General features: G+C 41.4%; 120 protein-coding genes, 1 tRNA gene, 2 riboswitches and 1 other annotated feature (2 of these 124 cut by a window edge). Of the genes, 42 read left to right on the top strand and 79 right to left on the bottom strand.

What is annotated here, in order from left to right:
* From sigI to ACIGG7_RS11975, 6 genes are all read right to left on the bottom strand, one after another.
* Nucleotides 1–401: the 5' portion of an RNA polymerase sigma factor SigI gene (gene sigI, locus ACIGG7_RS11950; protein WP_397549876.1), read on the bottom strand. The gene continues 355 nt to the left of window position 1, outside the view; the window shows 401 of its 756 coding nt (coding positions 1–401); its start codon is at nucleotides 399–401; its stop codon lies off the left edge, out of view.
* Between the two features lie 141 nt (nucleotides 402–542).
* Nucleotides 543–1754 (bottom strand): DUF5667 domain-containing protein, encoded by a 1212-nt coding sequence (locus tag ACIGG7_RS11955; RefSeq protein ID WP_397549877.1) that lies wholly within the window; start codon nucleotides 1752–1754, stop codon nucleotides 543–545.
* A 228-nt stretch (nucleotides 1755–1982) separates the two neighbouring features.
* Nucleotides 1983–2762, bottom strand: a complete 780-nt coding sequence (locus ACIGG7_RS11960) for a TerC family protein (protein WP_224941472.1) — start codon at nucleotides 2760–2762, stop codon at nucleotides 1983–1985.
* A gap of 99 nt (nucleotides 2763–2861) precedes the next feature.
* A riboswitch (yybP-ykoY riboswitch) is annotated at nucleotides 2862–2957 on the bottom strand.
* A gap of 62 nt (nucleotides 2958–3019) precedes the next feature.
* Nucleotides 3020–3487: a hypothetical protein gene (locus ACIGG7_RS11965; RefSeq protein ID WP_397550048.1), complete on the bottom strand. Its 468-nt coding sequence runs from the start codon at nucleotides 3485–3487 to the stop codon at nucleotides 3020–3022.
* A 200-nt stretch (nucleotides 3488–3687) separates the two neighbouring features.
* Nucleotides 3688–4776, bottom strand: coding sequence for an SDR family oxidoreductase (locus tag ACIGG7_RS11970; protein WP_397549878.1), 1089 nt, complete (start codon nucleotides 4774–4776; stop codon nucleotides 3688–3690).
* Nucleotides 4777–4888: 112 nt separating this feature from the next.
* Nucleotides 4889–7978 carry an efflux RND transporter permease subunit gene (locus tag ACIGG7_RS11975; RefSeq protein ID WP_397549879.1) on the bottom strand — a complete coding sequence of 1030 codons (3090 nt, stop codon included), beginning with the start codon at nucleotides 7976–7978 and terminating at the stop codon, nucleotides 4889–4891.
* 196 nt (nucleotides 7979–8174) lie between these two features.
* Here ACIGG7_RS11975 and ACIGG7_RS11980 point away from each other — a divergent pair, with 196 nt between their 5' ends.
* On the top strand, nucleotides 8175–9047 hold the full coding sequence (locus ACIGG7_RS11980; RefSeq protein ID WP_397549880.1) for a hypothetical protein: 873 nt from the start codon (nucleotides 8175–8177) through the stop codon (nucleotides 9045–9047).
* A gap of 64 nt (nucleotides 9048–9111) precedes the next feature.
* Here ACIGG7_RS11980 and nhaC read toward each other — a convergent pair whose 3' ends face one another.
* From nhaC to ACIGG7_RS12000, 4 genes are all read right to left on the bottom strand, one after another.
* On the bottom strand, nucleotides 9112–10518 hold the full coding sequence (gene nhaC / locus ACIGG7_RS11985) for a Na+/H+ antiporter NhaC (RefSeq protein ID WP_397549881.1): 1407 nt from the start codon (nucleotides 10516–10518) through the stop codon (nucleotides 9112–9114).
* A 717-nt stretch (nucleotides 10519–11235) separates the two neighbouring features.
* Complete coding sequence (locus tag ACIGG7_RS11990; RefSeq protein WP_397549882.1) at nucleotides 11236–12138, bottom strand: EAL domain-containing protein; 903 nt, start codon at nucleotides 12136–12138, stop codon at nucleotides 11236–11238.
* A 329-nt stretch (nucleotides 12139–12467) separates the two neighbouring features.
* The gene (locus ACIGG7_RS11995; protein ID WP_224941479.1) at nucleotides 12468–14036 is read right to left on the bottom strand and encodes a peptide chain release factor 3; all 1569 of its coding nucleotides are present in this window, start codon (nucleotides 14034–14036) and stop codon (nucleotides 12468–12470) included.
* Nucleotides 14037–14196: 160 nt separating this feature from the next.
* Nucleotides 14197–14430 (bottom strand): YueH family protein, encoded by a 234-nt coding sequence (locus ACIGG7_RS12000; protein ID WP_397549883.1) that lies wholly within the window; start codon nucleotides 14428–14430, stop codon nucleotides 14197–14199.
* Nucleotides 14431–14601: 171 nt separating this feature from the next.
* Between ACIGG7_RS12000 and ACIGG7_RS12005 the strand changes: the two genes are divergently transcribed.
* Nucleotides 14602–15819, top strand: coding sequence for a NupC/NupG family nucleoside CNT transporter (locus ACIGG7_RS12005; protein ID WP_397549884.1), 1218 nt, complete (start codon nucleotides 14602–14604; stop codon nucleotides 15817–15819).
* Between the two features lie 29 nt (nucleotides 15820–15848).
* Here ACIGG7_RS12005 and ACIGG7_RS12010 read toward each other — a convergent pair whose 3' ends face one another.
* From ACIGG7_RS12010 to ACIGG7_RS12020, 3 genes are all read right to left on the bottom strand, one after another.
* Nucleotides 15849–16931 (bottom strand): GGDEF domain-containing protein, encoded by a 1083-nt coding sequence (locus ACIGG7_RS12010; RefSeq protein WP_397549885.1) that lies wholly within the window; start codon nucleotides 16929–16931, stop codon nucleotides 15849–15851.
* A 122-nt stretch (nucleotides 16932–17053) separates the two neighbouring features.
* Nucleotides 17054–18529 carry a UDP-N-acetylmuramoyl-L-alanyl-D-glutamate--2,6-diaminopimelate ligase gene (locus ACIGG7_RS12015; protein WP_397549886.1) on the bottom strand — a complete coding sequence of 492 codons (1476 nt, stop codon included), beginning with the start codon at nucleotides 18527–18529 and terminating at the stop codon, nucleotides 17054–17056.
* A gap of 185 nt (nucleotides 18530–18714) precedes the next feature.
* Nucleotides 18715–19770 (bottom strand): M42 family metallopeptidase, encoded by a 1056-nt coding sequence (locus ACIGG7_RS12020; protein ID WP_224941484.1) that lies wholly within the window; start codon nucleotides 19768–19770, stop codon nucleotides 18715–18717.
* Nucleotides 19771–20191: 421 nt separating this feature from the next.
* On the opposite strand from ACIGG7_RS12020, the gene ACIGG7_RS12025 reads away from it, so the two are divergent.
* Nucleotides 20192–21586 carry a peptide MFS transporter gene (locus tag ACIGG7_RS12025; protein ID WP_224941693.1) on the top strand — a complete coding sequence of 465 codons (1395 nt, stop codon included), beginning with the start codon at nucleotides 20192–20194 and terminating at the stop codon, nucleotides 21584–21586.
* A gap of 33 nt (nucleotides 21587–21619) precedes the next feature.
* Here the strand turns inward: ACIGG7_RS12025 and ACIGG7_RS12030 are convergent, their stop codons facing one another.
* From ACIGG7_RS12030 to ACIGG7_RS12040, 3 genes are all read right to left on the bottom strand, one after another.
* On the bottom strand, nucleotides 21620–22435 hold the full coding sequence (locus tag ACIGG7_RS12030; protein ID WP_397549887.1) for a YihY/virulence factor BrkB family protein: 816 nt from the start codon (nucleotides 22433–22435) through the stop codon (nucleotides 21620–21622).
* A 93-nt stretch (nucleotides 22436–22528) separates the two neighbouring features.
* The gene (locus tag ACIGG7_RS12035) at nucleotides 22529–23338 is read right to left on the bottom strand and encodes a class I SAM-dependent methyltransferase (protein WP_397549888.1); all 810 of its coding nucleotides are present in this window, start codon (nucleotides 23336–23338) and stop codon (nucleotides 22529–22531) included.
* Complete coding sequence (locus ACIGG7_RS12040) at nucleotides 23313–23888, bottom strand: GNAT family N-acetyltransferase (RefSeq protein ID WP_397549889.1); 576 nt, start codon at nucleotides 23886–23888, stop codon at nucleotides 23313–23315. The genes ACIGG7_RS12035 and ACIGG7_RS12040 overlap by 26 nt, the downstream gene beginning before the upstream one ends.
* 222 nt (nucleotides 23889–24110) lie before the next feature.
* Here ACIGG7_RS12040 and kynA point away from each other — a divergent pair, with 222 nt between their 5' ends.
* The 3 genes from kynA to ACIGG7_RS12055 all read left to right on the top strand — a co-directional run bounded on the left by kynA (nucleotide 24111) and on the right by ACIGG7_RS12055 (nucleotide 25924).
* A complete protein-coding gene (gene kynA / locus ACIGG7_RS12045) occupies nucleotides 24111–24929 on the top strand; it encodes a tryptophan 2,3-dioxygenase (RefSeq protein ID WP_397550049.1) in 819 nt (272 codons plus the stop codon).
* 245 nt (nucleotides 24930–25174) lie between these two features.
* Nucleotides 25175–25375 (top strand): cold-shock protein, encoded by a 201-nt coding sequence (locus tag ACIGG7_RS12050; RefSeq protein WP_034763568.1) that lies wholly within the window; start codon nucleotides 25175–25177, stop codon nucleotides 25373–25375.
* Nucleotides 25376–25480: 105 nt separating this feature from the next.
* Nucleotides 25481–25924, top strand: coding sequence for an SACOL1771 family peroxiredoxin (locus ACIGG7_RS12055; RefSeq protein WP_397549890.1), 444 nt, complete (start codon nucleotides 25481–25483; stop codon nucleotides 25922–25924).
* A 38-nt stretch (nucleotides 25925–25962) separates the two neighbouring features.
* Here ACIGG7_RS12055 and ACIGG7_RS12060 read toward each other — a convergent pair whose 3' ends face one another.
* Complete coding sequence (locus tag ACIGG7_RS12060) at nucleotides 25963–26292, bottom strand: DUF3243 domain-containing protein (RefSeq protein ID WP_397549891.1); 330 nt, start codon at nucleotides 26290–26292, stop codon at nucleotides 25963–25965.
* A gap of 168 nt (nucleotides 26293–26460) precedes the next feature.
* Here ACIGG7_RS12060 and ACIGG7_RS12065 point away from each other — a divergent pair, with 168 nt between their 5' ends.
* A complete protein-coding gene (locus ACIGG7_RS12065; RefSeq protein ID WP_397549892.1) occupies nucleotides 26461–27204 on the top strand; it encodes an SDR family oxidoreductase in 744 nt (247 codons plus the stop codon).
* A gap of 21 nt (nucleotides 27205–27225) precedes the next feature.
* Nucleotides 27226–28692 carry an aldehyde dehydrogenase family protein gene (locus ACIGG7_RS12070; RefSeq protein WP_397549893.1) on the top strand — a complete coding sequence of 489 codons (1467 nt, stop codon included), beginning with the start codon at nucleotides 27226–27228 and terminating at the stop codon, nucleotides 28690–28692.
* Between the two features lie 106 nt (nucleotides 28693–28798).
* On the opposite strand, the gene ACIGG7_RS12075 is transcribed toward ACIGG7_RS12070, so the two are convergent.
* From ACIGG7_RS12075 to ACIGG7_RS12085, 3 genes are all read right to left on the bottom strand, one after another.
* Nucleotides 28799–29836, bottom strand: a complete 1038-nt coding sequence (locus ACIGG7_RS12075; RefSeq protein ID WP_397550050.1) for a ribonucleotide-diphosphate reductase subunit beta — start codon at nucleotides 29834–29836, stop codon at nucleotides 28799–28801.
* A 16-nt stretch (nucleotides 29837–29852) separates the two neighbouring features.
* Nucleotides 29853–32084 carry a ribonucleoside-diphosphate reductase subunit alpha gene (locus ACIGG7_RS12080; RefSeq protein WP_397549894.1) on the bottom strand — a complete coding sequence of 744 codons (2232 nt, stop codon included), beginning with the start codon at nucleotides 32082–32084 and terminating at the stop codon, nucleotides 29853–29855.
* Nucleotides 32085–32225: 141 nt separating this feature from the next.
* Nucleotides 32226–32406: riboswitch (cobalamin riboswitch) on the bottom strand.
* 153 nt (nucleotides 32407–32559) lie between these two features.
* Nucleotides 32560–32970 carry a VOC family protein gene (locus ACIGG7_RS12085; protein WP_397549895.1) on the bottom strand — a complete coding sequence of 137 codons (411 nt, stop codon included), beginning with the start codon at nucleotides 32968–32970 and terminating at the stop codon, nucleotides 32560–32562.
* Between the two features lie 528 nt (nucleotides 32971–33498).
* Between ACIGG7_RS12085 and ACIGG7_RS12090 the strand changes: the two genes are divergently transcribed.
* The gene (locus ACIGG7_RS12090) at nucleotides 33499–34269 is read left to right on the top strand and encodes a SurA N-terminal domain-containing protein (RefSeq protein ID WP_397549896.1); all 771 of its coding nucleotides are present in this window, start codon (nucleotides 33499–33501) and stop codon (nucleotides 34267–34269) included.
* Between the two features lie 118 nt (nucleotides 34270–34387).
* Entirely contained in the window at nucleotides 34388–34546 is a 159-nt protein-coding gene (locus ACIGG7_RS12095; RefSeq protein WP_224941496.1) for a hypothetical protein, read from the top strand.
* 38 nt (nucleotides 34547–34584) lie between these two features.
* On the opposite strand, the gene gndA is transcribed toward ACIGG7_RS12095, so the two are convergent.
* Complete coding sequence (gene gndA / locus ACIGG7_RS12100) at nucleotides 34585–35997, bottom strand: NADP-dependent phosphogluconate dehydrogenase (protein ID WP_224941497.1); 1413 nt, start codon at nucleotides 35995–35997, stop codon at nucleotides 34585–34587.
* A gap of 161 nt (nucleotides 35998–36158) precedes the next feature.
* Here gndA and ACIGG7_RS12105 point away from each other — a divergent pair, with 161 nt between their 5' ends.
* Nucleotides 36159–37013 (top strand): MurR/RpiR family transcriptional regulator, encoded by an 855-nt coding sequence (locus ACIGG7_RS12105; protein WP_224941498.1) that lies wholly within the window; start codon nucleotides 36159–36161, stop codon nucleotides 37011–37013.
* 101 nt (nucleotides 37014–37114) lie between these two features.
* Here ACIGG7_RS12105 and cspD read toward each other — a convergent pair whose 3' ends face one another.
* Nucleotides 37115–37315, bottom strand: coding sequence for a cold-shock protein CspD (gene cspD / locus ACIGG7_RS12110; protein WP_173105318.1), 201 nt, complete (start codon nucleotides 37313–37315; stop codon nucleotides 37115–37117).
* A gap of 778 nt (nucleotides 37316–38093) precedes the next feature.
* On the opposite strand from cspD, the gene ACIGG7_RS12115 reads away from it, so the two are divergent.
* A complete protein-coding gene (locus ACIGG7_RS12115; protein WP_167562135.1) occupies nucleotides 38094–38267 on the top strand; it encodes a hypothetical protein in 174 nt (57 codons plus the stop codon).
* Nucleotides 38268–38403: 136 nt separating this feature from the next.
* Here ACIGG7_RS12115 and ACIGG7_RS12120 read toward each other — a convergent pair.
* Nucleotides 38404–38475: transfer RNA gene (locus tag ACIGG7_RS12120), tRNA-Val, on the bottom strand.
* 152 nt (nucleotides 38476–38627) lie between these two features.
* Between ACIGG7_RS12120 and ACIGG7_RS12125 the strand changes: the two genes are divergently transcribed.
* Nucleotides 38628–38852, top strand: coding sequence for a hypothetical protein (locus ACIGG7_RS12125; protein WP_397549897.1), 225 nt, complete (start codon nucleotides 38628–38630; stop codon nucleotides 38850–38852).
* A gap of 57 nt (nucleotides 38853–38909) precedes the next feature.
* Here the strand turns inward: ACIGG7_RS12125 and ACIGG7_RS12130 are convergent, their stop codons facing one another.
* The 4 genes from ACIGG7_RS12130 to ACIGG7_RS12145 form a co-directional block, all read right to left on the bottom strand.
* Nucleotides 38910–40895 carry a TRAP transporter permease gene (locus tag ACIGG7_RS12130; protein ID WP_224941500.1) on the bottom strand — a complete coding sequence of 662 codons (1986 nt, stop codon included), beginning with the start codon at nucleotides 40893–40895 and terminating at the stop codon, nucleotides 38910–38912.
* Entirely contained in the window at nucleotides 40882–41403 is a 522-nt protein-coding gene (locus ACIGG7_RS12135) for a DUF1850 domain-containing protein (protein WP_224941501.1), read from the bottom strand. Before ACIGG7_RS12135 ends, ACIGG7_RS12130 begins: the two co-directional genes overlap by 14 nt.
* 110 nt (nucleotides 41404–41513) lie before the next feature.
* Nucleotides 41514–42509, bottom strand: a complete 996-nt coding sequence (locus ACIGG7_RS12140; RefSeq protein ID WP_397549898.1) for a TAXI family TRAP transporter solute-binding subunit — start codon at nucleotides 42507–42509, stop codon at nucleotides 41514–41516.
* Between the two features lie 297 nt (nucleotides 42510–42806).
* Nucleotides 42807–43361, bottom strand: a complete 555-nt coding sequence (locus ACIGG7_RS12145) for a phosphatidylglycerophosphatase A family protein (RefSeq protein ID WP_224941503.1) — start codon at nucleotides 43359–43361, stop codon at nucleotides 42807–42809.
* Nucleotides 43362–43510: 149 nt separating this feature from the next.
* Here ACIGG7_RS12145 and ACIGG7_RS12150 point away from each other — a divergent pair, with 149 nt between their 5' ends.
* From ACIGG7_RS12150 to ACIGG7_RS12165, 4 genes are all read left to right on the top strand, one after another.
* The gene (locus ACIGG7_RS12150; protein ID WP_224941504.1) at nucleotides 43511–44236 is read left to right on the top strand and encodes an alpha/beta hydrolase; all 726 of its coding nucleotides are present in this window, start codon (nucleotides 43511–43513) and stop codon (nucleotides 44234–44236) included.
* Nucleotides 44237–44403: 167 nt separating this feature from the next.
* Complete coding sequence (locus tag ACIGG7_RS12155) at nucleotides 44404–44922, top strand: YjcG family protein (protein WP_224941505.1); 519 nt, start codon at nucleotides 44404–44406, stop codon at nucleotides 44920–44922.
* 2 nt (nucleotides 44923–44924) lie between these two features.
* Nucleotides 44925–45347, top strand: a complete 423-nt coding sequence (locus ACIGG7_RS12160) for a GNAT family N-acetyltransferase (RefSeq protein WP_397549899.1) — start codon at nucleotides 44925–44927, stop codon at nucleotides 45345–45347.
* A gap of 117 nt (nucleotides 45348–45464) precedes the next feature.
* The gene (locus tag ACIGG7_RS12165; RefSeq protein WP_397549900.1) at nucleotides 45465–46151 is read left to right on the top strand and encodes a DUF421 domain-containing protein; all 687 of its coding nucleotides are present in this window, start codon (nucleotides 45465–45467) and stop codon (nucleotides 46149–46151) included.
* On the opposite strand, the gene ACIGG7_RS12170 is transcribed toward ACIGG7_RS12165, so the two are convergent.
* From ACIGG7_RS12170 to ACIGG7_RS12215, 10 genes are all read right to left on the bottom strand, one after another.
* Nucleotides 46123–47031, bottom strand: coding sequence for an MBL fold metallo-hydrolase (locus tag ACIGG7_RS12170; protein WP_397549901.1), 909 nt, complete (start codon nucleotides 47029–47031; stop codon nucleotides 46123–46125). The genes ACIGG7_RS12165 and ACIGG7_RS12170 overlap by 29 nt on opposite strands.
* 26 nt (nucleotides 47032–47057) lie before the next feature.
* A complete protein-coding gene (locus ACIGG7_RS12175; RefSeq protein ID WP_224941509.1) occupies nucleotides 47058–47336 on the bottom strand; it encodes a hypothetical protein in 279 nt (92 codons plus the stop codon).
* 330 nt (nucleotides 47337–47666) lie between these two features.
* Nucleotides 47667–47927: a sporulation-specific transcription regulator SpoVIF gene (spoVIF, locus tag ACIGG7_RS12180; RefSeq protein WP_219169420.1), complete on the bottom strand. Its 261-nt coding sequence runs from the start codon at nucleotides 47925–47927 to the stop codon at nucleotides 47667–47669.
* A 139-nt stretch (nucleotides 47928–48066) separates the two neighbouring features.
* Nucleotides 48067–48186: a YjcZ family sporulation protein gene (locus tag ACIGG7_RS12185; RefSeq protein WP_224941510.1), complete on the bottom strand. Its 120-nt coding sequence runs from the start codon at nucleotides 48184–48186 to the stop codon at nucleotides 48067–48069.
* 79 nt (nucleotides 48187–48265) lie between these two features.
* Nucleotides 48266–48958 (bottom strand): DUF421 domain-containing protein, encoded by a 693-nt coding sequence (locus tag ACIGG7_RS12190; RefSeq protein WP_397549902.1) that lies wholly within the window; start codon nucleotides 48956–48958, stop codon nucleotides 48266–48268.
* Between the two features lie 15 nt (nucleotides 48959–48973).
* Nucleotides 48974–49330 (bottom strand): stage V sporulation protein AE, encoded by a 357-nt coding sequence (gene spoVAE, locus ACIGG7_RS12195; protein WP_224941512.1) that lies wholly within the window; start codon nucleotides 49328–49330, stop codon nucleotides 48974–48976.
* A 21-nt stretch (nucleotides 49331–49351) separates the two neighbouring features.
* Nucleotides 49352–50368 (bottom strand): stage V sporulation protein AD, encoded by a 1017-nt coding sequence (gene spoVAD / locus ACIGG7_RS12200; protein ID WP_397549903.1) that lies wholly within the window; start codon nucleotides 50366–50368, stop codon nucleotides 49352–49354.
* Nucleotides 50368–50838, bottom strand: coding sequence for a stage V sporulation protein AC (spoVAC, locus tag ACIGG7_RS12205; protein ID WP_224941514.1), 471 nt, complete (start codon nucleotides 50836–50838; stop codon nucleotides 50368–50370). Before spoVAC ends, spoVAD begins: the two co-directional genes overlap by 1 nt.
* A 12-nt stretch (nucleotides 50839–50850) precedes the next feature.
* Nucleotides 50851–51318, bottom strand: a complete 468-nt coding sequence (locus tag ACIGG7_RS12210) for a sporulation protein (RefSeq protein ID WP_397549904.1) — start codon at nucleotides 51316–51318, stop codon at nucleotides 50851–50853.
* Between the two features lie 263 nt (nucleotides 51319–51581).
* Nucleotides 51582–51938 (bottom strand): DUF1360 domain-containing protein, encoded by a 357-nt coding sequence (locus ACIGG7_RS12215; RefSeq protein ID WP_224941516.1) that lies wholly within the window; start codon nucleotides 51936–51938, stop codon nucleotides 51582–51584.
* A 134-nt stretch (nucleotides 51939–52072) separates the two neighbouring features.
* Between ACIGG7_RS12215 and ACIGG7_RS12220 the strand changes: the two genes are divergently transcribed.
* Complete coding sequence (locus ACIGG7_RS12220; protein ID WP_224941517.1) at nucleotides 52073–52558, top strand: CotY/CotZ family spore coat protein; 486 nt, start codon at nucleotides 52073–52075, stop codon at nucleotides 52556–52558.
* Between the two features lie 54 nt (nucleotides 52559–52612).
* On the opposite strand, the gene ACIGG7_RS12225 is transcribed toward ACIGG7_RS12220, so the two are convergent.
* The 5 genes from ACIGG7_RS12225 to mgtE form a co-directional block, all read right to left on the bottom strand.
* On the bottom strand, nucleotides 52613–53161 hold the full coding sequence (locus ACIGG7_RS12225) for a CotO family spore coat protein (RefSeq protein WP_397549905.1): 549 nt from the start codon (nucleotides 53159–53161) through the stop codon (nucleotides 52613–52615).
* Nucleotides 53162–53306: 145 nt separating this feature from the next.
* Nucleotides 53307–54083: an enoyl-ACP reductase FabI gene (gene fabI / locus ACIGG7_RS12230; RefSeq protein ID WP_224941519.1), complete on the bottom strand. Its 777-nt coding sequence runs from the start codon at nucleotides 54081–54083 to the stop codon at nucleotides 53307–53309.
* A gap of 80 nt (nucleotides 54084–54163) precedes the next feature.
* The gene (locus tag ACIGG7_RS12235) at nucleotides 54164–54649 is read right to left on the bottom strand and encodes a DinB family protein (RefSeq protein ID WP_397549906.1); all 486 of its coding nucleotides are present in this window, start codon (nucleotides 54647–54649) and stop codon (nucleotides 54164–54166) included.
* 114 nt (nucleotides 54650–54763) lie between these two features.
* Nucleotides 54764–56626 (bottom strand): monovalent cation:proton antiporter family protein, encoded by a 1863-nt coding sequence (locus ACIGG7_RS12240; RefSeq protein ID WP_224941521.1) that lies wholly within the window; start codon nucleotides 56624–56626, stop codon nucleotides 54764–54766.
* Between the two features lie 21 nt (nucleotides 56627–56647).
* A complete protein-coding gene (mgtE, locus tag ACIGG7_RS12245) occupies nucleotides 56648–57991 on the bottom strand; it encodes a magnesium transporter (protein WP_224941695.1) in 1344 nt (447 codons plus the stop codon).
* Nucleotides 57992–58276: 285 nt separating this feature from the next.
* Here mgtE and prpE point away from each other — a divergent pair, with 285 nt between their 5' ends.
* Entirely contained in the window at nucleotides 58277–59014 is a 738-nt protein-coding gene (gene prpE / locus ACIGG7_RS12250) for a bis(5'-nucleosyl)-tetraphosphatase PrpE (RefSeq protein ID WP_397549907.1), read from the top strand.
* Between the two features lie 34 nt (nucleotides 59015–59048).
* Here prpE and ACIGG7_RS12255 read toward each other — a convergent pair whose 3' ends face one another.
* Genes ACIGG7_RS12255 through ACIGG7_RS12270 form a run of 4 tightly spaced genes read right to left on the bottom strand, consistent with a single transcriptional unit; the run spans nucleotide 59049 to nucleotide 61844 of the window.
* Nucleotides 59049–59966, bottom strand: coding sequence for an RluA family pseudouridine synthase (locus ACIGG7_RS12255; protein ID WP_224941523.1), 918 nt, complete (start codon nucleotides 59964–59966; stop codon nucleotides 59049–59051).
* Nucleotides 59967–59980: 14 nt separating this feature from the next.
* Nucleotides 59981–60778 (bottom strand): NAD kinase, encoded by a 798-nt coding sequence (locus tag ACIGG7_RS12260; RefSeq protein ID WP_060670229.1) that lies wholly within the window; start codon nucleotides 60776–60778, stop codon nucleotides 59981–59983.
* A gap of 18 nt (nucleotides 60779–60796) precedes the next feature.
* On the bottom strand, nucleotides 60797–61453 hold the full coding sequence (gene yjbM / locus ACIGG7_RS12265) for a GTP diphosphokinase (protein WP_224941524.1): 657 nt from the start codon (nucleotides 61451–61453) through the stop codon (nucleotides 60797–60799).
* Between the two features lie 16 nt (nucleotides 61454–61469).
* Complete coding sequence (locus ACIGG7_RS12270) at nucleotides 61470–61844, bottom strand: UPF0738 family protein (protein WP_224941525.1); 375 nt, start codon at nucleotides 61842–61844, stop codon at nucleotides 61470–61472.
* 129 nt (nucleotides 61845–61973) lie between these two features.
* Here ACIGG7_RS12270 and ACIGG7_RS12275 point away from each other — a divergent pair, with 129 nt between their 5' ends.
* From ACIGG7_RS12275 to ACIGG7_RS12295, 5 genes are all read left to right on the top strand, one after another.
* The gene (locus ACIGG7_RS12275; RefSeq protein ID WP_224941526.1) at nucleotides 61974–62561 is read left to right on the top strand and encodes a CYTH domain-containing protein; all 588 of its coding nucleotides are present in this window, start codon (nucleotides 61974–61976) and stop codon (nucleotides 62559–62561) included.
* A 48-nt stretch (nucleotides 62562–62609) separates the two neighbouring features.
* A complete protein-coding gene (locus tag ACIGG7_RS12280; protein WP_224941527.1) occupies nucleotides 62610–63251 on the top strand; it encodes a lytic transglycosylase domain-containing protein in 642 nt (213 codons plus the stop codon).
* Between the two features lie 254 nt (nucleotides 63252–63505).
* Nucleotides 63506–63907, top strand: coding sequence for a globin domain-containing protein (locus tag ACIGG7_RS12285; RefSeq protein ID WP_224941528.1), 402 nt, complete (start codon nucleotides 63506–63508; stop codon nucleotides 63905–63907).
* Nucleotides 63900–64766, top strand: a complete 867-nt coding sequence (locus ACIGG7_RS12290; protein ID WP_224941529.1) for a ClpXP adapter SpxH family protein — start codon at nucleotides 63900–63902, stop codon at nucleotides 64764–64766. The genes ACIGG7_RS12285 and ACIGG7_RS12290 overlap by 8 nt, the downstream gene beginning before the upstream one ends.
* Nucleotides 64767–65045: 279 nt before the next feature.
* Entirely contained in the window at nucleotides 65046–65234 is a 189-nt protein-coding gene (locus tag ACIGG7_RS12295) for a hypothetical protein (RefSeq protein WP_224941530.1), read from the top strand.
* A gap of 77 nt (nucleotides 65235–65311) precedes the next feature.
* Here the strand turns inward: ACIGG7_RS12295 and pepF are convergent, their stop codons facing one another.
* From pepF to ACIGG7_RS12355, 12 genes are all read right to left on the bottom strand, one after another.
* Entirely contained in the window at nucleotides 65312–67135 is a 1824-nt protein-coding gene (gene pepF, locus ACIGG7_RS12300) for an oligoendopeptidase F (RefSeq protein WP_397549908.1), read from the bottom strand.
* Between the two features lie 87 nt (nucleotides 67136–67222).
* A complete protein-coding gene (locus tag ACIGG7_RS12305) occupies nucleotides 67223–68410 on the bottom strand; it encodes a competence protein CoiA (protein WP_224941532.1) in 1188 nt (395 codons plus the stop codon).
* A gap of 88 nt (nucleotides 68411–68498) precedes the next feature.
* On the bottom strand, nucleotides 68499–70004 hold the full coding sequence (cls, locus tag ACIGG7_RS12310; protein ID WP_224941533.1) for a cardiolipin synthase: 1506 nt from the start codon (nucleotides 70002–70004) through the stop codon (nucleotides 68499–68501).
* Between the two features lie 151 nt (nucleotides 70005–70155).
* Nucleotides 70156–70827 carry an adaptor protein MecA gene (mecA, locus tag ACIGG7_RS12315; protein WP_224941534.1) on the bottom strand — a complete coding sequence of 224 codons (672 nt, stop codon included), beginning with the start codon at nucleotides 70825–70827 and terminating at the stop codon, nucleotides 70156–70158.
* A 332-nt stretch (nucleotides 70828–71159) separates the two neighbouring features.
* A complete protein-coding gene (spxA, locus tag ACIGG7_RS12320; RefSeq protein WP_032089161.1) occupies nucleotides 71160–71555 on the bottom strand; it encodes a transcriptional regulator SpxA in 396 nt (131 codons plus the stop codon).
* Between the two features lie 299 nt (nucleotides 71556–71854).
* On the bottom strand, nucleotides 71855–72427 hold the full coding sequence (locus ACIGG7_RS12325) for a GNAT family N-acetyltransferase (RefSeq protein WP_224941535.1): 573 nt from the start codon (nucleotides 72425–72427) through the stop codon (nucleotides 71855–71857).
* A gap of 292 nt (nucleotides 72428–72719) precedes the next feature.
* The gene (locus ACIGG7_RS12330) at nucleotides 72720–73919 is read right to left on the bottom strand and encodes a putative glycoside hydrolase (protein ID WP_224941536.1); all 1200 of its coding nucleotides are present in this window, start codon (nucleotides 73917–73919) and stop codon (nucleotides 72720–72722) included.
* A 215-nt stretch (nucleotides 73920–74134) separates the two neighbouring features.
* The gene (locus tag ACIGG7_RS12335) at nucleotides 74135–75070 is read right to left on the bottom strand and encodes an ABC transporter ATP-binding protein (RefSeq protein WP_224941537.1); all 936 of its coding nucleotides are present in this window, start codon (nucleotides 75068–75070) and stop codon (nucleotides 74135–74137) included.
* Nucleotides 75070–76140, bottom strand: a complete 1071-nt coding sequence (locus tag ACIGG7_RS12340) for an ABC transporter ATP-binding protein (RefSeq protein ID WP_224941538.1) — start codon at nucleotides 76138–76140, stop codon at nucleotides 75070–75072. Before ACIGG7_RS12340 ends, ACIGG7_RS12335 begins: the two co-directional genes overlap by 1 nt.
* A gap of 18 nt (nucleotides 76141–76158) precedes the next feature.
* Nucleotides 76159–77184 carry an oligopeptide ABC transporter permease gene (gene opp3C / locus ACIGG7_RS12345; protein ID WP_224941539.1) on the bottom strand — a complete coding sequence of 342 codons (1026 nt, stop codon included), beginning with the start codon at nucleotides 77182–77184 and terminating at the stop codon, nucleotides 76159–76161.
* Nucleotides 77184–78113: an oligopeptide ABC transporter permease gene (gene opp3b, locus ACIGG7_RS12350; RefSeq protein ID WP_224941540.1), complete on the bottom strand. Its 930-nt coding sequence runs from the start codon at nucleotides 78111–78113 to the stop codon at nucleotides 77184–77186. Before opp3b ends, opp3C begins: the two co-directional genes overlap by 1 nt.
* 172 nt (nucleotides 78114–78285) lie before the next feature.
* Nucleotides 78286–79938, bottom strand: coding sequence for a peptide ABC transporter substrate-binding protein (locus ACIGG7_RS12355; protein ID WP_224941541.1), 1653 nt, complete (start codon nucleotides 79936–79938; stop codon nucleotides 78286–78288).
* Nucleotides 79939–80446: 508 nt separating this feature from the next.
* Between ACIGG7_RS12355 and ACIGG7_RS12360 the strand changes: the two genes are divergently transcribed.
* Both ACIGG7_RS12360 and trpS read left to right on the top strand, forming a co-directional pair.
* Nucleotides 80447–80830: a DUF3899 domain-containing protein gene (locus tag ACIGG7_RS12360; RefSeq protein ID WP_224941542.1), complete on the top strand. Its 384-nt coding sequence runs from the start codon at nucleotides 80447–80449 to the stop codon at nucleotides 80828–80830.
* 43 nt (nucleotides 80831–80873) lie between these two features.
* Nucleotides 80874–81106: a binding site (T-box leader), on the top strand.
* Between the two features lie 52 nt (nucleotides 81107–81158).
* Nucleotides 81159–82157 (top strand): tryptophan--tRNA ligase, encoded by a 999-nt coding sequence (trpS, locus tag ACIGG7_RS12365; RefSeq protein ID WP_224941543.1) that lies wholly within the window; start codon nucleotides 81159–81161, stop codon nucleotides 82155–82157.
* Between the two features lie 103 nt (nucleotides 82158–82260).
* Here the strand turns inward: trpS and ACIGG7_RS12370 are convergent, their stop codons facing one another.
* The 5 genes from ACIGG7_RS12370 to ACIGG7_RS12385 form a co-directional block, all read right to left on the bottom strand.
* Complete coding sequence (locus tag ACIGG7_RS12370) at nucleotides 82261–83010, bottom strand: YjbA family protein (RefSeq protein ID WP_224941544.1); 750 nt, start codon at nucleotides 83008–83010, stop codon at nucleotides 82261–82263.
* Nucleotides 83011–83093: 83 nt separating this feature from the next.
* Nucleotides 83094–83315: a YuzI family membrane protein gene (locus ACIGG7_RS23730; protein WP_224941545.1), complete on the bottom strand. Its 222-nt coding sequence runs from the start codon at nucleotides 83313–83315 to the stop codon at nucleotides 83094–83096.
* Between the two features lie 123 nt (nucleotides 83316–83438).
* On the bottom strand, nucleotides 83439–84200 hold the full coding sequence (locus ACIGG7_RS12375) for a DUF2268 domain-containing putative Zn-dependent protease (RefSeq protein WP_397549909.1): 762 nt from the start codon (nucleotides 84198–84200) through the stop codon (nucleotides 83439–83441).
* A 151-nt stretch (nucleotides 84201–84351) separates the two neighbouring features.
* Nucleotides 84352–85596 carry a beta-ketoacyl-ACP synthase II gene (fabF, locus tag ACIGG7_RS12380; RefSeq protein ID WP_397549910.1) on the bottom strand — a complete coding sequence of 415 codons (1245 nt, stop codon included), beginning with the start codon at nucleotides 85594–85596 and terminating at the stop codon, nucleotides 84352–84354.
* 51 nt (nucleotides 85597–85647) lie between these two features.
* Nucleotides 85648–86580 (bottom strand): beta-ketoacyl-ACP synthase III, encoded by a 933-nt coding sequence (locus ACIGG7_RS12385; RefSeq protein ID WP_224941548.1) that lies wholly within the window; start codon nucleotides 86578–86580, stop codon nucleotides 85648–85650.
* A gap of 200 nt (nucleotides 86581–86780) precedes the next feature.
* Between ACIGG7_RS12385 and ACIGG7_RS12390 the strand changes: the two genes are divergently transcribed.
* Nucleotides 86781–86987: a hypothetical protein gene (locus ACIGG7_RS12390; protein ID WP_224941549.1), complete on the top strand. Its 207-nt coding sequence runs from the start codon at nucleotides 86781–86783 to the stop codon at nucleotides 86985–86987.
* A 61-nt stretch (nucleotides 86988–87048) separates the two neighbouring features.
* Here the strand turns inward: ACIGG7_RS12390 and ACIGG7_RS12395 are convergent, their stop codons facing one another.
* From ACIGG7_RS12395 to ACIGG7_RS12410, 4 genes are all read right to left on the bottom strand, one after another.
* The gene (locus ACIGG7_RS12395; protein WP_224941550.1) at nucleotides 87049–87237 is read right to left on the bottom strand and encodes a ComZ family protein; all 189 of its coding nucleotides are present in this window, start codon (nucleotides 87235–87237) and stop codon (nucleotides 87049–87051) included.
* Nucleotides 87234–88202 (bottom strand): BMP family ABC transporter substrate-binding protein, encoded by a 969-nt coding sequence (locus ACIGG7_RS12400; RefSeq protein WP_397549911.1) that lies wholly within the window; start codon nucleotides 88200–88202, stop codon nucleotides 87234–87236. Before ACIGG7_RS12400 ends, ACIGG7_RS12395 begins: the two co-directional genes overlap by 4 nt.
* Before the next feature lie 112 nt (nucleotides 88203–88314).
* Entirely contained in the window at nucleotides 88315–89031 is a 717-nt protein-coding gene (locus ACIGG7_RS12405) for a hypothetical protein (protein ID WP_397549912.1), read from the bottom strand.
* 22 nt (nucleotides 89032–89053) lie between these two features.
* Nucleotides 89054–89797, bottom strand: a complete 744-nt coding sequence (locus ACIGG7_RS12410) for a hydrolase (RefSeq protein WP_224941553.1) — start codon at nucleotides 89795–89797, stop codon at nucleotides 89054–89056.
* A 236-nt stretch (nucleotides 89798–90033) separates the two neighbouring features.
* Here ACIGG7_RS12410 and ACIGG7_RS12415 point away from each other — a divergent pair, with 236 nt between their 5' ends.
* A complete protein-coding gene (locus ACIGG7_RS12415; protein WP_219166952.1) occupies nucleotides 90034–90216 on the top strand; it encodes a DUF2929 family protein in 183 nt (60 codons plus the stop codon).
* Nucleotides 90217–90244: 28 nt separating this feature from the next.
* Here the strand turns inward: ACIGG7_RS12415 and clpB are convergent, their stop codons facing one another.
* Both clpB and ACIGG7_RS12425 read right to left on the bottom strand, forming a co-directional pair.
* Entirely contained in the window at nucleotides 90245–92836 is a 2592-nt protein-coding gene (gene clpB / locus ACIGG7_RS12420; RefSeq protein WP_224941554.1) for an ATP-dependent chaperone ClpB, read from the bottom strand.
* A 121-nt stretch (nucleotides 92837–92957) separates the two neighbouring features.
* Nucleotides 92958–93137, bottom strand: coding sequence for a YjzC family protein (locus ACIGG7_RS12425; protein ID WP_224941555.1), 180 nt, complete (start codon nucleotides 93135–93137; stop codon nucleotides 92958–92960).
* A 194-nt stretch (nucleotides 93138–93331) separates the two neighbouring features.
* On the opposite strand from ACIGG7_RS12425, the gene ACIGG7_RS12430 reads away from it, so the two are divergent.
* Complete coding sequence (locus tag ACIGG7_RS12430; protein WP_224941556.1) at nucleotides 93332–94141, top strand: undecaprenyl-diphosphate phosphatase; 810 nt, start codon at nucleotides 93332–93334, stop codon at nucleotides 94139–94141.
* Between the two features lie 70 nt (nucleotides 94142–94211).
* On the top strand, nucleotides 94212–94904 hold the full coding sequence (locus ACIGG7_RS12435) for a Crp/Fnr family transcriptional regulator (protein ID WP_224941557.1): 693 nt from the start codon (nucleotides 94212–94214) through the stop codon (nucleotides 94902–94904).
* 65 nt (nucleotides 94905–94969) lie between these two features.
* Here ACIGG7_RS12435 and ACIGG7_RS12440 read toward each other — a convergent pair whose 3' ends face one another.
* Nucleotides 94970–95278, bottom strand: coding sequence for a metal-sulfur cluster assembly factor (locus ACIGG7_RS12440; RefSeq protein WP_224941558.1), 309 nt, complete (start codon nucleotides 95276–95278; stop codon nucleotides 94970–94972).
* 84 nt (nucleotides 95279–95362) lie between these two features.
* Entirely contained in the window at nucleotides 95363–96136 is a 774-nt protein-coding gene (locus ACIGG7_RS12445; RefSeq protein ID WP_397549913.1) for a prolyl oligopeptidase family serine peptidase, read from the bottom strand.
* A gap of 190 nt (nucleotides 96137–96326) precedes the next feature.
* On the opposite strand from ACIGG7_RS12445, the gene ACIGG7_RS12450 reads away from it, so the two are divergent.
* The 3 genes from ACIGG7_RS12450 (at nucleotide 96327) to ACIGG7_RS12460 (ending at nucleotide 97586) form a co-directional block, all read left to right on the top strand.
* Nucleotides 96327–97142, top strand: a complete 816-nt coding sequence (locus ACIGG7_RS12450; RefSeq protein WP_397549914.1) for a Cof-type HAD-IIB family hydrolase — start codon at nucleotides 96327–96329, stop codon at nucleotides 97140–97142.
* Nucleotides 97143–97248: 106 nt separating this feature from the next.
* The gene (locus ACIGG7_RS12455; RefSeq protein ID WP_224941561.1) at nucleotides 97249–97395 is read left to right on the top strand and encodes a hypothetical protein; all 147 of its coding nucleotides are present in this window, start codon (nucleotides 97249–97251) and stop codon (nucleotides 97393–97395) included.
* Nucleotides 97395–97586, top strand: a complete 192-nt coding sequence (locus tag ACIGG7_RS12460) for a DUF3813 domain-containing protein (protein WP_224941562.1) — start codon at nucleotides 97395–97397, stop codon at nucleotides 97584–97586. The genes ACIGG7_RS12455 and ACIGG7_RS12460 overlap by 1 nt, the downstream gene beginning before the upstream one ends.
* Before the next feature lie 45 nt (nucleotides 97587–97631).
* Here the strand turns inward: ACIGG7_RS12460 and ACIGG7_RS12465 are convergent, their stop codons facing one another.
* Nucleotides 97632–98288, bottom strand: coding sequence for a BsuPI-related putative proteinase inhibitor (locus ACIGG7_RS12465; protein WP_224941563.1), 657 nt, complete (start codon nucleotides 98286–98288; stop codon nucleotides 97632–97634).
* A gap of 135 nt (nucleotides 98289–98423) precedes the next feature.
* A complete protein-coding gene (locus tag ACIGG7_RS12470; protein WP_224941564.1) occupies nucleotides 98424–99278 on the bottom strand; it encodes a YitT family protein in 855 nt (284 codons plus the stop codon).
* Between the two features lie 167 nt (nucleotides 99279–99445).
* Here ACIGG7_RS12470 and ACIGG7_RS12475 point away from each other — a divergent pair, with 167 nt between their 5' ends.
* The 4 genes from ACIGG7_RS12475 (at nucleotide 99446) to ACIGG7_RS12490 (ending at nucleotide 102572) form a co-directional block, all read left to right on the top strand.
* Nucleotides 99446–100303 carry a DegV family protein gene (locus ACIGG7_RS12475; protein WP_397549915.1) on the top strand — a complete coding sequence of 286 codons (858 nt, stop codon included), beginning with the start codon at nucleotides 99446–99448 and terminating at the stop codon, nucleotides 100301–100303.
* A 57-nt stretch (nucleotides 100304–100360) separates the two neighbouring features.
* Nucleotides 100361–100492 carry a DUF3941 domain-containing protein gene (locus ACIGG7_RS12480; protein WP_098353057.1) on the top strand — a complete coding sequence of 44 codons (132 nt, stop codon included), beginning with the start codon at nucleotides 100361–100363 and terminating at the stop codon, nucleotides 100490–100492.
* Between the two features lie 166 nt (nucleotides 100493–100658).
* Entirely contained in the window at nucleotides 100659–101150 is a 492-nt protein-coding gene (locus ACIGG7_RS12485; RefSeq protein WP_034763412.1) for a YajQ family cyclic di-GMP-binding protein, read from the top strand.
* 69 nt (nucleotides 101151–101219) lie between these two features.
* Entirely contained in the window at nucleotides 101220–102572 is a 1353-nt protein-coding gene (locus ACIGG7_RS12490) for a CoA-disulfide reductase (RefSeq protein ID WP_397549916.1), read from the top strand.
* Nucleotides 102573–102675: 103 nt separating this feature from the next.
* Here ACIGG7_RS12490 and ACIGG7_RS12495 read toward each other — a convergent pair whose 3' ends face one another.
* Nucleotides 102676–102801 carry a hypothetical protein gene (locus tag ACIGG7_RS12495; RefSeq protein ID WP_397549917.1) on the bottom strand — a complete coding sequence of 42 codons (126 nt, stop codon included), beginning with the start codon at nucleotides 102799–102801 and terminating at the stop codon, nucleotides 102676–102678.
* Between the two features lie 126 nt (nucleotides 102802–102927).
* On the opposite strand from ACIGG7_RS12495, the gene ACIGG7_RS12500 reads away from it, so the two are divergent.
* A complete protein-coding gene (locus ACIGG7_RS12500) occupies nucleotides 102928–103794 on the top strand; it encodes an SDR family oxidoreductase (protein ID WP_224941567.1) in 867 nt (288 codons plus the stop codon).
* 65 nt (nucleotides 103795–103859) lie between these two features.
* Here ACIGG7_RS12500 and ACIGG7_RS12505 read toward each other — a convergent pair whose 3' ends face one another.
* The 5 genes from ACIGG7_RS12505 to ACIGG7_RS12525 all read right to left on the bottom strand — a co-directional run bounded on the left by ACIGG7_RS12505 (nucleotide 103860) and on the right by ACIGG7_RS12525 (nucleotide 110154).
* Nucleotides 103860–104891 (bottom strand): LacI family DNA-binding transcriptional regulator, encoded by a 1032-nt coding sequence (locus tag ACIGG7_RS12505; protein ID WP_224941568.1) that lies wholly within the window; start codon nucleotides 104889–104891, stop codon nucleotides 103860–103862.
* Nucleotides 104892–105020: 129 nt separating this feature from the next.
* Nucleotides 105021–106559 (bottom strand): alpha-amylase family glycosyl hydrolase, encoded by a 1539-nt coding sequence (locus ACIGG7_RS12510; protein ID WP_397549918.1) that lies wholly within the window; start codon nucleotides 106557–106559, stop codon nucleotides 105021–105023.
* A 38-nt stretch (nucleotides 106560–106597) separates the two neighbouring features.
* On the bottom strand, nucleotides 106598–107440 hold the full coding sequence (locus ACIGG7_RS12515) for a sugar ABC transporter permease (RefSeq protein WP_224941570.1): 843 nt from the start codon (nucleotides 107438–107440) through the stop codon (nucleotides 106598–106600).
* Between the two features lies 1 nt (nucleotide 107441).
* The gene (locus ACIGG7_RS12520; RefSeq protein WP_224941571.1) at nucleotides 107442–108728 is read right to left on the bottom strand and encodes a carbohydrate ABC transporter permease; all 1287 of its coding nucleotides are present in this window, start codon (nucleotides 108726–108728) and stop codon (nucleotides 107442–107444) included.
* 151 nt (nucleotides 108729–108879) lie between these two features.
* On the bottom strand, nucleotides 108880–110154 hold the full coding sequence (locus ACIGG7_RS12525) for an extracellular solute-binding protein (protein ID WP_397549919.1): 1275 nt from the start codon (nucleotides 110152–110154) through the stop codon (nucleotides 108880–108882).
* Between the two features lie 283 nt (nucleotides 110155–110437).
* Here ACIGG7_RS12525 and ACIGG7_RS12530 point away from each other — a divergent pair, with 283 nt between their 5' ends.
* From ACIGG7_RS12530 to ACIGG7_RS12545, 4 genes are all read left to right on the top strand, one after another.
* The gene (locus tag ACIGG7_RS12530) at nucleotides 110438–112198 is read left to right on the top strand and encodes an alpha-glycosidase (protein WP_397549920.1); all 1761 of its coding nucleotides are present in this window, start codon (nucleotides 110438–110440) and stop codon (nucleotides 112196–112198) included.
* A gap of 93 nt (nucleotides 112199–112291) precedes the next feature.
* Nucleotides 112292–113647 carry an MATE family efflux transporter gene (locus ACIGG7_RS12535; protein WP_397549921.1) on the top strand — a complete coding sequence of 452 codons (1356 nt, stop codon included), beginning with the start codon at nucleotides 112292–112294 and terminating at the stop codon, nucleotides 113645–113647.
* Between the two features lie 284 nt (nucleotides 113648–113931).
* Nucleotides 113932–114273, top strand: coding sequence for a P-II family nitrogen regulator (locus tag ACIGG7_RS12540; protein ID WP_224941575.1), 342 nt, complete (start codon nucleotides 113932–113934; stop codon nucleotides 114271–114273).
* A gap of 52 nt (nucleotides 114274–114325) precedes the next feature.
* Nucleotides 114326–115343, top strand: partial view of an ammonium transporter gene (locus ACIGG7_RS12545; RefSeq protein WP_397549922.1) — the 5' portion only. 371 nt of this gene lie beyond the right edge of the window; 1018 of the gene's 1389 nt are visible here — the first part of the coding sequence; the start codon lies at nucleotides 114326–114328; its stop codon lies beyond the right edge, outside the window.

The raw sequence follows: 115343 nt of genomic DNA on the forward strand, positions 1-115343 counted from the left end.
ACAGATACAATTTGATCAATCGTCAAATTGGAAGATTCTTCACCCTCATCACCCAAACTTATATCAATGCTAACATCCTGATACCTTCCATTTTTCCTGATATAATCGATCACTTTCCGTTTAATGATCACTTCGGAAAAACTAATGATAGAGGCGCCACGTTGTTGGTTATACTTTAAGATAGCATCATGAAAGGCAATCAGACCAATGCTGAATTCATCGTCACTTTCATAAATAAACCTTTTACAAACGGAAGATACCGTTTTCTTAATAAATGGTTTATAGTCTTCAAGTACTTCGTTCAATAATTGTTGATCCCCATTTTGTATATGAATCGCTATCTCTTCCAACGTTTGCTTTTTCTTTTGTTTTGCGAGTAGAAATAGTACTACATTTAGCATCAGCCTCACCCCATCCTGCACACTATTATACTCATAAGATATTGAATGTAAAAGGATATTAGGGAGAAAAGGGCTGAATGACAACCCTCTTCTGACTGATATGACAATAACGTTCAGCCTCTACCATGAGATCATGGATGATTATTCTTTATGGTGACCCTTACCGTGTTCTTGCCCTTTTTCACCGTGCTGATGTTTTTCAGCTGATTCTTGATGATGTTTCTTTTCTTCTTTTTGCTCATGACGGTATTCTTTTGCTTCTGTTTTCTCTTCTTTTCGTTCTTTTCTTGCTTCTTGTTTTGCTTCTTTATGTTGAGTTTTCCATTCGTTTTTCGCTTCTTTTTTCTCTACACGTGGAGTGACTTTTACTGTTTCTTCTTGTTTTTCCGTTTCATCAATTGTCGTTTCAGTACTTTGTTCTACTGTTTCTTCTGTTTCTACTTCTGCTGGTTCAGAGTTTTCCACTGTTGTTTCTTCAGCTTCTGTCTTTTCTTCAGATTCAGCCTCTTCTTTAGCTTCAGCCTTTTTCGCTGCTTTTTCTTCTATCTTTGCTAGTTTTTCAGCTAATTTCTTATAGCTCTTTTCGATATTCTTCTGTAGAGCCGCTTTAGCTTTAGGGTTTTGTACTTTTTCTAAATTCGCTTTAAGAGATAGGATGTTTTGAGCCATCATTTCTTCCATGTCACTCATATCATCTGATTTCTCTTCTGTTTGCTCTTTTGTCTCACTATCGTCTGATTTTTCCTCTGTTTGCTCTTTTGTCTCACTATCATCTGATTTTTCTTCTTTTACAGAATCTTCATCAGTTGCATTTTCTGAACCATCTTCCACGTCGGATTTATAAGAATCAGTTTCTCCGTTTCCTTCCTCCGTTGAATCTTTTTCACCTTCATCGTCAGACCACTGATCTTCAGATTGTTGAATTAACTCAATTGCGTTATTCAAGGCTTCGATGGCATCTTCTTGTTTACCATCTTTAAATAGGGCTTCTACTTCTGCCAATCTTTCTGCAGCGTAACCAGCTAATAATTTTGCTTCTTTCGCATCATCCATTGTAAAGGCGAGCTGAATCTTTTCAATAGCCAACTTCGCAAAATAGAAAAAGTCACCAGGTAGTAAGGAAGGCGTCTCAGTAGATTCTTCCAGTTTTTCGATTTCATTCTTTGCTGAATTCAACATAGCATCGTCGTTCACAGCAACGTTTGTATTAGATGTTGAGTTCTCTTGTTCCATTTTGATTGTATCGAAGTTTTCGTCGTTCGAGTTTGCAAACGCGAATGTACTTGGAAAGGTAATGGAACTTGCTACAATAACAGCTAATGATGATTTCATGATTTTAGATTGTTTATTCATATGTACACCTCTTGAGTTATTAGTATTTGGCCGATCGATCGCCTTATTAAAGGAGTTACGTATTGAAGATTTTTTTTGAGGGGGTTTCTCACAATAAAAATTGAAAATGATTTTTAAAGAAGTGCGAGTAAGTAGAGAAATTCACTACGGAATCCTTTGTTTAAAGGCTTTTAACTTCTCAAAAAAAAAAAGCTAACGTGAATGTGACACGTTAGCTTTTGATAAAGTTTATTCTGCTTTGGCTTCTACTTCTTCTTCTGTCTGTTTTGCTTTTTTTCTGGATAATAAATATCCTCCTACAGAAAGCAGGATCAGGACACTCCAGAATACAAGCTTCCATGCTTTAGATTCTGGGAAATGATGATCCAGTATGGCTACATCAGGATGGGCAAGGGTAAATACCGCAAGCTTCACTCCAACCCAGCCAACAATTAAGAAGGCTGCTGATTCTAAAGTAGGGTATTTCTCCAGCAATTTAACAAACCATGTCGCTGCAAATCGCATAATCACTAAACCAATGATGCCGCCGAGGAACATGACAATAAACTGTCCTCCATCTATTCCCCCTACATCAAACCAGCCTGTCGGTTTAAGAGTGACGGCTAAGGCAACTGCCGCCAGCATCGAGTCAACCGCAAATGCGATATCAGCAAGCTCTACCTTAAGTACCGTAGTCCAAAATCCCGATCCCTTTGATGGTTCTGCCTCTACAGCCCCAGTATCTTTTCTCTTTTTAACGAAATGGTGAATGGCCACGTAGAATAAGTAGATGGCCCCGATTGCCTGTACCTGCCACACATTGACTAAGAAAGAAATGAGGAATAGTGCCGCGAACCTGAATACAAATGCCCCTAAAAGACCATAAAAAAGTGCTTTTTTTCTTTGTTCCACAGGAAGATGTTTGACCATGACAGCCATAACAACCGCATTATCCGCAGCTAAAATCCCTTCAAGACCTACCAATATCAGCAGGACCCATCCATATTCCAATAACATTGAAGCATCCATACCTTTAGTCCCTCCCTATTCACATAGTTAGTTTTCCAATAGGCAAGGAATTTTATAAAATAAAAAGACCCTTGCCTAAATAAGGCAAAGGTCTTGCTTAGCATACGGATATGCCAACAAAGCCGATGGAATACTCCATGAATTGACGACTTTGTTTAGGTATAAAACCTATAGCTACTCCCCTTTGACAGGTAGAAAACGTTAATTTGTATACATGTATTCTACCTCATAAAGAAGACTTCGTAAAGATATAAGATTTATTTAAAGCGGATCAGGATGGAACGAAACATAAACCCCAGGATGACTCCGGGAATCACGAATAGTATGGGTAAAAAAATCGGACCGATAAATTTTCCGAATAGATAAACCTTTGGTGAATACATAAGGCCCACTGTCACCATATAGGCAGACATAACAAAAGGCAAAAAGCTGTACCTTGCCTCTTCTCCATCAGCAAGCTTATAAGCATCCCACATAGCAAACATATATAAACAAGGATAAAACATCAACCATTGATAATCAATGACACTGGCTGCTTTATGTGTATCCCCCAAAAAGCTATACATGATTCCCAGATTGAAATGACTTTGAACATTGATGATGATCTCAAGTATGACGAACAGCGCTCCCTTAAACCACAAACCGACAAGCAATTGAGGAAAACCCGGCAGGGCGATACTCCAAAGGATTCCTTCTAATTTGGTTATGGATGCTTTCATGTGCATCCCTTGGAACTGAATAATTGGTGACATAGGTCCCCAGCATAGCGCTTTGAGTTATGGATGTGTATGTATCTGTCTGGATGTTGATTCAGGGAAAGTGACATCTTGAGATTCCTCCTAATGATGCTTCTCCTCTTATTTTTACCATATCTCTCCCAATTATTACGGCTCCCTGATTGAATGTATCCATCCAACATTTAATATTAATTAATTTTCACATGTAAATGCTCATTGGAAGAATGCTGAAGGTAGAAGGCCACCATATTTTCGATTTGACTGTCAAAGGTTGGACATTGAATCGATGAGCCTTCTAAATCCTGTTGGGCCGTTTGACAATCGAATCTCCCTTGAAGTGTGAAATAATCCAATGCTTCCCTTTCAACCCCTAAGAACCGACGTATGGAACGAATGCGAAGTGCCCAATTAGTAAGGGACAGCGGAATATTTCCTCTCGGCTTCTTTTTCAGCATTTGCCATAAGATCTTCTCATACACTTCCTTTACCATGAGAGGTTCCGGATCTGTAAGGTGATATGTCTTTCCCTTGCCTATTTCTTCATGACCAAGGTAGATAGATGCCCTTACAACGTATTCGACAGGGACAATATTTATATGGGATCTGCCTTCACCCAGATAGGGTATCCATGGGAGAAAGGATAATCGTTTAAACATATTCATGATGAAGTATGGTCCATCAAATTTAATGGTCTCTCCTGTCTTCGAATTTCCTTTCACAATTCCCGGACGAATGATGCTGACCGGCAGCTTGTCCTTTACATTCTCCACAAGAACCTCTGCCTCATATTTCGTCTGTTCATAGTAGTTATGAAATCGTACTGGATAGATCAATTCATTTTCCATTATTTCACCTTCACGAGATCCAGCGACAAATGCGGTGGAAAAGTACACATATCTCTTTAAAAGGTAAAGGGTTTGACAGAAATCGTTCACTTGGCGAGTTCCTTCTACATTGACTTTTAGGGCGAGCTTTTTAGGAACGGCAAGATCATACAGGGCTGCTAAATGCCAGACATATTCGACTTCATTGCGCACCCTTGAGAGATTTTCTGCAGACATACCGAGATCCCGTTTTGTAATGTCACCTTCCACAAGGATCAGTTCACCTTGGGATAATGACCTTAGTTTCTGTATACCTTCTTCTGCTTGCTTGGTCATTGAGTTCAGATGGAGTAAGTACACTTTTAAAACCTTCTCCTGTCTAAGCAGTTCCTCTACAATATTTAAACTTAGAAACCCTGGAAATCCCGTGATAAAATATACCCCTTTGTTCATTTGGCTGACCTCTCCCTCAGGTTATTTTTCTAAAAAAAGAGTTAACCCTACTAAGTCGCCTCATTTTCTTTGAAGCGTTGCTTAGCATTCGGGTTAACTCTGGTTGTGTGTTTTATTCTTTATATTGATATGTTCCTCTATGCTTCTTCATTCTTCTCGTCTCTTTGTCAAAGAAGCTATATACAATCGGGATGACGTATATCGTTAATAATGTAGAACTGATGAGTCCACCAATGACGGCAATCCCCATCGGTTGATTGATTTCTGTACCTTCTCCTATACCAAGAGCGAGAGGTAATAAACCTAGAATAGTCGTTAAGGCCGTCATGAAGATCGGTCTTGCGCGGTCCTGGACAGCTTCCACGATACTGTCAAAGCTATTGGTCCCGGATTCTTTACGCTGATTGATATAATCGACGATGACGATCGCATTATTGACAACAATTCCCGCGAGAACAATCACTCCAATGATGGCTGAAATACTGATAGGTGTCTGCGTAATGCTAAGAGCGATAGCTACTCCTATGACCATGAGCGGTACGGTGAACATGATGACAAACGGATACTTAAATGATTCAAATTGTGCAGCCATCACCATGTATACTAGAACGATGGCCAGTCCAAGTGCAAGTGCCATGTCGTCAATGGAGTCCTCTAGTAGCTCCCGATCTCCACTGAAAGAAACAAGGGTTTCATTCGGTAGATCCAAAGATTCGATCTTTTCATCAACTGCCTTGGAAATCGCACCAAGATTGGTTTCAGATGTATACTTCAGTGTAAATTGTACGGCATGCTGCTGATCGATCCTCTGAATGCTGACAGGTCCATCTTCAATCGAAAAGTCTACGACGGAATTCAACTGAATGTACTTTCCCTGACCATTTGGAATGAGGAGCTTTTTTAATGAATCAAGATTCTCCGTGATATTCCGGTCATATTGTACAAGTACATTGATGACATCGGAATCTTCCGTGACCATCTGAGTTGTCAGCACCCCCCGTGTGACATCCTGAACGAGGGTCCCGATCTGAGCTGGGGCCAATCCCTGTCGAAGAGCTTCCTCTCGATTCACCTTCATTTGAACCTCTTTTACCGTTTCCATCTGATCTGTCGAAACTTCGGAAACATCCTTCATCTCTTTCAATGAGGAGAATAATTTATTCACTGCTTTATCCAAACGATTCTGATCCGTATCCCTTAAATTAAACGTTAAGGTTTGAGGACTTGAACCTGAAGTGGATTGTAGATTAAATGAAACGTCAGCTGATTTATTAACTTTTTGTGCTGCCTTTTCCACTTTAGGCTTCACTTCATCCGCAAAATTAAAAATCGACCTATTCCTCTCCTCCAAAGGCTTCATTTTCACATAAACCTCTGCAATATTCCCTTTCGTACTTCCCCTGAAAGATTCCTCCTGGGTCGTCCCGACAAGACTGACAAATACATCAACATCTTTTTCCTTCTTTAATTCTTTTTCAATTGCTTTTACCACTTTGTTGGTCTCGTCAACGGATGCACCATTTCCCAGTTCGACCCTCATGTTGAAAAATCCTTCATCAGTAGGCGGCAAAAACTGAGTTCCTACTGTCGTAAGCCCCAGACCACCTGCCACTAGAGTAATGAGTGTGATAAACAACACGATGAACCTGTGACGTAGCGCCCACTTTACAGAGCGAGCGAAATTTTTTCTACTTTTAGACCGTCTTCGTTTTGCTTCCAGGTTTCCTTTTGGTTTTTTCAATAATCTGCTAGCCAGCATCGGAATAACCGTTAAGGCTACAACGAGTGAAGCCAGCAAGCTAAATGAGATGGTCAAGGCGAATTCGGTGAATAGTTCACCGAGTAATCCAGAGATGAAAACAACCGGCAGAAATACAGCAACCGTCGTAAGAGTTGAGGCCGTAATGGCTCCCCCTACTTCTTTTGCCCCAATACTAGCCGCTTCTCTTGCGCTTTTACCAAGGGACAGGTGGCGGTAGATATTCTCAATGACGACAATCGCATTATCCACGAGCATCCCTATCCCAAGAGCAAGTGCTCCGAGTGTCATGATATTTAATGCGAAATCGGCAAAGAACATAAGAACGAATGTAACGATGACAGAGTAAGGAATCGCTACCCCGATAATGAGAGGACTTCTTACATTCTTTAAAAACAGAAAGAGTACAAGCATCGCAAAAGCTCCGCCTATCAAGAGGGAATTAGCTATATTTCCGATAGCTTGGGTGATATAATCACCCTGATCGAATAAGACATCCGCTTTAATCGATTGATATTGATCTTGCTTGAGGAGGCGATTGAGCTCTTTTTGAAATGCTTTAGATACAGAAGCCGTGTTTGCGTCGGATTGTTGCAATACACTGAACAATATGGCCGGCTCTTGATTAGCCCGCGTGATCGTATCCATATCTTGTTGTCTTTTTTCAACGGTTGCAACATCTGAAAGCGTGATTTTCTTACCTGTTTGAGGATTCACTTGGAGAACCAATTCCTTTAATTCATCCACAGACTGCAATTTGCTTAATACCCTTGTCGTCAAGGTTTGGCCATTTGTATCAATCGTATCACCGGGAGCAGTCACATTGTTTGCACGAATGGTATTAACGACCATCTCCTGACTCAAACGATGATCCTTGAGAGATTGCTGATTCAATTCAATAACCACTTCATCTTTTAACGACCCTGAGACATTAACGTTAGCTACACCCTCGACTCTCGTAAGTTCCAATTTCAATTTCTCTGATAATGTCTTTAAATTACTCTCGTTCCCCTCTTCCCTCAAGGAGAATTGGATGATCGGAAACTGGGCAGGGTCAAATTTTAGAAATCTTGGATTTTCTGCTCCATCCGGGAGAGGAGTCTGATCCAATCTTTGAAGGACATCGTTTTCTATATCATCGATGGAAGTTGACCACGTAAATTCCAGGAGGATGAAGTTGGAACCTTCCCTCGAAGTCGACTGAATGTTTTTCATCCCGGGAAGGGTTGATAAGCTTTCTTCCAGGGGTTTCGTTACCTTTTCCATCACTTCCTGAGGACCCGCTCCAGGATAATTGGTGACTACGACCCCTACTGGAGGATTGAGGTCCGGAATGAGTTTTAGGGGTATCTTCAGAAGGGACACCCCTCCCAGGATAAGGATAAGCAGCATGGTAACAATGGTGAATACAGGACGGCGTATGGAAAAATCACTAATCTTCAATGGAGTGCTCCCCTTTCTTTATCTATTCCAATTTATTATGTTATGGAAGCAGTTACTGTTAACTATAGTCTCTTCAGGAAGATCCTTCAATATTTAAGCGTCTAAGGAAAAAAATAACTTTTTATTTTCTTTGCCATAAATAATTCCACCCCATCTGTGTACACTATTTTTATACTGTTATGTAAGGAGTATGATAATGGCGAACTGGGTTCCCTTTGTTTTCCTTAGTCTTTTCAGCATTTTCGTTTTAACTTTTATGGTGGTTAAGAACCGTCATTTGTCAGCTCAAATCATCTTATTTTGGCTATTTATTTCCGGGTTGGCATACGTATTCGAATACATCATTTTTGTCCTATTCAACAGCTATACGTATCATCCCCATATATTATCGAATAATTACAATGATAGTGTTTTAGGGTCCATTAGCTCTCAAGCATTTTCTGTTCCAGTTGCCATCACATATATTGTTTTGTACAGGCTGACTATAAGCCGTATTCTTATCATCATCAGCGTATTTTTCCTAATTGAAACCTGGTTCATCCACACAGACCTATACGAACATCATTGGTGGGAATCCTATTACACATCCTTTTTCCTCATCATTTCTGTCCTACTGGCCAAGTCGTGGTGGAGGTTTCTAGGGGATCGTTCAAATCATTATATCCAATTTATCACCTTATTCTTTGCACTCTCCACCATCACTCTATCTTTCGCCTGGGTTCTTTCTTCCCTTTTGAACCTGTATATCATTCCATTGAACCATTTTTCTAACCCTGTCAGGGATTTAATCGCTGGCAATGCCATTTATATCTGGTTCACCACTTACTTTTACAGCCTCCTGATTTACTTTAGAAATGGTGATTGGAAATTTGCTTTATGGAGCGTCCTTTTTCTTTTTACCGTTGAATTTTTCATGGTACAGGATGGTGTGCTGATAATGGAAAGCCCCTTGCTGCTATTTACTCTCCCACTTTTCCATTTTTCCATGATTTTTGCGGGTAGTTATTGTTACAGCCAGTATTTTAATACGAATGTTGAATTCCATAAAAAAGGACTGTCCTATAAGTGAATCAACTTCCTGTAAGAGGTGAGATTGATTCAAACGGACAGTCCTTTTCTATTCAAGACCTATATCAATTCGTAATGGCGGGATTGTTTCCAGTTCCTTCTCTTTCAATCGTCCAGCCTGTGAACCCGTATAGAATGGTAATGACTGGTGAGATAAGGCAGAATACCGCAAACGGTAAATATTCCATGGTTGAAACGCCCAATACATCTGTCAGGAAAATACCGCAAACGCTCCATGGGACAAGCGGGTTTACGACTGTACCTGCATCTTCCAATGTGCGGGAAAGTGTCTTTGGATGAATTCCCAACTTCTTATATTGAGATTGAAATGCTTCGCCCGTCAATAATATGGATAAGTATTGCTCCCCGACTACAAGATTGATACCAATAGCCGATAATGCAGTTGAGAGAATAGTCCTGCGTCCCGATTGAATGACAGAGGACACTTTATTTAATAATGCAGGGATGATCCCAAGTTTAAATAGTAATCCCCCTAGGCTCAGAGAAAGAATGACAAGGGAAACGGTGAACATCATGCTGTCCACTCCCCCTCTAGTCAAAAGAGAGTCGATGGATTCTACTCCTGTCTTGGACGTATATCCTGAAAATAACACTTGAAAGAGTTCATTAATCTTTAATGCCCCATGTAAAAAAGATAGTAACACAGAGACGGCTATCGTAATGGCAAGAGTAAATAATGCCGGTGCTTTATATACAATAAGTACAACAAGCAACAAGACAGGGATTAAACTGTACAAATGGATAAGATTCGTTTGCTTCAATCCTTCTTGTAATGCGTTCAGCTGTGCCAAATCGATATTGCCATTCCCTGGTGACAAGACACCGAACACAAGCAGCGTAATGAAAAAGGCGGGTACTGTGGTCCAAGCCATATTTCGAATATGGGTAAAGAGGTCCACCTTGACAATGGAAGACGCAAGGTTGGTCGTATCCGACAACGGGGACATCTTATCACCGAAGAAGGCACCTGAAACAATAGCACCAGCTGTTATGGCCATGGATAATCCCATAGCCTCACCAATCCCAATCAACGCAACACCGATGGTTGCAGCCGTTGTCAATGAGCTTCCAATCACTATTCCACTTAAGGACGTAAGCAAAAAGGCGATGGCATAAAAATAATGCGGAGTGACAAATTCAAATCCATAATACATTAACGTAGGTATGGTACCACTGATTAACCAGCTGCTCACCAGGAGTCCAATGAAGAAAAATAATAGAACGGCACCTAATCCGCCCTGTGCACCTGCTATCATTCCCTGTTCGATTTCTTTGAATGGGACTTTGCGGAGAAGCCCATAAACCATTAAAAAGAATAGGGAGAGGATGATCGGGATATGTGGAACCGATCCAACCCCAATAATACTGATACTGATGATCCCGAGTACAGCCAGCAATACAGCGGCTGCTTCCGGAACAGCAGGTTTATGGACACTTTTAATGTTTAACATCGTAACACTTCCTTCTCTTTGTTGAATTATGCTGTTTGAATGAAAATAGATAACAAAAAGAACCCTCCATCCCCTGATAGGGACGAAGAGTTCTCCGCGTTACCACCCTAATTGAAATAAATATATGCCATGGATAATATCCACTGACTTACTATTTATCCCCACTTCATAAAGGTTGTCTCTTGATAAACCCTTTAAAGGATTTATAAACAATGTAATTCAGAAATAAGTCAACCTGAACTTCCACCTTGCGTCCAGTCTCTGATTGCTGTTCGACTTTTTCCTACTGCGTTGTTTAAGACAATGAATATGTGATTGATTGTCAAGAGTATCTTTTACTCTTAAACGCTTTTAAGCTTTTATGCATTAAAGTAATTGATAGTAGTATATTATCATGTTCTGTTCATTTGTCAAGGTCTCTTTATTCAAAAAGAGGCTCGGATATCACTGAATATATCCAATCTAAAGACGAACTATCTTTACACATTACCTTTATAGAATCACTTGTTACACCGCTGTTAATTTCCGTGCAAGACTTCGCTTTCCTCGGGCGGAACGAGTCTTCGTCTTGCACTCCAATCAACAGCTAGAGCTTGCTGCATACATAAGTGTTCTTAAGTCAAAACAATCAAAAATCCAAACGATTTCGAATTTCGAATTTCGAAAAATCGTTTGGATTTCACTTTGACTAAAACACTTTTGCCCCAGCTTCATATATTAAGCGTATTGAGACTCTGTAAATGGTGCCATCGCCTCTGAATGGGGCTTCCCTATAAAATATCCTTGTCCATAGTGGATGCCTATTTCTTTGCAAAAGAGCAGTTCTTCTTTTCTTTCAATACCTTCTGCCAGCACCAAAATATTTAAGTCACCAGCAATCTTCATTACTTTACGTAAAAATTCCTGGTTTTGTACATCACGATCACAATGTTTGATATATGAGCGATCAATTTTTACATAATCAGGTTGCAGCAGCGTTAGCATGTCAACCGTTGCAAATCCTGAACCTACATCATCAAGGGCTACCTTCATTCCTTCCCTCTTATATACGTCTAGTACCGAACGCAAATGATCAACATCCTTTATCTTTTCTGTTTCAACAACCTCAAATACCAGATCCTTTGGATCTACACCACATTCATCCACAATCTTGAACGTGTGGCGTAAGCAGAATTCAGGATTATAAATGGTGGATGGAAGAAAATTGATAAAGCTCTTCGTACCTGGAGCCACCTGACCTTGTCTGCACTCAATCGCTGATTTCCTCGCTTTCTGGTCTAACATGGAATGAAATCCTGTACGAGTAGCCGCTTTAAATAATTCTGCTGGATTGAACTTCTTCTTGTCATTCTCTTGACGCAAGAGAGATTCATATCCAAAAAGACTATAATCCTCTAATGCGATGATTGGCTGAAGATGACTCTTAAATTCTCCCTTTTGAATGACCTTTACCATTTCTCTATTTCGAATCAAATCCATGAATTCTCTTGAAGGCATGAAGACACCAGGCTGTGCTGAACAATTAATGCTGCAGGTCCACCCGTCCCTTATCATTAACGGTTCCATGTCTGACAGGCTATCGTACAGTTGATCCAAAGTATCATATTGATATTCATACATGCCTCCTTCAGATATTTGATATGCATCTGCCAATGGAACAGGATGAGGTTGTTCATTATGTAAGAAAAAAAAACCTTTTTCATAATATTCCATCTGTACACCGCAGTTCGAACAAGCGTACTCCATTCATTATCACACTCTCTTTCGATTGGAAGCATTTAATACCCATACCCACATAGTAAGTCTTTAAACCCATTAAACACCAATTATTATCATTAACTGTAGTAAAATGGAGGGATGCAAGCTGGTAATGAAGAGTAAATAGTAATAAAATGTTTTTCACAATAACAAAACACCCCTCCTGGGACAGGAGGGGTGCTAAAACCAGCTTACATCAGACTGTATAGTCGAATATCCGGGTTTTTATCATTGAACCATCTCATAGCGAAATCATTTTCGAATAGGAATACAAGATTTTCGTGACGATCTTTCACTAACATGCTTCGGGAGCTAGACATAGACTCCTTCACATCTTCTTCATTTTCAATCCATCGAGCGATTTTAGATCCGATTGGCTCCATTTTCACATCAACGTTATATTCGTTTTTCATACGATGTTCAAATACTTCAAATTGAAGTTGGCCAACTGCTCCAAGGATGATATCTTCCGTCCTGGTCTTATAATATTGAATGGCCCCTTCTTGAACAAGTTGAAGGATTCCTTTTTGGAAGTGCTTCTGCTTCATCACGTTCTTAGCAGTAACCCTGACAAAAAGCTCAGGGGTAAATTGAGGCAGCTTTTCATATTGAAAGCCCTGCTTACCTTGAACGAGTGTATCACCGATTTGGTACGTACCTGTGTCATAAACCCCAATGATGTCCCCACTTACTGCTTCATTTACCGTACTGCGGTCATCTGCAAGAAATTGAGTGGATTGCGCAAGCTTAATCGACTTTCCAGTACGGGAAAGATTCACTGTCATCCCTCTCTCAAACTGCCCTGAGCAAATGCGTACAAACGCTATACGGTCACGATGAGCAGGATTCATATTGGCTTGAATCTTAAAAACAAATCCGGAGAAATCCTGTGCTGTCGGTTCGATCTCCCCAGCGTCTGAATTCCTTGGTTGGGGAGAAGGTGCAAATTCCAAATACGTTTCCAGGAATGTCTGTACGCCAAAATTCGTTAATGCGCTCCCGAAAAACACAGGTGATAGTTCCCCATTGGCAATCCTTTCCCTTGAAAATTCATTGCCGGCTTCATTCAAGAGCAATACATCTTCCAGGGTTTGATGATAAAGGTTGCTTTCTTTAAGAGAATGCTCCCCTTCTATTTCTCCTTCTTCATTTAAAGGGATAAAGCGATTATCTTCTTCTACACGGAACTGTTCGATCCGATTATGGAAACGATCATAAATCCCCAAAAATTCTTTACCCATTCCAATCGGCCAGTTCATTGGATATGATTGAATGCCTAATACCTCTTCAAGCTCTTCCAATAATTCCAACGGTTCACGTCCCTGGCGGTCAAGCTTATTGATGAATGTGAAGATCGGAATGCCTCTCATACGGCAAACTTTGAAAAGCTTTAGAGTTTGAGCTTCAATCCCCTTGGCTGAATCTATGATCATTACTGCGCTGTCAACAGCCATCAACGTTCTATACGTATCTTCAGAGAAGTCCTGGTGACCCGGTGTATCCAGAATGTTCACCCGATAATCATTGTAATCGAATGCCATGACAGAAGAAGTTACAGAAATACCTCTCTGTTTCTCAATTTCCATCCAGTCAGATGTAGCAAACTTTCCTGATTTTTTTCCTTTAACCGTTCCAGCAGCGCGTATTGCTCCGCCAAATAGAAGAAGCTGTTCTGTTAAGGTTGTTTTCCCTGCATCCGGGTGGGAAATGATGGCGAAAGTCCGTCTAGATTGAACTTCCTGTATAAAGTCTATTTTCATTCATAAAATCCTTTCTCGTCATTCTCACTTTCTCATCATATTCGTTCTAAAGTAACAATGCAACAAAGAATCAGTAGGGTGCGAATGAATACTGTAGACGAACTCGGAAGGTGCATCTTCCTATGACACTATAGAGGTTTCTATTAGGGTCAAAAAGCCACTACATTTCTGTAGTCCACTGGATGATCCTTGAACTTAATGAAACAGCGGCTTCTTCATATACACGTTCTTTTAATGAATGAACTAATTTTGATTGGATAGAATCCTCCTCATACCTAAAAGAATACGACCATTCTATGTCGGGAACGGCAATGACAAAAAACTCTTCTTTCTTATTTTCATAAATATATACTTTTTGTTCCAAGCCTTCCAAAAAATTTTTTCTGATCTTCATTTTTGTATCCCCTTTCATGAAAACGCTGTATTTGCGCATACTATTAGCGATGTTGTCCGTACAACTTTCGACAAATCTTGCAATTGTAGGTTGTCAGACGTCTGAAAGAATTGTAAAATAAAATTCCGAAAGCATCAAGTTTCAATCATACTTATCAAAGAGGTGAAAGACGTGCAATATTTATGGGGTATCATGGGTATCATTGTCGTTATGGGAATTGCTTTTGCATTTTCTAAAAACAAGAAGCGGGTTAATTTCAGAACAGTCCTTGGTGGGCTTGCTATACAGTTATTTTTCGCTTTTATCGTGTTAAAGACATCTTGGGGGCAGGAAGCTCTTAAAGGATTGACCGAAGTGGTGAATGCCATCATCAATTATTCTAATGAGGGGATCACTTTCCTTTTTGGTGGCCTTTACACAGAGGAATCGAACATTGCGTTCATTTTTGCATTTAATGTCCTTCCTGTCGTAATTTTCTTCTCAGCTTTAATTTCAGTTCTTTATTATCTTAAGATCATGCAATTTTTCATCAAGATTTTAGGTGGCGGGTTATCTAAACTGCTGGGAACAAGGAAAGCGGAATCATTGTCTGCCGCTGCCAATATTTTCGTAGGACAAACAGAAGCTCCTTTAGTCGTAAGACCTTTCTTATCCAAAATGACTGAATCAGAACTCTTCGCCGTCATGACGGGAGGATTGGCATCCGTAGCAGGTTCTGTACTAGTGGGTTATTCTCTATTAGGAGTTCCTTTGGAATACTTACTTGCTGCAAGTTTCATGGCTGCTCCTGCAGGTCTTGTAATGGCCAAGTTATTTGTGCCTGAAACAGATGACTCTCCTGAACCTGAAGCGTTTGAAATGGAAGCGGATTCGGAATCTGCCAACGTGATTGATGCTGCGGCAAACGGTGCGAGCGTTGGTCTTCAATTGGCGTTAAACATCGGTGCGATGCTACTTGCATTCATTGCACTGGTAGCCCTTATCAACGGCTTGCTTGGCTTCGTTGGTGGATGGTTCGGATATGACAGCCTTTCACTTGAACTACTTCTTGGCTATGCCTTTGCACCACTTGCATTTGCTATCGGTGTGCCATGGCATGAAGCAATTACTGCAGGAAACTTCATTGGTCAGAAGCTTGTCATAAATGAATTTGTTGCGTATTCTGCTTTCGCACCGGAAATTGGAAATCTTTCCGATAAAACAGTAGCAATCATTTCATTTGCACTATGTGGATTTGCGAATCTTTCTTCCCTGGGGATTTTACTCGGTGGACTTGGAAATCTCGCACCAAACCGCAGAGCTGATATTGCCCGTTTAGGAATTAGAGCGGTCATTGCAGGTGCACTTGCTTCATTATTAAGTGCTGCCATTGCAGGAATGTTCATATAATCCCTATGTATTAAAAAAGAAGCGATCCGTCAAAGGAACGCTTCTTTTTGTTTATGGGTAGCGGATAAGTCGGGTATGAACACTTTATCATGGGCCAGACAGATTTTCCCTTTACCCGTCCCCTTTGCCTCATAGAGTCTTTGATCAGCAAGTGCAATCAATTTTTCAGGTTCAAGGGTTTCGGTTGATTGAGACTGTCCGAAGCTCATGGAAATCGGAATCGGCTCCAATCTTTTTAATTGTGCGTATAACTCATTCAGGAACCTGCGGATGGTAAGTTCATCCATGTAGGGCAAGAGAAAGACAAATTCCTCCCCACCATATCTGAAAGCCTGTCCATTATATGCCTCCGCATGCAAATCAAAGATTTCCCCAGCCTTCCGAATGATTTCGTCCCCTGTTAAATGGCCGTACTCATCATTCACTTTTTTGAAATCATCTATATCTCCAAGAAATAAGATAAAGGATTCATTATCCTCCAGTTTGCGTCTGAATCTTTCCTGGAAGGAACGATGATTAAATAAGCCTGATAAATAGTCTTTATGCGCAAGATGATGATAGGCTTCTTTCTGAACATACTGAGCCCGCTCCCTCAGCATGATTAATGCTCCGAACAAACCAATGATCCAGAGAAAAAACAGGTTGGATGTCAACGTGAAATAGTGTTGAAATTCAGTCATATCCACTGTCACAAGCCCCATCACAACATAGGCGATACTAAAGACAGTTAGTGAGATCAAGGCACCTTTCGTCCTCCAGTAAATCGTAGCATGCATAACGAATAATATGGAGATGGGATAGAGCGGGCTATGTATACCTTCTGACAAAAACATCAACCAGATCAGTGCAAAAAAATCAAAAACGATTCCCGCTTTCAGAATGAACGGAAGACTTCTCTTGTCTCCCCTTACCCGTATCAGTGCTATTTGGGTCACCAACATATAAATGGCACCTGATACTAATAAATAGGGAAAAATGGCTTTGTTCGTCGTGATATTTTCTGTAAATGGTGGAATGTAAAAAATGAGTGTGGCAATGATTAAAAAAAGCCACCTCAATGTGGAAAACAATTTTTCTGTTTGATAATCATTCAAATATAATGAAAACTTCATACGCTTCATTCTTTCATCTTTTAATATATAATTTAAATTTACCAAAGATTGTGAATTTCGTCCATCCCGATATAAAAGAAGAAGACCAATATGTGTCATATTGGTCTGTTCATCTTGAAAGATTATTCAGTTATCCCATACTTCTGCTTGCTTTCTTCAGCAGCGATTTGTTTATCGCTATGAGGATATTTCGTATTTTCGATAATTTGATAATCTTCATGTCCTTTTCCTGCAAAGATGATGATATCACCTGGTTCGCTTACTTCAATGGCATGCTTAACGGCTTCAGCACGATCACCGATGAGGGCATATTGGTTGTGCTGCATCCCTTTCTCCAGATCGTTCAGGATGCTGTCGTACTCTTCATATCTCGGGTCATCCGTCGTGAGGATGACATAGTCTGCAAGCGATGCTTTTTCTGCCATGGTAGGACGTTTTGTCTTATCACGGTTTCCACCCGTACCGACCAGGAAGATGATTTTATTCTCCTTGAAAGGAAGGACGGATTGAATGGCATTCTCAATGGCATCAGGAGTATGGGCATAATCGATATACACTGAGAGCGGCGCCTTCATTTCCACTTTCTCCATTCGTCCGTTTACAGGAGGCAGTTCTCGGACAATCTCTACCAGCTTCGATATTTCCATTCCTCTAGCATATAGACATGCCATAGCAGTCAAGACATTATACACATTGAATTTTCCTAAGAGCTTCATTTCTACATCGAAGCTACCCTCTGGTGAATTCAACGTGAACCTTGTTAAATCATTGAAATATTCAATATTCACTGCCTTGAAATCTGCATGTGCTTCTAATCCGTAGCTGATGACTTCATGGGGGGTCATGTAGCTATAGCGTTCGTACCATTCATCATCTGCATTCAATACGACATACTTTGGATTCTGAAGATCCTGACCTAATTGGGAAAATAACAGGCCTTTAGCATAACCGTAATGCTCCATCGTTCCATGATAATCCAAATGGTCATGACTCAGATTTGTAAAGGCGACAACATCAAAGTCGATTCCCCACAATCTGCCAAGAGCTAAACCATGCGAGGATACCTCAAGGGTGAAGTTATCTATTCCCCTATCTAACGCACTTTGCATCATCTCTTGGTTTGTTAGATTATCGCATGTCGTGTTTTCACTTGGAAGCATCTCCCCATCGAGGTTAAAGCCGATGGTACCTGATAATGCAGAGCGCTGATCGGCACTCTTCAGCATAGAATGGATCAGATTACTGACTGTAGTCTTACCATTGGTTCCGGTAACACCGAACACCGTGAGCTTCTGTGAAGGATAGTTGTAAAATTTATTCGATAATTGGGCCAACGCCTTAAATGTGTCTTTTACTACGACTAGTGCTGCTTTACTTAAATCGATATCCAGCTGTTTTTCTGCCACAATCACTGTGGCACCTTTTTCAACCGCCATGGCAGCGAAGTCATGGCCATCCACCGTGTACCCTCTGGTGCATACAAATAGGGTGTCATCAGTCACTTTCCTTGAGTCGACGTGAATAGCGCTTATTTCTGAAGGAAGTTCACCGTAAACCGTTTTTAATTTCATGCTTTCTAACAGATTATATGTAATCATTCTTATACCTCATTTTAATTAATTGTGTCTTTATTTTATCCTATCATCTCAGGTTTGATAAGAGAAATACCTCCTAAACTATGAACTAAATTTTCTCACACAAATGTCACCTACCCATACTCCGTATAATTGAAACCAAAAAAGCCCCCCAACACCCGTATGACGGAAGTTGGAAGACCGCTTCATTATTCAATCACCATTTTTGATTGCACATAATGCCAAAGTAATGTTTCAGTATGAAGAATCGACGACTCATGTGTACGTTCATAAGCATGAGAAGCATCGATACCTGCTCCAATTAAACCATGGACGATGTCAAATCCTGCACGGATTGCCGCTGAGGCATCGGAACCGTAATAAGGATAAATATCCACCTTATAGTCAATGCCATGTTCTTCTGCCAGTGAAATGAGGTGCTTGCGAAGTCCGTAGTGGTAAGGTCCACTTGAATCTTTCGCACAAATGGAGACGGTATACTCATCCGTAGATTGCCCATCACCGATTGCCCCCATATCGACTGCCAAATACTCAACCGTTTCCTCTGGAATATTCGAATTCCCCCCATAACCGATTTCTTCATTGTTCGATATCAAGAAATGGGTCGTGTATGGAAGCGTTATGCCCTCTGATTGAATGTGACGTATTAATTGCATGAGCATGCCGACGCTCGCTTTGTCATCTAGATGTCGGGACTTAATAAATCCGCTCTCCGTGATTTCAGCACGGGGATCGAAAGATACAAAATCACCCACTTCAATGCCCAGTTCCCTCACTTCTCCGGCATTTTGGACTTTCTCATCAATCCGGACCTCTATATTTGTTTCATCACGCTTCGCTTCACCTGCATTTTTGTATACATGAACGGATGTTTGATGCATGAGGATGGTTCCACTGTAAGTTTTGCCTGAAGATGTTTCAATCTGGCAGTACTCCCCTTCGACTGCATTCCACCTGAATCCTCCAATCATGGATAACCGTAACCGACCATCGTTCTTAATTTCCTTGACCATGGCACCAAGTGCATCTACATGTGCCGTCAGCATTCGATGCCTTTCTGTGTCTTCCCCCGGTAAGGTGATGATGAGGGCACCTTTTCGATTCCTTTTCATCTCCACATTTGAATCAGAAAGATACTCTTCAACATAGTTCATAATTTTATTGGTATTGCCTGAAGGGCTTGGGATCTCCACAAGCTCCTTTATCAATTGTATGGTTTTCTTAGTATCTGGATATGTATTCATTTGACTCCCTCCCTTCTTTTATTATACCTTCATTCACCAGATGACTACAAATACTGTTTACCGAATATTCCATCGAATGAACTCTGTTTCCTGCCCTCTTTCCCTTACAAATTTTTTTCTCTTATTTTTATTGAACGGATGAACGAACCCACAATGATCACAGCTGTACATAACGATATTCCCTCCCACTTTTCGCCCGGAGATTTGCATCCAATTTGATTCATCGTATCCATCTCTTATGAATAATTCATTTTCTGTTAACGATGCATGACCACAATACAAACATCCTTTAAACAAATTTTCCACCGCCCCTTTTTGTACATGCCTATGAAAAGATCGGGGATACTATGAAAGGATTTGTAAAAAATGTTTACTCTTCGCATCGTAAGCACCGAATTCTAACATTGAAAACAGGAGTGATATCGTGAACTCATCTACATTAGATTCTTTACCTCAAGGGAAGAAACACCCTAAAGGCTTATACCTGCTATTCTTTACTGAGCTATGGGAACGATATAGTTACTACGGGATGAGGGCATTACTAGTCCTTTACTTAACCACTGCATTTGTGAGCGGAGGACTTGGAGTCGACCCAGCCAAGGCTTTATCCATCTATGGAATTTATACAGGAACAGTATACTTCACTCCTATTTTCGGGGGATGGCTGACAGATCGCTATATCGGGTTGAGAAAGGCGATCACCATCGGTGGGATCACCATGGCATGTGGAGACTTTACGATTTTCCTTACCCATAGCCAGATTGGCTTGTATGCAGGGTTGGCATTACTCGTTCTCGGCAATGGCTTTTTCAAACCTAACATTTCCACTCTTGTTGGCGAACTCTACCCAAGGAACGATAAACGCAAAGATGCTGCCTTTACCATTTTCTATATGGGAATCAACCTTGGTGCCCTGTTCGCACCTCTTATCGCAGGTTTTCTTGCAGAAGATTTGTTCCTTACAACCATGTCGGACGGAACGATGCATTATGGATTTAAATGGGCATTCCTAGCATCCTCTATAGGAATGATTACAGGTCAGATCATCTTCAGCACATTGAACAATAAGTATCTTGGTGAAGTTGGCCTTAAGCCGAATAAACTATTGGCGGAAGAAGCAAATGAAGACAGGGATATCCCTTTGACGAAGAAGGAAAAGCAGCGTACCACAGCCATTCTTATTCTTGCATGCTTTGTTGTATTTTTCTGGGCAGGGTTTGAACAGGCTGGAAGTTCTTTTACCCTCTATACGAAGAACTTTATCGACCGTGATGTATTCGGCTACACGATACCGGTCGCCTGGTTCCAATCTGTCAATCCATTATTCATTGTCATTCTTGCACCGATTTTATCCAGTGTCTGGCTTCGCCTTTCCCGTTCAAAAAGGGGGGATTTAAACATGACAACCAAAATGGGAATCGGTATGATCTTGCTTGGCCTTGGATTCATGGTTCTCATTCCCGCTGTCATGCAAACAGGTTCAGACGAACAACATATCACAGTCAAAGCGAACCTGTTGTTTATCGTCTTTACGTACTTGCTTCATACACTTGGTGAACTATTCCTTTCACCTGTTGGATTGTCCCTCGTGAGTAAAGTGGCCCCTGTTAAGATTGCATCACTGCTCATGGGCGTATGGATGGCTGCCATAGGAGTGGCCAGTTTGCTTGCCGGGCAGTTGGCTTCCCTTACTGCCACTCTTGGATATTTAGAGATTTTCTCCGTCATCGGAGCTGCAGCGATCATCCTTGGCTTTGTCCTCCTTTCGATATCGAAGAAACTTGTAGTCATGATGAAGGAAGAACGTCATACATGAATAAAAATCGCTTGGCCTTATGCCAAGCGATTTTTATTTCAGCGTATTCTCCGCAACACTTCCGTTAAGCAGGCCACCGATCAATAAGATGGTCGATGAAATATAAAACCAGACGACCAATGTGATGACACTCCCCAATTGTCCATAAAACTGGGAATAATCATTTAATTTAACGTATGTTCCATAAATCCAGGAAACCCCCTGCCACCCGAAAGTAGAAACCAGGGCACCCGGAATGACATGAAGAAAAGAAATTCGTTTACTTGGGACGACCATGTAAAGGAAAACAAACAGAAGGAACATAAAGACTGAACTCAGTCCCCATTTACCAATCACCCACGCCTGACTCCAGTCCCCATTAATCTTCCCTTCTGTAAATCGTGCATGTCGGATATATTCTTCTACTATCGGGACGATAAGGGAGAATGAGATCAGGACCATAAATCCGACAGTCAATAAGAGGTCATAAAATAAGGCAATAATAAACGGCTTCTTCCTCTCGATTCGATAAGCCTGATTCAATGATCGCACCATTGATTGAACAGCCATTGACGAAAGCCAAAAGGTAAAGAATATCGATATGGACAAGACGTCCCCTCTTTGGTCATAAAGAATCCGCTCAATATTGCTTTGAATGATGGCGTATGATTTATCAGGTGCAAAAGGTTTGATTAGGAGAAGCACATTGGTTTCTGATATAGGTAAAAAACTGATCAACGAAAACACAGAAATCAAAAATGGAAAAATCGATAATAATAAGTAATATGCCAATTGTGCCGAATGATCAAAGAAACGCTCTTTGAAAAATCGGATGGTCACTTTCTTCGAATGGTGTAATAAATTCATCATCTTCGTCTCCTAAATTAGAAGGGTTACTCTTATCTTCCCCTTTCCTTCAGGATCCAATCCAGTTTAAACCAGTTTGCATCATTCTTTCTCCTTTTATCCTCTCCTTCCAATATAAAGAAGGTGGGAAGATATTCCGTGTAAAAACGGATTTTTTGCTTCCTTAATCAATAATTCCTCCACCTTGGCCCATTCATCCGGCCCCCTCTCTTTCCAGTAAATCCAGTGGTCTTCCGGAAAGAGTGAAGCCACGTTTGAGCTGATCAACTCTATTTGTTCAAAACCATTGGATTCCATGAAAGGCTTGATTTCATCTATGTCAAAATAGTAAGCTCCTGTAAATCTCCCTTCATCATCATGATTGAATCTTCCACTCTCTGAAAAGGTGTGTATGTTTTCCATTGTATGATTCGGCTTCCACCTATCCGGAGCTAAAAGGGAATTCAGGATATGCCTTGTTCTTGACATAAATGCGACAAAGACGATCCCCCCTTCCCTGGTTACACGATGAAGTTCTTTTACCGCTTTGACTCTATCTTCCTCTTCCTGCAAATGATAAAGCGGGCCAAGCATGAGGGATGCATCAAACTCCCCATCCACGCAAGGAGAAAGATAACGGGCATCGCTTACATGGAACCCGCTAAAGCGATCCAGCAGCCCCCTTTCCTCTGCTTGACTGAAAGCAAGATTCACGAGTCTTGGAATCAAATCCGTTAAGGTAACATCATAGCCCCTATCAGCTAATTGAATGGCATACTTCCCTGGACCTGCCCCGTTATCCAGTATTCTTCCCGAAGGAGGAAGGTATTTGGTCATATAGTGCCAATTGACCTTAAACTCCAAAGGTTCTCTTTCAAGACGCCCCCATTCATCAAATTGATTATAGTAGTCTGCTATGCCCGGCATGATTCATCCCCCCTGTCCATTCATTCTCCAATATTCCGTAAAGCAGTGAATCTCTCCATCCCTCATTCAGCTTCATGTGATGCCGGATCCTGCCTTCCAGTGTCATACCAATCTTGATTAACACCTTTTGGGAGGAAATGTTCTGAGGATGACAGGTAGCCGATATTCTATGAAGTTTCAACTCCGAAAATCCCTTATTTACCAAAGCCTTCCCTACAAGTGTCCCTATACCTTTCCCCCAGTAATCAGGATGCAGGATATAGCCGACTTCTCCGGCACGATTGGTAAAGCTATTGATTATGATTTCTCCTGCCCCGATTACTTTGTCGACTCTTTCATCGACCAATGCGTGTACATATCTGCTTTTTGGAATCACTTTGGCAGCGTTTAATGCGTCTTCAACATATGCTATCGTGTCGTTCACATGATTCGGCCCCCAACTTTGAAACTCTGAAACAGATTCTAAAGAAGCATAATCATGAACATCCTTCCAATCTTCTTTCCGTAAATTTCGAAAATAGATATGGGTAGAGAGATATTTCCGTTCCACATCTGTCACCTCGCGTTTAATATAAATTGTTCTAATATTAACATAATTTTCTAAATGCGGAGCAACTATTTTAAAAAAATGTAAGTTTTCTCGGGTAGAATATGAAGAAGGATATTCATGTTGCGTTCAAGAAATATATCTAGAGGGATCATTCAATTGCATCTCTGATTTCAGCAGACGAAACGAAGGGGAGAATGTAAAGTGGTTAACAAGAAAGACTCAATGGGGAATGAAGATGTATATACGGACTTTATTAACAGGATGACCTACGGAGAATACCTGGGGCTGGATACGTTATTGGATAGTCAAAAACGGCTATCCGGTCACCACGATGAAATGCTGTTCATTATCATTCATCAAGTCAGTGAGCTGTGGATGAAATTGATTCTGCATGAAATCCGTGCCAGCATTTCATCCATTCAAAAGGGTGAGCTGTCACCTGCATTTAAAATGCTTTCACGTGTTTCAAAGATACAATCCCAGATCATTCATGCATGGGATGTATTATCCACACTCACACCATCGGAATATGTTCAATTCAGGGAAAGCCTCGGACAAGCCTCCGGATTTCAATCATATCAGTACAGAATGATTGAATTTGCCCTGGGGTACAAAACAAAGCATGTGCTCGAAATATACAAAAAAGATCCAGAGTTATTGGCTCAGCTTCAAGAGGCATATGAAGCACCTTCCCTTTACGATGTATCCATTATGACTTTGTCGGATGCCGGGTTACCCATTCATGAGGACGTAAAGAAGAGGGATTATAAAAAACCTTACAGTGAAGATCAATCCGTACTCGAAGCCTGGACTACCGTCTATAAAAACCCCGATCAATTCTGGGACTTATATGAACTCGCAGAAAAATTAATCGATCTTGAAGATTGGCTTCAGCAATGGCGGTTCCGCCACATGAAAACAGTGGAGAGGATCATCGGTCATAAAATGGGTACCGGGGGCTCTAGCGGTGTCGGATACTTAAAAAAAGTGCTTGACCACCGATTTTTCCCTGAACTGTGGAATGTACGCACAAGTCTATAATTCAGCTGCCACCGATAACCTTTTTTTGACACTGAAGACTGAATGAAAGATTCACATATTTCGATACCCATTGCTATTCAGCATTCATCAGGGTTGCCTTTTACAAGGTTACCTGATATTATGTAATAGAATTATTTTTGTTCGGAATGGAAGGATGGACAAAGTTTTTAAAGCTTTTCGCCTTGAAGTTACATGAGCAAGAATAGTAATACAATTGTGTGGAGAACACACGAGGAGGTAACATTATGTTAGAAGGTACAGTTAAATGGTTTAACGCAGAAAAAGGTTTCGGATTCATCGAGCGCGAAGGTGGAGACGACGTGTTCGTACACTTCTCAGCTATTCAAGGCGAAGGATTCAAAACTTTAGAAGAAGGTCAAAAAGTTTCTTTTGAAATCGTTCAAGGAAACCGTGGCGACCAAGCTGCTAACGTTACTAAAGCATAATCATGCTTACCGGAAAGACTCTACTCTGTAGAGTCTTTTTTCTTTGCCATCATGAAAAAATGTGTATACAATGATTTTATTATGCTTTCTAGGAGGCTCTATGGTATGGTAAGACATTCTTTTCACATCTCCACTGATTGGCCGGGACTCAGGAATGATTCAGGTACGCTAAGCTCGGAGAATTTCCATACGAAAATATCCATTCCCCCAGAGATGGATGGACCCGGAATCGGCACAAATCCTGATGAAATGCTTCTTGGAGCTGCCGCTACATGTTACATCATAACCCTTGCCGCTATGCTCGAGAGGAGCCACATAGAGAAAACGGGCCTATCAATGACGTCGGAAGGAATAGTCGAAGTTGATAAAGGGGTCATCACATACAAGGAAATCATTCACCGTCCCATTCTGACATTGGGTCCCGCTACAGTTGAAAAAGACATATCACTCGCAAAGAAATTATTGGTGAAAGCAGAAAAATCATGCATGATCACCCGTGCCATCAAAGGGAATGTGTCAGTTAAAGTAGATCCAGAAATACATATGTAACCTCATAACAAAAGGGCATCCGGTCGGATGCCCTTTTGTTATGATTCCGAATGAACCAGCTTTACCAGCATGTGAGAAAGCATATGCTGCTCTTCCTTATTTCCCGCTTTCCATAGTTCGTATAATAACTTTTCTTCCCTGTTCTTAGGTTCTTCATGAGCTGCCAGATAATCTCCTACCTTCTGGGCTGCCTTTGCTTGCTGCTCTTCACTCATCCCAAGTTTGTCCGCTAACGAAACCTTGTTACCTAAGTATTCTTTGAAGTGATCAAAGTTTGAAAGAATATCCTCTTTCTTGTCTTGGGACATGTTTCCTAATGTATTTTCCACCTTTGAATCCATCTTTTCTTCAGTAGAATGATTTGCCATATCAACAAACTCTCCTCTCAATCAATCTACTATGTATATTCCCATGGCTGGAAGAGTTAAACATATCATTTCATTTATTTGGAAATGACTTGTCAACTCTCTTTGTATTGTTTATACCGGCCATTAGTTGTGTAAACAATAAAGGTGAAATCAAATGATAGGAGGAGAATGATGTTGAAAAACAATAAAGTAGCAATCATTACAGGGGCAAGCAGTGGGATAGGTCAGGCAACTGCGAAGGAATTGGCCTCGAAAAATATAACGGTGATGCTTGCAGCACGGCGTGAAGATCGATTAAAAGTGTTGAAGGATGAGATAGAACAAATGGGCGGCACCGCCTATTATCAAGTAACGGACGTGACAAATGTCGAAGAGATGGAAAAATTAGCACAACATACAATCGAAAAAGCAGATCGAATCGATGTTTTGGTCAACAACGCGGGATTAATGCCCCTTTCTTTCATCAATAAACGAAAAATTAAGGAATGGGATCAGATGGTTGATGTCAATATTAAAGGAGTACTTTATGGAATTTCAGCTGTCCTTCCTTATATGGAAAAGCAGCGGTCAGGGCACATCATTAACATTTCATCTGTGGCAGGTCATAAAGTGATGCCTGGCAGTTCAGTCTATAGCGGTACCAAATATGCCGTCCGTGCCATTACAGAAGGTTTAAGACAGGAAATGAACGCTTCTCATAACATACGGACAACCATCATCTGTCCCGGTGCAGTAGCAACAGAACTGACAGAAACCATAACAGACGAAGACATTTTAAAAGCTTTCAAAGACCGGGAGATGAAACCTCTTGATAGTGATAATATCGCTAAAGCGATTTCCTTTGCAGTCGAACAGCCTGATCATGTAGATGTCAATGAAATCATCGTGCGCCCTACACAACAAGACTTGTAAGTTATGAGGAGGAAGAAGAAGATGAAAAGAGAATTCGACAAGCTTTACATCAATGGGGAATGGGTCAAAGGCATCAGTGAGAATGTCATTCCCAATCAGAGCCCATTTGACCACACTGACATAGGTTCTATTACCGCTGCGAGTAAAGAGGATCTAGATAAAGCTTATAAATCGGCAGAGAAAGCTCAGAAAGCCTGGGCAGACGAGCCCCCACAAGCGAAGCGTCAAATCATGGAAAGAGCGGTTTCGATTGTGGAGGAAAATAAGGAACTGATCATCGAGTGGCTCACCAATGAGTCAGGCAGCACATATATGAAAGCAGCAGGAGAAGTCAGTGTTTCCATCAATAGTATGAAAGAAGCGGCTACTTATCCATACAGAATGGACGGGAAAATCTTACCCTCCCAAGTGCCAGGGAAGGAAAACAGAGTGTACAGAGAACCTCTTGGAGTGGTGGGAATCATCAGCCCTTGGAATTTCCCTTTCCATCTAGCAGTTCGCTCCATTGCGACCGCTTTAGCTACCGGAAACGGGGTAGTCGTTAAGCCTGCAACACATACGCCCGTTACAGGAGGTTTATTATTTGCAAGCATATTTGAAGAAGCGGGACTTCCTAAGGGTCTTCTAAATGTCGTAGTTGGAAAAGGTTCGGAAATCGGGGATGATATCGTGACACATCCTATCCCCCGCCTCATCTCCTTTACGGGATCTACTGAAGTAGGACGCCGAATCGGGGAGCTGGCAGGGAGACACCTTAAGAAAACGGCATTGGAGCTTGGAGGAAATAACGTATTTATCGTACTGGATGATGCAAATCTTGATCAGGCAGTCGAATCAGCCCTATTCGGTAAATTCTATCATCAGGGACAGATTTGTATGAGCATCAATCGGATTATGGTTCATAAGGACATGTATGATACTTTCGTAGATGCCTTTGTAGCCCGAGTGAAAGGCTTGAATGTTGGCAACCCTTCTGATAAATCGACCCACATCGGTCCATTAATTGACCAGGATCAGGTTGATCGGATATTAAAAGATATTGAATCAAGCAAGGATCAGGGAGCCGAAGTTGTTCTTGGAGGAAACGCAGATAAAAACATGTTATATCCCACCGTGCTGACACACGTCACAAACTCCATGCCGATCGCAAAAAATGAAATTTTCGGACCTGTAGCAGCTATCATACCGTTCAACGATGATGAAGAGGCCATAAGATTGGCCAATGAACACCCCTACGGTTTAAGCGGTGCAGTCCACTCTTCCTCAATTGAAAGAGCAACAAATGTTGCACATCGAGTAGAGACAGGAATGATTCATATCAATGATGAACCTGTGAATGATGAGCCTCATATGCCGTTTGGAGGTGAAAAGGATTCAGGACTTGGACGTTTTAACGGAGAATGGGCACTTGAAGAATTCACAACGGTGAAATGGCTGGCGGTCCAACATAAAAGAAGGGATTACGGTCCTTTCATTGAGAAAAGATAAAAAAAAGCGAGCCATGCCGGCTCGCTTTTTAATGGAGAGGCTTTGAAACATATTCACCATGGGTAGATGCGAAAAATTCATCGCCTTTTCCAAGAATCAAGTAGTTTCACAGCTCATCAAATCCGTTCGCATCCGATGTCTTTGTATATTGTCTTGATCTTTGTTCAAAGAAATCCGTCTTTCCTTTATCCACTTCCTGATAGGCTATGATCCATTTGAGAGGGTTGGTCTTGTACCCCTTGAATGGTTCTTCAAAACCTAATTGTTTCGCTCTTTTATTCGCCATGAATTTAATATAGTCCTCAAGGTCGCTCATTAAGAGTCCGTCCATATGAGATCCAATGATTTCCCTCCCCCATTCGATTTCCAGCATGGCAGCCTGTTTAAATGTTTCCTTCCCAAAGGTACGCAGCTCATCCGTATCATAAGTCGGATACTCATTTAAGACCTCTTTAAATATCTTTTCAAATAATCCCACATGGAGCTGTTCATCCCGATTGATATAATTGATCATCGTACTGGTTGCGACCATTTTCTGGTTCCTGGCCAAATTATAGAAGAAGGCAAAACCGGAATAGAAGAATAGTCCTTCCAATATGACATCATAAATGATCGATTTTAATAAATGGTCAACCGTTGGCGATTCCACAAAATCTTTGTAGCCATTCGTAATGAACTCATTTCTCTTCATTAAAATGGGATCGTTCTTCCAGAAATCAAACACTTCGTCCTGTTTGCTTTTAGACACGATGCTGGATAATACATAGCTGTATGAATGGTTATGCACAACCTCCTGCTGTGCCAGGATGATCATCAGGGCATTCAGACTGGAATCCGTCAAATAATCTGCCACTTTCCCCGCATAATCGGTCTGAACGCTATCAAGAAGTGCAAGAAGCCCAATAATCTTCAAAAAGGAGTCCTGCTCACCTTTCGAGAGTGTAGGGAATTGCTTGATATCTTTCGCCATATTAATTTCAAATGGGGTCCAGAAATTCCCCAGCATCCTCTTATATTTTGGATAAGCCCATGAAAATCGAACATCATCCCAATTCAACACATTGGAACTATCTCCGTTTATGATCCCGGTAGATTTATTAGGTGCCTCTCTGTCGATCAGGACCCTCTGTTTCAATTTGTTCATCATTTGCTCCTCCCTCCTAGCTATGACAGCTTTCACATTCTTCAAAGTTGGATTCCGACGTTGACCTAACATAATACGTGGTTTTCAAACCGGATTTCCATGCGTCCATGTGCAGATCCAATAAGTCTTTCGCTTTGATATCATTTCGTACATACAAATTGAACGAAATCCCCTGGTCAACATGCCGTTGTCTCTTCTTGTTCTGTTCCACACTCCAGTGTTGATCCACATGATAAGCTGTCTTATAATACCAGGTCGTTTTAGGCGATAGATCAGGAGCGGTGACAGGAATCTTGTAATCTTTCTTTTCTTCTGAATACTCCAGCCTGAATATCGGATCAATGCTCGCTGTTGAGCCTGCGATGATCGAGGTAGAAGAATTCGGTGCAACGGCCATTAAGTATCCGTTACGTACCCCACTCTCGGAAATATCCCTTCTTAAATATTCCCAACGTTCACCCGTATAGCCACGCTTAGAGAAATATGTCCCCGTAGACCAATCCGATCCGTCAAAATAAGGATAGTTCCCCTTCTCCTTTGCCAGTTCGTGACTTGCATGAATGGTGTGGTACGCAATCTCTTCATAAAGGGCATCACAATATTCGACCGCATCATTGCTTTCCCACTTCAAGCCCTTTAACGCGAGGAGGTGATGCCATCCGAATGTTCCCAACCCGATTCCCCTGTATCGCTGATTGGTTATCTGGGCCTGCAGGACTGGAAGTTCATTTAAATCGATCACATTATCCAGCATTCTTACTCCGATCGATACAACCCGTTCCAGCTCATCATCCATCAACGTCTTGGCTAAGGAAATAGAGGCAAGATTGCAGACAACATAATCCCCCGGTGACTTATAGGTGACAATTTTACCATCTTGAATCACTTCTTCTTCCATTACGGTCGCACTCATATTCTGGGCGATTTCCGTACACAGATTACTGCAATAAATCATTCCTTTATGAGAATTTGCATTCAGACGATTCACTGTATCCCGATAAAACATATATGGCGTTCCGGTTTCGAGCTGGGAAATCATAATCCGTTTAAAAATTTCAATGGCCGGCACCACTTCCCGCGAAAGTGACGTATGAGCTATACACTCCTGGTACTTCTCACGAAAAGATCCTTCTCCTTCTCTTTCGTCATAGTAATCCTCTAGGGAGTACCCCATGACTGTCTTCACTTCATGCGGGTCAAATAAATACCAGTCCCCTCTACTCTCAACTTGTTCCATAAACAAATCTGGTATAGAAACTCCTGTAAACAGGTCATGAGTCCTTTGCCTTTCATCCCCATTGTTTAACCGTGTATCAAGGAATGGAAAAATATCTTTATGCCATATATCCAGATAGACGGCAATCGCTCCTTGACGCTGCCCCAATTGATCGACGGAAACCGCTGTATTATTAAGCTGCTTCATCCAGGGAATAACGCCAGAGCTTACTCCTTTAAATCCTTTTATATCGCTGCCTCGGCTTCTTACTTTCCCTAGATAAATCCCAAGACCTCCCCCATTTTTACTCAAGGTAGAAACGTCTGTATTGCTGTCATAAATGCTTCTTAAATCATCTTCCACTGTATCGATGAAGCAACTGGATAGCTGGCCATGGCTCTTTCCAGCATTCGCAAAGGTTGGGGTTGCCACCGTCATATAAAGATTGGAGAGAGCCCAATAAGATTCTTCTATCAATCTGATCCTTTTTTCTTTTGGTTCATTCATCATGAGGGTCATGCTAATAATCATGAACCTCTCTTGAGGCAACTCAAGAACCATTCCGTCATGGGACTTGGTTAAGTATCTCTCGGTCAGAGTGACAATTCCTATGTAAGTAAAAAGAGAATCCCTTGTATCATCCAAGATCGAACCCAAATAGTCCAATTCCTCTTTGCTGTAAGAATCAAGCAGAGTCTTGGAATATAATTGTTTTGCGGTCAAATCTTTAACCAAATGATAGAATGATCCGTATAGTTCCCCTCCCCTTGATAAAGCAAGTTTCTCATATAAACTCTTGATATATAATGCTGCCGCCACGTAAGTCCAATCCGGCTCATGAGCCGTTATACGCTCAACTGCTGTCAAAATCATGAAATGATAGAGTCTTTCTTTGGTGAAGTCCGTCTGTTGATTTGCATATATTAAAATCTTTTCATTAAATTCCTTGAAATAAAGATCAGGAAACCGATTCTGCAGACTGTCCAATATCACTTCTACTTCTTTTTGTTGTTCATTTAACGTGATTGACATGAAAATTCCTCCCATTTTATAAAGTGGGGAAGGAGTAAAAAAAGCCCATCCTTCAAAAAGGATGGGCTTTAAATAGACGGAGATAGTAATAGACTTCTGCTATTTCAATCCTCGCTTTATCCTCCCAATTCCCGAAGAAGATAACACGTGATAAATACGGCAGGTCTCCTGGCTTGTGCTTCACTCTACTTTAAGGCCTTCCCATCTATTTGACAGTGGCAGTTTCCTTATTTCGTCGGCACATACAGTTGCGGGGACAGCTCCGGTCTCTCACCGGATTCCCTTTTAAGTCTTATTAGACACCTTATTCACAGGTTATAATCAATATATAGTTATCGAAATACAAAAGAACACAAAATGTTGTGTTATTCATTATCATATACGATTTAAAAATGAAAAACAAGAGGAATCTATTAAACATTTATTAGTATCACCCGTCAACGATACGGGAGTCAAGCATGAACGTTAACCTTATTTACACTTTAAAAGCTTTTTTGAACTTGGGACTCAATTCACTCCACACGTCAAATAAGTTTCCATCAGGGTCACTGAAAACGAAATTAAGTCCATTATGGCCTCTATCTTCAATCTCCCCTGTCACTACTCCCTGATGAAGCAAATGATCTCTCATTTCGTTCAAATCACTGATTCCATCCACTTCAAACGTTAAAGAAAAACGCTTATTTTGATACCTATCCTGAAAATTACTGCTTTCCCCCTCTAACGAACCGACCAAAAAGATGCTCTGATGAGCAAGATCTACGATCGCTTTATCCTCATCCTCGTAGTTCAGTTTTGCGTTTAACTTTTCCTGGTACCAGATACTTGCCTTCTGAACATCGCTCACTGGTATGTATGTCGTCCCCACTCTTACTAGTTGCTTCATAAACTCTCTCCTTTTATTTTACTTACACTTTTATCCTTTCTACAAAAGGAAGAAAATCCCTTCCCTTTGAATTATGCTTATAATTATTATTTTCCACGAAAAGAGCAGAAGGAGATGCGATTAAGACCTCAAATGAACACTGTTCCCCCCTCACCTTCCTATCTGTTGGTTGAGATAATACCCCGTTCTCTCTATAATTCAAATGGAAGGTTGTTTGACAGTATTCTTTGGTCCCCAATATTTTTTACAGGTTGTTTAAATGGAGGAATCTCGATTTAAACAACCTCTTTTTTTCATGCTAACATGTAATAATCTTTTAATGTCATCATTTTATATGGAGGTGGTTTCTTTTTTGTAATCGGATACATAACAGTCCCTCTAAGGGGTTAAGCTAGTTTCCCTGTGTTTCATCGTTATTACAATCAATACGTTTTAGCCTAAATACTTTCTTTTTATGGGTTTTTCATTTAAAATGCGCATTAAGTGATTTTTTTGGAAATCACACCTTAGTTCTGAAAGGAGTCTATTATGAAGAAACTATTAACGACTTTACTATTAGCATTATTAACAATTGGATTAGCCGCTTGCGGTTCGGACGAGGAGAGCCAAAAAGCTGACGATAAAGCGAAGACAGAAGCAACCGACAAAAAGGCTCAAGAAGAGCAAGCCAAGAAAATGGAAGAAATGCAAAAGAAAATGGATGAACAAAAGGTTGAAAAAGATAAGGTCGTAGCGATTGTCAACGACGAAAAAATCAAAGGTGAAGATTTCAACAACGTATTGAGTCAATCCCAAATGCAGTATCAACAAATGGGACAGGATCCGACAAGTAAAGATGCTGTTAAGAAGATTAAAGACCAGACCATCGACAGCCTGATCGGACAAACCCTTCTCATGCAACAGGCCGAAGAAAAGGGCTATAAAGCGACGGATGATGAAATTAATAAACAGCTTGAAGAAGTGAAAAAGCAGTACAAAGATGACAAGCAATTCGAAGAAGCCATGAAAAAAGCCGGATTTACAATGGACGAGCTGAAAACTCAAATTGCTGAAAATATTAAATATACAACCTATGTTGATAAAGAAATCAAGGTCGATGAAGTAACTGAAGATGAAATGAAGAAGTTTTATGATCAATATGCAAGCCAACAAGGTAAGGAACAAGCAAAAGATGCACCGAAATTTGAAGATGTAAAACCACAGATCAAGACTCAGCTTGAACAACAGAAAAAGCAAGAAAAACTAGTTCAACATGTGGAAGATTTAAAGAAAAATGCTAAAATTGATGTGAAAATTTAATCAATCAGAAAGCCGCCTGCATAAGGCGGTTTTCTTTTTTTAAACACCTAGTATGGTGGTTTCCTCCTCTGCAACGAGGGTATGGTATAAGAACCGATTTTAAGGAGGATAAGCCATTATGATGAAGAAAATACATCGTAACCCTGAGAACGCAGCTCAAGAAGAAAGCATTCTTGATCAGCACGAAAGTGAGCAAAACGTCGATCCTATTCCAATCGACGAGTTAAAAAAAGATCAGCGTGACGAAAAGAAAAAACACGATACGAAAGATGAATGAAAAAAGTCCTGTGGATCTCCACAGGACTTTTTATTACTTTATTTAGACAACCAATCTGTATGGAATGTTCCTTCTTTATCTATGCGCTGATACGTATGGGCTCCGAAATAATCCCTCTGGGCTTGTAGCAGGTTTGCAGGAAGTGACTCAGAACGATAGCTATCATAATAAGCCAATGCACTGGCAAGGCCAGGTACAGGAATACCTAATTTAATGGCTGTGGCCACTACTTCACGTGCTTCATCCTGATAATTTTCAACAATTTCCTTAAAGTATGGATCAAGAAGCAGATTCGTTAAACCCGGTTCACGGTCATAGGCGTTCTTGATTTCTTCAAGGAATCCAGCGCGAATAATGCAGCCACCTCTGAAAATCATAGAAATTTCACCAGGTTTCAAATTCCAATTGTATTCATCGGAAGCCGATTGAAGCTGCGCAAATCCTTGGGCATACGAACAAATCTTGCTCAAGTACAATGCCTTACGGATCATCTCGATGAACTCCTGTTTGTTTCCTGTGAATTCTTGATTCTTAGGACCTCTCAGAATCTTGCTTGCCTTCACACGCTCTTCCTTCATGGCTGAGATGAAGCGTGCAAAAACGGATTCAGTGATAATGGACAGCGGTACACCTAATTCAAGAGAGCTGATGCTCGTCCATTTTCCGGTACCTTTTTGGCCGGCGGTATCTAAAATGACATCGACAAGGGGCTTCCCTGTTTCTTCGTCCACCTTCGTAAAAATATCTGCGGTAATTTCGATGAGATAGCTGTCGAGCTCCCCTTCATTCCATTCTTTAAAAATTTCATGAAGCTCTACTGCATTTAATCCCAATACATTCTTCATCAGATAATACGCTTCACAGATAAGCTGCATATCACTGTACTCTATCCCGTTATGTACCATCTTCACATAATGACCCGATCCATCTGGACCTATATATGTACTGCAAGCATCCCCTTTTACCTTTGCTGCAATAGCAGTCAAAAATGGTTCAACCAAGTCATACGCTTCTTTCTGGCCGCTCGGCATAATAGCAGGGCCATATAAAGCACCTTCTTCTCCACCAGACACTCCTGCTCCAATGAAGTTGATCCCCTTTTCATCCAGTTCCTTGTTGCGGCGAATGGTATCTTCATAATACGTGTTCCCACCATCAATCAGAATATCACCTTTATCCAGATGAGGAAGCAATGAATCAATCGCTTTGTCCGTAATGTCCCCTGCAGGTACCATGATCAAAATTTTTCTTGGAACTTCCAAGGATTGAACAAATTCATTTACATCATGTGTTCCAACCAACTGCTTGCCTTGATGCTCATCGAGGACTTCTTTTACCTTGTCAGCCGACACATCATATATAGAAACTGAATAACCTCTACTTTCAAAATTCAAAGCGAGGCTCTTGCCCATCACTCCGACTCCGACGACTCCTATTTGTTGTTTTGTCATAACGATCATTCCTTTCAGTACGAATCTATAGATATCTTCACCGTTATTATTATAATACGAAATAAATTTTCATGGTGGATTTTTATGAAATAATATTTTTTTATTTCTTAAATTAGGTTAAAATTATTTTCACAAACGTCTTATAGGAGGGTTCCACAAACATGGATGAAAAGGCTCAACATTGTTTTCCACGTATCCGGTCCCATTACTCACAATTCAGTGAGAAAGAAAAGATGATTGCAGATTATATTATTGCTAATCCTGAAAAAATTATCCATTCTACGATCAGTGGTGTTGCAGAGGATCTCGGAATTGCAGATGCCACCGTTTTCAGATTCTGTAAGCGGCTCGGCTATAAAGGATATCAGGCGATGAAAATTTCATTGGCTTCTGATATGGTCACACCGATTAAGGATATCCATGAAACCATCAATGAACAAGATTCCGAAGGGGTAATCGCCCAAAAAGTATTCCGGTCCAATATAAGGAGCCTTGAAGATTCATTACAGATATTGAATGAGGAAGCCTTCCAACAAGCCGTTCAAGCCATCCTGCATGCGGGAAGGATTGAGTTCTATGGTACGGGGGGATCTGGTTTTATTGCCATGGATGCTCATCATAAGTTCCTAAGAACAGGGATGGCTACTACCGCTTATAATGATTCCCATATGCAGCTGATATCGGCTTCTCAACTAACGGAAAATGATGTGATTGTTTTCATCTCTCACTCAGGGGCGAACAAAGATTTATTGGAAGTACTGGAGGTTGCTAAGAAAAATCGTACCAAGACCATCGCTATCACCCACTTCGCTAAATCTCCTTTAAGCGGCAGGGTAGACATTCCACTATTCACCGTCTCACAGGAAACCGAATACCGTGGAGAAGCACTTGCTTCAAGAATCAGTCAGCTTAGTATTGTGGACGCCCTTTATGTAAACATCATGAAGAAACGAAAAGATCTTTCCCAAGCCTCCCTGCAAAAAATACGTGATGCGATTTCCATTAAAAAAGTATAACGGGGAGAGGACAGTCCGTCTCCTGTGTGCTATTGATTAAAAATCCCCATAAAAAAAACAGACTCACGAATGAGTCTGTTTTTGAATTTGTAAAGGTTAAATTATAATTTTACAACGTTAGCTGCTTGTGGTCCACGAGCGCCTTGTTCAACGTCGAAAGATACTTCTTGACCTTCGTCAAGAGATTTGAAACCTTCACCTTGGATCGCTGAGAAGTGTACGAATACGTCGTCTCCACCTTCAACTTCGATGAATCCGAAACCTTTTTCTGCGTTGAACCATTTTACTTTACCGTTTTCCATGTTTGTTGCCTCCTAAAAGTGCATGATGCACCATGTATTACTATTCTTGCGATATCAGGTGAAAACCAAATCTTGTTCTTCCCTCGTATACCGGACAAAAATAATTCTTTTATAGAATAACAGTATTAATACAAATAAGCAAGTTCTTGAAGAAGAAGTTTTTAAAGTCAGACCTCTTACATATTTTTACTGAAGGACATCTTCTGATAAAAACAGCCTTCGATTTGATAATTAAAGCGTACTTCCTTCCACATTTTAAACCTCCACCTTCCTACAGCCACTTGCTCCAATATGGATCTAACCGTTTTCGGAAGGCTGTTCACGTAAACATTTTAGCTTTAGGATGTAGCGAGTAGTGGTTGATTACAGCGAGAAATGTTCGCTTTCCGCGGGGCTGGCGGTGAGTCTCCTCGTGCTAAAGCCCAGGTCTCAAGATCCAACTTCGGCAGCTAGCCCTTCGAGGTCATAAGCTAATGGGTCTAAGAAGGCAAAAGGACGTCTTTTTAGACCATTCAACTTATGCTTGTCGGGGCTGAAGGAACCTCCCCTGCTTTTCGGTACTTTCCTGCGTTTCCTCCAGAAGTCTTCGCGAAAAGTCCTTATGAAAAACACATCCTACGATTTAATAACTGAGGTTCCTTTCCCAAATAATAAACTTCCTTCTTCTTAATCTACCTATTTCAATGGATGTAAACGTTTTAAAAAGATTGACATGAACAGGAACCTAAATAAGAGAAAAAGTTGTGGTATAATGAACAAATACGAAAGGGAGTGCCCAATGAAATCCACAAAAAATCGATTCAGTAACGGTTCCATGGTGACAATCAAGGAGACTGGTGAGACAGTGACAATATTAAAGTGGCAATACGTTAAAAACATGAAGCGTTATTCATATATTGTAAAGGAACACCCAGGCACATTTTACTTTGAAGAAGAATTGGAAGTTAACTAAAACGGCTCAATCTCAGATCAAGAATACGATTTTGACAAGGACTCATACAGAATTCTGAAGAGTCCTTTTTTCAATTAATATTTTCACATAGAAAAAAGCCTGCATCCTAATTAGGATGCAGGCTTTTTTCTATGTATGACCTGTGAGGGATTCGAACCCACGACCCCTTCCCTGTCAAGGAAGTGCTCTCCCACTGAGCTAACAAGTCGCGATGTGATGCAAGGTACATATTCTATTATATTCATATAGCGGGAATTGTCAATGGTATTTTCGTTATTTATTCTCGAATTTTATATGTTTGTATAAAAGAACGTTCGTTCGCATATACTGTCAGTATTAATCCCACCAGGGGGCACACATATGATAAATCAAATTCAGCGTTCATTAGAAGAACGACTCCCGATCGAAATGATCTATATGAATAAACAATGTGAATGTACCAAAAGAAGAGTGCTGGTTAAGAGGATTGATACGGACTTTATCACGGCATATTGTTTATTCAGGAACGATATCCGCAGGTTCAGAATTCAGGATATTTTGGCTGTTTCTTATCTTCCTCCCCATCATGTCAGAACAAATCACTGACCCTCCGTTCCTTATAAAAAGGCTGAACCCTCTTTTTATGGGCTCAGCCTGGTTTGTTTATGCCGTTGCTCTTGTCGGTGTCTTGTCTTCTCTCTTAATAAATAATTGAAGCGCAAGCATAATACCGAATAAGACCAAACCAATAATATCCGACATGCCTTCTGGATAAATCAGTAATAAACCGGCGGCTACACAAAGGAAACGTTCAATGACAAATACTCTTCGGTACCAATAACCGATCATCCCGGCCCCTATTGCCATCATTCCCGTCACGGCCGTAAAGACGACCCATATTAACCTAGGAATGGTTGTATCGATCATTAACAGTTCTGGAGACAATACGAACATATACGGTATGATAAAGGCTGCTATGGCCAATTTAGCCGAATTGACACCCGTCCGTATCGGTTCTCCTCCGGATACCCCTGCCGCCGCGAAAGCAGCAAGTGCTACAGGAGGCGTAATATCGGCAATGATCCCGAAGTAGAATACAAATAAGTGAGCAGATAACTCAGGTGCACCCAATAAAATGATGGCAGGTGCTGCAATCGTGGATGTAATGACGTAATTCGCTGTAGTAGGAGAACCCATCCCCAGTACAATTGACGCAATCATGGTAAATACTAATGTAAGGATCAGCTTACCTTCTGTCGAATTCGTTAAATCAGCAGCCAAGTCTACCAGACCATTTGCGAGGGTCAATCCTAAACCGGTCTTGGTCACGACCCCTACGATCATTCCGGCAGCAGCAGTAGCCACGGCTACTGACAAAGCTGTTCTGGCCCCATCAACAAGAGCGTCTACAGCATCCTTGAAACCGATTCTTGTATCTTTTCTTATCGCACTGATGGCGATAGTGGCAACAATTGACCAGAGCGCTGCTCGCATAACGCTCATACCACTGACTAACAAAATGATGACTGTCAAAATCGGAAGCAGCAAATAAATCTTCTTGAATACTTCTTTCCGGTTAGGCATTTCTTCATCGGTTAATCCACGAAGACCGATTCGCTTTGCTTCAAAGTGTGTCATGATCCATATTCCTGTGAAATAAAGAACCGCAGGAATCGATGCTGCTTTCGCAATATCCCAATACGAAATGCCACCAATGAATTCGACCATCAGGAATGCGGCAGCCCCCATGATCGGCGGCATCAACTGTCCTCCCGTGGACGCAGCTGCCTCTACACCACCAGCGAACTCTTTACGATACCCGAGTTTTTTCATCATTGGGATCGTAAATGAACCCGACGTCACGACGTTCGCAACCGAGCTTCCACTGATGGTACCTTGAAGGGCACTCGAGAAGATCGCAACCTTGGCTGGCCCACCTACACGCTTACCGGCAATGGACACAGCCAGATCATTAAAGTACTGACCTACGCCCGTCTTCACAAGGAATGCCCCAAATAATAGGAACAGGAAGATAAAGGTGGCTGAAACATATAATGGTGTTCCAAGGATCCCTTCACTCGTGAAGAACATCGTTTTCACGATATCGTCCCAATCATACCCTCTGTGTGCAAGGAATCCAGGCATTAATCGACCATAATACATATATAGGATGAAGGCAGATGCAATGATGGTAATCGGTAACCCTACCGCCCGTCGTGTTGCTTCCAATACAAGGACCATGGCTGCGAAACCAACATAAAAGTCCATTTGAGTCATTAATCCTATTCTACTTACGATATCATCCTGCATGATCGGCCAGTAAGCACCTATCCCTACAGAAATGGCTGAAAGAACGATATCATACCAGGCAATCTTATCCTTCTTTAAATACTTCTTACGTGCAGGAAATAACAGGAATACTAATGAAAGGGCAAACCCTAAGTGTATCGACAATAACAATTGCCTTGGGATGAATTGAAAGATGGATGCTACTAATTGGAATAATGAAAATGCCAATAATCCGAAGAAAATGATCCATTTGAACATTCCATGATGTAATTTTCTAGTGGAAGATTCCGGATCGTATTTCTCTAATAACTCTTGTTGTTGCTCTGCAGTCAATGATTCAAACTCTTTATCTTTTTCCAACTACAGTCACTCCTTTCCACTGATCATAAAGTGATTGTTTCTTTAATTGAACCCGGACGACTGACCCTTTAACAAAATAGTCGGCTAAAGGATATTCCCTTCCGTCAAGTACGAGTCGGTGATTTGCGACGACTTGTCCGATCCTGATATCAATATAAGGAAACACTCTTTCCATATTAGAAATTAAATATTTGCCTTCCTTCGTCACTTCAAAAATTTCATTTCCTTCTGCATTGGCAGGCATCCCAATGGCAGTATCTTCATATAGTAGTTTTGTTTGTTGAATTTGATTTGATGATGTCGGCTCATAAAACTCCTCTACTTCTGATAGATGAATAGAGTGGGTATACCGAACCGAAAACGATTGATTGTCGGGGAGGCTGAAAAGAACAGTGTCCCCTGTTGTACTTCTCGGCTCTATGACCAAAAAGGTGTGTAAGGGCATAAAGATGATGAATACGATACATAGAATAAGGAGAATCGCTCCAAGTGATGTGTATTTCTTCATAAGAATTCCCCACCATTCCATTTTTTCATCCGGCAGATAGAATTAGCTTATACCAAAACAAAAGAATAGACCGTTGCGGCCTATCCCTTTGTCCATCTTCTGGTGAGAACCTATTCCATTGAAATTCCTTTTTCATCAAAGTATTTCTTTGCACCTGGATGTAATTCAATTCCCATACCTTTAAGTCCGTCTTCAGCTTTGATCAACTTTCCTTTGGCGTGGGTGATTTTATCCGTGTTTTCAAAAATGGCTTTAGTTACATCATAGATGACATCTTCAGAAATGTCAGCGCTGGTCACTAACATGGCACGAACCGCAACCGTTGTCACAGCTTCGTCTACCTTGCTGTAAGTACCTGCAGGAATTTCATCCTCTGAGTAGTAAGGGTACTTCTCAATCAATTCGCTGACTTTGTCTGACTCGACAGGAACGATTGCGATATCTTCTGTCGCAGCCAAACCTTCAACCGCTCCAGTCGGAGTACCCGATGTGATAAACGCGGCATCGATCGTTCCATCCTGGATACCAGTGGTTGAATCATCAAATGATAAATTACGAGCTTCTAAATCTTCCAGTTTAATTCCGTGTACTTCAAGGATTTGTGTTGCATTCAATAGTGTACCTGAGCCAGCTTCACCAACGGAAACAACCTTCCCTTTAAGATCTTCCACAGATTTGATACCAGAATCCTTCGTTGTAACGATTTGGATTGTTTCTGGATAAAGAGTCGCAATCCCTCTTGCGTTTTCTACCTTGTTATCTTTGAACATTTCCGTACCTTCAGATGCATAAGACGCAATATCTGTTTGTGTAAAAGCGATTTCAGTTTTGCCATCTTTAATTGCGGCCATATTCTCGGCAGATGCTCCTGAAGTCGATGCGTTGGAGTCAATTCCAGTTTCATCTTTAATGATTTTAGCGAAGGTTCCACCTAACGGGTAATATGTACCCCCTGTTCCACCTGTTGCAATTCCAATGAAGTCAACCTCTTTGTTACCTTCACCATCAGATGATGAACCTCCACCTGATCCGCCACCACAAGCAGCAAGAATGACAGATAGAACTAGAAGTAGTGCAGTGCTTAGAAAGAGACTGCGTTTTTTCATATTCTAATTCCCCCTTATTAAATTTTGTACATTAACGAAATAATTGTAACACAGGCTGTAACAATCTTGTCAAATCAAATACATAAAGTTTTAACATTTTTCATAAAAACCCTTTAAAACAATCCCCATCATAACCAGAATCCAGACGAGAACCTCTTTGGAGCGAACGTTCATATGTATAGGAAATGTATAAAGCGTTCACATATATCACATCTACATTTCACCTGTGACGAAAATCTGTCCACATAAAAAGGACTGAAGATTTTCAGTCCCTGCTGTTATATATCAGAATGTGGTTCAACCTATTAATTCTTCATCCTCAAATTTCAGCTTGTCTTCTTCGGAAATATTTTCTTCCTTGTCCCTAATATTATGGGCTATCCTTGATGATGCATTGGCAGCGATGCTTGCAACGATATCATCTAAGAAGGTGTGTACACCTTTCCCATTTTTCGTATCCAATTCCCGGATAATGCCAATCTTGTTTTTATCAAGATGACCAAATGTCGTTACAGCAATGCTTCCATATCCAAGGGCGGCACCAAGCGCGATGGTCTCATCGACTCCAAACAGTCCTTCGTCCGTTTCGACAATCGATTGAAGGGGCTCGGAAAGTTTCTTCTCTTCCGCAAGCTGATCCAATTCAACCCCGACCAAAATGGCATGCTGAATCTCCCTTTTTAACAACACTCTTTTCACACTATCAATACAATCCTCCATTTGAAGATCAGTATTATATGGATACTGCATTTCATACACAATTTCGGCTATATCTTCTATCGTAACACCACGATCTTTAAGTCTTTTTAATGCCGCTTTGGTAACATCTCTCGAGTGTACAGGTTGATTCATACTAATACCCCTCTCTGGCAGTTCGTTTCCTATCTAAATTATAACACTCTTTCGAATATTCGTATTGGAATTTGCTTTCGGGTATTATTTAATAGAGTATGATACAATCTTCCTGTAAACGTTAACACTGAGCATAGGAGGCTATCGTCATGACAACTGCAAGAGGAAACGTAACTGAATTGAACCTCTTTAGTAAAGAACTAAATGAAGAGATGAAGATGCTGGTTTATTTACCAGCCACATACTCTCCACTTTATAAATATTCCCTTCTCATCGCACAGGATGGTAAAGATTACTTCCAACTTGGACGGATCCCCCGCCTGGCGGATGAACTGCTTTCTAACAGGGAGATTGAAAACATGATCATTGTCGGGGTCCCATACAAGAATGTAGAGGATCGCAGAAGGAAATATCATCCCCACGGTGAAGAAAACGATGCTTATATTCGCTTTCTGGCACATGAATTGGTTCCCTATTTAGATGAGCATTACCCCACCTATCATATGGGGTTGGGTCGTGCCCTTGTAGGCGATTCATTGGGAGCAACGGTGTCGTTGATGACCGCTTTGAAATACCCGAACACATTCGGTAAGGTCCTCCTTCAGTCCCCTTTTGTCAACGAGAAAGTATTGGATGCTGTAAATGAGTTCACACAGCCACATCTTCTTAGCATCTACCATATTATCGGCCTCAAGGAGACCGAGGTGAAAACGACTGACGGAAAGGTAAAGGACTTCTTAAAACCAAACAGACAGCTCCATGAAAAGTTCGATCAAAAGAAATTCTCTTCTTTTTATGATGAATTTGACGGGGACCATACTTGGAAACATTGGCAGCCCGATTTAAAGCGCGCATTAAAAATGATGTTCAGCTGACAAAGATGATTCTAAGCAGGCAAGGGGGCAACCCCTTCCTCTTATGAACTGCACCATTCTGGCTGAATCACTCCGTTCCTCTTTCGTTCGCCCTATATTAAATTTTTGAAAAATTTGCTATACTGTACATATGACAATGATAGTTAAATAGAGGAGGATTGAAGAAAATGAATTATGGTATAGTCATTTTCCCATCGAAAAAGCTTCAAGATATCGCGAACTCTTACAGGAAACGCTATGATCCTCATTATGCATTGGTCCCGCCACATTTGACATTAAAAAACGTCTTTAGTGCAGATGATGATCAAATTAAAGAGATCGCCGGGAAACTTTCCGCGATTTCAAAAAAATACGATCCGTTTCATTTAAAAGTGTATAAAGTCAGTTCTTTTCAGCCTGTAAATAACGTCATTTATTTCAAGGTCGAATCAAAACCTGAGCTGCAAGGGCTTCACGATGATATGCATAAACAGAACTTCATGGGTGACGAGCCGGAATTCGCTTTCGTTCCTCACATCACCATCGCCCAGAAGCTTTCCAATGATGAACACTCGGATATTTTCGGATCACTTAGTATGCTCGGAATCGATCATGAGGAAACAATCGATCGTTTTCACTTGCTGTATCAGTTAGAAAACGGATCCTGGACCGTTTACGAAACATTCCGTTTAGGAAAGGAAGAGTAAACGTGGAAGTCCAAGTTGCCAAGACTGAAGAACAGATCCAAGATGTTTTCAATGTTCGAAAGACGGTTTTTGTCTTAGAACAACAAGTTCCCCTCGAAGAAGAGATCGATGAATATGAAAATGACTCGATCCATTTTGTGCTATATGACCAGAACAAAGCTGTTGGTGCGGGGCGTTTTCGTATTCTCGAGGGTATTGGGAAAGTGGAAAGAATCTGCGTACTGAAATCCACCAGGGGGAAAGGAGCAGGGCGTTCATTGATGCTTGCCATTGAGGAATACGCAAAGCAGCAGCCACTGTCTCATTTGAAATTAAACGCTCAAACCTATGCCATCCCATTTTATGAGGGATTGGGCTATGAGGTGGTCTCGGATGAATTCCTGGATGCAGGCATCCCTCATAAAGCCATGAAAAAATCCATTTAAAAAGAACAGGGATCCAGATTTAGGACTGGATACCCTGTTCTTTTTTTGTTTAACGCAATCGTATATTCAGAACATATCTCGTCGATAATGGAAAGGTATATGGAAAGGGGGAGCTCCATGGCAATCAAGTCCATCGCCGTCGAATTAATCGTTGGATATTTCGCTTTGCTCATTTTGACAAAAATCCTGGGAAAAACACAAATCACTCAAATATCAGCCTTTGATTTCATATCCGCATTAATTCTAGGCGAGCTTGTAGGGAACTCCCTTTATGACGGGGAAACAACAGTCTTTCAAATTCTCTCTGCCATTTCGATCTGGGGAAGTTTAATCTTCATTACTGAGTTCTTCACCCAAAAATCAAGACGTTTTAGGCATATGTTAGAAGGGACCCCATCATTAATCATCAACAAAGGGCAAATTAATTACGATCAACTGAAAAAAAATCATCTGGATTTGAACCAGCTTCAGCACTTGTTACGGGCGAAGGATGTATTTGCTATCAGAGAATGTGAATATGCGCTCTTGGAATCAGACGGTACGTTGAGCGTCATTCGAAAGCCTCTTTACGATATGGTACAGAGGCAGGATCTTCAATTGCCATTCAAGTCCGCCACCCTCCCTCTATCATTGATCGTAGATGGAGAAATTGTTCATGATAATTTAACTCTTGCAGGACAGACAGAAACCTGGTTATTGAATGAAATGAAAAAACAAGGCTTCCACTCCTATAATGAAGTGCTTTACGTGGAGTGGGAAGATGGGAAAACCCTTTTTATTCAAGGATATAAAGGGGCTGAATGATCAATTCATTTTCTCGAATTGAAAATGACAGGTGTTTCTTGCGTTCAAGACTTGTAAGGTAGGCTGTAACCGATGTTCTAAAAAGCAGCCACTGCCCCACATTCGCTACTTTGATACCAAGCAGGTCCAAATATCTCTTCATGATGTGATCGAATGTATCTCCGTTGGGGCTTTCATTTACCAACCCTACTAGAGCGTTCATTCTATCTTCGTGAAGTTCCACATTTTCCTTCACGGTTTGAATTATATTTTCTTCGAAGCTCCCATGTCCCGGTATGGCTCCTTTACATGATATGTGAAGGAGTTTTTCTAATGATTCCAATGTTTGGTCCGCATCCACAATAAAGGGAATCACATGCTTCTTTAACGTTTCACTTCCAAAATAACTATCTGCTGCAAATAAAATGTGCTCAACCAAGACTCCTACCTGACTATACGAATGTCCCGGTAAATCTATAACATCAAATGAGAACGGACCTATGCTATTATTTCCCGTACTGAGCTCTTCGTCCACCTCAACTGCCTGTCCTTCAAGGAATTTATTACGCAAATCCTTAATCGGCATCGCACCATTGAATAAATAAATCGGTTCCAGAATGGGATTCTCCATGATGGCTCTTTCCAATTTAGGGGCAAAAACAGGAATGTTGTATTTCTTCTTAAGGTGACGGGCACCGCCGAAATGATCTGTGTGGGCATGGGTGATGATACAATAATCAAGGGGGAGTCTTTCTTCCTCCAATATCCTGATTACTTTCCTCATAGCGGAGTCATCCAATCCGCTGTCAATTAAAAGCCCCTTTTCCTCTTTCACACAATAGCCGATCGTAACGGCACCGGTAAACGCATAGCAATGTTCTGTGTATTTCTGAAGTTTCACGATCATACCTCCATCAAATCTGTTCCCTATACGTATTCGTTAAAGTGTTTTCCTTTTCCTGTTAACTGAGCCAATAAAGTTGATGGGATGGGTGTTTTGAAAGATGCCTGATTTATCGCTGAACGTTGCTGGGAGTGATGATCTTCATATCGAATTTCTGTTTCTCCAGTATTGGTCTGTGATTTATTTTTCAGTGGTTTGATGGGTTGTACGGGGAAATAGCTGAACGGGTGTTTATCAACTTTTATATCTCTTTCCTGATATTGTTTGTACTGATAGTGAGGAATTGGTGCAATGTATCCCATTATTATGACCTCCTTGATTTTATGTACCCCATTTAAGATTTTGAGAAACGTCCGGACGCATCTTTACCTGCCAAACAAGCTACTATTAAAAAGCAGACTGTTTTCCTAAGCATTGTTGCTTTTGAACAAGAGTGAGGATGTTGCTTTCCGCTCCAGGTGCTCGCTTTCCGCGGGGGCACAGACTCAGGTGACAGAGCATTGGCAAGTCCTAGTCTGTGAAAAATAACAACAATCTTTGCGAAAAGAGCAAAAAAAGAAAGAAGAATTAACATAAAATACGTGAGTTCACACTCCTTTATGTCCATTCTTCTTATTTTTGTGAGTATTCTTTTATTTCTTTCCTTTGTTTAACATATTAGAAATGGTACTGAAATCCAACTGCTTCCCGTCATTCACGATCGATTGGACAATTTTATCTTCCATTTCCTTGTTTACAGGTTTATTCGCAATTTTAGATACGCGCTTAATGACGCTTCTTACCGTAGCTTCATCTTTGAAATTTGCATTTTGTAAAGAGTTCGCAAGCTCTAACACTTCGTTCATGTTAACGCCTGTCTTCTTCTCTAAATTCTTGAAAAAGTTATTATTCATTTCCATCACGCCTCCTTTTAACTATAAGCATCATATGTAAGAAACCCAGGAGCGTGAATTAAATATGAAATATTTTTACAACACAAAACAAAAAGACAAAATCCCTCCAACTTGAGGATTCTGCCTTTTGTACCCCTTTCTAACAGAAGCTAGCTCCAACGATAATCAAGAGAATGAAAAGCACAACGATCAAGACAAACGTTGAGCCATATCCGCCTCCGCATCCATAACCACATCCACCGTAGCCATATCCATACATTTAGTATCACCTCTCTTTTACCTTTAGTCTCTTATAACATATGTATATAGAGAGGTTTGCGTATGGGCTTTCTGATAATTTATTGTGTGTTTGTCCAATCAAACAAGTCGAAAGTTAAATTGCCTTCTGCATCTAATTGTGCAAGAAAGATGGATTCCACCTTCAGTTCCCTCTTAGAGATCTCACGAGTTAACCATGGCAAGGGAAATCCTACTTCCGAGAGGGCTTTTTGATCGATTTTCCCGTCCGTGATAACAGCCTGTGGTGGAGTGGATTTTTGTGATATTTCAAATACATCTTCACGTACAAGGGGCTGCTTTTCTTTCTTCAGTAGAACACTTAAATCCCCGTTTGTGTCAAGCGATGCAAATTCTACATCGGCAGCGCGGAACACATCCTTTTTCCGTAATTGTTCAAGTAACTCATCAACGGAATACTTCTCTTTCTTCAAAGCTTTTTCATCGATATTGCCTTCCTTTATGAATACCGTAGGCTTTCCTTCAGCAAACCTTCTAAACCGGATGCTCTTTAATGATAGGAAAGAAAACAGCAGTGGAAATGCAAACCATAATAGGATACTCATCAGCCCTTCACTTAAGGGCAGGCCCAGGTCCATTGATAGAGTTCCAGCAATGCTCCCCACTGTGATTCCTGTAATATATTCGAAAAAGGATAATTTCGAAAGCTGTTTCTTACCTAATAATTTGGTGATGGCAAATAGGGAAAGCAGGATAAATATGCTTCTGAGTGCCACCTGTAAGTATTCAGGCATCTTATTTCACCTCTATCATCCCTTTGGTTTGAACAGGAGAGCTCCAATGAAACCGAATATGATGGCGGAAGAGATACCGGAGCTCGTGACTTCAAACATTCCGGTAAGGACCCCCACCAAGCCATGTTCCTGGGATTCCTGCATAGCCCCGTTTACAAGTGCGTTACCAAAGCTCGTAATGGGAATGGTCGCTCCCGCTCCGGCAAAATCAATCAGGGGCTCGTATAAGCCTAATCCGGAAAGCACTGCACCTGAGACAACCAGCAGACTCAAAGTGTGGGCCGGGGTTAATTTTGCAACATCAAATAATAATTGACCGATCACACAGATGATACCACCTATCGTAAAGGCCCAAAAAAACATCGCTAACACTTTGTTTCCTCCTTTCCATCCCTACAAATACTCAATCGACACCGCATGAGCAATACAAGGGATCGATTCGCCTTGTTGAAATGTCAGGGGTGATAACAATGCCCCAGTCGCAATGACTAAGATGCGTTTATAGGTTCCTTTTTTCATTTCATTCAACAAATGCCCGTAAAGAACGGTAGCAGAACACCCTGGCCCACTTGCTCCTGATTGGACCGGTTGGTTTTCATTGTAAATCAGCATCCCACAATCTTTAAATTGTTGATCCGCCAGTGTGTATCCTTTTTGCTTAAGCATTTCGAAAGCCGTCTTTCTTCCGATTCTGGCAAGATCACCTGTAACGATGAGATCATAATAGGAAGGGTCTCTACCCAGGTCTTGAAAATGACCTGCAATCGTATCAACGGCCGCAGGTGCCATCGCACCTCCCATATTAAACGGGTCTTTCAACCCCATATCCATTACTTTCCCGATAGTTGCAGATGTCACTCTGGGGGTCGGTCCCGTGACTGATGATCCTTCTCCAATTACGGCGAACCCCGCCCCGGTTACGGTCCACTGAGCTGTTGGAGGTTTTTGGCCACCATACTCGGTTGGGTAGCGGAACTGTTTCTCTGTTGCGGAGTTGTGACTGGAAGCCCCTGTAACCACATGATGAGCTCCATGATAGTTGACTAAAAAAGCTGAGAGAGCTAGCCCCTCCATGGAGGTCGAACACGCCCCGAATAATCCGAAATATGGAATGCCATTCGTTCTTGCCGCAAAGCTTGAAGGGGTGATTTGATTAATCAGATCACCCGTCAAGAAAAACTGGACATCACTCTTTTGAAGGGACTGTTTTTCCATTGCAATCTGAACGGCATCTTCAATGAGTGTACGATTGGCTTTTTCGTACGTATCCTGTCCCATCCATACATCATCGTAAAACTGATCGAAGTCAGCCGAGAGGTTTCCTTTTTTCTCAAATGGTCCTCCTACTACTCCTGTAGAAAGGATGGCCGGGTTGGCAGGAAACATCCATGATCTTTTACCTTGCAGCATCAAATCACCCCCAACTGAATCAAAATAGTCTTGATTAACGCAACGACAAAGGCTGAGAATACCCCGAACACTATGACAGATCCTGCCAATTTAAAAATGTTACCACCGACACCGAGGACGAGGCCCTCTGTTCTATGTTCAATGGCAGCGGAGATGACGGCATTCCCGAATCCCGTGACAGGTACAGCACTTCCCGCCCCTCCAAATTGGCCAATATGGTCATATACTCCGAAGCCAGTAAGAAGCATAGCCAGGAACACCATTGTGGCAACTGTTGGATTTCCAGCCGTCTGTTCGGTGAAGTTGAAATAATAGATGTACACATACGTAACCGCCTGCCCGATCAAGCAGATAAAGCCACCGACAAAGAATGCTTTGATAACATTTTTCAGGAGGGGACGCTTCGTTTCATATTGTTTTTCCAACTGTTCATACTTCATCTGTTCGGGTGTTTTTGGTGTTTTCCCCACAAGGCATTCCTCCTACGTTTTTTCCTTCTGAAGCTTAACGATTTCCTGGAACCTGCTTTCAGCATCCTTCTTCGTAATCGACCCATTTTTAAGTTTTTCTTTCAAGCGGATGGTTTCAAGGAAAATTTTATAATCACTGGATAATATAAAATCTTCCCTGGGATATTTATCTTCCAGATAGTCATCCATTTTCTTTTCTATCTTTTTCATTTTGAATCTGTGCAAATGCTTCACTTTGTAAACTACAAGCGTTTCTTCTTTTCCCTGGATGACTGCCACATCATAAAGTTCATCCATTTTGGAGATCTCTCTTTTGATGGCATGACCATAGCTGTCTGTCTCAGGATTGTCCACTAATTCGATGGGCGGTGGATTGGTCTTCTTCATTAGTGCAATCTTGCTGTCGTTTCCATCTTCCTTATTTGCGCATCCGAACAAAACGCATAAAGCAAGTGGAATGATTATTGAGTTCTTGTTCATGCTCTATCCCTCTTTTTTTTGTACTCATCGTTTATTTTTTTCATAAAGTCATTTTTTATGAAAAAAAGACTGCCCAATTTGAGCAGCCTTAGCTTTTTTTCACTTTCGATCCACAACCGCATCCTTTTTTCTTAGTGGATGAGTTTCCTTGCTTCTTTGTATTTGTAGAGGTTTTCTTCACTTTTTTTATCCTCCTTTACCCTGTTTCCCTTTTTAGTATATGTGAAGAAACCCGAGCTTGTTTCCACTAATTACCTAGGTCTTCAATCCGTTTTCCAACTTTGGACGGCAGCTTCTAAAATAGCGGCAATCCCGGCAACGGCTAAAAGTGTGATGAGTGGGTTGAAATATAGAGGAAAGAAGAAGAAACCTCCATAAAGAAAGCATGAAACCCAGATTCCCGTACACCAGTAACACGATAATAACTCACCGATAAAACCCTTCACTCCTCCTTTTTTAGGTGTAAGATAGATCGCTTCCTCCCCATTCTCTTCCACTTCCGTATATTCATCAAAGAACGGGGCTCTTATAAATTCGGTGATTTTGTCTAAGACAATCAGATGGGTTAGCCGAAAGACGGCTAATCCAAGGGCAATCAGTTCAATCAATGTAAGCTGCAATGGAAAGACTCCCTTCACATTTCAAATTATACAAGCCCAAATTTCCAAAAGAGGGCAGATGTCCGTTACCTAATTGCCTACATCACAATATGTTAGTAATGTAAATGAAATTCATTTTAAGGAGGAACTTCTATATGGGTTGCGGAAGAGATAAAGACAGTTCAAAAAATCGTGGTTGCGTATGTCAAGCCGTCCGTGCTATTAAAGATATTCAAGACGTAGCAAATGAAGAGTGTAACGATTGTAAAAATGATTGTTTCCTTGAGCCACTTGGTTCAATGGTGAGTCCAAGTAATCGTTTAAATACTCGTATCTTCAAGTTATATCTGAAAAACGGTGAGACTTTTAAAGCGCACATCAAAGGATGCCCTTGGAAATCACCATTTTTCCGGGTAAAAGAAGTATTCGATAACTGTTGTGCAACGCTTCAAGTATTAAAGCCTGACTACGCTGATAGCACTGGTTCTAGATCAGGTTCTGGATCAGGTTCTGACATGGAGACCATGGGCAATAATACTGAATGGGTATTCACTGGAGAATGTATCACAGTTGATCTGGATTGCTTCTGTGCGATTCAATGCATCAAAGACGTACACGTATTCTTAGAATGCGAAGACTGATCATCACGTTTCATATGAAATAAGCCAGCCGGGTACCCCGCCTGGCTCCTTTTTTTATTGCAGTCCGATCATCTTAATGGATCTCACTTCATTCTTCTTCATTTCCACTTCTTCACCTTGAAAGCTTCTGATGGTAATGTGATCCTCATCGTCTTGTAATATGACGCCTTTCACTGATTGATGACCATCAGAAAACTCACATGGAAACGGCACTTTTCCGTTAATGCTCGCAGAAATATAATCTAATTTCTCATCAATGGACAGTTCCCTGAACGGTCTTAGTTTTCTAAAGGTGGAAGCGGCCGTTTTACGTTCTGGAGGCTGAGAGACCGAGTGTGCTTCATTCACTTCAGATACTTCTAAACCATCTGTATGATGGATGTGTACCTCCTCGTCAAGGTATTTCTCTTCACGTCTGTCTAGTTGTTCTTCCGGTGCAGTTAGTTTATTAGTGGTTAATGAGTGTTTATTCTCTGGTTGAATTTGAGGCTTTTGTTTCTTGGGTGTGCGATAGGTCACCTGCATATTCCCTTTTACTTCGTCTAATCTTGGCTGGTTTATATATAGCAAAGGTTCTTTCCCCGCTTTTTTCTCTGTTCTCACTGAGACACCTCCTAATTGTTCTCCACTTTTATATGTATGCAGAAAGCGCCCAGGGGTTTCATTTTCATGTGAATTTTACAACTTTTGAAGGTATGACGCCATAAAAAAATGGCAGCGGGAATGAATCCCGCCACCATTTCTTACATTACCCTAATACATGATAGCCTGAATCTACATGAAGGTTCTCTCCCGTGATGCCCCTTGAGTAATCACTGAATAGGAACACTGCGGTATCTCCGACTTCTTCCTGCGTTGTATTTCGGCGAAGTGGAGCACGCTCTTCGATTTCTTTCAGGATGCTGTTGAAGTCCCCTACACCTTTTGCAGACAGCGTACGAATCGGTCCCGCTGAGATGGCATTTACCCGGATACCATGTTTCCCAAGGTCGCTGGCCAGATACTTCACACTCGCTTCAAGAGACGCCTTTGCTACACCCATGACATTATAGTTCTGCATGACTCTCTCACCGCCGAGGTACGTCATACTAACGATGCTGCCACCTTCAGTCATAAGATCCTTTGCCACTTTAGCAACCGCCGTCAAGGAATATGAACTGATGTTGTGAGCAAGCAGAAAGCCGTCCCTTGTTGTATTCATATAATCGCCTGCAAGCTCTTCCTTGTTAGCAAATGCGATACAGTGCGCAAGGCCGTGAATCACACCCACTTCTTCTTTAATGGTGGCAAAGCATTTCTCAATGTCAGCATCACTCGTTACATCACATGGCAGAACGAGTGAATTCTCTCCGCCTTCAAGTGTTTCGGCAAGATCTCTGACCCCCTTTTCAAAGCGCTCGCCAGCATATGTAAATATTAAACGTGCACCGGATTGATGCAGAGAACGGGCAATTCCCCATGCAATACTACGCTTATTCGCAACTCCCATGACAACATATGTTTTTCCTTTTAATGAAAGAGTCATTATTATCCTCCTAATTAATACATGTTATTAGTACCTACTACTAATTCTAACTCAATCCCAGGCAAAAGAAAAGAAGAAACCTATCGTATTCTCCTTTTTACATTCTCAATCTGTTGTAGATGTCTCTGTTCATGCTTACCTAGAAGTTCCAGCACCTGCCAGATCGGCATCTCCCCAAAGCGGTGATGGTTCATAGATTGATGTTTTAATTTCTCTTTAGAATAGTTCTCAAGAAACTGCGTAGTGAGAGAACGAGAATCATCCAATGATTTTAATAAATCTTCCTTGTTTTGTTGACTTGAGGGAGGCTCGATCGGTGCCTTTAATTTTTGAGAAGGATCATCAAAAACGGATAAATCTACATCTGTACCGCTCCTTCCAGACGGTCTTTTTGCAGATTCCAGTGCCAATGTCAAAAAGCGTGTTTCCGCACCTGCGAGATGAAGTACGATTTGAGCGATGCTCCACTCCTCTTTTGAAGGCTTTTGGTTCAGTTCAACATAAGATAAATCCTCAAGACTTTTCTTTACATTATCCCGGATTTCTACTATTTTCTTTTCCCACATAGACCATTCCTCCTTATTTATTTCTTCTCTTATTAATTAGGTGATATAAGACATAACTCCTCTTTAAAGTAAAACTTCCCAAGAAAAAAGTTTCTTGGGAAGTGTGTAGCCTTATTAGCAGTATTCACAGAATTCAAGTTCTCGTTTGAGTTCATCTACATATTCTTTTGAGCCCGTGACAATCAGGCGGTCATTCATGTGAAGCTCGGTATCTCCATGAGGTACGATGGAATCCTTTCCTCTAAAGATCCGGACAAAGATGACATCTCCGGTGAATGGGAACTTCCGAAGGGTCATGCCTTCAAATTGGCTGTTTAACATCCGGATCTCATAAAGGGATGTTTCCTGATTTGTCAGGATACTCATGACGGATGGTGACTCAATGAGCGCCCTTAATAAAGCTTTGGTTGATAAGAATACGGAATACACTTCAATATCCTGATCACGCAGGCTTTCATGGAGGTCCGGACTTTCAACCCTTACAATGACCCTGCCTACACCATATTCTTTTGCCGTGACGGCGAGGGTAGCATTCAACTCTTCATCACCAGTGGAAATCACAAGGATATCCGACTCGAAAATATTCTTATCTTCCAAAGTCTCTAATTCATAATCATCGATCTCATTGATCGTAAACAGGGAATCAGCGATACTTCGATCTGATTTATCCTGTTTGGTATGATATAGAACCGGCTCATACAAGGAGGATTGAAGCTCTCTTGATACCGGCATGGTTAACTGATTGGCACCAAGGAATGTAATTTTCAGCTTCTTCTCTTTTGCACTTTCCCTCGGGAAAAGCTTTTTGAAAATGATCGGTGTGATGATACATGTGATTACAGCCACTAAAATGAGGGTACCACTCATCTGAGCTGTAATAATCTCGATCCTTTCAGCGATTTTGGCAGCAGCAATCACCAATGATAAGGTTGATGTAAGGAGAAATGCTGAAGCAATTGTGGTTTTCGTATCATACCAGTACCTCAATAGGTAGACAGGGATGATCTTTGAAACCAGGAATGCCAGAACCAATAATGGAATGAGTAAGAGCATTTTCTTATCACTGAGCAGGGACCCGAGATCCAACTCGACGCCAATCATGACGAAGAAGATCGGAATGAGGAACCCGTAACCAAATGAGTCAAGCTTGTGAACCATTTCCTGATTTGGAGCAAGCAGTGAAACCAGTACACCTGCAAGGAATGCCCCCAGGATATTTTCCGCCCCTACCGTCTCAGAAACCGCCACCAGTAAGATGATCAGTGTAAAGACGGCTCGTGTTCCGATTTGAACGGTTCCTGTCGACAAACTCTTGATGAAAGGATTGTTCTTCAACCTCTTCGCAAGGAAATATAACAGGAGTCCTACCCCGAACAATATCAGAAGGAGCCACATATTCCCATGTCCTTCTCCGTAAAGAGAAACGAACACAGCAAGTAGAATCATGGTCACAAGATCTGCAATGACCGCTACAAGCAGGATGATTTGCCCGATGGCACTTTTCATGATATGGGCTTCTTTGAGTGTTGGTACTACGACTCCAAGGGAAATCGTTGAAATGATCAACGTCATCAAGAACGCGTTATCGATGAGACCGAATAAGACAAATACATACGACAGACCAAGGGATACGAAGAATATTCCGATGAAAATAATGATCGCTAATTTCAGTCGATTCGGCTCTTCTTTACCACTCGGTAAAAGCTCTTTCTTCTTTTTCCCACCGGAAAAAGCGGTGAAATCTATTTCAAGTCCGCTTAAGAACATGAGGAAGATAAACCCTAGGGTAGATAATGTCTCAAGCCACATGTCCTGATGAACGAGATTAAATCCACTCTTCCCTATTACCAACCCCATAATAATTTCCGCAATAACGACCGGGATGAAATTCAACTTGAATCGATGCAGTAAAATGGGAGTTAAAAAAGCTACAAGAATAACAATGACAAGTGATGCAACGGATGCATGTTGTTCCATTCATTCCTCCCCCTCTTCTCTTTATATTAAGTAGTTCATAAACATTGTCGCTAAGCCAAGATATATCAAGGTACTGATGACATCATTAATCGTCGTGATAAAAGGACCGGAAGCGACAGCCGGGTCTACTTTTAGCTTGTGCATAAGGAGAGGCACTAATGTACCTGCGAGTGTTGCAACGAACAGTGAGATCAACACGGATACACCAATAAGGATTCCTAAGAAGAATTCACCTTTCCACACATACACAATGACGCTGACAACAATCCCGCACGTTGTGCCTGTAATGAGTCCGGTACCCGCCTCCCGGATGATCAGGGACATCTTGTTCTCCTTCTCCAGGTCACCTGTTGCAATTCCCCTCACCGCAACGGCCAGTGCCTGAGTTCCCGTATTTCCAGCCATACCGGCAATCAATGGGATAAATACGGCCAGAATCGCCACTTTATCCAGAGTATTTTCAAACCGGCCTATGAGGCTCGCTGTGAACATTCCTAAGAATAATAAGGCAATCAGCCAAGGAAGACGTTTCTTTGCTGCATTAATAGGGCTTCGGTCAATGGAATCTAAATCGGCGATACCGGCAAGTTTGGAGTAGTCATCGGAAGCTTCTTCTTCCATGACATCCATGATGTCATCGACAGTAATGATTCCAAGAAGGTGGTGCTGAAAATCAACAACGGGCAGAGCAAGGAAGTCATAATCCTTCATTTGTCGTGCGACCGCTTCCTGATCTTCACTTACCCCTACAGACATGACACGGCCACTCATAATTTCACCGATCATGACATCATCGTGGCTAATGATCAAATCTCTGAGGGAAATAACCCCTACAAGCTTTTTATCATCATCGACTACATAGATATAATAAATCGTTTCGGCATTAGGGGCTTCATTTTTCAAAATATACATGGCCGAACGCACGGTCTGATTTTGGGAAATGGCCACAAACTCAGTGGTCATGATACTTCCGGCTGTATACTCTTCATAGTGCAGTAATTCTTTGATTTCTTTCGCCGATTCATCATCCATGATTGTCAGATAACTGACAACTTGATCTTTATCCAATTCATTCAAGACATCCACAGCGTCATCGGCATACATATTAGATAGCATTTCGGCTGCATATGTAGGGTTCATCTCGGCTAAAATATCCTGATAATCCTCTTCATCTATATCCAGGCTCTCAAAAAGCTCTGCCATTTCTTCCGGTGAAAGATAATGGTACAAACGGTTTCTCAAATCTTCATCTATTTTAGAGAAAAATTTCGCTTGGTCATAAGAGTGCAATTGAACGAATTCTGATCGAAATAAATCCAGGTCTTCTTCTTGAAGGGCTCTAATGAGAAGATCTTCATCGTACATTTCTTTTTCCTGCTTTTCTCTATCTTTTTCCTGTTCTTGAGTCACCTCAGACATCAAAGACACCCTCTTTCTTATCTTAATTTGTATATAGTCTTAATAATACTAGCAAATCTTGAGACGATTGTCTCTGATGAAATCATAACCATATGTGTATGACTTTCGTTTATTATGTAATAATAACCCCTGTTGAATACGAAACGCACGATTTGAATACTGAATCATTAATATGTCATAAAATACGGCAAAAGAAAAGAAAAAAGGTACTCTTTAGAAAGAAGGTTGAGGATGAAAATTGATATTATCGGTGATGTTCACGGCTGTTATCATGAGTTAACAGAATTAACGATGAAGCTGGGATATGAATGGAGTACCGGGATCCCCATTCATCATGACGGAAGAATGCTTGGCTTTGTGGGAGATTTGACCGATCGGGGACATCATTCCATTAAGACAATAGCCACTGTATTTGAATTGTTTCAAAGGGATTCCGTTCATTATGTCCCTGGTAATCACTGCAATAAACTCTACCGCTATTTCTTAGGCAACAACGTAAAAATCCTTCACGGCCTGGAAACAACGGTGGCTGAGCTTAGCGCCTTACCTCCGAAGGAAAGAAATCGATATCGGGATATGTTCATTGAACTATATGAACAATCCCCATTGTATAAAGTATTGGATCATGGACGCCTCATTATTGCTCATGCAGGCATCAAGGAAGAGTTAATAGGTAAACAGAGCAATCGGGTCAAAACCTTTGTCCTATACGGGGATATTACCGGAGAGAAGAATGAAGACGGCACGCCTGTCCGAAAAGATTGGGCCCGTGACTATAAAGGGGACCCTTGGATTATATATGGTCATACACCCGTGAAAGAACCACGGATTTTGAACAAAACAGCGAATATTGACACAGGTGCTGTCTTCGGTGGGAAGCTTTCTGCTTTAAGATATCCAGAAATCGAGGTAGTTAGTGTACCCTCTACCATGCCCTTTGTGGAAGAGAAATTCAGGGAATTAGAATGATGCACTACATGTATATACTAAAAAGAGACCCTTTTCAGTCTAACCGAAAAGGGTCTCTTCTCTTTTGATGATCAAGCAGTGCCCTCATATCACTAGGCATCGGGACCTCCAGGCTCAGCCAAGATTTACGGATAGGGTGAAAAAAATGTAACCTTCGACAATGAAGGGCCTGTCTGCCTATCAGCTTTACACTTCCCCCATATAAATCATCTCCAGCTAGAGGATGTCCGATAAATGACATATGAACCCTTATTTGATGGGTTCTGCCGGTTTCCAGTCTTAACTCAATATGGGCAAAATCAAGGAACTGTTCCACCACCCTATAATGGGTTAAAGCAAATTGCCCGTCTGACCGCACCTCTCTTTCAATGATGCTGTCGGACTTTCGGCCGATTCGCTCTTCAATCATTCCCGAAATGTCCAACTCCCCTTCAGCGAAAGCTTCATATGTCCTTTGGATTTCCCTTTCTTTCTGCTGAAGGCTGAATAGATGATGAACATGCCTGTGTTTTGCCACCAGGACCAGTCCGGAAGTGTCTTTATCCAACCGGGTAACGATATGTACCGTAGACATAATGTCTTTAACTTCGAAATATCCCAAGATCGCATTTGCCAGGCTTCCTGTCGGTTCATCTTTCGTGGGAATGGTTTTCATCCCCCAGGGTTTGTCAACGACAAGAACATCATTGTCTTCATAAAGAATAGACAGGGGGATATCTTCCGCCACTAACGTCTTACTCGGCTTCTCTACAGGAAAACTCACCTTTAGAAGATCTCCTGACGAAAGAGGATAGCGAACATTTTCTTCCTTACCATTGATAGTGATGGATCCTCCGTCAAACTTGACAGACGTCAAAGTCCGCTTTGAAATCTGCTGATCCATAAGAAACTCTCTCATTAACTTCCCTTCATACGTAGAAGGAATGCTCCATTCTAGTGAAAAACCGCTCATCCTAATACCTGCCCTTATTCATCCGCTACAAATGAATCATGGACACGTTTCCAGAACGGGAAGGGGCGGAAGCGGGCAAAACGAATTTTCTCATCCGCAACACGATACTGAATGCTCTTCACATCTTTATGAAGGAGAGAAAGATGATCGATCGTCACCAGGAAATCCGGTCCATTCACTGGTTTCAGCATGCACGTATGATGCGCAGGTAAAATGAGCGGTGACCCGATGGTTCGGAAAACCCGATTATTGATGGACGCCATTTCAGCAAATTGAATGGCCGGTAATGACGGGTGAATGATTGCTCCACCCAGTGCCTTATTATAAGCTGTACTTCCGGATGGAGTTGAAAGACAAAGGCCGTCCCCTCTAAAGCGCTCAAAATGCTGCCCCCTGATTTCCACGTCCATGACAAGGGTCCCTTCAACGCTTTTGACCGTTGATTCATTCAAAGCAAGATATCGGGTTTCCTTTCCACCATGCTGATAACGGATAATCGTTTCCAAGAGTGGATATTCAATGATCTGATAGGGTGTCTTAGCAATGGCTATGACGAGTTTCTCGATCTCCTCTGGCACCCAGTCAGCATAGAAGCCGAGATGCCCCGTATGTACACCGACAAATGCCGTCTTATCCAGCCTGGATCGATAGCGGTGAAATGCATAAAGAAGCGTGCCATCCCCGCCAACGGAAATGACGATATCCGGTTGATCATCATCATAGATCAAGTTGAAATCTTGTAGATACGTTCTCATTTTATGCATTAAGGTATTAGACTTCGAATCACCTTTTGATGTTATCGCGAACTTCATACGTATACCCCTTTCAAATCACTGCTGTTTTGGTTCAGGATTTTCTCTCCGTTGATCCTTTTCTTTTTTATTCGTGAAAATGACTTGGGCTTCCTGGATCTCCTCACGGATCAAACTCATTTCCTCATCAAGCCTAAAGGCCGCTTCAGCAGCTCGTTGTATCCGGAGACGTACTTGTTCAGGAATTTGACCACTATACTTATAATTCAATGAATGCTCGATCGTCGCCCAAAAATTCATGGATAACGTTCTGATTTGAATTTCTACCAAGATGTTTTTCTCACCCTGGATGGTTTGCACGGGATAGTCTATGACAATATGATAGGATCGGTAGCCACTTGGTTTTTTGTGGGTTACATAGTCCCTTTCTTCTATGATTTTAAAATCATTCCGGCTCCGAAGTTTTTCCACGACGATATGAATATCATCAACGAATTGACACATCATCCTGAGTCCTGCGATATCCTGCATTTCTGTTTCAATATTCGATAGCTTGATTCCTTTTTGATTCGCCTTATCAAGAATACTTGCGATGGGTTTTACCCTGCCTGTGACAAATTCAATGGGAGAATGTGTGTTGTGGAGTTCATATTCTCCCCTCATCCCTTTAAGCTTAATCTTTAATTCGTCTACAGCCTGCTTGTAGGGAGCTAAAAATTGTTCCCAGTGATTCATTCCCCTCACCTCTCGCCTACTTTTCAAGAAATACCTTTTCTACCTTTTCAACCATTTCGTCACCGTAGTTCCCGTTTCCTTCTATATTCTCTACCAGATAGTCAAGTTCTTCTGTGAATTGATCCAATTCAAGTGAAACATGTTCACTTTTTGCTACGACTGCCGCTTTTTCCTTTAATGCTTTTTTCAATTCCGGCCAGATTGACTCTTCCAGATATAAATACACATATTCCTCTTCGTTTTCTGTTAAATACACGAAAGCATAGCGATCGGAATCTGCAATGATCTGACAGGCAGCCGTTGTATCTTGAATGAGATCGACCTGGTCCGTATGTAAGTATAATGTACCGTTTTCATATGTTGTGTGTTGAAATTGAACAATTTTCCTCATGCGTTTCTTCATCCTTCCATTAAACAATCAGTATCATTTTAACATAATACAACCAATTCATCTAAACATTGAAGTTCCCAATTATTAAAGAGATAATAGAAGAAGTTTGTAAGGAAAGGATGCTTACGCATGGCACAGGAAATAGAAATAGAATTCAAGAATCTCGTAACAGAAGAGGAATTCAACCGCTTGACCTCTCACTTTCATATTAAGGAAGAGGATTTCATCTCTCAGGACAATCACTATTTTGATACTCCGGATCATCAATTAAAAGAGAAACAATCTGCACTAAGAATCCGGGAGAAAAACGGGAAGTATACGTTAACACTAAAGACCCCTTTTAACGAAGATCTTTTAGAAACGAATCAATCCTTATCGAAAAGCCAAGCAGACTCTCTCCTAGGGGAAGGGACATTTCCAATAGGGGAAGTCAAAGATGTATTGAAGTCACTTTCTGTTTCTTGCACTGCACTCCAACACTTCGGGACACTTTCAACAAACAGGGCAGAAATGAACTATAGAGATGGACTACTTGTTTTCGATAAAAGTTCTTACCTTCATAAAGAAGACTACGAGCTTGAATTTGAAGTGAAGGAACGTAAATCGGGTGAAGAGATATTTCTTGATTTATTGAAACAGCATCACATTCCAATAAGAAAAACGGACAATAAAATCAAACGTTTTTACTTGGAGAAATTAAAACAGGAAGAGTCTTGACCGATATAAGTATAAGAGTAGCAGTTTACGAAATGAGGAGTCTTTCACATGAATGTTCAGCAATTGAAAACGATGATGGAGCTCAAAGCATTGAACAGCTTAGGTTCAGTTTCTTCGATTCAAGATACAAGCAGTCAATCGAATGATCTGTTTCAACAATTATTAACAGAAGCCCTTCATTCAAGCACAAATTCCAAGAACATGAATCAATCTCTTGGAGCCGTCAATGAAGCCTGGCGTATTAAGTCAGCCTTATCAGTGACGCCAAGCATCCATCCGCAGTCCATTGTGAACAATGCTTACCTGGCTGCACCACAGGAGATTGATGAAATCATCACACGAGCGGCTGATCATTATGGTATGCCTAAAAAACTGATTCAATCCGTCATTAAACAGGAATCCAATTTCAATCCTGGTGCCGTCAGTCCCGCAGGGGCCGCAGGGTTAATGCAGCTCATGCCAAGCACTGCAAGAGGTCTTGGAGTCACCAATATTTTCGATCCTGAAGAAAATGTATTTGCAGGTACGAAGTATTTAAAGCAAATGCTTGATAAATATAACGGGGACATCCACCTTGCCCTGGCAGCCTACAACGCCGGCCCTGGTAACGTTGATAAATATCAAGGTATCCCACCGTTTAAAGAAACAACCGCATATGTTAAGAAAGTGACAGATCACTATTTTGCCTAATGGTCCGTCTTCTTGGCAAGGCACTCCTCCCCTTTGAGGTCGGCCTTGCCTTTTTGATACAAGCCGTATGGTTCATTAGACCCCCCTCGCCTCTTGTGTCAAATCATCATTCATTCAGACAAAACAGGATAGAAACATAAAAGGAGGCTACACTAATTTAGGAATAATCAGGCAGATGTAAGACTATTTGTTTGAGATATAGATTAATGCTTGCTAGAATGAACATACAATCTAAGTAAAAAGGAGTCATTCTTATGGTCGAGAAACCACAAATGCCCTATAACCTTATCGGCGAAAAGAAACTCTCCATGCTCGTTGAAGCTTTTTATGAAAGAGTATCCAATCATCCTGAGTTGTCACCAATTTTCCCGGATGACTTAACCGAGACATCACGTAAACAAAAGCAATTCTTAACTCAATATTTAGGTGGTCCTGCACTTTATACCGAGGAGCATGGACATCCTATGCTGCGTGCCAGGCATCTTCCATTTCCAATTACAGAAGAAAGGGCTAAAGCTTGGTTAAGCTGTATGCATGAGGCTATGAATGAAGTCGATCTAGAGGGTCCAGTAAGGGATGACTTTTTTCACAGACTCGTTTTAACTGCCCATCACATGGTAAATACGGATTCTACCAAGGGTTCTGCCATTGACTAGGACAAATAGCTGGCATCACCTTAAAGGGTGCGGTCGTGAGAAGAAACCTCTGGAAATATATATGTTTGTTGACCCTCTTTGCCCGGAGTGCTGGGCACTAGAACCAATCTTAAAGAAGCTGCATATCGAGTACGGTCAGTACTTTCGTATACGGTATATCCTAAGCGGACAACTCGCCTCTTTGAATTTGGCGACCAAAAGGAAGCAGGAAGATCTGGCACAACAATGGGATAAAACGGCAAGTCGCTCCGGGATGTCGTGCGATGGAAGCCTGTGGATCGATAATCCGATTGATTCACCCTATCTCGCATCTTTTGCCATCAAAGCAGCAGAACTTCAAGGTAAACACTCGGGTATTCGCTTCCTTCGTTTTTTACAGGAACGGTTATTCCTGCAGAAACAAGACATTTCGAACATCGACGTTCTGAAGGAATGTGCCCGGGCAGCAAAGCTTGATCTGAGCGAATTCATGAACGATATTAACTCTTCTACTGCATCAAAGGCGTTTCAATGTGACGTCAAGATTACATCGGAAATGGAAGTGGATGAAATTCCGACCCTGGTCTTTTTTAATGAAAATATCGAGGATGAGGGATTAAAGATCACCGGTTTGTATTCTTATGAGGTGTATGTTCATATTATTGAAGAAATGCTTACAACAAAGCCTGAGAAGCAGCCTTTGCCCCCACTTGAGGTTTTCATGAAGTATTATCGGGTGGTTGCATCGAAGGAAATTGCCGTAGTGTATGATCTATCTATAGAAGAAGTTGAAAAGCAAATGAAGAAATGGACACTTCAGCAAAAAGTAAAAAAACTTCCGGCAAAGCACGGAACCTTTTGGAAATATATCAATCAATAATTATTGTAGTATAATTAAATCTTCATAAAACAAGAAAAGCCGATGTTGTTTCCAACATCGGTTTTTCAATACGAACAAAGGGGATGGGAGAAATTTTTCACGGTCAAACAAAGGGGTATATGTTTGCTTGTGATCAACTTCACACCGATAATATATCATGTATCCACTTGTATTGGCAAGTTGTTTGTATGGTATTTCACAATATTGTCAAAATCAATTCATGTTCTTCCCTTCCTCTTCATATAAATGGTAATAAGACAACGTTCGGAGGGAATTAACATGCTCGTAAAAATGAAATATGGGATCCTCCTCCTCTTGATCCTCATCAGCTTTTTCATCAACATCCTTGGCCTCATGCACCTGATCCCCATTTATATCACGTCTCCCATCCTCTTTCTCTCCCTCCTCCTCTTCTTCCACTCCCTCGGAAACCGCAACCGATTCAGGGGATTCAAATCGATGAAATGAGGGACGGACCTTAAAAAATGAATCCCCGGCCTGAAGGAAGATGCCCTTCTGGCGGGGGATTTATTTAGTGATTCTATTTATTGAAGCTTCTCCAGCAGTTCTTCCATTTCATTCAGCTTTTCCTCAAAAACTTTACAAGCATCCTCCACCGGTTTGGATGTAGTCACATCCACTCCCGCTTTTTTCAGCACCTCGATCGGGTAATCGGAGCTTCCCGCTTTCAGGAAGTCGATATAGCGTTCCACTGCCGGTTCCCCTTCTTCAAGTATTTGTTGACTCAGCGCCGTTGCGGCAGAGAATCCTGTTGCATATTGATACACATAATAATTGTAGTAGAAGTGTGGAATGCGAGCCCACTCCAACCCGATTTCTTCGTCAATTGAAATGTCATCGCCGAAATACTTCTTATTCAAATTATAATACTCTTTCGTCAAAAACTCTGAAGTCAGTGCTTCTCCTTCTTGTGCTTTCTTATGAATGAGATGCTCGAATTCAGCAAACATCGTTTGACGGAATACAGTTCCTCTGAATCCTTCCAGATAATGATTCAAGAGATATAAACGTTTCTTCTCATCTTCAATCGTATTCAATAAGTAATCATTCAATAATGCTTCATTGCAAGTAGAGGCCACTTCGGCTACAAAGATGGAATAATGACCATACGTATATGGTTGTGAGCTACGCGTATAGTAGCTGTGCACACTGTGTCCGAATTCATGGGCAAGTGTAAAGAGATTATTTACGTTATCCTGCCAGTTCATCAGGATGTAAGGGTTTGTGCCATATGCTCCTGAAGAATAGGCCCCGCTTCTCTTCCCTTTGTTCTCCACTACGTCCACCCAGCGGTTTTCGAAGCCCTCTTTCAGAACATCGGCATATTCCTTACCAAGTGGCTTTAGACCGTCAAGAATCATGGTCTGTGCTTCGTCATAGCTTATGTCCATTTTGACCTCTTTCACAAGCGGCGTATATAGGTCATACATATGAACCTCATCCAAGCCCAGAACTTTCTTACGAAGTTTTACATAGCGCTGCAGGAGATGAAGATTTTTATTAACGGTATCAACCAGGTTATCATAGACTTCTTCGGGAATATTATTATTTGATAAAGCCGCATGTCTGGCAGAATCGTAATGTCTGACATTCGCAATGAAATTGTCTTTCTTCACCGCGCCACTTAAAGTCGAAGCAAATGTGTTTTCAAATTTACCATATGTCTCATATACCTTTTTAAACGCCTCTTCCCGAATCCTGCGATCACTGCTCTCAAGGAACCTGATAAAACGGCCATGAGTGATGTCCACTTCTTCTCCGTTTTCATCTTTTATGCTTGGAAATTCAATATCGGCATTATTTAACATCCCAAATGTATTACTCGCAGCACCGAACACTTCAGATGCCTGTGCCAGTAGCGCTTCTTCTTCTGCAGAAAGAACATGTGGACGCTGAAGATTAATTTCCTCTAATGCATGCTTATACTTTTTCAGTTCTTCCTTTTCCTCCAGAAAGCCTTTTAGCTTATCTTCGTCAATGGAAAGCACTTCAGGCACCAGGTAAGCAAACTTACTTCCTAATTGTGTATAAAGACTTTTGGCACGGTCATCCAATCCCTGATAATACGAATTGGTCGTATCCTGATCATAGCGCATGTGAGAATATGTATAAACCCTACCCATCCGTTCCATTATTTCATCCTGGAAAGCGAATGCCTGGTAAAGCTGATCTGCACTTTCACCCAATGTTCCTTTAAATTGATCCGCTTTCTTTGATAGCTCTTTGATTTCTTTATATTCCTTTTCCCATGTCTGATCACTTTCAAAAATGTCTTCCAATCTCCACGTTAACTTTTCTTCTACCTCTTTTCTACCAGGCAGACTTTTCACTGCTGTATCTTTTGACATATACATCCTCCATTCTAAATCTACAGAAAATTCCTTATAGTAACATTCTCTCTCATCTAAGAATTTCCTGCAACAATCCAATTTTGATTACACCTTTTTTAATATATGCTTCCACTTGGGAAAAAAATCATGACGATGCTTCTCAAAGGCTGAAAAATGATTCGGGCAGCTCCAGGTATTGGTTTGCTGGAAATGTTGATCATCTGTTCTTTCAATCACCTTCAGCCCTTCAAGCAGACTTAAATATCCTCTAACAACGTTTCTTAACCCTTCTTCTATTTTTATTAACGGAAGTCCGCGGAGCTCGATATGACCTTCTATAAGCCTCTTATTTAACCCGTGATACACACTCTCCACTGTAAATGCCCCACACTTCTTCAAACTGTCTTTCCAAATATAGTATTGCCATTCCACCTCATGATTTTTGATCATCATTCCGTGTGGGATAACCGGAAGGCCGATGTAAAGGGGAAGATACAAAAATGTATCCCCTTCCCCGTACACTTCTCTTAAGAACGCATCTCTCCCCGTTTTATTATAATTAAGTTTGTTATATATCCATTTCATTCTATAATGGTTCCATGCGGAAAAGGGGTTAGGGTGTTGCAAGGAAGCATTCGGTATGGTGAAAGGTAGGGTAATCTGATCAACGGGGATTGTGACAGGGGCTTCTGTCAAGAAACGAGAATTTGAAACCGGATAGAGATGGGTATACAGGTGAAAGCTGCTGATTTCAGGGAGAAAATGAAGGAGAAAATAATGTAAGTCCGGTGAATACCGGATAAATGCTTGTTGGAAAGTAGATAGCTTCAGGAGTTCTTTACGCTTCAATGATTGAGTGAGGATCCAAAAAGGGGTTATGCCATTTCGATGATACCCATGTGTACGTTCCTCCATTTCAGGAATCGGGATAGTGGAACATTGTATTTCGATCGCAATCTCCCTGTCATCTGTTTTCACATAAATATCAGCGATCTGTTTGATCTCTTTCAAATAGTGCTCGAGTTTTACATTTTTATAGAGAGAGTTTAATCTGTCATACAAAAGCTGCTTGCTTAACAGGTGCTTCGGGGACTCATTTTCCTTTTCCACGATACATCCAGCATGGGAGACATGGGCAAAATGTGGGACATTTCGATTTCCGATGCGCAAAATCAGTCCCGAAGAACAATATGGACATTGGAATTGCATGCCATCACTTCTTACCCTTTTCAAATCTTCCCTGGTGAAATGGATCGTCGTGAATATTTTCTGATTTACTAAAGCGGTTAACATAGAACACCTCCTCATGATTCATTCGCCAAAAACCGTGAAATTCCTGCATAAAAATGCCTTCAAGCTAAAATAACTTGAAGGCATTGTATTATAGAAGAGGAGACATCAATCGTGAAGTGGATTCCAGAATCCTGTAACCAAGATGTCTTTTCTGAAATTCTTCCAACTTCAATTCTTCCGAGTCTTCCAAGTCATGAAGATATTCCTTTACAATGGAGGCTGCACTTTCCGTTTTATACAGAAATGCATTCACCTCAAAATTCAGGTGAAAACTTCTCATATCCATATTCGATGTTCCAATCGAAGCCATTTCTTCATCAACTATTACAATCTTACTATGCATGAATCCCTTTTGGTATTCAAAAATACGTGCGCCCGCCTCCAGAAGATCCGGAAAATAGGAGCGGGAGGCATGGAATACGATTCGTTTGTCGGGTTTATGAGGGACTAACAGTCTCACATCGACACCACTTAAAGCCGCAATCTTAAGGGCTGAGAAAATGTCTTCGTCCGGCACAAAATAGGGGGAAGCCACCCAAACACTCTTTCTTGCCGAAGTAATCATCGAGAAGAATATATTCTTTAAAACGCTCAATTCATTATCAGGTCCACCTGCAATCATCTGAACTCCGCCGTCATGACTATTTTCAATCGGATCAGGACTTAGATATCCAGGAGTCAGGAAGTCATCATTCGTCATATAATACCAATCCTGAAGAAAGATCAACTGCAAAGTCCGGACCGCTTCTCCCCTTACAAATAGATGAGTGTCCCTCCAGAAGCCGAAATGGGGGTTCTTGCCTAAATATTCGTCCCCGATATTAAGCCCCCCTACAAATCCGATACTGCCATCGATGACAATGATTTTACGATGATTGCGAAAGTTGAACTTATTATTGAGAACGGGAATTTTCACAGGACCAAAGGCAACCACTTCAATTCCTGCTTGTTTCAATTCATTGATATAGTCCCTAGATAACTGCCAGGCTCCGACAGCATCATATAGGAACCGGATTTTGACCCCATCGTTCGCACGTTCAATGAGAATATCCTTTATCTGATTTCCAATCTCGTCATGTCGTACAATATAATATTCCATATGAATATGATGCTTTGCCGTCTTTAACCATGTTAGAATTTCACCAAATGTCTCCGTGCCATTCGTCAAGAGTTTTGTTTCGCTTGAAAAAGAGATGGCACTATTCCCGATTCTCTGTGCAAGCTGGAAATGCTTCTCTTGGAACAACCCAAACATTTCAGCATTGATTTCCTTCGGTCCAGGCTCAAATTTGTTATACGTTTCCTGATCCAGTATGTACTTTTTCTTATACATTTTTTCTTTTCGATAATTCCGTCCAAATAATAAATAAAAAATGAAGCCCAAAAACGGAAAAGCTCCTAATACGACCAGCCATGTCAATGTTTGGGTAGGGTGGCGATTTTCAAAGAAAATGAGGAAGCCAATGACAATGACCGAGAATGTAAAGACAATACTAATATACTTTACCATTCCGGATAAATACTGATCGAAATAGAAAATATAACTCAATATGAGAACAGCAATAAATAAGAGGACCCGCACTGTATTTTTCATTCACAAAACACCTTCCACCGGCTTAATGTCTCTTAAATGTGAAGCACTGATAAAAATGAAGGAATCCACCCACAATACTAAAGGAATAAATCGTATGACAAGTAAATAAATATAAAAAATACCGATTTCTGTATGAAACCGGTATTGAATCTTACGAAAAGTGCTCACTAAGTGTCTTAAAGACATTCTCCTGAATGACGATTTTACCATACTCTTCAAGGCGATGGACGGTCATTCGTGATTCATCAGCATATTCAAGCAGTATACTTAACGTATTGTCGATATCTTCTTCTGCAAAGTGTTCTTCTGAAAATTTAACGTAAATAAAATATCTATCTTCGAATGCAAGCAGCTTTGTTTCCAAGTGCTCCACAGGCAAATCTTTCATTCGCTGGGAAAGAGAAATGGCATCTTCAAAATCGTTGAATTTCAATGTGAAATCCAATACTACTTCAGTTTCTCCGTCCTGGTCCTGCTTGATTTGGAAGTGTTGATCCAGAAGCTCTTCTATACGCTCATCTACAGGAAGTTCCTTGAGCTTATCCTCTGGAATCGGAAGTTCAAATCGTTGACCATCTTTTGAAACCTGAGCTCTTGTAACAAGTACTTCAAGTCCTTTATCCAACGCCTGAACTTGGATCCAAAGCGGTCCTTCAATTCCAAAATCTTCTTCCTGGTGAACTTCATCCATCATTTCCCAGAATAATTCTTCGCTTCTTTCGCGATTATACCAGATTTCTTCGCGGTCAAATCCACGATCTTCTATATCTCCGTAAGAAATGTAAAACTTGACGGTATTTTCATTAATGCGTTCGATTTCCAATTAACACCTCTCCCTTCTTGCATGATGTTAGTGAAGGGACTACACCCTCTGAGCAGGTAATGCTCGATTGCTGGTGAAGATAGAAGATACATTTAGGTTAGTTTGTACCTTGTACTTCTATTTTATGATAGTAACACTGAAAATGGAATTAAACTAACACCCATTTTTTTCTCACAAATCCCATTAGGTGTTTTTGACATTTTAGCGAATATTTGCAGAAAATTCAAGTGATAATACCTAATCTAATATAAAAGAGACTGACCCGAAAGGAGACGCAACGTTCCTTAAAGGGTCAGCCCCTTTCACTTATATATTCTCATGCAAAGGCAGCTCTAATTGACCATCCTTTGCGCTTCCAGAAGTTGGAATGTGCGAACTTTTCTTGGAAGGAATCGTCTGATTTCATCTTCGTTGTAACCCACTTGAAGACGTTTTTCATCGAGGATGATTGGACGCCTTAAAAGACCCGGGTTTTTTTGAATGAGTTCAAACAACTCTTGAAGTGGTAAAGTTTCTAGATCCACATTAAGCTTTTGGAATGTTTTAGAACGGGTTGAAATAATTTCATCTGTTCCATCCTCAGTCATGCGAAGGATTTCTTTAATTTCATCAATGCTTAACGGTTCAGAAAATACGTTGCGTTCTGTATATGGAATCTCATGCTCTTCTAACCAAGCTTTTGCCTTGCGACAAGATGTACAACTAGGTGAAGTGAATAATGTAACCACGAATCATTCACACTCCCTTAAGGAATTTTTAATGATAGAGTACTTTATTTAAACATCGGCTGTACATTAAAATTAGTTTAAATAAGAAATCTCTATTATGTATTATACATGAATAACAGTCCATTGAACATAGTTTTAACTAATTTGTCAAATTTCCTATACATAGGTATAACATAGCTGAATCTTCTGCTTCTAGTATCGCTTTACCCTGTACATCTTTAGCTTAAACATAATATTGAACAATTCCATTTTTTCATTTAGAAAACCTTATTGCGAATAGACAATAAGGTTATTCTGTCTTAAAGATTTTTAAGGACATCACCATCACGATCTTTATCTTTCTTTAATACCTCTTCTACAGGCTGATAGGATGCACCATAAAATTTTTGGTCATTATAGGTGTGAATCAGTTCATACGTTTTCTTCATCGAATCGAAAATAAGATCTTCGGATTCATCACTGGGTGCCCAATAAAGAATTTCCATTTCATTTATCTCGTTCGTTGCCAGTGAACGGCGGGCATATCCAATACTGACGGCGTGTTCAAATCCTTCTCGTTTATAGAACTTCAAGCGCTTTTCAGTATCAGTATCATCATAATCAACAGGTTCAACTTCCAGAATAATCGCTTTCTTTTTTTCCTTCAGCTTATCTAGCAATTTATGGCCCAATCCTTGTCCGCGGGCATCTTTAGATACAAACAGATAATCAATGAAAATGAACTCATCCAGTTCAGCATACATAAGTACATGATGAGGACCCTCATCCTTGTGGTAGATGTCGCTTCTATCTTTAAGAAGGGATTCAAGATGCTCTTTTGATTTCATTTCCTCTACAGGGAAATATTGATTTAACTTTTCATACCAGTGCATGGATCTACTCCTTCAATTGAATTTTTAAATGACTTTGACTAACGTGATACCATTATGTTTCTCAAGAATGATTTGTTTATGTTAGATGTTAGTCTTATCCGTGGGATAATAATACGGAATCACAGGCTGACTGCCCATGAAGGGGAATATGTGGTTGAAAGCGGTTAATCTTACCAATATCTTAATGATACCAATATATCTGTTATTTTTCAAACGGAAAGCCATTTTTCAGGGATATTAACACTGATTAAAATAAAAAATGACCTGTAACGTTACAGGTCATTTTCTTCTGTTAAGGCGTATAATCTACTCCTTCAGTGTATGAATTACCGGCATCCCAAAGAAGGAACTCATTGACCCCTTGATCATTTAAAGCTTTGATCTGGGCCTCTACTTCCGCTTTACCATATGGTTTATAGTTGCCGCTGCCCAACCAGGAAGCGGTGAAATCCTGGAGCCACGGCCTGGAAATAGGCTTATTCTTTAGCTCAGCTATTTTCGCCTTTTCAACCTTGGTGTATTCAGACACTAATTCATATGGTTGTAAATCAGGTTTTGCAATCCCGAAATAAGGGGTCCAGTGACTCGGATAGATCATGGATGATATGACATCTACATTCTCTGATATTTTAGAGAAGTTCTGACCGATACCGGGTGCTTCGGGAAGTGTTGCCGTGTAACCGAAGATATCAACTGATACTTTCACACCATAAGGTTCTAATTTTTTATGGGCGTATTCAACAAAGTCGGTAACGGCATGCACACGCTTCTGAACATTATCAATGTCCTCTTTTGCATATTCCCCGCCATTATATTTCAGTTCATTATCACGCTTTTCGAATCCTTCCGGGAATCGAACATAGTCAAATTGGATTTCCTGAAAGCCCATTTTTGCAGCTTCTATTGCAATCCCTACATTGTAATCCCATACTTCTTTAAGGAATGGATTGACGAAGGAGTCACCCCCTCCATTTGACCAGACCTTATCGCCGTCTTTAAAAGACAAGTCCGGTCGTTGATTGGCAAGGACCGTATCCTTGAAAACCACTACCCTTGCAATCGGGTAGATTTTCTTTTCCTCTAACTTTTTTAACACAGCTTTTGGATCCTTGATATATGGCTGACCCACTTTAGCGTATGGAGAAGACGATTCAGGTACATAAGTTAAATTTCCCACGTCATCCTTAATATCAATGACCATTGCATTCAGGTCAGTATCATCCATTAATTTAGTAAGAGTATCAAAACGTGCTCCACCAGCTGAATGTGCTGTTACATAAACGCCCCTAATCGCATCCGGATACTCAAAATTCAAGCCAGAGTCATATACAAAACGAGGTACTGGACTTGCTATCTCTTTCTTACTCATCGAGAGCGTTCTCTTCTCATGGCTTTTTGCCGGTCCTCCTTCAGCAGCGAGTGCTGATTGAAACGGCGTGACGCATAGTGTGACTAAACATAAAGATGTCGCTACCTTACTCCATTTCAACATTAACCTCTCCTCTATAAAACAAGCTATCTAGTAAATTATGTAACCTCCTATTCTATTTTAACAAGGAAATTACTTGTAAGAAAAGGGTGAATCCACCTAGTCTGTCGAAATTTCCAAGGAAATGAATGATCTTCTATATATCATATGATTTTCTTCAAATATGAGAAGTATCCATGAAAAAAGCTCCCCTCAATGAAGGGAGCTTTTTCACTTTATTAATTTTTGTATGATGCTTGATATTGGGCAAATTCTTTTTCAGAACAATGAACGAAATGTCCTGGTGCCACTTCACGCATTTCAAGTTGTTCATTCTCTGTATAGTTATGAACAGCTGGATTATACTCTTTTCTTCTGCGTGTGCGCTCATACTCGGGATCCGGTAACGGTATCGCAGATAGAAGCGATTGAGTATAAGGGTGAAGCGGGTTTTTATATAGAGCATCACTTGGTGCCAATTCAACCAGTTTTCCATAATACATAACACCGATACGGTCACTGATATACTTTACCATGGAAAGGTCATGGGCAATAAACAAATAGGTTAAGCCCTTTTCTTTTTGAAGCTCTTGCATAAGATTTACAACTTGCGCTTGGATTGAAACGTCCAGGGCAGAGATCGGCTCATCGGCAATGATGAAATCAGGATCTACAGCCAGGGCACGGGCAATTCCGATACGCTGACGCTGTCCACCTGAGAATTCATGTGGATAGCGGCCGGCATGCTCTTTGTTCAAGCCCACCGTTTCAAGAAGCTCATGGACTTTTTTTAAGCGTTCTTCTTTTGAAGAAGCTAAGCCATGGATATCGATACCTTCAGCAATGATATCCGCAACCTTCATACGAGGATTAAGACTCGCATAAGGATCCTGGAAGATCATTTGCATTTTACGGTTGAACTTCTTTAATTGTGAGCGTGACTTTTTACCATGAACGTCTTCACCATTAAAGAGTACTTGCCCATCAGTGGCGTCATATAAACGAATGATTGTACGACCGGTAGTGGATTTTCCACAACCTGATTCACCAACAAGACCAAGTGTTTCGCCTTTATAAATATCAAAACTGATATCGTCAACCGCTTTAACCATATTCGGTTTACCAGGATTGAAATACTGTTTAAGATTTTTAATTTCTAATAATTTTTCTGCCATTATGAACGAACCCCCTCAACAAGCACCGGTTCTTTAAAGTTTGACGGCATTTGTCTTTGTCTTACTTTCACTGCTTCCGGAGGCTCAACCTGTGGGGCACTCGGATGCAGCAACCAGGATTTCACATAGTGAGTATCTGACACCTGGTAATATGGTGGCTCTTGTTCGAAGTCCACTTTCAATGCATAATCACTTCGAAGAGCAAATGCATCTCCCTTAGGAGGATTCAATAAATCAGGAGGAGTACCAGGAATCGCAACCAGCTCCTGCTCACCTTCTGTTTCAGTTGTAGGCATTGAACCAATCAATCCCCATGTGTAAGGATGACGTGGATCGTAGAATATTTCATCTACCGTTCCAGTTTCTACGATTTGTCCTCCGTACATTACCGCAACACGATCGGCAACATTGGCAACAACCCCTAAATCATGGGTGATGAAAATGATGGATGTTTCGATTTTATTTTGAAGGTCCTTCATCAGTTCAAGGATTTGAGCCTGTATCGTAACGTCCAATGCCGTTGTTGGCTCATCGGCAATAAGGATTTTAGGATTACAAGCAAGTGCAATCGCGATGACGACACGTTGACGCTGACCGCCGGAAAATTGATGTGGATACTGTTTAAAGCGAGTTTCCGGACTTGGAAGACCTACTAATTTAAGCAATTCAATGGCGCGTTTCTTCGCATCATTTTTACTCATGTTCTGGTGTTTCACAAGAGGTTCCATGATTTGTTTCCCAATTGTCATTGTCGGGTTTAAAGACGTCATTGGATCCTGGAAGATCATTGAGATGTCCTTCCCACGGATCTTTTGCATATCTTTCTCTGGAAGCTTTGCTAAATCTTTTCCTTCAAAAAGGATTTCTCCACCCTTAATGAATCCAGGCGGGTTTGGAATCAATCTCATAAGGGCTTTCGTCGTAACGGATTTCCCAGAACCAGATTCCCCAACAATCGCTAATGTTTCACCTTTATCTAAATGGAAATCCACACCGCGTACAGCTTGTACTTCTCCTCCATGCGTATTGAAGGAGACGTGTAGATCGTTCACTTCTAAAATTTTTGACATATTATTATCTCCCTTCTACTACTTACGCATTTTCGGATCAAGTGCATCACGCAGACCATCCGCCATTAAGTTGAAACTTAAGATAAGTAACGAGATTACCACGGATGGAACGAGCATCATGTGTGGGAATGACTGAATAGATTTATAGCCGTCATTAACCAATGAACCTAAAGATGCTTTTGGTGGTGCAATTCCCAATCCGATGAAGCTTAAGAAAGCCTCTGTATAGATTGCTGAAGGAACTGTAAACATTGTTGTAATAATGACTGGTCCCATTACGTTTGGAAGTAGGTGCTTAAAAATCAATCGATTACTTGTTGCCCCCAAGGTACGTGAGGCGAGAACAAACTCCTGATTTTTCAATTGAAGTATCTGCCCTCTAACAATCCGGGCCATGGTTGTCCATCCAGTTATAACCATCGCCATTGTTATGGAAAATACACCAGGTTCAAAAATGAGAATGAATAGTATGACCACAATAAGATTCGGGATTCCTACCAGAATCTCAATGATACGTTGCATAATATTATCCACTCTTCCGCCATAGTAGCCGGAAATTCCACCATAGGAAATACCAATTATGAAGTCAATTACAGCAGCTAGGATACCGATATACAAGGAAATCCTCGTACCATTCCAAGTACGTGTCCAAAGATCACGACCCAAATCATCAGTACCGAACCAATAATTTTCCTCGATTTGCCTTGCTTCATATACATCGAAGCCGTCAGCATCCTTCCCATCAAACGGAAGCCAACTCAATCCTGAAAGCGCTTCAATTTTAGGTGGGAGTTTTGCGTGACGTATGTTTTGATCACTAAATTTATATTCGTTCATTCCCGGTCCAAATGTAGCAAACAGGATGATGACCAATGTAATGATCATACCAAGGACTGCCCCTTTATTTTTCCTTAAACGAATCCAGGAATCCTGCCAGAAATTTAAGCTTTTTCGTGAAATTTTTTCAGCCTGACCTTCATCTGCCTTTTGAGGTTGGAAGAGTTCTGGACTTAGTTGATCCAACTTCTTTTTGTTTGCTTCCATTATTTCTTCCCTCCAGCTAAGCGAATACGGGGATCAATGATACCGTAAAGGATATCCACCAAGAAAATGACACCAATGAATAGTGCGCTATAAAACAATGTAATTCCCATAATCACTGTATAATCATTTAACTCAATTGAACGGACGAATTGTTCACCCAATCCAGGAACCGCGAAGATCTTTTCTACTACTAGGGCACCGGTCATAATGTTTACAGTCATCGGTCCCAAAATCGTTATGATAGGGATCATCGCATTCCTAACTGCGTGCTTCACGATTGTCCCTGCCTTTGTAATTCCTTTTGCCTTAGCAAGAAGAATATAATCCGAGTTCAGGATTTCAAGCATTTCTGTTCTCATAAAACGAGCAATCGTTGCAACAACTAATACCGTCAATGCAAGCGTTGGAAGGATTGTATGTTTATACTCACCCCAAAGCGCTACTGGTAGCCATTGCAGTTTAACACCAACATAATATTGAAGGAGACCTGCAAATACGAATGAAGGAATTGAAATACCCAATACCGCAAGAGTAGTTGAACCATAATCAATCCAACTATTATGCTTAATAGCTGCTATGATTCCAATGATTAATCCTAGGAAAGTCCCTAATACCATTGCCTGAAAACCTATTAGAGCTGAAGGACCGATTCGGTCTCCTATCAAGCTTGTTACTGGGCGGTTATCATATTGGAAGGATAAGCCTAAATCACCTTTCGTTAACCCTACCATGTAGTTAATGTATTGTTCTGGCAGCGGGTCGTTCAAACCATATTTATCCAGGATGATTTGTTGTTGTTCCGGAGTAAGCCTTTCTGTGTTTTGCAGTGGAGATCCAGGTAGGAGCTTCATCAGAAAGAAAGTGGCGGTTGCAATGATAAGCAAAGTGATGATCATATAAACGATACGTTGAATTGTATATTTGACCATTCTTTAGCCCCCCTTTTTTATCTTATTTTTTCTACATTCTCAATTATAGCGAATTTCGACAAATTTTCAATAAATTTTTATTTTTGTGATAATTACCGACATTCACTGGAAAAGGAGAGCATATGCCTATGCATACGCTCTCCCTTTTAAGGTTTGTCGAATGAGTTAAATACTACTCAATTGAAGCCCATTTGTAAGATGCATCCGCACCAAATGAGTGACGTAACAGACCTTTAACATATGGACGCTCTAAGAAAGCAGTTCCACGTTGGTACATTGGGCTGATTGCTTGATCGTCGAAAAGGATCTTCTCTGCATCAACCATTGCTTGCCAGCGAGCTTCAGGATCATCAAGAAGTTCACCTTTAGCTTGTTCAATTAACTTGTCATATTCAGGGTTAGAGTAACCCATTTGGTTATGAGCACCGTCAGTCACGAACATGTCAACAAATGTCATCGGATCTGGATAGTCAGGACCCCAACCAGCGAATGAGAAGTCATATTGACCTTTCGATTCTAATTCAAGTTTTTGCTTGAATGGTTGTGCTTTGATGTTGACAGTTAAACCTTCAAGATTTTGCTCAAGTTGTTCTTTTAAGAACTCACCGATCTTTTTAGAGCTGTCAGAGTCATAGTTTAATAGTTCTAATTCAATAGAATCTTTACCTAACTCTTCTTTCGCTTTAGCCCAATAGTCAGCAGCTTTTTTAGTGTCAAATCCACCGAAATCGCCAACCGCTTCACGGTATTCAGTACCATCTGGACCCGTTACGAAATCTTTAGGTACTAAGTAGTTAGCAGGGATAGATCCATTGTTAAGAAGAACCTCAACCATACCTTCTTTGTCGTAAGCAGAGTCAATTGCTTTACGTGCGTTTACGTTTTTCAACACTTCATTTCCTTCGTTTAAACGCAGGAAGTATACAGCAGTATCCGCTTTTGTTTTGAAGTTTTCATCTGACTTGTATTTGTCTACAAATTCAGCTGAAAGACCAGCAACATCAGCTTTGTTTGTTTCAAAAAGGTTAACTCCAGTAGCAGTGTCTTTAACGATATTAAAGTTCACTTCTTTTAACTTAACAGTGTCTGCATCCCAGTAGCTATCGTTATGAGTTAATTTAAAGCTTTGTTCGTGCTTCCACTCAGAAAGAGTAAAAGGTCCGTTATATACTACAGTGTCAGCTTCAAGACCGAATTTATCGCCTTGAGACTCAACGAATTTTTGGTTTTGTGGATAGAATGTTGCGAAAGAAAGTAATGCTTTGAAATATGGTACAGCTGTTTCAAGCTGAACTTCTAATGTTTTGTCATCAATTGCTTTAACACCTAATTCTTCAACTGGCACTTCACCAGCGTTTACTTTAGCAGCGTTTTTGATATCGTACATGATGTACGCATACTCTGCACCAGTATCAGGGTTTAAAGCTTTTTGCCAAGCGTAAACGAAGTCGTTCGCTGTAACAGGATCTCCGTTTGACCATTTCGCATCACGGATCTTGAACGTGTATGTTTTACCATCTTCACTGATCTGTGGTTCTTCAGCAGCCATACCAAGTACAGCCTCGTCATTTTCACCTAATCGGTAAAGACCTTCGAATACGTTGTTCATTACTTTGAATGAAACAGAGTCAGTTGCTAGAGTAGAGTCCATTGATGGGATCTCAGACGCCTCCAGCAGGTTAAGTACTTGTTCTTTCTTTTCGTCAGAACCGCCTGCACCAGTTCCTTCCTCTTTGCTGTCAGTCTTCTTGTCGCCGCCACAAGCAGCTAGGAAAGTACTGAGAGCCAGAAGAAGAACCAGCAAGAATGAAAACTTTTTCTTCATCTTGAAATTGACCTCCTCGTAAATCTCATATTTATTTATCTTCTAATTTTCAGAAGATTTGTTACTTATTATACATGATAGAGAAATTATTGCAATATGAATTTAACAGTTTTTTTGCTAAATTATCAGATTAGTAGGTATATTGATATTGAAACCCTGTAATATCAACGTTTCTTTTAAACATTTTGGAGAGTTCGTCCTATTACAATTGTTACAAACGTAAATTCTCATAGGCTAAATATTACTGTCCTTTAAACAGGGTTCCTGCTCTTTGAAATTCTCTCTTGTTATAAATATTAAATTTCCAGACTAAATATAAATGATAGAATTCATACTTATTTCAGTTAACATCTTCAGCAATATTCCGCTCTCATCATATTGTATTCCCAAGTGGCTGTGTGTCGGTACTACTTATTCACTTTGAGAAGAATTGAATATCCATGAGTGAGGATTGAATTCTTTATAATCCTTCATGTATACTTTTGATAAAAACACTTAAAGGAGTATTATGAAACGAATCAATCTATTTACTATCCTTACATTCCTTTTATTCGTCATTGCTGTTGTGGTGGCGTCACTTCAAGAGAAAAACCTGCTTCTTTCAATTATAGACAGCTTATTTATTATCGGGATTTTGTATGTCTGTCTCGGTTCCCTTCTATATATTTTCGAAAAGGGTTTTTTCAATGGGCTCGTGTACGCAATCAAGCGTTTCCGAAAGAGCTCAAAACTCGGAAAGTACGCTTCTGAGTTCGATGAGCTGGACGAAACAAAGGAAGCCCATGAAGAATTCAGTGTCAAACGCTCCTATTCCATTACTAAGTCTTTATTGACACTCGGAGCTGTGACTCTGGTGTTGTCCATTGTGTTGACCTATCTTCTGTACACTTGAATTATTCAGCTCATTTTCATATAATGTACTTATATGAATTGAGTGAAAAGCAAGGATGAAGAGTAGTACTTTTCTATATGATTTAAAGAGAGCTTGTGGCCGGTGCGAACAAGTATTCATTAGAATAGGAATGGACTTCTGAGCTTTATTTGTGAACCGGAGTAGCTTATAACGGATTAACCTCACGTTAAAGGGGTTCCATGTTCAACATGGACTAAGCTGGCTCATTCGAGCACTTAGGGTGGCACCGCGGAAATGATCCCATTCGTCCCTATTTTTTATAGGACGGGTGGGTTTTTATTTTGTTTATATATAGGAGGAAAAAGAGATGAAAACAATCTTTAGCGGCATTCAGCCGAGCGGAACGATTACTCTCGGCAATTACATTGGAGCGATGAAGCAATTCACAGAACTCCAGGAGGAATATAATTGTTATTTCTGTGTAGTCGATCAACATGCCATTACAGTGGCCCAGGATAAAATGGAGCTGCGAAAAAATATCCGCAGTCTGGCTGCCCTTTATATCGCTTGTGGAATCGATCCTGAGAAATCGACATTATTCATTCAATCGGAAGTCCCTGCACATGCACAGGCAGGATGGATTTTACAATGTGTCACCTATATTGGAGAACTAGAAAGAATGACTCAATTCAAAGACAAATCCCATGGGAAAGAAGCCGTTTCTGCAGGGTTATTGACGTATCCTCCTTTAATGGCTGCAGACATCCTGTTATACGGAACGGATTTGGTTCCAGTCGGGGAGGATCAGAAGCAGCATCTTGAATTGACAAGAAACCTTGCTGAGCGATTCAACAATAAATACAATGATATCTTTACAGTACCTGAAGTCCGCATCCCTAAAGTCGGTGCACGAGTGATGTCCCTACAGGATCCATTAAAGAAAATGAGTAAATCCGATTCGAATCAGAAGGCGTTCATTACACTCCTCGACGATCCGAAACAAATTGAGAAGAAAATTAAAAGCGCCGTAACCGATTCAGATGGCATCGTGAAATACGATAAAGAAAATAAACCGGGAGTGTCTAACCTCCTTTCCATCTATTCGATTCTTGAAGGTAGTTCTATAGAAGAGCTTGAACAGAAATATGAAGGCAAAGGATATGGAGACTTCAAGGGTGACTTGGCTCAAGTGGTTGTAAATGCCATTAAGCCTGTACAGGACCGCTATTATGAATTGATCAATTCCGAGGAATTGGATGATATTCTGGACCGCGGTGCCGAAAAAGCGAACTTCACCGCAAACAAAATGCTTAAAAAGATGGAAAAGGCGATGGGATTGGGACGAAAAGAAAGAAAGAGAAAATAATAAAAACGACGAGACACGGCAATACCAGTGTCCCGTCGTTTTTTATTTACTTTTAACAAAAAACCTTAAGCCACTTTCTCGGCTCAAGGTTTAGAGGGATACATTAATTTACCTTTGGACGATTCTCGACTTCCCACAGTTTTTCAAAAAAGGGCTGTCCTTTAATAAGGTTCTCACACAGTGTCAGGTGCTTGTCCGACCAACCGTACTGGGTTTCTTCATAGAGCATCTGCCATATTTCTTCAAAGTCCATCGCTTGGATTGTCCGGTAGCGCTGAGGTGCCCATTCCGTATACCAGTATCGGATTTCCGCAGTATTATTCGAACTGTGAAGTTGATCCAATGCCATGAATAACAGCTGCTTCAATTGCCTTTCTTTTCTCGTCAGTCCACTCATCATATATGGATTCGGTGAAAGGATGTGATAGGCATCCTCTCTTTTCGGATCCTGCTGAATGGAGTACTGCACCGTTTCATGGCTTTCCACCATTTCGTAAACCAATTGCTCTTGTCTTGGTATCAGCCTGCTCTTCCTGATTGGCACAGTATACCCGATTGTGTCAATTGCAAGTATTCCCGTACCATCTGTGACGATAAAGCAATAATCCAACTGTATCCGTTCATGGTTTTTTCGCAAGTATGCTTTCTGATAGACATTATTAAGCAGTTGTTGAGGTAACTCTGATAAATCATTCTCGATGTAATGAAACAGTGACTTGTCCACTTTAATCAGAGGAACCTGATCTAATAATTCAATGACGTCCTCTTTTCTCCACTCATGAAAATGGCAGACATTATAGCCATTTTCTTCGCCTTCGAACCAATTTACCCATACATCATGAAGATATAACATGATTGACCCCTCGCTTTGCTTCAATCTTATTTGTCAATCAGTATAGGCTAATCTGTGTAAATTTATTCCTATTAATCAGGGTTTTATAGATAGTCATTGTTTTTTCTGCGGGGTATATAAATCGAGAGCGTAATGATGAGGAGTCCTAATAGAAGTAAATAACATTCGATTCTAGAGGACACGAAAAAAATATAGTCTGTAAAACTCATTCCAGTCGTGAGCAGATTTAAATACATGATTAAGCTTACCCCTCCTGAAACAGCCAGTCCAAATCCTATAAAGAGCCCAAACAATTGTCCCACCATACCTTCCGCCTCTATCCCTTACATTAAGATAATGGAGCTCGTCCATGCTTTCTATAGTTTATGAAAGGAATGGGAAGATATGACGGAACCCGGTGCCTATTTTCACGGTTACTGCCCTGAATTCTATGGTAAAAATATTGACGACGGTTTACCAAAGAGTGAAATCGTTGATGTATCCTGGTTTTTTAAATAGTTTTGGACTAATCGATAACCTGAAGAATAGCCTAGCATATTCGGATAGGATTTCTGACCAAGAAGAAGCTGATCATGCAGGGGGCTCCGTCGTTTCACATCCAAATTGGGTTCTATCCATTTATCATAGAAGCTTGACAACTCTGCTTCCTCATACGCTTTGGTCCATGGGGCTACATACTTCTCCCCACAGTATTCCCGGACGGCATTTTCTGCGAGCCCCTCAAAGATAATGGAATCAAGCAGCGTATATTGGTCTTCCTTTTTACTTAATTTCTTCATTCTGACACAGTGATGGTATTCATGTACAAATAGTGCTTCATATTCTTTTGGGTCTTCCTGGTCAGTGATAAAGAAGAATATTTCATCTTTGAAGCACACCCCTGATTTTTTCATTGAAGACTGAAACATCCCCCTTTTTTCCTGCACGGGGAATAAATAAATCGGAACACTCGGGCCATTCCATTTCCTTCTGTATTTCTTTTCATATAATGAAAATCTCGCCCAGATATCTTTTTCTTTCAACTTCTCAAAGATGTCACCGGCATGCTGTGCAGACCGGTACATTCCATGCTTCATCAAATAGTGGTAAAACGATTGTTGGTCCTCTTTACCGTTGATTGTTTTCTTCAGCAGTTCTAATGGCTTACTGATTAAATCTTCTAACCATACATCGGTAGGAGCAACAGCCACCTTCATCCCTCTTTTCCGGCTTTTTATATCTATATGTAAGGAAGAGTGTATTCACAACCGGAAAAGCATCAACGGGTAAGCTTTAATCGCCTATGGAGCTGAATGCAAAAAAAGAGCCCGCCAAATTCGATTGGGGGCTCTCATGTTTCATTTAGTCCGTATACTTTTTGAATACGATGGTAGCATTGTGACCACCGAATCCTAATGAGTTACTCATCGCTACATTCACTGCCTGCTCTCTTGCTTCGTTTGCTACATAGTCAAGATCACAGTCTGGATCAGGTGTTTCAATATTGATGGTAGGAGGCAGAATACTGTCTTTCATGGCAAGGACTGTGAAAATCGCTTCCACCCCTCCTGCTGCTCCAAGAAGGTGACCCGTCATGGATTTCGTTGAGCTCATCGCTAATTTGTATGCATGCTCCCCGAATACTTCCTTCACGGCCATCGTTTCGTATTTATCATTATATGGTGTACTTGTTCCATGAGCATTGATATAATCCATCTCTTCAGGAAGGATTCCGCCATCTTCCAGTGCCATCTTCATCGCTCTCGCCCCGCCTTCACCAGCTGGTGCAGGCGCAGTGATATGATAAGCATCTCCAGTACATCCGTATCCGACGATTTCCGCATAAATCGTCGCTCCACGTTTAAGGGCATGCTCAAGCTCCTCAAGCACGACGATACCCGCTCCTTCTCCCATTACGAAACCATCACGGTTTGCGTCAAAAGGCCTTGAAGCTTTTTCAGGGTCCGTGTTAGTGGAAAGGGCTGTGTTTGCACAGAAACCGGCAACGGACATTTTGGTGATTGGAGCTTCAGCTCCACCTGAAACCATTACATCAGCGTCACCGCGCTGAATGACTTTAAACGCGTCTCCGATGGAGTTGGTACCTGTTGCACATGCCGTTACGGTACAAGAGTTGAATCCTTTCGCTCCCAGCATGATGGACACTTGTCCTGCAGCCATATCAGGAATGATCATCGGTACGAAGAATGGACTTACCCTACGGTATCCGCGTTTTTGGAATGTTTCGTATTGTTGTTCGAATGTTTCCATTCCCCCGATACCAGAACCGATCCATACCCCGACTCGGTGAGCATTTTCCTCTGTGATGGAAAGTTTCGAGTCTTTAACAGCCATTAAGGATGCGGCAATCGCATAATGAGTGAAGCGGTCCATCTTTCGGGCTTCTTTTCTTTCCACCCCGAAATCTTCTATATTAAAGTCTTTTAACTCTGCTGCCACCTTTGCAGGATACTCATCAGCGTTTAAACGCGTTAATGGTCCTACACCCGTTTTCCCTGCTAAAATATTCGACCAGGTCGATTCAACATCATTACCCAACGGCGTGACACTGCCTAAGCCCGTCACGACTACACGCTTCTTATTCATTTAAATCCATCTCCTTTATCTGCATGTTGTAGATTGTCTTATGATTATCAATTATTTACCCCAGCGCATGATGATCGCGCCCCATGTTAAACCGCCACCGAATCCTACCATGACGACGACATCGTTCTCTTTCACTCTTCCCGCTTCCAGATCCTCGATTAAGGATACTGGGATAGAAGCCGCTGAAGTGTTTCCATATTTATTGACGGTCTTGGACATCTTTTCAACCGGCAACTCCAGCCGTTGTCTCGCAGCTTCCATGATTCGGATATTGGCTTGGTGAGGAATCAGGAAATCCACATCCTCTTTTTTCAATCCAGCTTTTTCAATGACATTGATGCTGGATTCACCCATTTGACGTACCGCGAACTTAAATACTTCGCGTCCGTTCATGATCAATTTTTCGTCTTGATACAAATGCTTAGCTCCAGATCCATCAGATCCTAATTCGAAGGCAAGAATTCCTTTACCATCAGGAACGGGTCCTAGAATGGCTGCACCTGCTGCGTCCCCGAATAAAACGGCTGTATTCCGGTCTTCCCAATCTGTGATCTTAGATAGTTTCTCCACACCAACGACTAGGACATGCTTGTAAGCACCATTATCGATAAACTGCTTTGCTGTAATCATACCATACATAAAGCCGGCACAAGCGGCACTGATGTCCATTGCCGCAGCCTTCTTAGCTCCCAATCGTTCTTGAAGAAGGCATGCGACAGAAGGGAATGGATAGTCAGGGGTAACCGTTGCAACCAAGATCATATCGATATCTTCAGGGGTGATCTCTGCATCGGCGATGGCCTTTTTAGCGGCTTCAAAAGCCATGTCAGAGGTATTTGTTTCATTATTAGCTATTCTTCTCTCTTCAATGCCTGTCCGTGTTCGAATCCACTCATCCGAAGTATCCACCATTTTCTCCAGGTCGGCGTTTGTCAAAATCTTTTCAGGAAGATAACGTCCAATTCCAATAATACCTGTATTCATACTGGCGTTCCCTACTTTCGTTTTATATTTTTTTCATATACTTTAGGTTTATTATCAATTATTATGACTTGGTACTAATTTTATCGAAGATTTCTACTTTCTGCAATTATTTTTTACTTCTTCCATTCTTCTACACGTTTGACCATACTCGTACAACCCCATCAATCATAGGTTAATTAGTAGTCAGAGGGGGTGATGATGTGTCTGAAGAAAAACGGCAACATCCATTTGAACAGATGATGTTCGGGGGACGCAGGAAGAACCAGGAAGTACCTACTTTACAACAAGGAGAGAATAAGACAGATGGGGGATCACTGCTTGACGGAGTTCAATCTATCATGAATTCCATTGATGAGTTAAAACCCCTTTATAAGAAAATCAGTCCATTTTTAAAAAACGGCAAATAAAGCTGTTGTAAATCATAAAAAAACGGGCCATCGTTATTCGATGACCCGTTCTTTCATACACTTACTCTTTATGTAAGGCGTCCTGTTTACCTAATTCATATGCCTCATTCATGACCTGTGTGAATAGCGTCATGAATGGCTGTAACATTTCAGGTGAGAATTCGACCCCTGCTTGATCCAGCTGTTCCTTCGCTTGTGGGAAGTACTTCATGGCAATCTGCATAAATTCCATTGTTTTATCTTGATTCATTGCTTTGATTCCTTTCCATTCGGCAATTTGCCGGTATCGATATAGTTTTGAATATGCTTTTTCATTTCAGATTGAAAATCCTTCGGAATGACGGGACTGAATTTGCCCATGGATATGACTCCGTCTTCGAAATCAAACTCCAGGTTACCGGAATCCAACTTGTCATTTACGAGCCTATCGGCCACAATACTATACAGCTTATCCGCATGCTGAACAGTGCTCGTCAAGACCGTTGATTCCCCAAGATCTGATTGATCCGATACATACCCAATTGCATAAAGTCCCTTTTCCTTAAGCTTTTCGATTACAGCTACATTATAGCCGTCACCTGCAGGATATACAACATCGACATCTTCGCTTATTAAGCGGTCTAACTCATTAAGTGCGGCAGTTGAATCATCCCAGTGATTGGTGTACTTCACCTCAAGCTCTGTGTCACTGTTTTGATATTTCGCCCCGTCAATAAACCCCTGAACCTCCGGCTGCCAATCGAAGGCAGCGATCACACCGACCTTATGTGTCTTAGAGTGAAAGGCTGCTGTCATACCTCCAAAAAAACCCATTGCGTATCCCTTGAATCGCAGACTTGTCGTGTTTTTCTCAGTGGCATCCCCATTAAAGCTGACAAAATGAATGTTAGGGTAGTCAGCGGACAGATTATTAAATACCTCGGCATACTCACTCCCGTGCCCAAATACTAAAGTAACATCTTTTTTATCAAATTCATTCACTGCTTGCTTGATTGATGTATCATTCTTCATTCCTTCTTTATAGAAGACATCTGCATTATATTCCGATTGTATTTTTAATAATCCTTTATATCCCTTCGTTCCCCATACTCCATCATTTACTGCCTCAGGAACCAATAAACCTACCTTGTCTATTTCTGCGCTATTCCCTGTTGAACAACCACTTAGCCCCAGCAGGAATGCAACCAAGAATAACGCGTAACATCTCTTCATCATATGCAGCAACTCCTTCAAAGCTCGTGCAGCATCTATAAAAAGGACAATAGAAAATTATTACATCATCCTTATTTTACCCTCACCTTCCTCCTCATGAAAAGGAAAAGTTTTCTCATTCCTGAATTTCATGCATGTGAATCCCTTTTCGCTGTTGATCAATAATGCTCTCATGAGACTTGGATGGTCTGACAATGATCTCTTTACCTTTTGGTGTGCCGTGGCGAAATTTTGTTGAAAACTCTTCATCCGATATATACGAAAGAGCTTCGTTCCAACTTCTTTCAGATAATGGTTTAAGGATGAATCGTTCTTTTTTTGATGAAAGATTGACTATTGCTCTGGCAGCATCCTTCACATATATCGCGCCCGTTGGATCATCTACAAATCCCGAGATTTCTTCCCTTCCCATTAACAGTTGTGCAAACAGAAAATCCTCCGGTTGATGCATGCCGTATAGTGTGGGAATGTAAAAGATTGATCCCTCCGATTCAACATTCCGAATTCCAAATTCATTCGAATAAATCCGAACCACATGGGGGGGCTGGTCCATTTTTCCAAGGAGCCCATCCACCGCTGTCAAGTAACTGCCCTTTTCCCCTCTTAATTGGTCATAATATGGAAGGAACACAGTACATTCTGAGTTTACGTTCTGATTCCAATCCCCATATGGAACGTACTCAAGATTTGCATTCCTTCCAATTTGCAGCCATTTATCCTCAAATGCTTTATTCTCATCAATGGCGGTCACAGTCCATCCTTTTTCCAGAAGGGCGTCACAGAGCTCAAATCCCAAAAACTGTTGTGCAGCAAATACAAATGCATGATCCAAATCAATCACTCCAATATGTTAGTTATAACTCTTTCTCATGTAAGGAAAAGTAAGAGGCAAATTTTCCTCCGAGGGTTCCCCGTTTCTCAGGAAGGACAAAAAACAGATCCGTTGAAATTCCATTTTGTAAACGCTCCGTATATATATCTTTTATGAGTGAGAACTGATTTTTATAACGATTAAGAGTCATCGACTGTACAATATATAGTGGTGTCGAGATGGTCTTGAAGATTTCGTAGTCATGGGACTGCTTGGAGATGAAGGCTTCACATTCCTCTTCCTTCACCCTGAGCATCTGTGAAAGCTCTTTTATCACTTTTTTATAAAAAAATTTCTGTTCCTTTTCTTGTTCCAAGTGATCATATAATGACACACAAGGTGAAAGAATGACGACGCTTCTAATATCATGTTCCAATTTCGGGTACAAATTTTTCAAAACTAATGCGCCCATACCTTCTGCTAATATATGGATTTTTCCATTGATGATTTCATTCCTCTTCACGTACTGATAAAGTCGCCTGGACAGTTGCACGGCTTGATCGCTACCCCAATTCGCTCCATATAGATTACTATAATACACAATATATCCCTTTGCGGTCAGGTCTTGAATCCACTTATGGCGTGCCTCATGCTGAATCCAAAAGCTGCTTTTCCCATCTACATAGTGATGGGAATCCCCAATGATCATTACAGCGAATCCGTTCGGGCGTTCAGGATAATGAATCATGCACCACTCTTGCTCTAATTGAAACAATCGCTGATACATTCAAATTTCTCCTTTTACATAGTAAGTCTTTATAGTTTATGTGAAAAATCAGTAATGGTAAGGAAGAACGCCCAATGCCACCCTATTATTTGCAAATTCCGTCTATCATGACAGGGTTTACATTTCACAGATTAGTCATTTATTAATTGAGTTAGCTGTGGTAAAATAAGAAAGATTGAAATGAGTGACAACATACGATTGATTTAGTTGATTACATAGGAATGAGGTGACTTGGCGTGAGATTTTTCTGGATGTTTTTCTGGGCTTTTGCATTATCTGAAATGTTGACTTACGTAGTAAGCTCCATGAATGGAATCGAATTCCATTTTCAAACTGGACTGATCCTTACCGTTTGTTTCGCGGTATTGGTATTCCTTATCACGCTTGTTATTCCAAACGAGCCTGTCGAAAACCATTAAAAAAAGCAGCCAATACGGCTGCTTTTTTTTAATGTATCATCAATCCATCTTCTCCTGCATCGATGGTGATGGTTTGACCCGTTCTGATATGCCCGGCAATGAGCTCCCGTGCAAGCCTTGTTTCGATCTCCCTTTGTAGGTACCTCTTTAAAGGTCGAGCTCCATAAACAGGATCATAGGCTGATTCAGCAATGAACTCTTTCGCCCTGTCTGTAAGGGAAAGCGTGATATGCTGATCCTCCACCCGATGCTGGAGTTCTTCTATGAGCTTATCAATGATCCCTTTAATATTTCCGATACTTAACGGTTTGAATAGGACGATGTCATCCACCCGGTTAAGAAACTCTGGACGGAAGTAAGAGCGCAGTTGCCCCATTACGAGATCTTTTGTTTCATTGTCGATCTCATCTTCTCCTTTATTCCGTTCGAGAAGATGAGCCGAACCAATATTGGACGTCATAATGATGACTGTATTTTTACAATCAATGGTCCTACCCTGTGAATCAGTGATCCGGCCGTCATCGAGCATCTGCAGAAGAATATTGAATACTTCCGGATGGGCTTTTTCAATCTCATCCAACAATATGACAGAATAGGGTTTACGCCTGATTGCCTCTGTCAACTGGCCGCCCTCTTCATATCCAACATAACCCGGTGGTGCACCAATCAACCGTGAAACCGCATGTTTTTCCATATATTCAGACATATCGATGCGAATCATCTGCTCTTCGCTGTCAAACAACGTTTGGGCTAGCGTCTTGGCAAGCTCTGTCTTTCCAACACCTGTAGGTCCTAAGAAAATGAAGGAACCAATCGGTCTATTCGGATCCTTGATTCCTGCCCTCGCCCGAATGACTGCATCGCTGACCAATTGAACAGCCTCATCCTGTCCAATCACCCGCTCATGCAGAATGCGATCAAGTTTCAATAACTTCTCTCGTTCCCCTTCCACAAGCTTTGTCACAGGTATTCCCGTCCATCTCGCTACAATGTTAGCGACTTCTTCTTCTGTCACTTCTTCACGCAGCAGCCTGCCATCTTGTTCTTTCATCATTTCCTGTTCTACTGCTTCAAGCTCCTTTTCCATTGCCGGAATCCGGCCATGTCTGAGTTCAGCGGCCCTATTGAGGTCATAATCGCTCTCAGCTTCCTCTAGCATGCGCCGAAGTTTCTCAAGCTCTTCCCGTTTCTCTTGAACGACTGCGATGCTTTCCTTCTCCTTTGTCCATTTTAATTTCATGCTATTGGCTTTTTCCTTTAGATTACTTAGATCTTCCCTGATACGCTCGAGTCTTTGAAGACTGGCAGCATCCTTTTCCTTATTCAAAGCCGCTTCTTCAATTTCAAGCTGCATCACCTTACGTGTTACTTCATCGAGCTCGGACGGCATCGAGTCGATTTCTGTTCGGATCATCGCACATGCCTCATCAATCAAGTCGATCGCTTTATCCGGCAGGAACCGGTCTGATATATAGCGGTCTGACAGCCTGGATGCAGCTACGATAGCGCGGTCATGAATATTGACTCCATGATGGATTTCAAATCGTTCCTTTAATCCCCTCAAGATGGAAATCGTATCTTCCACGTCCGGCTCCTGTACGAGTACTTGTTGAAACCGCCTTTCCAAGGCTGCATCCTTTTCAATATACTTTCTGTATTCGTTGAGGGTCGTTGCTCCGATACAATGGAGCTCTCCTCTTGCAAGCATCGGTTTCAGTATGTTCCCTGCATCCATGGCTCCTTCCGTCTTTCCTGCACCGACAATCGTATGAAGCTCATCAATAAATAGAAGAATGCGTCCTTCACTCTTTTTCACTTCTTGTAGAACAGCCTTTAACCGTTCCTCGAATTCTCCCCTGAATTTAGCACCTGCGACCAATGAGCTCATGTCTAATTCAAAAATCGTCTTATCCTTCAAGCCTTCAGGAACATCCTTCCTGACAATTCTCTGAGCAAGACCCTCAACGATGGCCGTCTTCCCTACGCCTGGCTCACCGATCAAGACGGGGTTATTCTTTGTCTTACGGGACAGAATCCTGATGACATGGCGAATCTCGCTATCCCTTCCTATAACAGGATCGATTCTTCCTGAACGGACATCTGCCACAAGGTCTCTTCCATATTTTTTTAGGGCTTCGTACTTCACTTCGGGGTTTTGCGTTGTCACCTTACTCCCTCCTCTGATCTCTTCAATAATGGCTAGCAACTCATTTTCAGTTACATTTTGTTTCGTTAAATATTCTGTTACTGCATGATTCTTTTGTTTCCACAACGCGAGTACAAGATGTTCAATAGAGACGTAGTCATCATCCCATTTATTCTTTAGACGTTCACTGTCCTGTAGAAGTTGGTGAACGTCCCTTGAAAGGTACTGTCCATATTGGATTCCCTCCCCTTCTACAGCAGGCATGGTATCTAACTTCTCATCTAACCACTCCAACATCCCTTGTATGTTCAATCCTGCCCGATCGTAAATGGTTCCAAGGAATCCGTCTTCTGCCTTTAAGAGTGACCTCCATAAATGAAATACACCGACATCAGTATGTAGCTTTTCTTGGGCCAATTGCCCAGCCGATTCCAATCCTTGTTGAATGCTGTGAGTCAGATTTTCAACATTCACCGTTTTTCACCTCTCATTTTGACCTTTATTGACCTTTACTTACATTATATCCCTTTCTACGAAAAAAGGGAAAGGAAAAGGAACAAGGACCGCCTCATCGTGGCATCCTTGTTCCTCTTGTTTATGGTTTTCTCACATACGACCAAATACGATTGTGATTGGAGTTTTCAGGGAACCTTTCCCCAGCTTTCAAACGAAGTTTTTGAGGATTTTTCACCATGCTCCCCGTTTCACCGATTTCTATATACTCACCGTTGTTAGGAGCTTTGTCCCCGGCCCTGAATTGGCGTGATTGTCCCATTGTTACCCCTCCTTTTTCGAAGCAATGCTTCCTTCCTATTTTTCTACAGTACAGAGCATTCATGCATGCCATATGAAGGATAAATATGATAAACACGTTACGGTTCGGTTAACATTCGGAAAAAGGCTTTACAGTCTTTCCCTTTATGGTGTTAAATTAAAAAATGTGGAGAATAAAAGCTTGGAGGATACACAATGGATTTTTATCTGATCATGAAATATTTATTTTTAGGGATTTTTCAAGGTTTCACGGAACCCATCCCGATCTCATCGAGTGGACATTTGCTGCTTGCTCAGCACTTTCTTGGAATTGAAGATGCTACATTGACTTTTGAAATGCTTGTCAACACCGCTTCATTGCTCGCTGTACTCATTATTTACCGTGAAGACATCATACGTCTGATCGTGAATGGATTGGGCTATTTTAAACATAAAACACCTGAAACGAAAAGAGATTTCCATTTCATTATCTACTTGATTATTGCAACAATCCCTGCTGGGTTAATTGGTGTTTTATTTGGGGACATAATTGAAAAACATTTAACTGGAATCACTACCGTAGGAATTACCCTGATTATTACCGGTATCGCACTGTGGCTGATCCGTAACCTTAGAGGGAGAAAGAATGATGGAGATTTAAATGTAAAAGACGCCATCATCATCGGTCTTGCCCAGGCGGTTGCCCTCATCCCTGGGATCAGTCGTTCAGGTGCTACGATCGTAGCAGCCATGGCCAGCGGAATGAAATCCGAAACAGCGCTGCGTTTCTCATTTCTTCTTTATATACCTGTAAGTGTCGGTGTCATGGTATTCGGCATCAGTGATCTAATGGACGACCCTGATTTAGCCTCTAGGGCGGTTCCGTACTTAGTCGCTTTCATTGCATCACTGATCGCTTCATACTTCTCATTAAAGTGGTTCATGAATATTATGGCTAAAGGAAACTTGAAATATTTTGCGATATACTGTGCCGTTGTTGGCGCTGCCGTCCTTATTTTCGCTTAATCCCCTTCTGTCCGTCCGGTGCCTTTGTTAAGCTTGTAATAAGACATTAAGATGGAAATGATGTGATTTCATGAGTGAATACCTTGAACTCCCTTCTGAGATTAAACAATTATTTATTGAAAATGAAACAGTCAAAACCGTAGAGAAAGGTCGTTTTTTGTTTCAGGAAGGAAAAGTAGCACACGAGCTATATTTAATCAAAGGCGGACGAGTTCAAATCAGCAAGATCATTCCTGACGGTCGTGAATTGTCCCTGCGCATCTGTTCGAGTAACGATGTGATCGGCGAGCTGACGTTATTTTGCAAAGAGGCTACTTACATGCTCAGTGCAAAGAGTTTGGAGGAGACGGAGGTCTTTGTGTTACCTAAGGAGGAATTTGAAGAAAAGCTTTCCCAGAACGGTGACCTGACAATTAAGTGGCTAAAATGGATACAACTTCAAAATCGGCAGAACCAAACAAAGTTCCGCGACCTGATCCTTCACGGGAAAAAAGGAGCCCTGTACTCTACCCTGATCCGCATGACCAATAGCTATGGAAAAAGCGTTAAAGATGGCATTCTCATCGATTTGCCCTTAACCAACCAGGAATTGGCCAATTTTTGCGGATCACCCAGGGAAGTGGTGAACCGCTTACTCAGTGAATTGAAGAAAAAAGACGTCCTCAGCTCGGAAAGAGGATACATCACCATTCACAATCTAGATTATTTAAAAGATGAGATCGATTGTGAAAATTGTCCGGTGTCCATATGCCGGATTGATTAAGAAATATACAAAAAAATCCCCAGGGACAAGGTTGCCTCCTGGGGATTTTTCATGACTATCAGGGATTACCGAATGCCCAATGCGATCTTAGCATAACGGGACATATTGTCTTTGCTCCAAGGTGGATTCCAGACGATGTCTACATCTGTTTCTTTGACTTCTGGAATGTCCCTCAATGCCGTTTTGACTTGATCAACGATGGTTCCTGCGAGTGGGCAACCCATTGATGTCAAGGTCATTGTGACAGTCGCTTTTCCTTCTTCGTCCAACTCCACATCATATACTAAACCTAAATTAACAATGTCTATTCCTAATTCAGGGTCGACTACCTGTTCCAAGGCACCCATCATGTTATCTTTAAGGTCTTGATCCATGCTAATCACTCCTTGTTCTTAATGCTTGTATCTCCTTCTTACTCATTACCAATCTTATCAAATATATAAGTAGAAAACAAAAGGTTAGGCTGATAAATGCTTTTCAAACCACTCGACAAGTTTTAATACGCCTTCCCGTGTCACTTTGTGATCGGCTTTATCGTCTTCGATAAAGAGCAGATGGTCTTCATTCTTTTGATAATAAGGTAAAATGCTGTCATAGAATTCCCTTGTAAGGTTAAAAGGTACGACTTTATCACGTTTTCCGTGCCAGAACATGAGTGGTCTTCCCCCGAGCTTATCAGGTTGAAGGCTCAGATCGTATTGTGCAAGCTCGTTCATCATGCTATCGATTTCCTCTTGGCTGAAGGGGATGTCATATCCTAACGATTCCACTTGAGACAATTGGGCTTTGGCAAACTTAACATACGTAGGATTTCCCATCAATGAAACAGCAGAGGATATCCACTGATATTGTGTCAGTGCACCCAATGTCACAATCCCTCCCATGGATGTACCGGCAACACCGATTCCACTCGGAAGGATTAGTCCTTTTTCTTCAAAATGTGCTTTTAAGACCGATAATTCATGAATCGTATTCAAGACAATCTTCCAAAAGACCTCTCCCAATTGATATTCTGATTTCCCGGTTGCCCGCTCTCCGTGCTCTAAACAATCGGGGAGAATCACCCTGAATCCCTTTTCCGCCAGTAGATAGGCGTAGTGAAGATTATGCTCTTTCGCACTCGTAAAGCCATGAATGAAAAAACATGTGGGTAATGGTTTATCTATGTATTCTTCCTTAACAAGGTGAAGAAATGGGATGTTTTGAATATTTGATTTATCAACTAAAATCATGATTGTCCTCTCCCTCCTGATTGCATTTCACTTTACTATGATATCCTACATTTGGTAGCATGTATAATATTTAAATCGTAAGCGAGTGTAAACATTTCTTAAAGTCAATAAGCAGGATATGGACAACTTTCAAGTTGTCACGGTACACTATAATAGCCTTAGACACCACTAAGATTGGGGATTTGTACAAATGAACTTACAAGAAAAACACCTGATTGTTTTAGATCTGGACGGAACATTATTAACCGATGAGAAGAAAATTTCGTCCAAAACTCACGATATATTGAAAAAAGCACGACTAATGGGGCATGAAGTGATGATTGCAACAGGTCGACCATTTCGTGCAAGTGAATTGTATTATCAACAATTAGAGTTGACGACTCCCATCGTCAACTTCAATGGTGCATTCGTGCATCATCCAACTGATTCATCATGGGGTCTTTATCATGAACCGATGGATTTAAAAGTCGCAAAACAAATCATTGATGCATGTGACGAATTTAAATTTCGCAACATTGTCGCTGAAGTTATGGATGATGTATATCTTCACTATCATGATGAAAAGATCATCGATGTGTTTATGATGGGGAATCCATCCATCTCTACAGGTGATATTCGCAATGTACTGACAGATCACCCCACCTCCATGCTCATCCATGCCGAAGAAGAGGATGTGGCCGAGATTCGTGCACATTTAGATGATGTTCATGCAGAACTGATCGATCATCGCCGTTGGGCTGCTCCATGGCACATCATTGAAATCGTCAAAACAGGGTTGAATAAGGCGGTGGGCATTGACCGCGTTGCCTCTTCCTTGAACATACCCAAAGAAAGAATCATCGCATTCGGGGATGAAGATAATGACCTTGAAATGCTGGAATACGCTGGAACTGGTGTCGCCATGGGAAACGCCATTGAGCCACTGAAAGATATCGCGAATGAAGTGACACTTTCCAATGAAGAGGATGGAATCGGCCGCTACCTGCAAAAGCGCTTCGACCTATAATCAATTGGCAACAGTGGGTATATCTTCTTACTTTATGTTCATCGTGAGAAAGCCATACTAGTAAGGAGCGCATCTCGCGTTCCAACTTGCAAAAGGGGTGGTAGTGATGGGTAGAAATAAATCAAAACGATTTGTACAACAAGGTAAGATTGCTGTATCAAAGCATGATGAGCGCATCCCGTATCATCTGACCTACGCTGAAGCAGAAGCGAAAAAGCTTGCTTCCAATGAAGGCTCAGGGGGGCTGGAATAATGAGCAATCCTTTATTCCAACAGGCCCGTAGTGCTGTATCTGCAGCCAAACAGGCGTGCAGTTCCGGGGAAAATGCTCAAATGTCCATTGATCAAGCAAAGAATGCTTTGTCCTCTGCTTATGCTAACTCAAATGTTGAAGAACAAAAGCAGCTGCATGCTCTTCAAGATGAGTTAAACCGCCTATCATAAATAAGATGAAAACAGGGTTGCCCGTGATGGACAACCCTGTTCTTTTTATGGAATGGTAATCAGATATGGATGAATGATCTTACCATCACCCGCATCCCTCTCATAGAGGCTTAAGAAGAGACTCCCATTTATCTTTTTCATCTCAGGAAGGATGATGGAAAACGTCGTCCAGTGAGGCGCTTCTTTATTTACTTTGAGGAACGTTTCAGAAACCAGAGTCCTATGACCATCTTCAACTGAATAATAGAAACTTCCGTTCGATACACGTGCTTGTCCACTTACCGTGTATCGGCCTTTAACTTCCCTAACCTTCACCCCTCTGAAAGAAGGATTTTCTTCAGGTACTGTAAATGAAGCAACAGCTCGAAAAGGAGTATTGAAACCACTCATATCTTCTCCCAATAGCATGGCTTCAATGGTATAGTCGCCCTTCCGGACACGCTTCCCGCTTTTCGTGTAATCCCATCTCTCTTTCCAGACCTTTGTTCCACCTTTAGAAATGTGTATAGTTTGAAAAGCTTGTAAGAATGATTTCCCCACACTATAGCGATACATTACATTTCCCGCTTTATTTTTGATCGTATAGTCAAACATCTGACTCGTACGAAACGTAATGTCCATATCACGAGAACTATTATTGTAAAGGATAAGCTGAATGTCGACTCCCTCTTCTCCAGGGAAGGCTTCCACGGAAAAAATCAAGGGAATATTCTCAGCTCTGGTACTCAGAGGTGCACATAAAAACAGGGAAAAGCTGAAAAGTATATACAGAATCGCCTTCAAGGTGATACCCCTTTCTAATTAGTTTCACCTATAGTATCTGTTAAACATCAAATTCTAATCTTTTCTAAAGAACCCAAAAATCCCGGTGGTTTGAACGATATTCGTAAACGCATCAGGATCTACATCCTTGATGGTATGTTCAAGCTCGTACAGTTCATAGCGTGAAATCACAATGATTAACATTTCTTTGTCTTCTCCGGAGAATGCGCCTTTAGCGGGCAAGGTCGTAATTCCCCTCACCAACTTGGAGTGAATGGCTTCCCTCAATTCATTCGATTTCTTGGTGACAATCATCGCGGTCAGCTTCTCATGTCTGGTATGGATGGCATCGATTACACGTGTGGAGGCGTATAATGTGACTAAGGTATATAAGGCTTTTTCCCAGCCGTAAAGGAATCCTGCAGACGTGATGATAACCGCATTCATCAAGAAAAAATAAGATCCGACCGGTTTATCTTTCATTCTTGAAAGAATCATGGCGATAATATCCATCCCCCCGGTAGACGCCCCCCATTTCAATGTGATCCCTACGCCAATTGCGGCAATAACCCCACCGAACACTGCGTTAAGCAGAATGTCGGGAGATAATTTAATGACAGGGATCACTTCCAGGAAAAAGGACGTTAAAAATACTGAAATAAAGCTGTATACAGTAAAGGAACGGCCGACTTTCAGCCACCCCAGGATGGTCACCGGGATATTGAGGATAAATAATAATATACCTGTTGAAATATTAAAGGGTGCAAATTCCTTTAATACACTCGACAACAGCTGGGCAAGTCCCGTAAAGCCACTCGCATAAACATTGGCCGGGATAAGAAAAAAGTTCATGGCAATGGCCCCTAACAGGGATCCCACCAACACCACGACAAACTTTTTCGCTTCCAGCTGAACATGATCTCTCGACATACACATACCTCCTGCATCTTGTTGTTATTTTTCTATGTTCCACATTTCATCTTAACTAAACTCCCTCTATTATTCATCTTTTTATGATAAATTCATGGTCAATCGATTGTTATTTTTGTCAAAAATAGCTAGACTAAAGCTATATGAAAAGTCAAAGGATGATGAGGATGACAGTAAAATTATTTGCAGATAGTGCAAGCGACCTTCCTGCTGCCTATTTCAACGAACACAACATAGAGCTACTGCCGCTTAAAGTACATATAGATGGTCAGGACTACGAGGACTTGATCGACATCGAACCTAAAACCGTCTTCAATAAAATCAGGGACGGGCATATGCCGAAAACGTCTCAAGTGTCACCGGACCTATTCCTTAAACAATTCACTCAGCTTGCAGAATCCAACCAATCCGGCATATACGTTGCGTTTTCTTCTCAGTTATCCGGTACCTATCAAACAGCGGTCATGATTCGGGATCAAGTAAAAGAGGACTACCCCCAACTCGACCTGACAATCATTGACTCGAGATGTGCCTCACTGGGTTACGGTTTGGTCGTCATGAAAGCTGCCGAACTTCTAAAAAACGGCGGCACAAAAGAAGAAATCATAGAGGGAGCCCGTTTCCATTCAGAGCATATGGAACATCTCTTCACTGTAGAAGATCTCGAGTACCTCGCAAAAGGAGGCAGAGTTTCCAAGGCTTCAGCCTTTCTAGGCGGCCTCCTGAATATCAAACCACTTCTGCATGTAGAAGATGGAAAGCTTGTTCCGATTGAAAAGATGCGCGGAAAAAAGAAACTTCTTAAACGCATTCTTGATTTAATGTCAGAACGAGGCGAAAACCTTTCGGAACAGGTCATCGCGATCAGTCATGGGGATGACGAAGAACTTGCCCTTGAAATGAAACAGCTGATCGAAGAAAGATTTTCACCGAAGGAAGTTTACATCAGTATTATTGGATGTGCAATCGGATCTCATACAGGTACAGGAACTTTAGCCATATTTTTCTTAAACAAGCACTCATAAACTTCCCTCCCCTTCCTCATACTAAGAAGGAAATCCATTATGGAAGGGTGAAGCACGATGCCACATACATCAGATAATGAAAAAAAGGCAAAAGACAACAATGCCCTGCGTCAGGAAAAGAATAAAATCAAAGAAGTGAACCGGAAAGCCGGTAAAAATCAATACTCCAAAAAAACCGATCATCTGTAAGAGGTGAAACGGACGATGGCACCAGTTCTTAAATGAGCTGGTGCCTTTCTTATCTTTGAAATGAACTTGATACTCAAAAACCTTTCTACAATCCATCCAAAGAAGTTGTCTGTACCATCATAGCTTGTCTATAATGAAGAGAGAAAAGATTATGGAGGGATTACATATGGCAAAGGAAAGTTCATTCGATATCGTATCCAAGGTGGATATGTCAGAAGTAAGCAATGCAATACAAATCGCGTTGAAAGAGGTTCAAACACGATATGACTTCAAAGGCAGCAAAAGCGACATAAAGCTTGACGGAGAAGAAATCGTTCTCGTTTCCGATGATGAATTCAAAATGAATCAGTTGAAGGACGTCCTTCTTAGTAAATTGATCAAGCGCAATGTTCCGGTAAAGAATCTTGACTACAGCAAACTCGAGGGAGCATCAGGCGGTACTGTCCGTCAGCGCGCCAAACTGGTACAAGGGATTGACAAAGACAATGCAAAAAAAATCAACACCATCATCAAAAACTCCGGGGTGAAGGTAAAGAGTCAAGTGCAGGATGATCAAGTACGCGTAACAGGCAAAAGCAAAGATGATCTTCAAAAAATCATCGCAGCCATTCGTGAAGCAGACCTCTCCATTGATGTACAATACGTAAACTTCCGTTAATACGGTTTTTCAAAGAAGTCTAATGGGTACAATAACTCCATTAGACTTCTTTTGTTTAGGAGGCAGAACATGAAGAAAAAGGTCATCATTATCGGTGCGGTTGGCGGAGGCGCCACAACGGCATCCCAAATTAGGAAAGTCGACAGCGAAATCGAAATCATCCTTCTTGAGAAAACATCGTACTTATCATATGGGGCGTGTGGAATGCCCTATTATTTGGGAGATGTGATCAAAGATCGGGAAAGTCTCTTTGCAGCCACTCCTGAAACGTTACATACGAAAAAAAGGATCGATGTCAGAATGCATCACGAGGCGTTACAGATTAACAGAGAAAATAAATCGGTAACGGTAAGGGATCATGATCGTAACAGGGATTACGAAGAAACATATGATTATCTGGTTGTGGCAACGGGTGCCTCTCCTTTTATTCCGGACATTCCCGGCCTTCATCAAATCCCAGCTTTCCATCTGAGAACCGTTGAAGACATGGACAGGATTAAACAGTTTGTACAAACCGAAAAGCCTGGAACATGTACCATCATTGGCGGTGGGTTCATCGGTGTGGAAATGGCAGAGAACTTCACTCATCTGGGAATGAAGGTGAATGTCGTTGAAAGGTCGGAGCACGTCATCAGCACGATCGATGAAGAGACTGCATTAACCTTACAGGATCATATCAGTGAGAATGGAGTAACGTTGTACACGAATGACGGACTGAAGGAAGTGTTACCTGAATGCACCCTGAAACTTGACAGTGGAGAAACCTTGCAGTCTGATTTCATTCTTCTTTCCGTAGGGGTAAAGCCGAACAATAATCTCCCAAAGGAAGCTGGGTTATCCTTAGGGGAATCGGGTGGGGTCCTCTGTAATGAATTCATGCAGACTGACGATCCATCCATTTATGCTGTCGGCGATGTCGTAGAATTCATTGACTATATTGATGGAACCCCGAAACAAGTTCCACTTGCCTGGCCCGCCCACCGGCAAGCCTACATCGTCGCGAAGTACCTGTCGGGAAATCCGATTCCTTTCAAAGGGATGCTTGGGACAGCGATAGCGAAAGTATTCGATCTTTCCATCGCTTCTACGGGACTGAATGAGAAAGAGTTACATGATAAAGGATACTGCTATCAAACAGCTGTTCATGAAGGGAAGTCTCACGCAGGATATTATCCCGGGGCTCATGACGTATATGTCCGCGTCCATTTCTGTCCTGATACAGGTAAGATCTTTGGTGGAAATGTCGTAGGAGGAGAAGGTGTGGATAAACAAATTGACACACTTGCCACTGCCATTTACGGTGGTTTGACGATTACCGATCTTCAGGAGATCGAAACCTGCTACGCTCCTCCCTTTTCTTCTCCAAAAGGGTTGTTAAATATGATTGGATATAAAGGTGCAGGATTGATGAATAAGAAATAGGAACTAACAGGCTTCTCTTAGCAGTGGCCTGTTTTTTTTGGGGGATGTAATCAGATTGAATGGTGTTGTCGGTATCGGTAAAAATTGTTAAACGGCTGAATTTTCACTGAAAACGGCTGGATATTTTGCTATTCCGGATGGATATCATCGGGAAACGGCTGGATTTTTCAGTAAAACCGCTGGATTTTCCAAAGATTCGGCTGGATTCCTTCCCCTCTTTTACACTCAAATAATCCTACCTCCTCCCTGATCCAACCTCACCTCCATCTCCTCCCAAAAACCACGTTAATAAATATTTTTTCCGGGTAAACACTATTCTAAGATAACCTAAACCACCAACAAAGGAGTGTTTTCATTGGCACAGCAAAATCAAAAGCAAACATTTCCCCCGCAGCATCAGGATCACCAGCCTGGTACGGTGGGAGAAATGAACCCTCAACCTATTCACACAGATCAAAACTATAAAGGAAGCGGCAAGTTGGATGGGAAGATTGCCCTTATCACTGGAGGGGACAGCGGGATCGGCCGTTCGGTTGCTTGGTATTTCGCAAGGGAAGGGGCCCATGTGGCCATTTCATATCTTGACGAGCATGAAGATGCCAATAAAACAAAAGAATTGGTAGAAGCTGAAGGAGTCAGATGCCTTCTTTTCCCCGGAGATATTGGCAGCTCCACTTTTTGCAACGATATCCTGAATAAGACGATTTCCGAGTTCGGTAAGCTTGATATACTCGTGAATAACGCCGCGGAGCAACATCCTCAGGCAGGGCTTACGGATATTAGCGATGAGCAGCTTGAGCGTACGTTCAAAACGAATGTATTCTCCATGTTTTACTTGACGAGAGCTGCTCTACCTCATCTTAAGAAAGGGGCATCCATCATCAATACAGCTTCGATAACGGCGTATAAAGGGAATAAAGACCTGATTGATTACTCCTCTACCAAGGGGGCCATTGTCAGCTTCACCCGCTCCCTGGCTGAAAATATTGCATCCGACGGCATTCGGGTGAACGGTATAGCTCCAGGGCCGATCTGGACGCCGCTGATTCCATCCACCTTTAGTTCTCAAAAGGTTGCTGAATTTGGTGGAAACACCCCGCTTGGCCGGGCCGGACAGCCATTTGAACTGGGACCAGCCTACGTATACCTGGCAAGCGACGATTCAAGCTATGTTTCGGGGCAGATGATCCATATCAACGGCGGGACCGTCATTAACGGATAAAAGAAAAAGCGACTGAAGACAATGATGCTCTTTCTTAGGAGCATCATCTTTTCAGTCGCTTTTTACTATTCATTCACTTTACGCTCACTACAAGAACATCGTTTTACAAGATGATGCGGAACAATGATTCTCTTGATCGGCTCTTTCGGGTTCTCAATTTTTTGAATCAGGCTTTTCGCTGCCTCGTTCCCAAGATTAAAAATGTTGATATCAACTGACGTGAGCGGTGGTCTGGACATCTCAGCAAGAAGTACGTTATTGAAGCTGACAATGGAGATATCTTCAGGTACCCGGATGCCCATCTCATCGAGTGTATTCAAGACACCAAGTGCCATTAAATCATCTGCTACCACAAGTGCCGTCGGGGGCTCATTCAGCTGCATGAGCTCATTAATGGCTTCACGCCCCCCTTCACGAAGAAATTCTTCATGAATGATATATTCGTCCTTCATCTCGATCCCTGCATTCCTAAGGGACTTTTCGTATCCTAACAACCTCTCCACTGTCACGACGAGATTAAGATCTCCTCCGATAAAGCCAATGCCTTCATGCCCGAGCTCCAAGAGATAATCCGTTACTTCCTTTGTCGCACGGTAGTTGTCATTGTCCACATGTGTAATTTCTTCACAATATTTATAAGGTTTTCCGACGACGACAAAAGGAAAATTCCGGTCTTTTAAGTAGTTCATCACTTTATCTTCAACTTTCGAGTAAAGCAGGATGATCCCGTCCACCCGTCCACCCTGGACCATTTGAACGACCCCATCATATATTTCCTCTTCGGATTGACCTGTCGACATTTGAAGGGCATACTGTTTTTCTTGAGCCCCTTCACTTAACCCTCTTAATACCGTCGGAAAGAATGGATTTTGGGAAAAAGTACTCGCCGAACCTGGTAAAACAAGTCCTAATACTTGAGTGGACTGATTTGCCAAACTCCGTGCAATGAAGTTAGGGTGATAACCCAATTGCTCCATTGCTTCCCGTACTTTTTGTTTTGTTTTTTCGCTTATTCTTGGATTGTTTGCTATAACTCGCGATACGGTGGATGGTGCTACGTTTGCAAGTTTAGCCACATCCTTTATGGTGACCGCCATTCGTTCCACCTCCCTCTTTCGAAAAAAGCGAATCCCTGACACGGGATGCTTTCTATTAGATTAAAACGCTTCCAATTTATTATTTATAAAAGGGACAGCAGGGACTTAATCTAGTACCCTGCAAGAATTTCATTGCTTCTTCTTTCCTTTCCCCCGCTTCCAAACGAGATAGAGGAATAGAAAGAATAAGAAGTACATGGTCCCCAGTGTAAATAGATAAGGATAATTCAGCCCGCTCTTGCCTTTAAGCAAATAAATCTCTGCTTCTTCACGGTCCATCACGAGGTGAAAGTTACCATCCTTATCACTCCGTACCAGGTCATCACCGATTAATCCCTTTAATTCATGATTATCCGCTAAATCTTCTTTCGTTAATTGAATATTTTGCGTTTCACTCGTATTGTTGATGGCTATGACGGTTGTTTGATCCTTGTACGTGCGCTTAAAGATCCCCATGCCATCTTTGTTGTAGAGGGGTTCGATATTCCCTCTCGTCAATGATGGGTATTGTTGACGAAGCTCACCAAGTCGACTGATATAATCAATCAGTTCTTCATCAGCCCGGAAATTCATAAAGCGGCGGTTGTCAGGATCGTTGCCACCGTCCATCGCAATTTCAGATCCGTAATACATGATCGGAATGCCCGGGGTAGTGTACATATACGTAAGAGCAAGCTTCCACCTTGTTCCCGGGAATAGCTTCTCTTGAACAATCATTCTCGTAAATCGTTCCATATCATGATTATCTATGAATGTTCCCATTAGATAAGGATTGTCATAATAGGTTTCATTGTATTTCCAAAAGTTGAATAGCCGCTCCATGGAGGTATCCGGCTTCTGGAATACGGTACGCATTTCTTCAGCCTGAGGGACGTTGACGAAGCCGTCGATCCCTACATCATTGTACGCAGCAATCTTTTGGGGATCCCGGTCGAACACTTCCCCTAACAGGTAGAAGTCATCTTTCACAGACTTCACTTCATCACTGAATTCGTCCCAGAACGCTTGAGGGACATGACGCACTGTGTCCAGACGATATCCATCAATGTCGGTTTCTTTGATCCACCACTTGGCAGCATCAAATAGGTAGTTTTTCACTTCGGGATTTTCTGTATTTAAATCGGGAAGATCATATAACCACGCATTCTGAAGACTTTCTTCATTATTAAAATTCATCGGCTGTTTCTCATGGAACCAATCGGCTTTTTCAGGGTCATTCACCCAAGGGTGCTCGGGACCGACATGATTGACCACAAAGTCGAGCATGACTTTCATGTCCCGCTTATGAGCTTCTTCCACAAGTTTTTTGAATGTCTTCATGGATCCGAAATGTTCTTCCGTTTTGTAGAAATCAGTGATCCAATATCCGTGGTAACCCATCGGCTGATTATCGAAGATCGGTGTCAGCCAAATGGCGGTGAATCCCATGTCCTTGATATAATCCAGCTTATCGATGATTCCTTGGAAGTCCCCGCCCTGATAGGCCTTCGGGTCCTCTGTGTTTACGTTCTTATCATTGCTCATATCCCCATTATTAAAGCGATCGACCATCAGAAAATAAATGGTCTCATCCTGCCATGTTCGTTCTTCTTTTTCAACTGCTCCTACCGGAAGGGCGTAAAAAAGAAGAAACGGGACTAAAATGAGAGATAATACTCTTCTTTTCATCTCCGCTCCTCCTAAAATTGTTAGTAACGCCTATAAGATTATCCTTTTGTACCCCCTGCCGTCAATCCTGAAACGAAGTATTTCTGGAAGAACAGGAATAATAGGGCAATCGGTACGGCAATGAGGACCGAACCGGCAGCGAAGGTAGTAAATTCCGCTCCGAATTGCTTCGCCACCATATCATAAAGGGCAACCGGTAATGTGTACATTTTTTCTGAACGTAATAGAATACTTGCAATGATAAAGTCTGCGAATGGTGCGATGAAAGAAAACAGTGCAACAACGGCAATAATCGGTTTTGCAAGGGGCATGACGATTTGGAAGAAAATTCTCAAATGTCCTGCTCCGTCCATCTTGGCTGATTCATCAAGCTCTTTCGGAATGGTATCAAGATACCCTTTCATTAACCATGTGTTCATCGGGATTTGACCTCCAACATAAACGAGGATCAAACCAATGTGAGTATCCAAAAGTTTCGTTAATAATGCTAATACGAAAATCGCAATCAGTGCGGCGAAATTCGGTATCATTTGTAAGATCAAGAATGTCATCAGTCCATTTTTACGTCCTGCAAAACGGTATCGAGAGAAAGAATAAGCTGTCAGACTGACAAGTAAAACGGTAAGGGCCATCGTAGATAAACTGACCTTTAATGAATTCCAGTACCAAAGCATATAATTACTTTTTTCTAAGTCAAATAGTTCCTTATAATGTGCCAATGTAGCATTTTTCGGAATGATAGATGAACCGGATAAACTTTGACCCGGGTTGAAAGAAGATCCGATGATCCAGGCAACCGGGTAAAGAATGATGGCAAACATGATTCCGATGACTGCGTATGAAAGTGTTAAACGTATGAGTTTCTGTCTCTTCATATTCATATTACATCATATCCTCTTCTTGGAATGATTTCGTTCTCTTGAACTGCCATATCGCTACCGTGATGACGATGATGGATAATAATAATGTGATGGCCGCGGCTTTTGAATACTGAGCGGATGTCATCGTCAAACTGTAGATCCACGAGATCAGGATGTCCGTTCCACCAGCGTTCTGTCCTGTTAAAGCTGGTCCGCCACCATTGAACAAGTAAATAACATTGAAGTTATTAAAGTTAAACGTGTACTGCGTAATGATGATTGGAGCCGTTGCGAAAAGAACAAGGGGCAACGTGATGTTTTTGAATTTCTGGAATGCCGATGCACCGTCAACCGTCGCTGCTTCATAAAGTTCATCAGGAATGGATTGAAGCACCCCTGTTGTCATGGCAAAGATGAACGGGAAGCCCAGCCAGGCTTGAATACAAATCAATGCAATTCTTGTATACATCGGTTCGGTCATCCATGGTAAACCTTCAATTCCGAAGAATCCAAGGATGTCCCGGTTGATTGTACCAAATGATTCATTGAACATTCCGGCGAAAACGAGAATTGAAACGAAAGCCGGGATGGCCCAAGGCAGGATAAAAACCGTACGTATGATGGCTTTCCCTTTCAAATCCTTTTGATTGACAAGGATGGCAAGGAATACTCCAAGTGCTACCTGAAGTGTTGTCGCTCCAAATGTCCATACGAGCGTCCAGGCAAGTACGGTAATGAATGTTTCCCTCCAAATATCAATTTTGAAAATATCAACAAAGTTTTGAATCCCCACCCAGTCGACCAATTTAGCCGGTGGTGAATGATACAAATCGTAGTTTGTAAACGCCAGTAGGACAACAAAGATAATTGGGAAGATGACTACAAATACAAGCAGTAAAAATCCAGGAGACATAATAAGGTATGGGAATCCATTGTCGATCAGATTTTTGTACTGCTCACGGATCGTGCTAAGTTTCTCTCCCCTGTCTCTCTTTTCTCCGTTCTTATAAGCGTCCCGAAGATTGAACAGGTAAAAGCCAATTCCAAAAATAGATACAATGATTGCTAAAATACCGTATACCATTAAGAAAATGGAATGATCTCCGTATGAGACGTCTGTCCCTAGGGTCGTAATTCCCCATAATCCGTAGCCGATCAAATCTCTGAAGACAAGGATAAAGGCGGCTGTCATGATCAGGAAAAATCCGCCCTTCATAAACTGCCTATGATACATCTGACCTAATCCTGGGATTAGGGAAAGGGCCAGCGCTGTTTTTCTATGTTTTGTTTGATAGGATTGTTGCTCCATCCTATATTCCCCTTTCTACGTTCACGATTTTGATAAGCTTCAAGAGCTTTTTAAGAAAAAAAGTGTTTATTTCCTTAAAAAGCCCTTGAATAGGTCTTTAAAAGGATAGCAGTACCTCTCAGGATGAGAAGGTACCGCTATTGTTTAATAATTAGTTAGAATGATTAGCATCAATGTTCTGCTCGATTTGTTTCACCGCTGCATCAAGAGCCGCTTTTGGTTCTTGCTTACCGGTTACAACCGTTTGAAGTGAATCAGCCATTGGTCCCCAAACTTCTCCCATTTCAGGAATGTTTGGCATTGGAACCGCATATTGTGATTGCTCGGCAACCGCTTTTGCACCCGGGTTGTCAGCAATCGCTGGATCGTCGATCAAACCTTGGTTCGTTGGAACTTCCTGTGTTTGTTCGAAACGTAATTTCGCATATTCGTCTTGAGTGATGAACTCGATGAATTTTTGAGCCCACTCTTTATTTTTAGAATAGCCTGACACGTGCCAGCCTTTCACACCCATGAATGTTTTCATTGGCTCTCCGTTTGGAAGCTTAGGCATAGCAGCGATACCGATGTCGATTCCGGCATCTTTATATCCTTGGAAAGACCAAGGACCGTTCATGACTGAAGCAACTTTTCCTTCTCCAAATAGACCGTCAAGTGCAGATCCACCGTTTTCCCCAATGATTCCTTTAGGGAATAATCCATCTGTGTACCATTTTTGAATATATTCAGTACCTTCTACAGCACTTTCATTGTTTAATCCAAGGTCTTTCGCATCCAATGCCCCATCATTTTCAGCAAATACATATCCGCCGAATCCACCGATTGGTGCATGTGCGAAATAGAAGTTGTCCCATAGAGCTAAGAAACCATAGTTTCCATCTTTCGTGAAATCTTTAGCGAATGTATATACTTCATCCATTGTCTTTGGCGCTTCATCCATTAACGCCTTATTGTAAACAAATACCGGCGTTTCAGAAGACTTTGGAAGACCATATAATTTCCCATCATAACTCTCAGCTGTCATGGAAGATTCAGTGAAGCGTTTTTCAATGTCCCCATCCACTTCTAGAGGAGCAATATGCCCTGCAAGAGCAAGTTCACCAATTTGGTCATGTGGTAATGTCAATACGTCCGGGCCAGTTCCCGCAGGACCGTCTAAACGTAATTGTTCTTTCATTTTAGTCGCCATTTCGACTTCTTTCACTTCAACTTTGATGCCAGTCTCTTCTTCGAACTTGGCACCTACTTCATCCAGCCATCCAGTTTTCTCTTGATCTTCCCAGACAACCAGTTTTTCAGGTTTGTTTGCATCGTCAGCCTTTTTCTCTCCGCTGTCGCTGGATCCTTCCTCACGGTTTGGACCACAAGCAGCGAGCGCCCCTAATACAAGCATGATTACCATCAGTAATGATAACGCTTTCTTCATCTTGACCCCTCCTAAGTATGGTAAAAACGATTAATCCATATTTTAGATTGAACAAACGATTGCACTAGAACGCAAAAGACATCGCTTACATCCACTTGTGAAAACGATTGCACAACCTATCTCTTATTATACAAACTATAATCCTTTTGACAATACTTTTTTGAAAATTTTTTATAGTATCCACTGAAAAAAGAAAACGCTTTATCCCTCTATATATGTTTTATTGACATCCCTCCCTGTTTCGAATACTCTTTAATTGAAATAAACATGAGGAGGAAACACGATGCTATTGGAAGCTGTTTATCATAGACCGAAAGATAATTATGCATACGCTTGCACTAATAAAGAATTACACATCCGTCTGCGCACCAAGAAGAATGACGTAACCTCTGTCACTCTCCTACACGGTGATCCCTATCAATGGGAAGACGGAAAATGGATGTACGATCGGAAAGATATGGTGATGACCGGTACGGATCATCTATTTGACTATTGGTTCGCTTCCATTACCCCTCCCTACAGGCGTCTTCGATATGGATTTCTTCTTCAAGATGAAAAAGAAGAAATATTTTATGGAGAAAAAGGGTTCAACGAATCCCCATCTGAGGATATTGGTGATTTTTTCTGTTTCCCTTTCTTGAATTCCATTGATGTGTTCAATGCCCCCTCCTGGGTGAAAGATACGGTGTGGTATCAAATTTTCCCGGAACGGTTCGCAAACGGCAATCCTGATAATGATCCTGAAGGAGCACTCGCTTGGAATAGTACAGATCCGACACCAACCAATTTCTTCGGTGGGGACCTGGAAGGCGTAACTCAGAACATTTCTTATTTAAAAGACCTTGGAATCACAGGAATTTATTTCACCCCTATCTTTAAAGCGCACTCCAATCATAAATATGACACAATAGATTATTTTGAGATAGATCCACAGTTCGGTACAAAAGAGACAATGAAGGAATTGATCAAGGTTTGTCATGAGAACGGGATCAAAGTGATGCTGGATGCCGTATTTAACCATAGTGGATTCTATTTCGAACAGTTCCAGGACGTTCTTGAAAATGGTGAAAAATCACGTTACCGTAATTGGTTCCATGTGCATGATTTCCCTTTGGATATTGAGAGTAAGCCTCCTAATTATGATACTTTTGCATTCGAGCCTTCCATGCCGAAGTTAAATACTGAAAATGAAGAGGTTCGTAATTATTTACTGGAGGTCGGACGTTATTGGATCAATGAATTCGATATTGATGGATGGCGCCTGGATGTTGCGAACGAAGTGGATCACCACTTCTGGCGTGAGTTCCGTAAAGAAGTCAAAAATTTAAAACCCGACGTATACATTCTGGGTGAAATCTGGCATGACTCCATGCCCTGGTTAAGAGGTGACCAGTTTGACGCGATCATGAATTATCCATTTACGACAAATCTCTTGAATCTGTTTGCCAAGCAAACGATCTCTCCTGCCGCGTTCGTTGAGAATATGACGTCTGTCGTTCATATGTATCCTAAAAACGTGAATGAAGTAAATTTCAATCTAGTAGGAAGTCATGACACGCCCCGTGTATTGACAGAATGCGGGGAAGACATTCGCCGAGTTAAACAAGTATATACGTTCATGCTCACTTTCACGGGAACACCTTGTATCTATTACGGAGATGAAATTGGTCTTACAGGCGTTCAGGATCCCGGCTGCAGAAAATGTTTCCCTTGGGAAGAAGATCAACATAACCAAGATCTATTTGCACATATCCAAAAGCATATCGCTCTCAGAAAACAGTTTCCTTTACTCAGTAATGAAGGAACTCTTTCCTTCTTACCAGGTGACATACACGAGCATTGTCTTGCCTTTACGAAATCAAACGGAGATGAAACCGTGCTTGTTCTTTTAAACTGCAGTGAAGAATCAACCACATTTACATTACCCTTTGCACTCAAGGGTAAGAAAATCACGAATCTTTGGAGTAACGAAGAATTTGCAGCTGAGGCAGAATCAATCGAAGTGACGCTGGAAGGATTCGGTTTTACCATCATCCAATTCTAGTAAAGTTTTCATAAATGAAGGGACTACACCTCTATGGTTAGTCCCCTTATCTATTTAAGAAGTCTGGCCCCGGCCAAATAAAGGAGCCCCCCTATGAGTAAGAATCAAAAGAACATGACTCTCTTCGCCTTGACCTGGCCGATTTTCATTGAAATCTTCCTTCATATGCTGATGGGAAATGCAGATACGTTAATGCTGAGTCAGTACTCGGATGACTCCGTTGCAGCCGTCGGTGTATCCAACCAGATCCTTTCCCTCATTATTGTAATGTTTGGATTTGTTGCAACGGGGACGGCCATCCTGGTTGCCCAGCATTTAGGAGCAGACGAAAATCGATCAGCCGGCGAAGTGTCCATCGTCTCCATTGCTGTTAATGTAGTATTCGGTCTGGCATTAAGCATCGCCCTTGTGTTTTTCAGTAAGCCGATCCTATTATCGATGGATCTACCTGTCGCTCTCATGAATGAAGCATCTTCCTATCTGAAAATTGTAGGAGGCTTCGCTTTCATCCAGGCCCTGATCATGACGGCAGGGGCCATCATGAGAAGCTATGGCTATACGAAAGACGCCATGTATATCACGATCGGCATGAATATCATCAATGTGATCGGAAACTACTTATTTATTTTCGGACCTTTCGGAGTTCCTGTATTAGGTGTGGAAGGTGTGGCCATATCCACCATCACCTCAAGACTGATTGGATTCGTCGTAAGTATCATCGTGATAAGGAGACGAATACCAAATGCTCTTCCATTCAGGTCACTCTTCAATATTCCCGTCTCACACGTAAAGAATTTATTACGGATTGGGATCCCATCTGCTGGAGAGCACCTATCTTATAACGGATCTCAAATGGTCATCACGTATTTTATCGCAAGTCTTGGAACGAATGCCCTGACGACAAAGGTATATGCCCAGAACTTGATGATGTTCATTTTCTTATTCAGTGTCGCCATCAGTCAGGGAACTCAGATCATCATCGGGCATATGATTGGGGCAAGAGAATTTGACAACGCCTATGAACGGTGCTTAAAAAGCTTAAAGATCGCCATTGTCATCTCTCTCATCATGGCAGGAATTTTCTCCTTTGCAGCAGAGCCTCTTCTCCGGATCTTTACAAGCAACGAAGACATCATTTCACTTGGTAAGGTGTTGATCTATCTGACGATCATCCTCGAACCAGGTAGAAGCTTCAATCTTGTGGTCATCAATGCGCTCAGAGCTACTGGTGACGTCCGGTTCCCAGTTTATATGGGGGTATTATCCATGTGGGGAGTCAGCGTCACTCTTTCCTATATCCTTGGAATCTGGTTCGGTCTCGGACTAATCGGAATCTGGATTTCCTTCATAGCAGACGAATGGCTAAGAGGCATCATCATGCTCAAACGCTGGCGGTCCAAGGTTTGGATACACAAACGGTTCATCCAAAATGATAAAAACGCCTTGTAGAGGGACGGACCTTCCTATGGCACTATGTTATAAAGTCGAACACATTCCCAAAAGAGTCAGCTCTGTTATCTTTGAGTTGGCTCTTTTTCTCTTTTCAAAACAAATTGAAAGCGCGTTCAATTATTTAATGTTAACTTTTTTTACATTAAAACGCTTACATAGCAAATTAATACTTGAACTTTTGTTATTTTCTGAATATGATAAATAATATAACTTATACATGTCATAAAACCTAACATCAAAGAGGCGTATTCAATAAACATTTTAAAAAGGAGGAAATAACGATGAAAAAAGTGGAAGCAATTATCCGTGCAGAAGCATTTCTGTCTCTACGGGAAGCATTATGTCTTCGTGGATTTAGTGGTTTGACCGTATCGGAAGCAGCAGGGTGCGGGAAACAAAAAGGAAAACAAGGGATCTTCAGAGGAAATAAATTCGAACTGCAGTTAGTCCCAAGAGTAAAAGTGGAAATGATCGTCGACGACACTCAAGTGGAAGACATCATCGATCTCATAGTTGAACATTGCAGTACCGAAACCGTGGGAGATGGGAAAATCTTTATTTATCCTGTTGAGGAAGTGATTCGAATCCGTTCAGGGGAACGAGGGAAAAAAGCTGTTTTATAAAACTAATGTTTAATACAACCGCCAAGGTAAAACCAATTATGGAGGGATATCATTGATTAAAAAAATTTCTGCTCTGTCATTTTTGTCATTATTCGTGAGCACTACTGCATTTGCAGCATCCCCTACTGCTGAGTCTGTTCAAGCTTCCGTTGACTCCTTATGGGTCATGATCGCGGCCGTACTCGTATTCTTTATGCACGCCGGATTTGCAATGGTTGAAACAGGATTCACACGGGCAAAGAACTCTCTTAATATCTTGATGAAAAACTTCTTAACTGTAGCCATTGCTTCTGTCTTGTATTTCATCGTTGGATTCGCCTTCATGTTTGGCGGGACTCAAGGTGGGATCATTGGATTGGATAGCTTCTTCCTCTCAGGACGTGAAGACATCGGCTTCTTCCTATTCCAGTCTGTTTTCGCTGCTACTTGTGCAACCATCATTTCCGGTGCTGTTGCCGAAAGAATGAAGCTTAAAAGCTATATTCTTCTGACCATCGCCATGACTGGAATCATTTATCCTATCGTCGGTCATTGGGTTTGGGGAGGAGGATGGCTTTCAGAGCTTGGATTCGTCGATTTCGCCGGTTCTACCGTCGTCCATCTGACCGGCGCAGTCGGTGCCTTCATCACTGTATTATTCCTTGGTGCACGTGTCGGTAAATACAGCAAAGGGAAAGTAAATGTCATACCAGGTCATAATATACCAATTGGCGCACTCGGGGTATTCATTCTCTGGTTTGGATGGTTCGGATTTAATGGGGGCAGCAGCCTGGCAGCCGATCCTACTCTTGTGCCGCAGGTCATCACGACTACATTGTTCTCAGCATCTGCCGCCATCCTTTCATCCGCCTTTTACACGTTATTCAGATATAAACGGATCGATCCGTCCCTTACTCTAAACGGTGCACTCGGTGGACTGGTCGGTATCACTGCCGGCTGTGCCAATGTATCCCTGGTCGGGTCTCTCATCATCGGACTTATTGCTGGTGTCATCCTGGTAGAAGCTGTAACATTCATCGATTCGAAATTGAAAGTCGATGACCCTGTCGGAGCAATTGCCGTTCACGGGA

The sequence above is a fragment of the Rossellomorea sp. NPDC077527 genome (assembly GCF_044542955.1).
Taxonomy (GTDB): Bacteria; Bacillota; Bacilli; order Bacillales; family Bacillaceae_B; genus Rossellomorea; species Rossellomorea aquimaris_E.

Coding starts and splice junctions, on each gene's coding strand:
- yjbM (WP_224941524.1), bottom strand. CDS start 61,453: ATGAATCACTGGGAACAATTTTTAGCTCCCTACAAGCAGGCTGTAGAC.
- cspD (WP_173105318.1), bottom strand. CDS start 37,315: ATGGAAAACGGTAAAGTAAAATGGTTCAACGCAGAAAAAGGTTTCGGA.
- ACIGG7_RS12140 (WP_397549898.1), bottom strand. CDS start 42,509: ATGAAAAAACGCAGTCTCTTTCTAAGCACTGCACTACTTCTAGTTCTA.
- ACIGG7_RS12335 (WP_224941537.1), bottom strand. CDS start 75,070: ATGGCAGAAAAATTATTAGAAATTAAAAATCTTAAACAGTATTTCAAT.
- ACIGG7_RS11955 (WP_397549877.1), bottom strand. CDS start 1,754: ATGAATAAACAATCTAAAATCATGAAATCATCATTAGCTGTTATTGTA.
- ACIGG7_RS12540 (WP_224941575.1), top strand. CDS start 113,932: ATGAAAAAAGTGGAAGCAATTATCCGTGCAGAAGCATTTCTGTCTCTA.
- ACIGG7_RS12395 (WP_224941550.1), bottom strand. CDS start 87,237: ATGAATCAAGATAAAACAATGGAATTTATGCAGATTGCCATGAAGTAC.
- ACIGG7_RS12065 (WP_397549892.1), top strand. CDS start 26,461: ATGATGTTGAAAAACAATAAAGTAGCAATCATTACAGGGGCAAGCAGT.
- spoVIF (WP_219169420.1), bottom strand. CDS start 47,927: ATGAATAATAACTTTTTCAAGAATTTAGAGAAGAAGACAGGCGTTAAC.
- ACIGG7_RS12440 (WP_224941558.1), bottom strand. CDS start 95,278: ATGGATCAAGACCTTAAAGATAACATGATGGGTGCCTTGGAACAGGTA.
- ACIGG7_RS12010 (WP_397549885.1), bottom strand. CDS start 16,931: ATGAAGTTTTCATTATATTTGAATGATTATCAAACAGAAAAATTGTTT.
- ACIGG7_RS12435 (WP_224941557.1), top strand. CDS start 94,212: ATGAGTGAATACCTTGAACTCCCTTCTGAGATTAAACAATTATTTATT.
- ACIGG7_RS11965 (WP_397550048.1), bottom strand. CDS start 3,487: ATGCACATGAAAGCATCCATAACCAAATTAGAAGGAATCCTTTGGAGT.
- ACIGG7_RS12115 (WP_167562135.1), top strand. CDS start 38,094: ATGAAATCCACAAAAAATCGATTCAGTAACGGTTCCATGGTGACAATC.
- ACIGG7_RS12155 (WP_224941505.1), top strand. CDS start 44,404: ATGAATTATGGTATAGTCATTTTCCCATCGAAAAAGCTTCAAGATATC.
- ACIGG7_RS12105 (WP_224941498.1), top strand. CDS start 36,159: ATGGATGAAAAGGCTCAACATTGTTTTCCACGTATCCGGTCCCATTAC.
- ACIGG7_RS12255 (WP_224941523.1), bottom strand. CDS start 59,966: ATGAGCGGTTTTTCACTAGAATGGAGCATTCCTTCTACGTATGAAGGG.
- ACIGG7_RS12450 (WP_397549914.1), top strand. CDS start 96,327: ATGAACTTACAAGAAAAACACCTGATTGTTTTAGATCTGGACGGAACA.
- ACIGG7_RS12520 (WP_224941571.1), bottom strand. CDS start 108,728: ATGGAGCAACAATCCTATCAAACAAAACATAGAAAAACAGCGCTGGCC.
- spoVAD (WP_397549903.1), bottom strand. CDS start 50,368: ATGCTGCAAGGTAAAAGATCATGGATGTTTCCTGCCAACCCGGCCATC.
- kynA (WP_397550049.1), top strand. CDS start 24,111: ATGGGGAATGAAGATGTATATACGGACTTTATTAACAGGATGACCTAC.
- ACIGG7_RS12220 (WP_224941517.1), top strand. CDS start 52,073: ATGGGTTGCGGAAGAGATAAAGACAGTTCAAAAAATCGTGGTTGCGTA.
- ACIGG7_RS12015 (WP_397549886.1), bottom strand. CDS start 18,529: ATGATTACATATAATCTGTTAGAAAGCATGAAATTAAAAACGGTTTAC.
- ACIGG7_RS12355 (WP_224941541.1), bottom strand. CDS start 79,938: ATGAAGAAAAAGTTTTCATTCTTGCTGGTTCTTCTTCTGGCTCTCAGT.
- ACIGG7_RS23730 (WP_224941545.1), bottom strand. CDS start 83,315: ATGGTGGGACAATTGTTTGGGCTCTTTATAGGATTTGGACTGGCTGTT.
- ACIGG7_RS12175 (WP_224941509.1), bottom strand. CDS start 47,336: ATGGGATACATTGCACCAATTCCTCACTATCAGTACAAACAATATCAG.
- ACIGG7_RS12370 (WP_224941544.1), bottom strand. CDS start 83,010: ATGTTATATCTTCATGATGTATGGGTAAATTGGTTCGAAGGCGAAGAA.
- ACIGG7_RS12210 (WP_397549904.1), bottom strand. CDS start 51,318: ATGAACAAGAACTCAATAATCATTCCACTTGCTTTATGCGTTTTGTTC.
- ACIGG7_RS12185 (WP_224941510.1), bottom strand. CDS start 48,186: ATGTATGGATATGGCTACGGTGGATGTGGTTATGGATGCGGAGGCGGA.
- ACIGG7_RS11960 (WP_224941472.1), bottom strand. CDS start 2,762: ATGGATGCTTCAATGTTATTGGAATATGGATGGGTCCTGCTGATATTG.
- ACIGG7_RS12270 (WP_224941525.1), bottom strand. CDS start 61,844: ATGAGGAAAATTGTTCAATTTCAACACACAACATATGAAAACGGTACA.
- ACIGG7_RS12480 (WP_098353057.1), top strand. CDS start 100,361: ATGCCACATACATCAGATAATGAAAAAAAGGCAAAAGACAACAATGCC.
- ACIGG7_RS11995 (WP_224941479.1), bottom strand. CDS start 14,036: ATGAAAATAGACTTTATACAGGAAGTTCAATCTAGACGGACTTTCGCC.
- ACIGG7_RS12360 (WP_224941542.1), top strand. CDS start 80,447: ATGAAACGAATCAATCTATTTACTATCCTTACATTCCTTTTATTCGTC.
- ACIGG7_RS12085 (WP_397549895.1), bottom strand. CDS start 32,970: ATGAAGCAACTAGTAAGAGTGGGGACGACATACATACCAGTGAGCGAT.
- ACIGG7_RS12280 (WP_224941527.1), top strand. CDS start 62,610: ATGAATGTTCAGCAATTGAAAACGATGATGGAGCTCAAAGCATTGAAC.
- ACIGG7_RS12070 (WP_397549893.1), top strand. CDS start 27,226: ATGAAAAGAGAATTCGACAAGCTTTACATCAATGGGGAATGGGTCAAA.
- ACIGG7_RS12325 (WP_224941535.1), bottom strand. CDS start 72,427: ATGCACTGGTATGAAAAGTTAAATCAATATTTCCCTGTAGAGGAAATG.
- gndA (WP_224941497.1), bottom strand. CDS start 35,997: ATGACAAAACAACAAATAGGAGTCGTCGGAGTCGGAGTGATGGGCAAG.
- ACIGG7_RS12240 (WP_224941521.1), bottom strand. CDS start 56,626: ATGGAACAACATGCATCCGTTGCATCACTTGTCATTGTTATTCTTGTA.
- ACIGG7_RS12515 (WP_224941570.1), bottom strand. CDS start 107,440: ATGAATATGAAGAGACAGAAACTCATACGTTTAACACTTTCATACGCA.
- ACIGG7_RS12525 (WP_397549919.1), bottom strand. CDS start 110,154: ATGAAGAAAGCGTTATCATTACTGATGGTAATCATGCTTGTATTAGGG.
- ACIGG7_RS12485 (WP_034763412.1), top strand. CDS start 100,659: ATGGCAAAGGAAAGTTCATTCGATATCGTATCCAAGGTGGATATGTCA.
- ACIGG7_RS12385 (WP_224941548.1), bottom strand. CDS start 86,580: ATGAATACAGGTATTATTGGAATTGGACGTTATCTTCCTGAAAAGATT.
- ACIGG7_RS12455 (WP_224941561.1), top strand. CDS start 97,249: ATGGGTAGAAATAAATCAAAACGATTTGTACAACAAGGTAAGATTGCT.
- pepF (WP_397549908.1), bottom strand. CDS start 67,135: ATGTCAAAAGATACAGCAGTGAAAAGTCTGCCTGGTAGAAAAGAGGTA.
- ACIGG7_RS11980 (WP_397549880.1), top strand. CDS start 8,175: ATGGCGAACTGGGTTCCCTTTGTTTTCCTTAGTCTTTTCAGCATTTTC.
- ACIGG7_RS12030 (WP_397549887.1), bottom strand. CDS start 22,435: ATGATGAATTTATTACACCATTCGAAGAAAGTGACCATCCGATTTTTC.
- fabF (WP_397549910.1), bottom strand. CDS start 85,596: ATGAATAAGAAGCGTGTAGTCGTGACGGGCTTAGGCAGTGTCACGCCG.
- ACIGG7_RS12470 (WP_224941564.1), bottom strand. CDS start 99,278: ATGTCGAGAGATCATGTTCAGCTGGAAGCGAAAAAGTTTGTCGTGGTG.
- ACIGG7_RS12410 (WP_224941553.1), bottom strand. CDS start 89,797: ATGTATCAGCGATTGTTTCAATTAGAGCAAGAGTGGTGCATGATTCAT.
- ACIGG7_RS12330 (WP_224941536.1), bottom strand. CDS start 73,919: ATGTTGAAATGGAGTAAGGTAGCGACATCTTTATGTTTAGTCACACTA.
- prpE (WP_397549907.1), top strand. CDS start 58,277: ATGAAAATTGATATTATCGGTGATGTTCACGGCTGTTATCATGAGTTA.
- ACIGG7_RS12035 (WP_397549888.1), bottom strand. CDS start 23,338: ATGCCGGGCATAGCAGACTACTATAATCAATTTGATGAATGGGGGCGT.
- ACIGG7_RS12295 (WP_224941530.1), top strand. CDS start 65,046: ATGCTCGTAAAAATGAAATATGGGATCCTCCTCCTCTTGATCCTCATC.
- ACIGG7_RS12430 (WP_224941556.1), top strand. CDS start 93,332: ATGGATTTTTATCTGATCATGAAATATTTATTTTTAGGGATTTTTCAA.
- ACIGG7_RS12510 (WP_397549918.1), bottom strand. CDS start 106,559: ATGAAAAGAAGAGTATTATCTCTCATTTTAGTCCCGTTTCTTCTTTTT.
- ACIGG7_RS12475 (WP_397549915.1), top strand. CDS start 99,446: ATGACAGTAAAATTATTTGCAGATAGTGCAAGCGACCTTCCTGCTGCC.
- ACIGG7_RS12305 (WP_224941532.1), bottom strand. CDS start 68,410: ATGTTAACCGCTTTAGTAAATCAGAAAATATTCACGACGATCCATTTC.
- opp3b (WP_224941540.1), bottom strand. CDS start 78,113: ATGGTCAAATATACAATTCAACGTATCGTTTATATGATCATCACTTTG.
- ACIGG7_RS12150 (WP_224941504.1), top strand. CDS start 43,511: ATGACAACTGCAAGAGGAAACGTAACTGAATTGAACCTCTTTAGTAAA.
- ACIGG7_RS12505 (WP_224941568.1), bottom strand. CDS start 104,891: ATGGCGGTCACCATAAAGGATGTGGCTAAACTTGCAAACGTAGCACCA.
- ACIGG7_RS12530 (WP_397549920.1), top strand. CDS start 110,438: ATGCTATTGGAAGCTGTTTATCATAGACCGAAAGATAATTATGCATAC.
- mgtE (WP_224941695.1), bottom strand. CDS start 57,991: ATGTACGATGAAGATCTTCTCATTAGAGCCCTTCAAGAAGAAGACCTG.
- ACIGG7_RS12425 (WP_224941555.1), bottom strand. CDS start 93,137: ATGGGACAATCACGCCAATTCAGGGCCGGGGACAAAGCTCCTAACAAC.
- ACIGG7_RS12275 (WP_224941526.1), top strand. CDS start 61,974: ATGGCACAGGAAATAGAAATAGAATTCAAGAATCTCGTAACAGAAGAG.
- ACIGG7_RS12260 (WP_060670229.1), bottom strand. CDS start 60,778: ATGAAGTTCGCGATAACATCAAAAGGTGATTCGAAGTCTAATACCTTA.
- ACIGG7_RS12055 (WP_397549890.1), top strand. CDS start 25,481: ATGGTAAGACATTCTTTTCACATCTCCACTGATTGGCCGGGACTCAGG.
- ACIGG7_RS12135 (WP_224941501.1), bottom strand. CDS start 41,403: ATGAAGAAATACACATCACTTGGAGCGATTCTCCTTATTCTATGTATC.
- cls (WP_224941533.1), bottom strand. CDS start 70,004: ATGAAAAATACAGTGCGGGTCCTCTTATTTATTGCTGTTCTCATATTG.
- ACIGG7_RS12165 (WP_397549900.1), top strand. CDS start 45,465: ATGGCAATCAAGTCCATCGCCGTCGAATTAATCGTTGGATATTTCGCT.
- opp3C (WP_224941539.1), bottom strand. CDS start 77,184: ATGGAAGCAAACAAAAAGAAGTTGGATCAACTAAGTCCAGAACTCTTC.
- ACIGG7_RS12090 (WP_397549896.1), top strand. CDS start 33,499: ATGAAGAAACTATTAACGACTTTACTATTAGCATTATTAACAATTGGA.
- ACIGG7_RS12020 (WP_224941484.1), bottom strand. CDS start 19,770: ATGAATACATATCCAGATACTAAGAAAACCATACAATTGATAAAGGAG.
- ACIGG7_RS12445 (WP_397549913.1), bottom strand. CDS start 96,136: ATGATTTTAGTTGATAAATCAAATATTCAAAACATCCCATTTCTTCAC.
- ACIGG7_RS12075 (WP_397550050.1), bottom strand. CDS start 29,836: ATGAACAAATTGAAACAGAGGGTCCTGATCGACAGAGAGGCACCTAAT.
- ACIGG7_RS12340 (WP_224941538.1), bottom strand. CDS start 76,140: ATGTCAAAAATTTTAGAAGTGAACGATCTACACGTCTCCTTCAATACG.
- ACIGG7_RS12060 (WP_397549891.1), bottom strand. CDS start 26,292: ATGGCAAATCATTCTACTGAAGAAAAGATGGATTCAAAGGTGGAAAAT.
- fabI (WP_224941519.1), bottom strand. CDS start 54,083: ATGACTCTTTCATTAAAAGGAAAAACATATGTTGTCATGGGAGTTGCG.
- ACIGG7_RS12400 (WP_397549911.1), bottom strand. CDS start 88,202: ATGATGAAGAGATGTTACGCGTTATTCTTGGTTGCATTCCTGCTGGGG.
- nhaC (WP_397549881.1), bottom strand. CDS start 10,518: ATGTTAAACATTAAAAGTGTCCATAAACCTGCTGTTCCGGAAGCAGCC.
- ACIGG7_RS12145 (WP_224941503.1), bottom strand. CDS start 43,361: ATGAATCAACCTGTACACTCGAGAGATGTTACCAAAGCGGCATTAAAA.
- ACIGG7_RS12050 (WP_034763568.1), top strand. CDS start 25,175: ATGTTAGAAGGTACAGTTAAATGGTTTAACGCAGAAAAAGGTTTCGGA.
- ACIGG7_RS12235 (WP_397549906.1), bottom strand. CDS start 54,649: ATGTGGGAAAAGAAAATAGTAGAAATCCGGGATAATGTAAAGAAAAGT.
- ACIGG7_RS12285 (WP_224941528.1), top strand. CDS start 63,506: ATGGTCGAGAAACCACAAATGCCCTATAACCTTATCGGCGAAAAGAAA.
- ACIGG7_RS12125 (WP_397549897.1), top strand. CDS start 38,628: ATGATAAATCAAATTCAGCGTTCATTAGAAGAACGACTCCCGATCGAA.
- ACIGG7_RS12190 (WP_397549902.1), bottom strand. CDS start 48,958: ATGCCTGAATACTTACAGGTGGCACTCAGAAGCATATTTATCCTGCTT.
- ACIGG7_RS12535 (WP_397549921.1), top strand. CDS start 112,292: ATGAGTAAGAATCAAAAGAACATGACTCTCTTCGCCTTGACCTGGCCG.
- ACIGG7_RS12095 (WP_224941496.1), top strand. CDS start 34,388: ATGATGAAGAAAATACATCGTAACCCTGAGAACGCAGCTCAAGAAGAA.
- trpS (WP_224941543.1), top strand. CDS start 81,159: ATGAAAACAATCTTTAGCGGCATTCAGCCGAGCGGAACGATTACTCTC.
- ACIGG7_RS12460 (WP_224941562.1), top strand. CDS start 97,395: ATGAGCAATCCTTTATTCCAACAGGCCCGTAGTGCTGTATCTGCAGCC.
- ACIGG7_RS12490 (WP_397549916.1), top strand. CDS start 101,220: ATGAAGAAAAAGGTCATCATTATCGGTGCGGTTGGCGGAGGCGCCACA.
- ACIGG7_RS11970 (WP_397549878.1), bottom strand. CDS start 4,776: ATGAACAAAGGGGTATATTTTATCACGGGATTTCCAGGGTTTCTAAGT.
- ACIGG7_RS12080 (WP_397549894.1), bottom strand. CDS start 32,084: ATGTCAATCACGTTAAATGAACAACAAAAAGAAGTAGAAGTGATATTG.
- ACIGG7_RS11990 (WP_397549882.1), bottom strand. CDS start 12,138: ATGTATGAATATCAATATGATACTTTGGATCAACTGTACGATAGCCTG.
- ACIGG7_RS12000 (WP_397549883.1), bottom strand. CDS start 14,430: ATGAAGATCAGAAAAAATTTTTTGGAAGGCTTGGAACAAAAAGTATAT.